This is a genomic window from Aeromonas sp. FDAARGOS 1410, from assembly GCF_019048745.1.
GTDB classification, from domain to species: domain Bacteria; phylum Pseudomonadota; class Gammaproteobacteria; order Enterobacterales; family Aeromonadaceae; genus Aeromonas; species Aeromonas jandaei.
In genome coordinates this window covers 1,705,158-1,819,326 of record NZ_CP077401.1, presented here as the reverse complement: position 1 = coordinate 1,819,326, position 114,169 = coordinate 1,705,158, and the positions used below count along the sequence as shown (strand labels likewise).

Here is a 114,169-nt window from a genome sequence, read left to right as displayed (position 1 = left end):
TCGCCCTCTACGGCTTCCTCATTCTGACCCCGCTGTGTGGCTGGCTGCTGCTGAGCGCCGCCGGCAAGCCCATCCCCTTCTTCGGGTTTGAGTTGCCTGCGCTGATAGCGCCGAGCCCTGACGCCAAAGGGTTTATCAAGGAGGTGCACGAAACCCTGGGCAACCTGGGTTACGCCCTGATCGCCCTGCACACTGTGGCCGCCCTCTTCCACCACCATGTGCTCAAGGACAACACCCTGACCAATATGCTGCCGCCGCGCCGCAGCTAAGACGTTGCAAACAGACAAAAGAGGGGGCCATCATGGCCCCCTCTTGCTATCCGGCATCCATCACGCCTGCTTGGCCAACGGCTCGCTGCCTTTGCCACGACCCTCTTTGGCCAGCGCCTTCACATTTCCTTTCCCCTCGACGGGCACGCTCTCCAGCTCCTGATTGGCTGGTACCGGTGCGGGAGAGCTGGCAGAACTCTCATCCGGACGAGAGTGACCGATAAAGTTGCCTCCCTTGCTGATGGAGAGGCTGCCGCCCTTGAACGTCCCCTGCATGCGGCCACTCTCGAGTATTTCGACTTCGGCGGCAGAGCAGGTACCATCCAGCAAGCCATTGATGATGACGCGGGGAGCCTTCACCTCTCCCTCGACACGGCCACCCGCCATGATGCGCAGGATCCCGTCACTCAGCACTATGGTGCCGACCAGCACTCCACGCACCTCCAGATCCCCCTCAAGCTGCAACTCCCCCTTGAAGCGGGCACCTGCGGCGATAACCGTTGCCTTTCCCGGCACAGAGCCCTCGCCCTTGGCTTTTCGTCCAAACATTCCGAATCTCTCCCCAAACCAGACAAGCAGAACCAGCGGCATGGGCGCCACTGGCCATAAATAGGCATCCGACCCCAGAACATAGAGCAGCAGTGCCGCTCCCCAGCAGAGCCAGACCAGATAGAGAAGGTCGCTACGCTCCCGCTCCTGCAGGTGGCATCGCCACCTGATGGCCATCTCTCTCATCACCACACCCTTTGCAGCATGGCCAGTCAGCAAACGCCGATGCGATGGCCATCGATAACAACATGCTCGGGATAGACGACCAATTGGAGGAAACTCTGAAGCCCGGGTGATTCAGTCCCGATACAGGCGGGAGGCATTAGGATACGGATTGACTCCGCATAGCGAACATCTTCTAATTGACTGCTTGGATCCCTATGACCGCCGCACACACCATGAAAATTCTCCTGGTCGAAGACGACAAGCTGCTCAATCACCACCTCTCCTCTCTGCTGACCGAAGCAGACAATCAGGTCTACAGCACCGATCAGGCAGGGATTGCGCAGCACTATGCAACGGATTACCCCATCGACGTGGCCATCATCGATCTCGGTCTGCCCGATATGGATGGCCTGCAACTGATCCGCGAACTGCGCGAGAAGCAGATCCCCTTCCCCATCATCGTCCTCACCGCCCGTGGCAACTGGCAGGACAAGGTGGAAGGGCTGGAAGCGGGTGCCGATGACTATCTGGTCAAACCGTTTCAGAAGGATGAGCTGCTGGCTCGCCTCAACGCGCTGGTGCGCCGCAGTGCCGGCTTTATCTCGCCGCGAGTAAAAGCGGGCGACTATGAGCTCGATCTCTCCCGCAAGGAGCTGACCATCGCCGGTGAAGTGGCCGTGCTGACCAGCTTCGAATACCTCATTCTGGAGTACCTGATGCGCAACGCCCGTCAGGTGGTCTCCAAGCAGCAGCTGCTCGACCAGCTCTACGGCGATGGGGAAGGGGATCCTAACACCATCGAGGTTATGGTCAGCCGCCTGCGCAAGAAACTGGATCCGGAGGGGACAATTCAACCCATCTCCACCATCCGCCGTCAGGGTTACATCTTCAACCTGTCGTGCAACTGATGCGATTCTGCCCGCTACTGCGGATGGTGCGGGTGCTGCGCCGCTCGCTGCACATCAAGCTGCTGCTCAGCTCTCTGCTGGTGATCGCCCTCAGCATGGGCTTTGCCGTTTATGCCCTCTACCTCGGCCATGTCGAGGAGCAGACCCAGAAGGCGAGCGCCCGGATGCAGGAGAACCTGGCCAAGCTCTTCTCATCGACCGAGCCGAGCAATGGCGGCCCGACCGATCTCAGCCACATCTCCCGCAATGCCGGGGATGCCGACCTCGATACCCTGATTTGCCGCGCCGATGGTGAACGGATCTGGTCGAGCCTGCACATGCCGGAGGTGATCAAGGCCAAAGAGAGTATCTGCGGCGACCTGATGCAGTATCTGGGGGGGATGGATCTCGACTACTTCTTCAAGAAGCACACCATCAAGAACGGCGAAAGCTACTTCGTCTACAGCCTGCGTTTTATCCGCAACCCCGGCACTGGCACCACCGCCTACTACGTGGTGATGATCGATTCGGCCAAGCGCTATCACGCCGAATCCCTCGCCTATCTCGGCCATATCGCCCGGCAGGCGGTGCTCGCCTACATGCTGCTGGCCAGCCTGCTGTTGCTCACCACCTACTGGAGCCTCGGTTCCCTGCGCACCATTGCCCGCCAGATCGATGACATTCGCTCCGGCAAGCTCGACTCTCTCTCCAGCGACTTCGAGCAGGAGCTCACCCCGCTCACCGAGTCGGTCAACCAGCTGCTGGAGAACGAACGGCAGCAAACCCAGCGCTACCAGCACGCCCTGAACGATCTCGCCCACAGCCTGAAAACTCGGCTGGCGCTGATCCAGATGACCACCCGCGAGCTGGAGCTGGGCCGGGAGATCCACGACAACATCAACGAACAGATCCTCACCATGGATCAGATGATCCAGTACCAGCTCAGACGTGCCGTCACCGGCCGTCAGCGCCTTGCCAGCAAGGGCACCGAGCCGGTGCCGCTTATCGAGAAGCTGCTCGCCAGTCTGACCAAGGTCTACCGTCACAAGAAGCTGCAAACCCACTTCACGTTCGATGATGATGCCCTGTTCCACGGTGAGCAGGGGGACTTGATGGAGTTGATGGGCAACCTGCTCGACAACGCCTGCAAGTTTGCCATCAGCGAGGTGCGGGTGACCCTGCGTCGCCATCTCGAGCGCCTGCGCATCGAGGTGGAAGATGATGGCCCCGGCATCGATGAGGCCAAATCCGAACAGATCTTCCAGCGCGGCGTGCGCGCCGACAGCTCCCCCGGTCAAGGCATCGGTCTGGCGGTAGTGACCGAAATCGTCCACAGCTACGGCGGCCAGATCCGGGTGGATGAATCTCCTCTTGGCGGTGCCCGTTTTACCCTGGACTTGCCCTGACCTCCGGCCAACCTCCCTGCAAAACCTCTGCGTTGCGGGCCCTTTAGCGGCCCACAACCCTTTGCTGATCAGACCACATATTGGTCGCATTCATGTCCCTCGATGTTACAATCCGGTCACAAAAAATCGGGAAAGGTAATGAAAACATGAAGATCCGAATGCTATTGCTGGCCGCCCTGCTCTGCCACGGCGCCGTACAGGCGCAAGAGAAGGCCCCCGATGGCTGGCAAGATGGCCCCATGACCCGTCTCAAGGCACATGCCCTGCTGCAAACCCTCAACGCCACCTTGCTGAGCAACCCGAGTGCTACCGTCACCCTGCAAAACTGGTGCGCCGACCACAAGATGGCGGGCGAGCCGCGCATCCGCGCCCTGCGTGACCAGACAACACGCAAACCAGCCGATGCCACCACCCGCGAGCTGTTCAAGATCGGCGCCGATGAGCCGGTGGGCTATCGCCGGGTGCAGCTAACTTGCGGCGATCATATCTTCTCGGAAGCGGACAACTGGTATGTCAAAAGCCGCCTCACTCCGGAGATGAACCAGCTGCTCGACAGCAGCGACACCCCGTTCGGGCTCGCGGTCAAGGCGCTCAACTTCAGCCGCAAGACCCTCTCCTCCACCCTGCTCTGGTCTCCCCTGCCGGCTGGCTGGGAGATGAAGATGCCCGTCATTGCCACCAGCAAGGCACCGCTGACCATCCCCGAGCAGGTATTGCAGCACCGCGCCCTGCTTTCACGGGAGGATGGCACGCCGTTCAGTCTGGTGGTCGAGACCTACCGCCGGGATCTGTTCGCCTTCCCGCTGGATGCGGGCAACGGTCAATGATCCAGCGCTGGTAAGCGGCCAATAAAAGAGGCCGGACTATCTCATTTCGTCCGGCCTGCTTGCTACACGGGAGAGCTTTCTGTCGGTGTTTAGTCAGATAAAAGGGACGGCACCATAGCGATTTGAATAGGGATTGCCGCGCCTTGCCTTGAAAAAAAGCACCATCAGCGGGCCGATAATCGGAATTAATCCCAGCAGCAAAAACCAGCCATTGCGACCAATGTCGTGCAGACGGCGCACGCTCAATGCCCAGCAGGGCACAATAATAAAGAGACCATATACGCCCATCAGTTTGTAGCCATAATCCAGCTGCTTGGTCAGCAGTGAGAGGATGACACAAATAACGGTATTGATAAGAACGAACATCCAATATTCTTTGCGCGAGGCCCGTCCTTTGAAATCAGCAAATTTCTGAAATGCACGAAAATACCAGTTCATAAAAACTCCAGCTTCTGCGTCTATGTTGTTTTTGCACGAAGGAGACAGAAATAAGCGATAGCAAAACCATCAGCATTGGTATTGGTCGCTTGTCATAACCTGCTGCGGCCAGACAAAGATAATTGGATATTGTTATATTCAGCAAGGCAATTAGGATTATAAAATATAAAAGATAATACCCCGTTAATCACCGATATGGCCAATGAGTGCCGCCAGCGGTGCCAGCTCTGGCTTTGCGCAGTGTGACAGGCCGCGGGTTTTAAAGATTTTTGATAATTTTTGATAACTTTTCATCGTGCAAACGCGCACAATAAGGGCTTTGCAGCAGAGCCATAGGCGGTGTTTCCGGCCAATGCTGGCCCCGAAAGCCGCAAAGTGAGTTACGGTGACGAATGGCAGCGGAAGAATGGAAGCTGGATAACGGCAGCCAACAGTGCGGTAACGGGATAAACGCTACGTTGGCAAGCCAGGCTCAATAACAGCGCATGGATATCAGGGATGACCAGATGAACAAAACAGCGGCTATATTCTCCATTCTCTTTAGCATGAATCTCCATGCAGGCCAGAATCTTACAACCATTAACAGCGATGCTCATCCGGTTATCGGGGTATGGCGCCTCAATTTTACCGATACCAGCTGTTATGAAGAGTACGACTTCAGGGCGGATGGTCATCTCTATACCTCGTCAAATCAACAGCAGATCGAATCATCCTATATTATTGAGCGCGAGCCATCTGCTTCCGGATTTTACAAGCTGGAAGAACATATTCTCAAAGAAAATGGCGGCAAAGACTGCCTGGATATGTCCCAGAATGAGGATACCGACTACGTCTACTATCTGAAATTTTCACCGTCGGAAGATCAGTTTTTAATCTGTCTCGATGAGAGCGATGAAGAGTGCATTGGTTATTTTATTCGCCAGTCCAGTCCGCACCAACAAAAACTACAGCAGATAGCGGTAACCACCATGTAGCCCCTGTCTTTATGGATTCCATTTATTTTGTGCTGGCCAGATATTTACAACATAAAGAGAGTCTGGGTGATTTCACAATAAATAAAAAACATCCGACCTTGATTCGATAATACATCCAACAATGTTGCCCACCAAAGAGAGAAATATGGTTGTGCTAACCGGTTATATCATTGTGCCTGCCTCCGATTTACCAGCCGTCATGGGGGAGCTTGATAACCATATCCAGCTGACCCGACAGGAACATGGCTGCCTGCAGTTCGAGGTGACGCAAAGCAGACTCAACCCCTGCCGCTTCGAGGTCTGCGAGACCTTTCGCGATCCCACCGCCTTTGCCGCCCATCAGGCCCGGGTCAAAGCCTCCCGCTGGGGGGAGATCACGGTCAATGTCGAGAGACACTATACCGTCACGGGACTTGGTGAATAGCCGTAGTCCCTTGCCCTTTTTCCACCTTCCACGATTGAGAGACTTATGATCCGCCCATTATCCGAATCCGATCTCGATGCCGCAGTCGAGCTCTGGTATCAGGCCTCGGTCAAGGCCCATAGCTTTATTCCCGCTGACTTCTGGCATGCGCAGCGTGCAGCGATGCGGGATATCTATCGGCCTGCCAGCGAGAGCTGGGTTTATGAGGAGCAGGGACAGCTGGCCGGATTTATCTCCTGGCATCAGGGCTATGTTGCCGCCCTCTTCATCGTCCCACGCTTGCAATCACAGGGGCTGGGTCGCCAGCTACTCGACCATCTCAAGGCTCGGCATGAGCAACTTGAGCTCACCGTCTACGCCGAGAATGAGGCGGCGCGGCGCTTTTACAGGCGCAACGGCTTTCACGAGGGGGAGCAGAGAATATGCGAGCATAGCGGCCACGCCGAGATCATGATGCAGTGGCAGCGGGGCATCTGAAGTCAAAAACACTCGCTGATTGCTGACATGCTGCAGCAGGGCGGGCAGGCGTTGCCTTGAATGCCATGACGCCATTCTCTACAATGCCCCACTTTATATCCATTTCGGGTCATAGCCATGAGCGATACCAGCACCAAGCCGGCACTGCCGGATCACCTCTCCTGCAATCCCCGCAGCCCCCACTATGTGGCGGCCTGCTTCGAGCATCCGATCGGTATTCGCCTGAACGGCAAAGAGCGCACCGACGTCGAAGAGTACTGCATCAGCGAAGGCTGGGTGAAGATCCCCTCCCCCAAGGCGCTGGATCGCCGCGGTCAGCCCATCCTGATCAAGCTCAAGGGCACCGTCGAAGCCTATTACAGCTAATTGCAGCTGCCCGCTTCGGTTAAAAACAAGGCCACCCTCGCGGTGGCCTTGTGGTTTGCGTCGTTTAGCCCTGACAACGGGCTGAACCGGTTTATACCCCCAACCGATCGCGCAGGGTATACCAGGCGGCGCCCGCAGCGGTGAAGGGGATACGGAACAGCCGACCACCCGGGAAGGGGTAGTGCGGCAGTTTGGCAAAGGCATCGAAGCGCTCCGCCTGACCGCTCAGCACCTCCGAAAGCAGCTTGCCCGCCAGATGGGTGCAGGTGACACCATGGCCGCTGTAGCCCTGCATGTAGTAGATGTTGGGGCCGATGCGACCAAACTGCGGCAGGCGCGACAGGGTGAGCAGGAAGTTGCCGGTCCAGGTGTACTCCACCTTGACATCAGCCAGCTGCGGGAAAGTCTTGAGCATCTTGGGGATGATCAGCCGCTCGATATCCGCCGGATCCCGCGCGCCATAGACCACGCCGCCGCCATAGATCAACCGGTGATCGCCGGAGGTGCGGTAGTAGTCGAGCAGGTAGTTGCAATCTTCCAGACAGTAGTTCTGCGGCAAGAGTGAACGGGCCCGCTCCTCTCCCAGCACTTCGGTGGCGATCACCTGGGTGCCGCAAGGCATGCTCTTGCTGGCCAGTTCCGGCACCAGATTGCCGAGGTAGGCGTTGCCGGCCACCACGATAAAGCGCGCCTTCACCGCTCCTTTGGCCGTCTTGACCAGCGCCGGCTGACCCGGAGTAATGCTGGTGACGGCGGACTGCTCGAAGATCTGACCCCCCTGGATGCGGATCGCTTCCGCCTCCCCCAGCGCCAGATTGAGAGGGTGAATATGGCCGCCGCTCTTGTCGAGCAGGGCGCCGACGTAGCGATCGCTTGCTACCACCTCGCGCACCCCCTTGGCATCGAGCAGCTCCAGCTGCTCATTGCCCCACTTCTCCCAGCGCGCCTTCTGCGCCTTGAGCTCGTGCAGCTGCTTCTCGGTCTCGGCGGCAAAGACGCCCCCCTCCTGCAGATCGCACTGGATGTTGTAGCGCTTGATCCGCTCGCGGATGATCTGGCCCCCCTCAAACAGCATGGAACCGAGCAGCCTGGCCTGATCCGGCGGGCAGTTCGCTTCTATGGTGTCAATGTCGCGGCTGTAGGAGTTGACGATCTGGCCGCCGTTGCGGCCGCTGGCGCCAAAGCCGACTCGTGCGGCCTCCAGCACCACCACCTTGTAGCCCTTCTCTACCAGATGCAGGGCGCTGGAGAGGCCGGTATAACCCGCCCCGATGACGCAGACATCGCACTCCAGCTGCTCGGTCAATGTCGGATAGGGCGCGTGTTTATTGGCGCTGGCTGCGTAGTAACTGTTTACATGTTCGGTCATGATCCCTGTTTCCTTACCGGTTCTGTTGCCAAACTACTGTCAGGATTAAAAGCTCGCCGGGGTGTGGGCGCTGACGATGCGGCAGGTCTGCCCCGACGGATTGCTGAAACTGTGGGGCTCGCCGGTGTCGATCACATAGCTGTCGCCCGCTTCCAGTTGATAGCTCTGGCCTGCCACCGTCAGGGTCACCGACCCCTCCAGCACGGTGCCGACCTCCTCCCCCTGATGCTTGACCTGCCCGCCGGTGTCGGTGCCGGGGGGATAGGTCTCCAGCATAAAGCCGAGCTGGCGGCGGTTGTTGCCGTTGTGCACCAACTTCATCGAGACCCCCTGACTGCCCAGCTCGATAAGCTGTTCAGCCTTGATCACCACGCTGCAGGGGCGGCTCTCCTCCTCAGCGAAAAAGCGCGACAGCGGCAGGCCATAGACGGTGAGCAGCTTTTGCAACGACGCCACCGAGGGGCTCACCTTGTCCTGCTCTATCATGCAGATGGCGCCGTGGGTCAGGCCGCTCAGCTCCGCAGCCCGCCGCTGGGAGAGCCCCAGCTGGTGGCGCACTGCCGCCAACCGCTCGCCCATGGTACGGGCACCGTTCTGTGGCACCAGCTGCAGACGAGCCTCGCTCTCACTGCTCTGTGGCCCGCTCATGGCAGGCCCCCTCTCATCTTCTGCCTGCACTCCCGCAACATGGGTCATCTCCCTCTTCCCTCTGGTTAAAATAGCGGACCAGCACCATCCCTGGCTGTTTGCAATGCTACACACACATCGTTAATTATTTTGCACACCCCAACCATCACACCACGCCACCGGATCGGGGTAAACTGCGCTACACAGCCCATTTTCTAGCACGCAGCACACCAACAATTCAAATATATTTAACACTTGAAAAACATTTCAGCTCAATTTATGGTCTCCCTGTGCTTATTATTTTATACGGCAGCACCACAGGATGAGCCGCATCATCGCCACCTTGCTGCCAGGTTTCACCATTGAGGCTTGCCATGTCCGCTACCAGCTCCAATCAAAGCTTGATCAAATCCCGCGCCTATATAGATGGTCAGTGGTGCGAGGCCGCCAGCGGCCGCACCTTCGAGGTCACCAATCCGGCTACCGGTGCCGTGATCACTCAGGTGCCCGACATGAATGAAGAGGATACCCGCCGCGCCATCGCGGCCGCCCACGCGGCACAACCCGCCTGGGCAGCCCTCACCGCCAAGGAGCGCAGCAACAAGCTCTACGCCTGGTTTACCGCCATCACCGCCCACAGCGATGAACTGGCCCGCATCATGACCTGCGAGCAGGGCAAGCCGCTGGCGGAAGCCAAAGGGGAAGTGACCTACGGCGCCAGCTTTATCCAGTGGTTCGCCGAAGAGGGCAAGCGCGCCTATGGCCGTACCATCCCGGGCTTTAGTGGCGATCGCCGGCTGGCCACCATCAAGCAGCCGGTCGGGGTGGTCGCCGCCATCACTCCGTGGAACTTCCCGATTGCCATGATCACCCGCAAAGCAGGCCCGGCGCTGGCCGCCGGTTGCACCATCGTCATCAAGCCGGCCGCCGAAACACCGCTCTGCGCACTGGCGCTGGCGGTACTGGCCGAGCAGGCGGGGATCCCCGCCGGGGTCATCAATATCGTCACCAGCCACCAGCCGAGCGCGGTGGGCAACGAGCTGTGCAACAACCCGACTGTGCGCAAGCTCTCCTTCACCGGCTCGACCCGCATCGGCAAGCTGCTGATGCGCCAGTGCGCCGACACCATGAAGCGCCTCTCGCTGGAGCTGGGCGGCAATGCTCCCTTTATCGTCTTTGACGACGCCGATCTCGACGCCGCCGTGGCCGGGGCGCTCGCCTCCAAATACCGCAACGCCGGGCAGACCTGCGTCTGCGCCAACCGCATTCTGGTGCAGGCCAGCGTCTATGACGCCTTCGCCGAGAAGCTGACTGCCGCCGTCGCCGCCTTCAAGGTGGGGGATGGCATGAGTGAAGGCACCCAGATCGGCCCGCTCATCAATCCGGCTGCCGCCAGCAAGGTCGCCGAACTGGTGCAACAATCTGTTGCCGCCGGTGCCGAAGTGCTGCTGGGTGGCGAGCCCCACCCCGCCGGCCCCCTCTTCTACCGCCCCACCATTCTGGGCAAGGTCGCCAGGGACAACCCCATCCTGCAGGAGGAGATCTTCGGCCCGGTCGCGCCGCTGGTGCGTTTCGAGAGCGAAGCCGAGGCCATCGCGCTGGCCAACGATACCCCCTATGGTCTGGCCGCCTACTTCTATGGCCGCGACATCGCCCGGGTGTGGCGCGTCGCCGAGCAGCTCGAATACGGCATGGTCGGCATCAACGAGGGGATCATCTCGACCGAATTGGCCCCCTTTGGCGGCATCAAGGAGTCGGGTCTGGGTCGGGAGGGGGCAGCCGAGGGGCTGGAGGAGTATCTGGAGACCAAATACCTCTGCTTTGGCGCCATTCGCTAGGGCAGCAGAGGGCTAAAGCATCGTATTCATCGATGCTTAGCCGCAAGATTCATCGCTTTTACAGATAGATGCAGACGTTTACCCGAGGCGGCAAGGGGCATAATTTGGCCTGCGCAGCCTCGCAAGAGGGCTTCTGCAACACACACCACACGCCGCCGATCTGGCCCTATGGGCTAATTGGCGGTGATGGGCGTCAGATCGCCCGCCAGATTTTCAGGGAATTTCGGGGCCAGCGCCCCTCAGGGAGGAAAGATGAGTCAGTCAGAATCAAACAAGGCGTGGCAAGCGCGCCGCGAAGCGGCCGTGGTCAACGGCGTTGGTACCCTGCTGCCGGTCTTTATCGATCGTGCGCAAAATGCAGAGCTGTGGGATGTGGAGGGCAACCGCTACATCGACTTTGCCTCCGGCATCGCCGTGCTCAACACCGGCCACAACCATCCGAAAGTGGTGGCGGCGGTACGCGAGCAGCTGGAAAAATTCAGCCACACCTGCTTTCAGGTCACCCCCTACCCGGGCTATATCGAGCTTGCCGAAAAGCTCAACGCCCTGGTGCCCGGCCCGACCCCGAAACGCACCCTGTTTCTCTCCACCGGCGCCGAAGCGGTCGAGAACGCCATCAAGATCGCCCGTGCCCACACCGGTCGCAGCGGCACCATCGCCTTCAAGGGGGGCTTTCACGGTCGCACCATGATGGGGATGGCGCTCACCGGCAAGGTGGTGCCCTACAAGACCGGCTTTGGTCCCTTCCCGGGCGAGGTCTACCACATCCCCTTCCCCGCCGACTATCTGGGGGTGAGTGAAGAGGATGCCCTGCATGCCCTCGACCTCTGCTTCAGCGCCGATATCGAGCCCTCCCGCGTTGCCGCCATCATCATCGAGCCAGTACAGGGCGAAGGGGGCTTCTATCCCGCCTCCGCGAGCTTTATGCAAAAGCTGCGCAGCATCTGCGATCAGCACGGCATTCTGCTCATCTGCGACGAGATCCAGAGCGGCTTCTGTCGCACCGGCAAGACCTTCGCCACCGAGTATGCCGGCATCGAGCCGGACATCATGACGTTGGCCAAGAGTCTGGCGGGCGGCTTCCCCCTCTCCGCCGTGGTGGGCAAGGCAGAGATCATGAACGCGGCCAAGCCGGGTGGCCTTGGCGGCACCTATGCCGGTTCCCCCATCGCCTGCGCCGCCGCACTGGCGGTCTTGCAGGTGATCGAAGAGGAAAAACTCAACCAGAAAGCGCTGGATCAGGGGGAGCAGATCAAGGCGGGGCTGCAACGCATAGCCGAGCGTTTTGACTGCATAGGTCAAATTCGCGGACCCGGTGCCATGGTGGCCATGGAGCTGGTGAAACAGCGCAATGCCGACCAGCCCGATCCCGACCTCACCAAACGTCTGGTAGCCGAGGCGGGCAAACGCGGTCTGGTCCTGCTCTCATGCGGGGTGCGCGCAAATGTCATCCGTTTTCTCGCCCCGCTGACCGCCCCGGCGGCAGTGATTGACGAAGGGATGCAAATCCTTGAAAAATCACTGGAGGCCGCGCTGGCCTGACCAGCAGGAAAGTAACCGCTAACCTGTGCAAAAAAATGCAGTTTTGCCCCCTTTTTTTCTTGTCAAGGGGGCCCTGCAAATGCACAATGCGCCGCCACTGCAAGGACCGGTATTACCACATCTCGCCGGTCCTTTTTTGTACAGTGAACAAACCCATAAACGAGGCCGGATCACCCCCGGAAAAGATAGCGAGATTGGCAGCAATCTCCCGACACCACATTCAGTGAGGAACAACATGGGGCATCTCAATGCTTTCCGACCGGCTCTGCCCGGTGCGCGCCACCCCGGCGCCCTTGATTCCCGGGCCTCTTTCCCGGTTTCGTTGATGGAGTGTGCCGCCCCGGCACCGCGTGAGGAACAGGCATGATGAACGCCCAACCGGTTGGTCTGAAAAAGACCCTGAAACTGTGGCAGGTCGTGGTCATGGGTCTTGCCTACCTCACCCCCATGGCAGTGTTCGACACCTTCGGCATCGTTACCGAGATCACCGAAGGCCATGTCCCTACCGCCTACCTCTTTGCCCTGATCGGCATGCTGTTCACCGCCCTGAGCTACGGCCATCTGGTGCGCAAGTTCCCGTCGGCAGGCTCCGCCTATACCTATGCCCAGAAGGTGTTCCACCCCTATGTCGGCTTTATGGTGGGTTGGACCTCCCTGCTCGACTATATGTTCATGCCGATGATCAACATGCTGCTGGCCAAGATCTATCTGCAGGCGCTCTTCCCGAACGTAGAGCCCTGGACCTATATCTTCGGTCTGGCGGCGGTGATGACCGCCCTCAACCTGCGCGGCATCAAGCTGGTGGCCAACTTCAACAGCGTCATCGTCATCATGCAGTTCAGCATCATCGCCGTCTTTATCGGCCTGATCGCTTGGGGCGTGCACAATGGCGAAGGGCTGGGTACCGTGGCCAGCAGCCGGCCCTTCTTCTCCGAGCAGATCAACATCTCGCCGCTGCTGATGGGGGCCTCGATCCTCTGTCTGTCGTTCCTCGGCTTTGATGCCATCAGCACCCTGTCGGAAGAGACGCCGGACGCGGATCGGGTGATCCCGCGCGCCATCGTGTTGACGGCGCTGATCGGCGGTGTGCTGTTTGTCACCACCTCCTACTTCCTGCAGCTCTTCTTCCCGGACATCTCCCGCTTCCAGCATCCGGACGCGGTGCTGCCGGAGATCGCCCTCTATGTCGGTGGCAAGCTGTTCCAGGCGGTCGTGCTGGTCTGCACCACTGTGGCGGTACTCGCCTCCGGGCTCGCCTCCCACGCCGGCGTATCGCGCCTGCTCTACGTGATGGGGCGGGACCGCGCCCTGCCGAGCAGCTTCTTCTCCTATGTGCATCCGAAGTGGCAGACTCCGGCCTGCAATGTGCTGCTGGTCGGCCTGCTCGCCCTCTCCGCCGTTTCGTTCGATCTGGAGATGGCGCTGGCCCTGATCAACTTTGGCGCTCTGGTGGCCTTCACCTTCGTCAATCTGGCGGTGATTGCCCACTTCTATGTGAAGCTCGGCCGCAACAAGAGCCTCAAGGATCATCTGATCTATCTGCTGCTGCCGCTCTGTGGCGCCGCCTGTATCGGGGTGCTGTGGCTCAACCTTGAGCCCTCCTCCTTCGAGCTGGGGCTGATCTGGGCGGCGCTCGGTGCCATCTACCTCTTCCTGCGCCTGACGGTGTTCCGCATTCCGCTGCGCACCAGCGAGGAGATGGCGCAATAAGCCACCCGCGCGGATAAAACGATAAAGGAGCCTGCGGGCTCCTTTGTTTTTACTCTGTCATGCTGATTGTTTAGCGCGTTGCTCTTCGTTTTAACGCTTTGCGGTTGCTCTCCTTCACCGCGCTGGCGCTCCCTTGATCTGCTGTGCGTGATGCGGTTATGGCCGCCACCTTTTGATAGCCCCGCATGTTTTGCCATTGCGCTTTTTGCTGAAAATGTGACTGATTTCAAATCGGCACCCGCCACTATCGCCCTCCGTGACGTGGCACTGACCAGGCAAACCATTTAACTTAGTCATTTTTGTGACTAAACATGCAATCGCTATTTTCCCCCGCCAACCCCCTTATTCCCGCCAGCAACGCCTCCGGGAGGTTGGGCTACAGTCCGGGGGACGGCGGCAAATATGATCAGGATCAATCTTGAGGCGCAATGCGCCCTGCAGGGACAATCAGGACAAATTTCGCACAACAGAAAAATAGTGCTCCGCCCCCCCTCTATGCCCCCGTAAAGAGGGGGGCGGCACGGGGTCGGCCACAGGGGGCGAGTGACCACTTACCTTCGCTGCGCTTATGCAAAAAAATGCGATATTGAGCCGATTATTGCTTGTCAAGGGGGAATCCCGAATGCACAATACGCCGCCAATAAAGGACCGATGTTCACTGCGACATCGGTTTTTGTATTTTGAAGAGCAGTGCAAACCCACTACAAGAGGCCGGAAACGTTCCGGAAGTGATACCCGAGATTGCCAACAATCTCCCGACGTTAATGAGGAAAAACATGGGGCGTTTCAATGCTTTCCTGCCGGCTAATACCGGTTTGCGCCTCCCCGGCGCCTTTGATCTGCAGGCCTGCGAATCCACCGCAATCCTGTACTCGTTGCAAGCACGTGCTGCGGCACTGATTGAGGAGAAAGCGTAATGGCATCTCAAGGCGCCAAGCTGCTCAAAACCCTGACCCTGACCCAAGTGATCGTCATGGGTTTGGCCTACCTGACCCCCATGGCTGTATTCGATACCTTCGCCATCGTCGGTGACATCACCGAAGGCCGGGTCGCCACTGCCTATCTGCTGGCCCTCGGCGGCATCCTGCTGACTGCCTTCAGCTACGGCCATCTGGTGCGCAAGTTCCCCTCTGCGGGCTCTGCCTATACCTACGCCCAGAAAGTGTTCAACCCCTACATCGGTTTCATGGTCGGCTGGTCCTCCCTGCTCGACTACATGTTCATGCCGATGATCAACATCCTGCTGGCCAAGATCTACCTGACTGCCATGTTCCCGGGTGTCGAGCCCTGGGTCTTCATCTTCGGTCTGGTGACCGTGATGACCTTCCTCAACCTGCGCGGCATCAACCTGGTGGCCAACTTCAATGGCCTCATCGTGGTGATCCAGCTGGCCATCATCACCATCTTCATCGGTCTGATGGCATGGGGTATCTACCACGGTGAAGGCGCCGGCACCCTGATGAGCAGCCGTCCGTTCCACTTCGAGTCAGCACAGCTGGTACCGCTCTTCACCGGTGCAACCATCCTCTGCTTCTCGTTCCTGGGCTTTGACGGGCTGAGCTCTCTCTCCGAAGAGACCCCTAACGCCGGCAAGGTGATCCCCAAGGCGATCGTGCTGACAGCCCTTATCGGCGGCATCATCTTCGTGGTGGTCTCCTACTGCCTGCAGCTCTACTTCCCGAGCCTCTCCCGCTTCCAGCATCCGGATGCGGTACTGCCGGAGATCGCCCTCTACGTCGGCGGCACCTTCTTCCAGTCAGTGGTACTGGTCTGCACCACGGTCGCGGTACTGGCCTCCGGCATGGCGGCTCACGCCGGTGTGTCGCGCATCCTCTACGTGATGGGTCGTGACCACATGATCCCGGAGCGGGTATTTGGGTACATCCACCCGAAATACCGCACTCCGGCCATCAACGTGCTGATGGTCGGTGCGCTGGCTCTCTCCGCCGTGTCGTTTGATCTGGATACCGCGCTGGCGCTGGTCAACTTCGGTGCGCTGGTGGCATTCAGCTTCGTCAACCTGTCGGTGATCGGTCAGTTCTGGGTGCGCGAGAAGCGCAACAAGACCCTCAAGGACCACATCGTCTATCTGCTGATGCCGCTGCTCGGTGCCGCCACCATCGGCGCCCTCTGGATCAACCTGGAGCAGAGCTCCCTCGAGCTTGGCCTGATCTGGGCTGGCCTCGGCGTGACCTATCTGTTCTTGCGTCTGGCGGTGTTCCGTATCCCGTTCCGTCAGTACGAAGAGGCGGCCGACGCCTGATCGCCTGCGGATAGCGCATAACAAAAGGGGAGCCATGGCTCCCCTTTTTGCTGCCGGTCTGTTGCCGGTCACACGGGCTTGGGCCCGGTCTGCTTACTGCTTATCCAGCACGGCGGTCGCCGCAGCCTTGAGCGGATCGCGAGCGATGGTCTTGGCATCCTGTTCCGCCTTGTGCAGCTGCTGGTTTGCCTTGTCCATCTTCTGCTGCATACCGTTACCGCTCTCCTTGAGGTCGGCGCGCTTCTCGCCCAGCAGGTCGGTGCGGCCTTTTTGCACCTCGGCTTTCACCTTCTCTTTCTCCTGCTTCACCAGCTTGCTGGTATCACAGTTGCCCTTGACCCCCAGTGTGGCGTTCACCGCTTCGTTTTTGAGGGCCTTGTCGAGGTTGCAATCTGTTTTCAACAGGCTGGCCTGTGCCCCTGCCGAGAGCAGCCCCAGCGACAGAGAGAGGATCCATGCACGCATCATCTTGTTTACTCCTGCTTGCCAATAAAGGGGCGCAGTGTAGCGATCACCTCCCAGCTGGCAAGGCGGCAGTGCCTTCGTCCCCCCCTTTTGCCACCCCAGAGCCAACCGGCTCGGTCAGCGCTTGTCGCCGCAGCTTGTCGTCATAAAAACATCATCGAAATGTCACGTTGTCATATTTCTGTCATTAACCACTGATTAAATGCGCGGGTCATCAACAACCCAAGACGGCACGGCCGTCCCAAGAGGCTTTATGCAACAGAGTGACTCCCAACAGCAGCAGTCAGCGACCCGCGCCCTGTTCAACTGGATGAGTGTCATCGCCCTGGTTTACCTGATCCTGGTAGCCGTCGGCGCAGTCTCCCACGGTTTCAAAGGTTTCTCCGGCGGCGCCGAGGGCGCAGCCCAGATCTTCGCGTTTGCCAACAACCCCTTCGTCGCCCTGCTGCTCGGCATCCTGGCGACCGCGCTGGTACAATCCTCCAGCACTGTGACCTCGGTCATCGTCGGTCTGGTTGCCGGCGGCCTGCCCATCGGCATGGCCATCCCCATGGTCATGGGTGCCAACCTCGGCACTACCATCACCAACACCATCGTTTCGCTGGGCCATGTCCGCGACCGTACCGAATTCCGCCGCGCCTTCGCCGCCGCCACCGTACACGACTTCTTCAACCTGCTGGCCGTGGTCATCTTCCTGCCGCTGGAGCTGATGTTCGGTCTGCTGCAACATAGCGCCGAATGGCTGGCCAACATGCTGGTGGGCTCTGCCAACATGTCGATGAAGGGCATGGATTTCATGAAGCCGCTGACCGCACCGGCCCAGCAGCTGATCGACAGTGCCGTATCCTTCCTGCCGGGCAAGGGTGCCGCCATCGCCACCATCGTCATCGGTATCCTGCTGATCCTGGCCAGCGTCACTTATCTGGGCAAAGTGCTGCAGAAGGTGCTGGTTGGCCGCGCCAAAGAGGTACTGCACAAGGCATTGGGCCGTGGCCCGCTGAGCGGCATCACCTCCGGTGCGCTGGTGACCATCATGGTGCAGTCCTCTTCCACCACCACCAGCCTGATGATCCCGCTGGCCGGCGGCGGTGTGTTCAGCACTCGCCAGCTCTACCCCTTCACTCTGGGCGCCAATATCGGTACCACCATCACCGCCCTGCTGGCTGCCACCGCCATCAGCGGAGCCGGTGCCCAGCTGGCCCTGACCATTGCGCTGGTCCACGTGTTGTTCAACGTCTTCGCCGTGGTGTTCATCTATGGCCTGCCGTTCCTGCGTGACCTGCCGGTGCGCGCCGCCGAGGGCTTGGCCCGGGTAGGCAGCGAGAACAAGCTGCTGGCACTCGGTTATGTGGCGGGTCTCTTCTTCGCCCTGCCAGCTCTGATGATGGTGGCCGCCAAGTAAGCGCTGCCGCCATAAAAAGGGGCGAGTCACCGACTCGCCCCTTTTTACGTCTGCGCCACCCTGCTTTGCCTGCCCGCTCACATCCTCCCGCCCTGTGGCTCGCCATCAGGGGCGGTGCGCGATAAGATGGCCCCTCATTGCACTCTTTGTCTTTCTTGGAATAGGAAAACCGATGAAATTCATACTGATCGCGCTGCTGGTTGCCGGTGTCGCCTACTACTTCTACTCCAGCAGCAACAACAAGAAGCTGGCCGAAGATAATGTTCGCAAGGGGGCCGAGTTCCTCGCCAGCAACAAGGAGAAACCGCTGGTGACCACCACCGCCTCCGGCCTGCAGTACGAAGTGCTGACTCCGGGCACCGGCACCGTTCACCCGACTGCCACCAGCAAGGTGAAGGTGCACTACGAGGGCAAGCTGCTGGACGGCACCGTCTTTGACAGCTCGGTCGCCCGTGGCGAGCCCATCGAGTTTGGCCTCAATCAGGTGATCAAGGGGTGGACTGAAGGAGTTCAGCTGATGGTGGAAGGGGAGAAGACCCGCTTCTATATCCCGGCCAACCTCGCCTACGGTGACCGCGCCGCCGGCAAAATTCCGCCGGGATCCGTGCTGATCTTTGATGTGGAGCTGCTGGGTATCAAATAATCCCCTGTGGCGAACCCCCACGCCCGAGCTGAGCTTCGACGTCTAGGAGAGGGCCGACCACCAGTCGGCCCTCTCTGTTCGGGATTGCCTCCGGCCATCAGCGCCCATAAAAAAACCGCCCTCGGGCGGTTTTTTGCAATCAGGCTGAATCAGTTCAGATGGACTGCTCTTCGCCACCCAGGGCGGCAAACAGCGCCGGGATAAACTGGGAGAGCTCGGCGGTCACCAGCGCGAAGTCGGCATCCAGACGGGCGGCCGGATCTTCGCTGGTCACATCGTCGTTCTGCTCGCGCAGCTCTTCGCTGAACTTCAGGCGCTTGATGGAGAGATCATCCCCCAGCACGAAGCTGACGGTCTCGCCCCAGTTGAGAGCCAGCTTGGTCACCAGCTTGTCGTTGGCCAGGTGGTTTTTGATTTCATCCGTCATCAGATCCTGCTGCTTGCAGCGGATGATGCCACCATGCTCCATGGCACTGCGCAGCTCGGCTTCATCTTCAAGGGTGAAGGAGGCAGGCAGATTGCCCTCGTTCAGCCACTCGGTCATGGTGATTTCGGGCGGGTTCTTGAGGGCCACCGGCACTACCGGCAGGGAGCCGATGGATTTGCGCAACAGAGCCAGCAGGTCGTCCGCCTTCTTGGCAGAGCCCGCATCCACCACCATCAGGTTGTCGGCCGGATTGATCCAGGCGAAGGTCTGGCTGGTACGGCTGAAGGCACGCGGCAGCAGGGTGTGGAGGATCTCCTCTTTCAGCGCTTCCTTCTCTTTCTTCTTGAGGGCGCGGCCCTGCTCGAACTCGATCGCCTCTACTTTCTCCGCCAGCATCTCCTTGACCACGGTACCGGGCAGCATCTTCTCCTCCTTGCGGGCGCAGATGAGGATATGGCCGGAGGCGCTGTGGGTCAGGGTTGAGCCGAATTTGCCAAGGGGCTTGACCCACCCGAACCGGGAGATGTCCTGACTACCGCAAGGGGTGAAGGCACAGGCCTCCAGCTGGGTTTCCAGCTGCTCAACGGTCAGGTCGAAGGGGCGGGTAAAGCGATAAATCTGCAGGTTTTTAAACCACATGGCGTCCTCGGTCTCGATAGATTGTCCGGCGGGCATTGTACTAGAGCGGCGCTTTGTGATCAGCCAATCATTCTTGCTAAATAAAGGGCGATCGACTTCACAGGGTGCCATACCGGTTACCGGAACTGTCATCAAGTTCCCCTAGACTGCGAAGGTGAAGTTGTTAACAAGGATGAAGATATGTTGCGGCCCAGTCGCCCCGAAGACATGGACGAGATCGTCGAAATCTGGTTGCTGGCCTCCCTGCAGGCCCACGATTTCGTCGATGCCTCCTGCTGGTGGCAGGCTCAGGAGGATCTGCGCACCCGCTACCTCGATCACGCCTACATCTGGGTGTTCGAGGAGCGCGGCGACCTGCTCGGATTTATGGCGCTGGTAGACAACTACCTTGCCGCCCTCTTTGTGCGCCCCGACCGACAGGGACGCGGCGTCGGCCATGCCCTCTTGCAGGAGGCCAAGCGTCAGGGTGCGTCGCTCCACGCCAGAGTCTTCGTGGAAAACTCTCAGGCGGTGCGCTTCTACCGCCGCCACGGCTTTGTCATCGAGGCAGAGGAGTCCGATCCCCTTACCGGCCACCCCCAGTACAAGATGTGCTGCGAACCCGCATGAACTGACGGCAGCCCCTTGTTTTACTTGAAAAAAGCACGGGGCATCCTCATCTTGTCACCATCGGGTGCCACCGGCACCGTCCCAGGATCCGGGTTGCTTTCTCATGAAAATCCTCCATACCGCCGACTGGCATCTTGGCCATCAACTCCATGGTCACGACCGCCGTTTCGAACACGATGCCTTCCTCGACTGGCTGACCGACACCCTCAAGGCGCGCGAGATCGACGCCCTGCTGGTAGCGGGCGATCTGTTTGATACCGCCAATCCGCCCGCCAGCGCCTGGCAGCAGCTCTACCGCTTTCTGGCGCGGCTGCGCGCCGAGCTGCCTCACCTCAACATGGTGCTGATCGGCGGCAACCACGACTCCCCCTCCAAGCTGGATGCCCCCCACGAGCTGTTGCGGGCCTTTGACCTGCATCTGGTAGGCAGCATCAGCCGCGACAGTGAGGGCAAACTCGACACCGACCGTCTGCTGGTACCGCTGCAAGACCGGGAGGGCAAGATTGCCGCCTGGTGCGCCGCCGTGCCGTTCCTGCGCAGCAGCGACTTGCGGGTGGAGCAGTTGGCAGAGGGGCAGGACAGGTTGATCGAAGGGGTACGCCAAATCTACGCCGAGGTGCTGGCCGAAGGGCGCTCCCGCTGCGGCGAGGATCTGCCGCTCATCGCCATGGGCCACGCCTATCTGGCGGCGGGCCAGCTCTCCGAGCTTTCAGAGCGGCGGGTGCTCGGCGGCAACCAGCACGCCCTGCCTGCCGAACTCTTTGCCGGTGCCGACTACACCGCCCTCGGTCACCTCCATCTGGCCCAGAGCCCGGCCGAGGGGGTGCACTACAGCGGCTCGCCGCTGCCGCTTTCGCTCGCCGAAGCCAACTACAACCATCAGGTGCTGGAAGTGACCTTTGCAGAGGGCAAACTGGCCGGGCTGGAGCGAATCCCGGTGCCCCGCGCAGTGGAGATGATCCGCCTGCCCCAGAGCCCTCTCGACGAGGCACTCGAAGCCATCGAGGCACTGACGCTCCCCCCTTGTCCACAAGAGGCACAGCCCTTCCTCGAAGTGCGGCTGCTGCTGCCCAAGCCAGAAGCCCGCATTCGCGAGCGGATTCTCGCTACCATCGCCGACAAACCGGTGCGGCTGGCCCGTATCAGCACCCAATATCAGGGCTCTGGCGAAGGACTGGCCGATGGTCGCGAGCGGCGCAGGCTGGATGAGCTCTCCCCCACCGAGGTGTTTCGCCTCTGCTATCAGCGCCAGTTCGAGGGGGAACCCGAGGCACAGCTGGTCGCCTCGTTTGAAGAGATCCTGGAGCAGGTGAAGGAGTCAAACCAATGAAAATCTTGTCTCTGTCTGGTGAGAATCTGGCCAGTCTGACCGGCACCTTCACCATCGACTTTACCCGCGGGGCACTCGGTGCCGCAGGATTGTTTGCCATCACCGGCAATACCGGCGCCGGCAAGAGCACACTGCTCGACGCCATTTGTCTCGCCCTCTACGACGAGATGCCGCGCTTTATCGCCAATCGCAAGAACGTGGCCGAAGTGGGCCGCATGGATGACGAGGAGAAGCTCAAGGCCAACGACGTGCGCGGCATCCTCAGTCGCGGTCACGCCAGCGGCTTTGCCGAGGTGCAATTTCGTGGCTGCGATGGCCGCATCTGGCTGGCCCGCTGGGCGGTGCGCCGTGCCCGCAACCGCGCCGAGGGGCGCTTTCAGGCGCAGGAGCGCACCCTGACCGATGTCGAGTCGGGGCAAGTTTTCAGTGGCAGCAAGCGGGAGCTGCAGGATCGCATCGATGAACTGGTGGGGCTCTCCTGGGAGCAGTTCCGCCGTGCGGTGATCCTGCCGCAGGGGGAGTTTGCCGCCTTCCTCAAATCGGACGCCAACGAGCGCTCCGCCCTGCTCGAACGGATGACCGGCACCGAGCTCTACTCCGCCATCTCCATCCAGACCTATGAGCGGGCGCGGGAGGAGCAGCAGAAGATGGCCGCCATCACCCAGCGCCTCGGCGACGTGGCGCTGATGGACGAGGCGACCCGCGAGCAGTGGGTAAGCCGGCAGGTGAGCCTCGCCACCACCCTCAAGCATGAACAGCAACAGCAGCAGCTGATGCAGGATCTGCGTGACCTCAACGGTCGCATCGCCACCCAGCAGCAAGGTTGCAGCGAGGGTGAAGCCGCGCTGGAGGCCGCTCTGCAGGCCCACGGCGCCGCCGCTCCCGAGCGCGAGGAGTTCGCCCGCGCCGAGCAGGCACAGGTGGCCCGCGCCGATCACGACGAGCTGGCCCGCCTCACTCTTGAGGTGCAGCAGCAGGAGAAGGTGATCGCCGAGCTGGGGCCGGAGCTGGCCAAACTCGAGGAGCAGACCCAGCAGAGCGCCCTCACCGAACAGCAGCTGCTGGCAGAGAAGATCGCCGCCGAGCGCGAATGGGGCGCCCTGCAACCCGAACTCAAGCGGGCGCAGGAGCTGGACACCCGCATTCGGGAAAAGCAGCAGCAGTTACAGAAGATCCAGCAGGAGGGAACCCAGGAGCGGGAAGTGCAGCTCACCCTCGAGCAGGGGTGGCGCGAACAGAGTCAGCAGGTGGAACAGCTCAGGCGCCAGCACCAGCAGTGGAGCCTCTGGCTGGAAGAGAACAAGGAGCTGGCACCGGTCGCCCGCCAGTGGCAGCCCCTGCTCACCGCCATGCAGGATTGGGCCGGGGATGCCGACAAGCTGCAGCAACTGCTCACCCTGCGCGATCACAAGCTGCGCGCCCTGCAGCAGCTGCAACGCCAGCTGGAACAGGGCCAGCAGGAGCGCGACTACTGGCAACATGAACAGACGCGGCTACAACAGCAACAGAACGAGCTGCAGGAGCAGCAGTGGGAGAGCCGCCTCGCCAAAGCGCAGGAGCAGTGGCAGCAACAGACCGAACAGCTGGGCCAGCTGCGCCAGCTGCTGGAGCTGGCCGACTATGGCCGCAATCACGGCGAGCAGCATACCCGCTTGCAACAGGAGATTGCCCAGCTGGAGCAGGCGCTCGGCAAACTCGCCACCCTTGGCGACGAGCTGGCGCCAGCCCGCGAGCGGCTCGCCCTGCAGCGGGACGAGGCGCGCCACGCGCTGGAGCAGTCCCGGGCAGTGGCCACGTTCGAGCAGTATCGCCATATCCTGAGCGATGGCACCCCATGCCCGCTCTGCGGCGCCGAGGAGCACCCCTACAGCCAGAGCCAGCCGCAGGTGGCGGGTATTCTCGGTCAACTGGCGGAGCGGGCCCGCAGCCTCGAACTGGAGTGGGAACGGCTCAACCACCAATACATTCAGTGCGAGAGCGAGCGTCAGGAGCTGGCTCGCCAGCTGGCAGTGCGCCAGCAGCACCTGCCGGAGCTGGAGGCGCGCGCCGAACAGCTGACCCAGCGCTGGCTGCAGCTGGGAGGCGATACCCTGCTGGGCCATCCGCTGCCGCTGCGCCAGAGCCCCATCGAGTGGAACGAACTGATGAGCACCCTGCTCGGCCACGGCCAGACGCTGGAGCAGGGACTGGCCCACAGCCAGCAGCTGCTGCGTCAGGCCCAGCTAGGCCAGCAGCAGTTGCAGGGGGTGCGTCAGCAGCTGAGCCAGCTGGGCGCCCAGCACCAGCAGTTCGAGCAGCAGTGGCAGGAGGCCGACCGTCATCGCATCGCGCTGGAAGGGGAAGTGAAGGCAATGGGCGAACAGGAAGCGACCCTGCGCCAGCGCCTCGAACAGGGGGGCAACCGTCTCGATGAACAGATGGCTGGCCAACCCTGGCGCCAGTGGCTCGGCAGCCAGCAGTGGCGCGAGTGGCAGCGGGCCTGCGAGGCCTGGCTGCATGGCCAGAGCGAGTGGGAGCGGCTGGCCAGCGAGATCGCCAGCCTCACCCCGGCCCTGAGTGCCCAGGAAACGCGCCTGCAGACCCAGCGCGAACTGTTGCACAAGCTGGAGCGGGACTACAAGGAGCACGAGCAGCAGCGGCAGGGACTGCTCACCAGCCGCGCCGCCTGTCTGGGTGGCGAGGAGATCGCACTGGTCGAGAATCGCTGGCAGCAACGACTGCAGCAGCTCGCCAGCGAACTGGAGGCGATGCAACAGAGTGCCCGCACCCTGCGCGAGCGGCAGACCGAGCTCAAGACCCGCCTCAGCCATGTGGAGCAGGAGAAGCAGGTGAGCAGCCGCCGCAAACGGGAGGTGCTGGGTCGCTGGGCTGCCCACGCCAGTACCCTCGGCATCGTCGAATATGACCTGCGCCGCCTGCTGGCCATCAGCCCCGATGAGCTCAAGGCGCGCCGCGCCGCCCTGCAAGGGCTGGAGGATGCGGTTGGCGAGGCGCGCACCCGCCTTGCCGAGCGGCAGCGGGCGCTGGCGCTGGAGGAGAGCAAGCGCGAACGCTATCGCGAGCATCACCCCGAGCTGGCTGCCCTGCCGCAGGAGGAGCTGCTGCTGCGGCTCACGGCGCTGGAAACCCACTGCCGCGAGCTAGACGAGCAACTGTTCGAGTGCAAGAGCACGCTGGCGCAAGCCGAAGCGGCCGCCCTCAAGGCGGGCAGCCTGCAGCAGGAGCTGGCCGCCCAGCAGGCGGTGGCCGACCACTGGCAGCAGCTGTGCGATCTGATCGGGCAGGCCAACGGCGCCAAGTTCCGCACCTTCGCCCAGAGCCTCACCCTCGAACGTCTGTTGCTGGAGGCCAACGCCCAGCTCGCCGAGCTCTCGCCGCGCTACCGGCTGGAGCGGGTGCCCGGCACCGATCTGGCGCTGCAGGTGGTGGATCTCGATATGGGGGACGAGGTGCGCTCGGTGGACTCCCTCTCCGGCGGCGAGAGTTTTCTGGTGTCGCTGGCACTGGCGCTGGCCCTCTCCAGCCTCTCGTCGCGGCAGACCCAGGTCGAATCGCTGTTTATCGACGAGGGGTTCGGCACGCTCGATCCGGACAGTCTGGATCTGGCGCTCGCCAGCCTCGACTCCCTGCAGGCCGCCGGCCGCCAGATCGGGGTCATCTCCCACGTCCAGACCCTGGTGGAGCGGATTGGCGTACAAGTCAGGGTGGAAGCCCTCGGTGGCGGCGAAAGCCGGGTTATCGTCCCCTGACCATAGCCAATCCCCAAAACGACAAGAGCCCGCCAATTGGCGGGCTCTTGTTTGCACGGCGCTCGTTAATCGAAGCGGTAGGCCCCCATGTAGAGGCTGCCGCCATCCCAGCTCTCGTGCAGCAGGGTCGGTGCCTTGCCCTGCGCGGCCCCCAGCGCCACAAAGAGCGGGCGCAGGTGATCGTCGTGGGGATGGGACTCCACCGCTCCGGGGGCCAGCCGACGGTAATCGAGCAATGCCTCTCGCTCCCCTGCCGCCATCGCCCCTTCCAGCCAGTCGACAAACTGGCTCGCCCAGCGCGGCACCGGCGACCCCTCGGGCCCCAAGGCCCGCAGGTTGTGGGTGATGGCGCCGGAGGCGAGGATACCAATCCCCTGACTGCGCAATTCGGCAAGTGCCTCCCCCAGCTGCCAGAGCTGGGTCGGGGTGAAGCTGGCAGGGATGGAGATCTGCACCAGCGGGATCTCGCTGTCCGGGTCGATCAGGGAGAGCGGTGACCAGACCCCGTGGTCCAGTTCGCGCCGCACCGGGGTAGTTGCCAGCCCCGCCAGCGTCAGCTGATCGCCCACCGCCTGCTGTAACCATTCAGGGCTGCTGGCTGGCCAGCGCATCCGGTAGAGCGGCTCGGGGAAACCATAGAAGTCGTACATCAGCGCCGGTTTGGGCTCGACGTTGATCTGCAGCTCGCGACTGAACCAGTGAGCGGAGATGACCACCAATCCCTTGAGCTCCCCCAGCCGCAGGGTGCTCAGAAATCGGGTGGCAGGTTGATCACGCAACACCAGATCCGGTGCGCCGTGGGAGATAAACCAGACGGGGGCGAGGGACATAACAGTGACTCCAGCAAGGGTTTGGATGGCGATTTTTGCCGCGAGGCAACGCCGCTGAATTCATTATCAGCCCGCCTCAACGGGTTAACAATCAGGCTGAATGGATAAGCACTATCAACCCATCATTGATAATCAGGCACCCAGCCCAACCATTGTCAAAAGAGATCAACCCGTCTGGTTAACCCGTTTTGCGGTTGCCCCCGCAACCTGATGACCGTTCAATGCCTCTCGCCGGAAAGGGCTACGCGGGTCGCCGCCCCCTGCGCCAGCCACTCCTGCAACAGCAATCGCTCTGCGGCCACCTCTGCCGAGACCGGTGCCGCTCCTTCGGCCAAGTGTTTGCCGGTAAAGGCTGAGCGCCAGTGGTGATTGCCCGGCCAGCTGGCGTCAGGCATGGCATGGGCCAGCAGCAGTGCCCCCGCCAGCAAAAGCAGGACCGGGCCACCCCATGGGCTGTTTTCCATCTGTTTCCCCTTCACAAGCGCGCCAATGGGCTAACATCTTTGCGCAAGCTGGTGACAAGACGGTGACAGTGAGCAGGTGGTCATTTTACAACATCTGAACCTTCTCTCCGCCAATAAGACACAGATGGCAACATTTGTCGTCAATCAGCTCAGACCAGTGGATGCATGCTCTAAAAAGTGACCAACAGGAAAACGTTATCCCTGAAAAGAAAACGTTATCTGGTCAAAACGTTGTTTCTGGATCATAAAAAGAATCCAAAAACTGGTGTATATTGCTCGGCGGAAACTCCTTAACCATGAAGACTGACATGAAAAAGACCAAAATCGTCTGCACCATCGGTCCCAAGACCGAATCCAAAGAAATGCTGGCAAAAATGCTGGACGCCGGCATGAACGTCATGCGCCTGAACTTCTCTCACGGTGATTACGAAGAGCACGGCACCCGTATCCGCAACCTGCGCGAAGTGATGGCCGAGACCGGCAAGCGCGCAGCTATCCTGCTGGATACCAAGGGTCCGGAAATCCGTACCATGAAGCTGGAAGGTGGCAATGACGTCGCACTGGTTGCTGGCCAGACCTTCACCTTCACCACCGACCAGACCGTGGTTGGCAACAAAGACAAAGTGGCCGTGACCTATGCAGGTTTCGCCAACGACCTGCGCGTCGGCAACCGCATCCTGGTTGACGACGGCCTGATCGGTCTGGACGTCATCGAAATCACCGAGCGCGAAGTTGTTTGTAAAGTACTGAACAACGGCGATCTGGGCGAGAACAAGGGCGTCAACCTGCCGGGCGTCTCCATCAAGCTGCCGGCCCTGGCCGAGAAAGACAAGCGCGACCTGATCTTCGGCTGCGAGCAGAGCGTTGATTTCGTTGCTGCTTCCTTCATCCGCAAGAAAGAAGACGTGCTGGAAATCCGTGAGCACCTGAAAGCCCACGGTGGCGAGAACATCCAGATCATCTCCAAGATCGAAAACCAGGAAGGTCTGGACAACTTCGACGAAATCCTGGCTGTGTCCGACGGCATCATGGTTGCTCGTGGCGACATGGGTGTCGAGATCCCGGTTGAAGAGGTTATCTTCGCCCAGAAGATGATCATCGCCAAGTGCAACAAGGCCCGCAAAGTGGTTATCACTGCCACCCAGATGCTGGACTCCATGATCAAGAACCCGCGTCCGACCCGCGCCGAAGCCGGCGACGTGGCCAACGCCATCCTGGACGGTACCGACGCAGTCATGCTGTCCGGTGAGTCCGCCAAGGGTAAGTACCCGCTGGAAGCCGTGACCATCATGGCCACCATCTGCGAGCGTACCGATGCCGTGATGCCGTCCAACCTGTCTGCTTCTAACGACAGCAACAAGCTGCGCATCACCGAAGCCGTATGTAAAGGCGCGGTAGAGACCTCCGAGAAGCTGGACGCCCCGCTGATCGTGGTTGCCACCGAAGGCGGCAAGTCTGCCAAGGCTATCCGCAAGTACTTCCCGAAAGCCTGGATCCTGGCGATCACCACCAACAAGAAGACCGCTGCCCAGCTGGTTCTGACCAAGGGTGTGGTTGCTCACGTGGTTGACAGCATCGCCTCTACCGACGATTTCTATCGCATCGGTAAAGAAGCCGCGCTGGAAATCGGCATGGGCCAGAAAGGTGACGTGGTTGTGATGGTCTCCGGTGCTCTGGTACCGAGCGGCACCACCAACACCGCTTCTGTTCACGTTCTTTAATCGGAACTGAACAAGCTGAAAACGGCGCCTGCGGGCGCCGTTTTTTTTATCCCTCCCCCCTGCTTACCAACGGATGCCGGTGTTAGAATCCCCGCGGATTTAATCCAGGTGGGAAATTTCCCAATTACCGCGCAATAACCCGGAAGTTATATGCAATCAACACCCTTCAAGAGAGCATCGGCCATCCTGTTGCCGCTGCTCTGCCTACTCGTCAGCCTCTGCGGTGCCCCGCAAGCCATGGCGCAGGATGTTCCATCCCGCGCTTCCGTCCAGCGGGCGCTGGACAATCTGGGCAAATCCGAGACCCTGACCGTCAGCCAGCAGGCCGACCAGAAGTTTCTGACTGAAACCCTCACCCTGCTCGACAGCATCGACAAGGAGGAGGCGAAAGCCAAGGCGCAGGCCCAGCGCATTCGCAATCTGCCGGGTGAGCTGCGCGACATCAGCGCCAAGCTCAACGACCTGACCCAGGGCAAGAGCCCGGAGCAGATCAAGAGCGAATACGCCAGCATGAGTCTGGCCGAGCTCGACAACCGCCAGCCCGATGTGCTGGCCAACATGCAGGCCGCCCAGGAGGCGCTCGGCGCCATCGGCAGCCAGCTCACCAACCTGCAGACCCTGCCGGAGCGCGCCCAGAGCAGCATGAGCCGCGCCTACCAGCGCAGTCAGGAGATCCGCAGCCGCCTTAATGCCGGCGAGAGCGTCAGCAGCGCCGAGAAGATGAAGCTCAATACCGAGCTGGCACTGCTCGACCTGCAACTTTCCCAGCTGCAAAAGGATCTGGACAACCGTACCAGCATGCAGGATCTGGCGGTCAAACAGCGCGACTACCAGAACGCCCGCCTCACCAGTGAAGAGCAGAAGCTGCAACTGCTGCAGGAGCAGAGCAGCGCCAAGCGCCTCGGCGACACCGAGAAAACCGCCGAGCAGACCGGCGAGCTGGTAGCGACCGAAGACAGCCCGCTGGTACAAAAAGAGCAGGTTCTCAACCACCAGCTCAGCCAGCAACTCATCAGCGCCACCACCAACCTCAACTCGCTGGTCCAGAAAAACCTGCAGGCCAAGAGCTGGCTGGAGCGCGGCACCCAGACCGAGCGCAACCTCAACGAACAGGTGCAGATGCTCAAGGGCAATCTGCTGCTGTCACGCATCCTCTATCAGCTCTATCAACAGCTGGAAGCGGCGCCCACCATCGCCGTGAAAAACCTGGAAGAGCAGATCGCCGATCTGCATCTGGCCCAGTTCGAGCTGAGTCAGCAGCGTGACCAGCTGTTCCAGAAGAACCTCTATCTGGATAACCTGATCGCGAGCAGCAAGGAGCCGGTCAGCGATGAAGACAAGGAGAGCCTGGCCAAACTCATCGATACCCGCATCAACCTGCTCGATCAGCTCAACCGCCAGCTCGACAGCCAGCTCACCAACGCCATCAGCCTGCAGCTGACCCAGCAGCAGCTGGCGCGGGTCTATGCCTCTATCGAATTTACCCTGCAACAGCACATCTTCTGGGTAAGCAGCAACAAACCGATCGACTTCAAGTGGTTTATCAGCTGGCCCGCCCAGGCCTACAAACAGGCCTCCGACTGGGTGCTAAAACCGGACTGGAGCCAGTGGCGCGAAGAGCTGCTGGGGATCTCCCTGCTCGCCTTCCCGCTGCTGCTGATCGGCGGCCTGCTGATGTGGAAGCGTCCGGCACTGGCCGAACGCCAGAAAAAGATTGCCAAGGATCTGGGCCGCTTCCGTCAGGACAGCCAGTGGCACACCCCGCGCGCACTCTTCTTTACCCTGTTGCAGCGCCTGCCGGGCAGCCTGTTCATTCTGGCGGGCGGCCTGCTGCTCACCTACTGTGGTCTGCTGAGCCCCAAGCTCATCTTCCAGATCACTCTGAACCTGGCCCTCAGCTATCTGGTCTTCAGCATCTACATGGCGGTGATGCGCCCGGGCGGACTCGGTGAATCCCACTTCCGCATCCCGCGCGCCGAGTTGCAGGCCAAGCGCAACAGCATGCGCTACCTCTGGTTGCCGCTGCTGCCCCTCATCATGCTGTCGACCAAGGCGGTGGTAGAACCCTCCTCTCTGGGCAACGACGTGATTGGTCAGGCTCTCACCCTGATCCTGCTGGCGCTGGCCGCCTATCTGGTGTTTCCCATCTCCCGCGCCCGCATCAAGGGCGAGGCGAGCATGGCCCAGACCATGACTGCCATTGCGCTGGCCCTGGCCCCGGTGGCGCTGATCGTGCTGGCGGTACTCGGCTACTACTACACCGCGCTCAAGCTCACCGGTCGCCTGATCGAATCCTTCTATCTGCTGATCATCTGGAGCCTGGTCTACCGCACCGCCCTGCGCGGGCTGGAGCTGGCGGCCCGTCGTCTGGCCTACCGCCGCGCGGTGGCCAAACGTGAGCACAAATCTTCGGAAGATGCGGAAGGTGGCGAGTCCATCGAAGAGCAGCCGATGGATCTGGAGGATGTCAGCCAGCAGTCCCTGCGTCTGACCCGTACCGTGCTGATGCTGATCTTCGGCGTCGCCTTCTACTGGCTCTGGTCCGATCTGGTCGCGGTATTCTCCTATCTCGACAGCATGGTGCTGTGGCACCGCACTGAAGGCACCGGTGCCAATGCCGTGCTCTTCCCCATCAGCCTGAGTGACGTGCTGATCGGCCTCCTGATGCTCGGTGGCGCCTGGTCGCTGGCACGCAACCTGCCGGGCTTGCTGGAGGTGCTGGTGCTCTCCAAGCTCAATCTGGCTCAGGGGACGGCCTACGCCATCACCACCATGCTCAACTACGTACTGATCGGCTTCGGCTCCCTCACCGCCCTCTCCATGATGGGCGTGCAGTGGGACAAGCTGCAGTGGGTAGCGGGTGGTCTGTCAGTCGGTATCGGTTTTGGCATGAAGGAGATCCTCTCCAACTTCGTCTCCGGCATCATCATCCTGTTCGAGCGTCCGGTGCGGATCGGTGACACCGTCACCATCGGCTCCTTCTCGGGTACCGTCTCGCGGATCCGCATTCGCGCCACCACCCTGACCGACTTCGACCGCAAAGAGGTGATCATCCCCAACCAGCAGCTGATGACCGAGCGGCTGATCAACTGGTCGCTGAGTGACACCGTGACCCGGGTCATCGTGCGGGTAGGCGTGGCATACGGTTCCGATCTGGAGCTGACCCGCACCCTGCTCAAACAGGCGGCGGACGAGAACAGCCGCGTGCTGAAAGACCCGGCGCCCATCGTCTACTTCCTCACCTTCGGTGCCAGCACCCTGGATCACGAGCTGCGCTTCTTCGTGAGCGAGCTGGGGGATCGCAACCCGGCGGTGGACGAGTTGAACCGCAAGATCGACCAGCTGTTCCGCGAGAACGGCATCGAGATCGCCTTCAACCAGATGGATGTCTACATCAAGAACATGCAGGGGGAGGAGCAGAAGGTCGAATCCAACTCCGGCGCCCTGCCGCCACCTCCCGCTGACGAGGGCAAACAGCCCGCTTAAGGGAAGAGAAACCAGCAAAGCCGCTCACCTGTGTGAGCGGCTTTTTTATTGCGTTCACATGATCGGTCAGCGGATCGGAGAAGGCTCGGCAAGCCCTGGGGAGGTGGCCACCCGGCAAGTGTTGCCCTCTGTGGCGCCAGAATACCGTTATTTTATAAACAAAATTGTTTATAAAATAAGCCGCTAAACGCGTTGAATCATTGCCGCAAGCCGCTCTGGTGACATCGGCAGACACCCAGCGACCCCCTCCGAACCGGTGCAACATGCTGCTCCAGCCCCCTTTTCCCCTGCTTTCAGATGAGACGATAGCTCTCCCCCGCCGCGCCCCAGAAATCCATTTACCACCTGCGCTGGCTAACCTATGTTAGAGAAAGTGACAAAAGGATCAGGGAGCACCACGTGACGATGGAAGAGAGAGAACTGCAGCAGATCCTGTTTCGTTCCTTTGACGTGATACCGCTCCCCATTCTGGTGTCAGAATCGGTGGCGCGCCGCGAGGGTCTGCCCGATACCGGTGACAGCATCCCTGTGCGTCGCCATCGCTTTCTCAACCGCGCCTTTCGCGAGCAGCTCGGGTATGACCTGGCCGATCTGCCCGATATGGCCAGCTGGTTCCGCCTCGCCTATCCGGATGCAACCTACCGCAGCGCGATCATTCAGGCCTGGCACACCGAGGTAGAGCGCTCTTTGCAAGAGGGGCGAGAAGTGGCGGAGATGCCCGCCCTGATCCGCTGCAAGAATGGCCAGCACCGCTGGTTCGTGGTAACGGCCCAGCTGGGGGCCGATGCCATCCCGAATGGCCATATCGTCACCTTCCGCGACATTCACGACCTGCAGTGCATGGTGGAAGAGGTGAGCCGCCTCTCCTGTACCGACCCCCTCACCGAGCTGTGCAACCGTCGTGGTGCCGAGCAGCAGCTGCAATCCCACCGGATGCAGGGCGATGCCTTTGCCCTGGTGCTGGGCGATATCGACCACTTCAAGCAGATCAACGACCGCTACGGTCACCCTGCGGGGGATGCGGCGCTCTGCGCCGTTGCCGAAACCATGACAGAACTGCTGCAACCGGGGGAGTGCCTGGCCCGCTGGGGCGGCGAGGAGTTTCTGCTGATCTTGCCGGATCACACGCTGGAGCAGGCCACCTGCCGGGCCGAACGGCTGCGCCAGCAGGTCAGCGAGCTGATCATGCCATGGCAGGGACAGAGTATCACTCTCACCATCAGCCTTGGCTGCGCCGCTACCCGGGGCGATCAGAGCATCGACTACCTGCTGATGATGGCGGATCGGGCACTTTACCTCGCCAAGGAGCAGGGGCGTAACCGGGTGGTGGTCGCGAAAGAGTAAGGGAGGAGAGGAAAGGGGTTCTGGACCGGATCGCAGCCATAAAAAAACCGAAGCACAAGGCTTCGGTTTTTTGTTGCAGTAACAGGCGCTTGGCCTGTCACGGCTTATTTCTTGATGCGGATCACCGGGGTCTCGCCCACAGTCACGGCACCAGTCATCTTCACCAGCTCTTTGATCTCGTCCATGTTGGAGATGACCACCGGAGTCAGGGTAGACTTGGCTTTCGCTTCCAGAACGGCCAAATCGAACTCGATGATGGTGTCGCCACGCTTGACCTGCTGGCCTTCCTGAGCGATACGCTTGAAGCCTTCGCCTTTCAGCTCAACGGTGTCGATACCGAAGTGAACGAACAGCTCGATGCCAGAGTCAGATTCCAGAGAGAACGCGTGGTTGGTCTCGAAAATCTTGCCGATGGTACCGTCGCACGGAGCAACCATCTTGTTGCCAGCCGGCTTGATGGCGATACCGTCACCAACGATTTTCTCGGCGAAGACGACATCAGGCACATCTTCGATCGGCACGATTTCGCCAGACAGCGGAGCAAAGATTTCGATGCCACCGGTGTCAGAGCTATCGTCGGAAACCAGTTTCTTCAGTTTGTCGAACAGACCCATATAAAGCTCCTAGAGATGATTTTTCGCTGTTTGCAGCCGATCTTAGCAGACTGCCTTCTGCTTAATAAAGTTATCTACGCATGCTTCGATTTCAGCAGCGGTGGCAAAGCTCAGTGCTTGATCAGCCATTGCCTTCACATCTTCGAAGTTGGTGTTGCGGATAAGCTTCTTGATACGCGGTACAGAGATGGCGCTCATGGAGAACTCATCCAGACCCATACCCAGCAGCAGCAGGGTGGCACGCTCGTCACCAGCCAGTTCACCACACATACCGGTCCACTTGCCTTCGGCATGGGATGCATCGATAACCATCTTGATCAGGGTCAGGACGGAGGGTGACAGCGGGTTGTACATCGCGGAGATCATCTCGTTACCACGGTCGACAGCCAGGGTGTACTGGGTCAGGTCGTTGGTACCGATACTGAAGAAATCCACTTCCTTGGCAAGATGATGAGCCATGACGGCAGCAGCCGGGGTCTCGATCATGATACCCACTTCGATGGATTCATCAAAGGCTTTGCCTTCGGCGCGCAGTTCAGCTTTCAGCGTCTCTACGGTAGCTTTCAGGCTACGGAACTCTTCGACAGAGATGATCATCGGGAACATGATGCGCAGTTTGCCAAAGGCAGACGCACGCAGAATGGCCCGCAGCTGAGCGTGCATGATGTCTTCGCGGTCGAAGAAAATACGCACTGCACGCCAGCCCAGGAAGGGGTTCATCTCTTTCGGGAAATTCATGTACGGCAGCTCTTTGTCGCCGCCAATGTCCATGGTACGCACGATGATCGGCTGATCCGGCATCGCTTCGGCCACTTCTTTGTAGGCTTTGAACTGCTCGTCTTCGGTAGGCAGCGCGTCACGGTCCATGAACAGGAACTCGGTACGGTACAGACCCACGCCTTCGGCGCCATTGCGGATGGCACCTTCGGTATCCTTGACGGTACCGATGTTGGCACACACTTCGACCTGATGACCATCCAGAGTGATGGCAGGCAGATCTTTCAGCTTGGCGAGCTCGTCTTTCTCAGCCTGATAACGGGCCTGAGTCTCTTTGAACTGGGTCAGCTCGGCTTCGCTCGGGTTGATCACAACTTTGTTGTTGATGGCGTCGAGCAGGATCATCTCACCGTTCTTGACGCGATCGGTGATGTCGTTGGTGCCCACGATGGCCGGCAGCTCCAGAGAGCGGGCCATGATGGAGGTGTGGGAGGTACGGCCACCGATGTCGGTAACGAAACCCAGCACATATTTCAGGTTGATCTGAGCAGTTTCGGACGGGGTCAGGTCTTTGGCGACCAGGATCACCTCTTCGTCGATGGTGCTCAGGTTGACAACGGCGATGCCCAGTACGTTCTTGACCAGACGGGTACCGATGTCACGGAAGTCGGTTGCGCGCTCGCGCAGATAGGGGTCGTCCAGCTCGGCCATCATCTTGGCGTACTGTTCGATCACCTCGTAGATGGCTTTGTCGGCGGATGCCTTGTTATCTTTGATGAAGGATTTGATATCCCCTTCCAGCTCTTCATCTTCGAGCAACATGATGTGGCCTTCGAAGATGGCCTCTTTTTCTTCGCCGAAGGTGCGACCGGCCATCTCTTTGATGGCTTCCAGCTGTGCAGCTGACTTGGTGCGGGCTTCGAGGAAGCGGTTGATCTCGGCATCAATCTGGTCAGCAGAGATCTTGCCCTGATTGATAACGATTTCATCTTCTTTCAGAAGAAGCGCCTTACCGAATGCGATACCGGGGGACGCAAGAATGCCAGATATCATAATCCTTCCTATTAAAACGACTGTGGGGGAGGAGTAAAGCTGGATTACTCCAGCTCGTCCATCAGGGCAACCAGCTTCTCAACGGCTTTCTGAGCGTCCGGGCCGTCGGCCTGGATGGTCACGTTGGTGCCTTTGGTCAGACCCAGAGTCTGCAGCTTGAACAGGCTCTTGGCGCTGGCGGATTTGCCACCGGAGACCACAGTGATCTCGCTTTGGAATTCTTTGGCTTCTTTCACGAACTGAGCTGCCGGACGGGTGTGCAGGCCGTTTTCAGCAGTAATAACAACAGACTTCTCGTACATGGTTTCACCCCATATTATTGATATTTTTTAGTGAGCTGGTCGCTTTTCAGACAACCTGACCCACCGTGTCAGTATGGATATGTTGTAAAGTAACGAAAGCAGACCCGCAATGGTTTAATCCAGGTCAATTTTCTGTGCAGTATTTCGGTGTCTTGGTCGGGATTTTTCCGTTATTGGGCTACAAGCCGCATCAGGACTGGCCTGAAATTATTTTATAACGAAAAATAACACTTTGTTACTTTGTGATACCTGACCATCAGACACCGCGTGACGCCGCACAGGATATGAGATTTATCACAGAATGTCTGCTTTTTTTCTCGCTCCGGAGCTTGTTATTTTACCCCAAAAAATAAGGGCCCGACTGGCGCTGGGCGATGCAGAGTCTAGCCCATAAAGAAACGGCGCTCCTGGGAGCGCCGTCTGGTCAGTGCAATCTTGTGGTTTACTGCTGCAGTTCTTGCTCGCTGAATACGCCAGCAAACAGGGCACTGGAGAGGTAGCGCTCCGCGGCGCTCGGCAGGATGACGACTATCGTTTTTCCTTCAAACTCCGGCAGCTCGGCCAGACGGCTGGCAGCCACCACAGCAGCACCGGAGCTGATACCTGCCAGGATCCCCTCCTCCTCCATCAGGCGGCGAGCCATCTCGATAGCTTCGTCACTGGTCACCTGCTCGACACGGTCAATCAGGGAGAGGTCGAGGTTGCCCGGAATAAAGCCGGCACCAATACCCTGGATCTTGTGGGGGCCCGGTTTGATCTCTTCACCGGCCAGCTTCTGGCTGATGACCGGCGACTCGGCAGGCTCAACGGCGACAGAGACCACCGCCTTGCCCTGAGTCTTTTTCAGGTAGCGGGAGACACCGGTAATGGTGCCACCGGTACCGACCCCCGCTACGAACACATCCACCTCACCGTCAGTGGCATCCCAAATCTCGGGGCCTGTGGTCTTTTCGTGGATCTCCGGGTTGGCCGGGTTTTCAAACTGTTGCAACAACACATACTTGCCCGGCTCGGACTCGAGGATCTCGTTGGCCTTGGCAATGGCCCCTTTCATGCCAAGCGGTCCTTCGGTCAGCACCAGATTGGCACCGAGCGCCTTGAGCAGCTTGCGGCGCTCCAGGCTCATGGTGGCCGGCATGGTCAGGGTAATGGGATAGCCGCGAGCAGCCGCGACAAAGGCCAGAGCAATACCCGTGTTGCCGCTGGTGGGCTCAATGATCTCCTTCCCCTTGGTCAGGATGCCGCGCTTCTCGGCATCCCAGATCAGGTTGGCACCGATACGGCACTTGACGCTGAAGCTGGGGTTGCGGCTCTCGATCTTGGCCAGCACGCGACCTTTGGTAACACGGTTGAGACGAACCAGCGGGGTATGACCGATAGTCTGGCTGTTGTCCTCAAAAATTTTGCTCATGGCGCTATCCCTGTGTTTGTTACGACGATGAAACAAGATTACCCTGTGGTTTCTGAATGAGAAGTGACTATTCGTTATAACCATATGGTATTACAACATATAGAGCTTATTCTCTCTGGCCCCTGACTCCGGGAGCCAATCGTCAAAGGAACCGACGTTATGGGATTTTCAGGAAGCAGCCAGTATCTCGCCTCCGATGCATTGAAGATGGCGGTCAATGCCGCCATCACCCTCGAAAAACCGCTGCTGATCAAGGGGGAGCCAGGCACCGGCAAGACGGTACTGGCGGAAGCGGTCGCCGACCATCTCGGCACCGACCTCATTGCCTGGCATATCAAGTCCACCACCAAGGCCCAACAGGGGCTCTACGAATATGATGCGGTGGCCCGGCTGCGGGACTCCCAGCTCGGCGACCCCAGAGTGGCCGATATCAGCCACTACATTCGCCAGGGCAAGCTGTGGCAGGCTTTCAGCGCCGAGCAGCGACCGGTGCTGCTGATCGACGAGATCGACAAGGCCGACATCGAATTCCCCAACGATCTGCTGCTGGAGCTGGACCGGATGGAGTTCGACGTCTACGAGACCGGCGAGCGAGTCAAGGCGCGCCAGCGGCCGGTGGTCATCATCACCTCCAACAACGAAAAAGAGCTGCCGGATGCCTTCCTGCGCCGCTGTTTCTTCCACTACATCCGCTTCCCCGACAAGGCCGAGATGCAGGCCATCGTCAAACTCCACTACCCCGACCTCAAGGAGAGCCTGCTTGGCGAGGCGATGGCTCTCTTCTTCGAGCTGCGCGAGGTAGAGGGGCTGCGCAAGAAGCCCTCCACCTCGGAGCTGCTGGACTGGATCCGCCTGCTCTTGGCCGACGATATCGCCCCCGAGGCGATGCGCGCCCGCGAGCCCGGCAAGCTGGTGCCCGCGCTATATGGCGCTCTGCTCAAGACCGAGCAGGATCTGCATCTATTCGAGAAGCTCGCCTTTCTGGCCCGGCGCGGCAGCTAACCCATGCTGATCGACTTTTTTACTCACCTGCGCCGCCACAAGCTCCCCTGCAGCCTGCGCGAACTGCTGGACTTGCACGCCGCACTGGCTGCCAGGCTGGTCGCAGTCGATATGGACGAGTTCTACCAACTCTCCCGCTGCCTGCTGGTAAAAGACGAGGCTCACTACGATCGCTTCGATCGCGCCTTCGCCGAATACTACGAGGGACTGGAAGCCATCCCCCTGCTGCCGGAAAGCCTGCCCGAGGAGTGGCTGCGCAAGGAGTTCGAACGGCTGTTGAGCCCAGAGGAGAAGGCGCTGCTCACATCCCTCGGCGGACTCGACAAGCTGCTGGAGACCCTCAACCAGCGGCTGAACGAGCAGAAAGAGCGCCACGCTGGCGGCAACAAGTGGGTGGGAACCGGTGGCAGCAGCCCGTTTGGCCACGGCGGTTTTCACCCAGAGGGAGTCCGCATGGGTGGAGAGGGGCAGCATGGCAAGGCGGCCAAGGTGTGGGAGGGCCGTCACTATCGCAACTTCAGCGACGACTCACCGCTCGGCCAGCGCGCCATCCAGCTCGCGCTGCGCAAGCTAAGACGCTGGGTGCGCAAAGGCAATCCCGACGAGCTTGATCTCGACGACACCATAAAAAGTTCTGCCCGCCAGGGTTGGCTCGATGTGAAGCTGCGGCCCGAGCGCCACAACGGGGTGAAACTGTTGGTCTTTTTCGATGTGGGAGGCTCCATGGATGCCCACGTAGCCGAGGTACAACGCCTCTTCTCCGCGTTGCGCCACGAGTTCAAGCATCTGGAGTACTTCTATTTTCACAACTGCCTCTACGACTTCGTCTGGAAGGATAACGCCCGCCGCTTTGAGGAGCGGTTCGATACCCTGCGCCTGCTGCGCACCTACGGCAGCGACTACCGGGTGATTCTGGTGGGGGATGCCACCATGGGCCCCTACGAGATCACCTGGCCCGGCGGCAGTGTCGAGCAGTGGAACGAGGAGTCGGGTCAGGTGTGGCTCACCCGATTGCAGCAGCACTTTCCCAAACTGGTGTGGATCAATCCCACCCCGCGGCGGGAGTGGCTCTGGCATCCCTCCATCAAACTGATGAATGACGTGGTTGGCGGACGGATGCATCCGCTGACCCTGGCGGGTCTCGCTGCGGCGATCGACCAGCTCTAACCCTCTCTACCCTATAAACCGACAAGCCGGGAACGCACCCGGCGAGGAGCAAAGATGACCTCTATCGTGATCAGTGGCTCAGGCCTCTATACCCCACCCTTTGCCGTCAGCAATGAAGAGCTGGTGGCCGCCTTCAACCAGTATGTGGATCTCTACAACGAGGAGAACGCCTCCGCCATCGATGCCGGCCAACTCCCCGCCAAGCAGCACTCCAGCTGCGAGTTCATCGAGAAGGCCTCCGGCATCAAAAGCCGTTATCTGGTGAGCCGCGAAGGGGTGCTCAACCCCGACATCATGCAGCCGCTGCTGGCTGAGCGGCCCGATGACAAGCCCTCCATCATGGTGGAGATGGCGGTGGCCGCCGCCGAGCAGGCGCTGATCGCCGCCGGTCGTGAGCCGGGGGAGATCGATCTGGTGATTGTCGCCGCCTCCAATATGCCGCGCCCCTATCCGGCCCTCTCCATCGAGCTGCAGCACTATCTGGGAGCAAGTGGCATGGCCTTTGACATGAACGTGGCCTGCTCGTCTGCCACCTTCGGCATCAAGACAGCCGCCGACATGCTGGCGGCAGGCACCGCCAAACTGGCGCTGGTGGTCAATCCGGAGATCTGCTCAGGACACCTCAATTTCCGGGACAGAGACAGTCACTTTATCTTCGGTGATGCCTGTACCGCGGTACTGCTGGAGCGGGAGGCCGATTGCAAGGTGGCCAATCCGTGGCAACTGGTAGCCAGCAAGCTGGTGACCCAGTACTCCAACAACATCCGCAACAACTTCGGCTTTTTGAACCGGCTGAGCCCGCGTACCCGCTACGGCGACGACAAGCTGTTTCGCCAGCAGGGTCGCAAGGTGTTCAAGGAGGTGTTGCCACTGGTGTGCGACCAGATTGCCGGCCAGCTCGATGAACAAGGTTGGGCAGCAGACTCCCTGAGCCGGCTCTGGCTCCATCAGGCCAACCTCACCATGAACCAGTTCATCGGTCGCAAGCTGCTCGGTCACGATGCCAACCAGCAGGAGGCGCCGGTCATTCTCGATAGCTATGGTAATACCAGCTCGGCGGGTTCCATCATCGCGTTTCATCTGTACAATCGCGACCTTCCTGTCGGGGCGCGCGGCGTCCTCTGCTCGTTTGGCGCCGGCTACTCTATCGGTAGCCTGCTGCTGCAACGGTGCTGAGGATGGTGCGCCTGTCGCGGCGGCCATAACAACAAAAACGCTGTTCAGGTGAAATCATGATGAGAATCTCGGGGCGCTGCGCCCTGCACTACGGGGTAACCCTGTCACTCTTTTGTCTCTATGGCTGGCAGGTTTGCCCGTTTCTTGAGAGCCTCACCCTGCCCCAGCTGCTGGGGCCGACCCTGGTGACGTTCGCCATCATGTTCGCCGTGCGCAACCGGCTGATCTCAAGGCGGCCCCTGCCGCGTAACGGGCTGGATGGGTTTGGACTGGAGGTAGGTTTCTACCTGCTGGGAGCACTGCTGCTCTCAGGCTACAACGCCCTGGCCCACGACTTTCCGCTGGAGAGTCACCTCAAGGTCTTGCTGGGGATGACCACCCTCGGCTTTCTGGTGGCGGCCGACCTGACTCTGGAGCGGGATTGGCATCGGGCCAGAGCACGGCAAGCCGAGCAGAGCCTGGCACTGAGCCATCCGCTGGCCATGCCGCTGCCACGCAAGTTCACCCTCTTTACCCTGGCAACCCTCACCTTATTGGGGGGCGTCTTCTTCTTGTTGTTCAACAAGGATCTGGAGTGGCTGGTGACGGTGGGGCGCAGCCTGCCGAGAGTCGAGGCCCAGCACTACATCCTGTGGGAGATCGCCTTCGTGATGACGGTGACCTTCAGCTATCTCGCCCTCATCATTCACGGCTACGGCCGCAACCTTGGCCTCTCCCTGCGCCACCAGACCAGCACCATGGCCAGAGTGCAATGCGGTGACTTCGATGCCCGGGTGCCGGTCACCCGGGATGACGAGTTTGGCCTTATCGCCGCCAGCACCAATCAGATGATCGGCGAGCTGAAATCCCGCAGCGACGAACTCAATCTGACCCGGGATGTGGCCATTCTCGGGCTCGCCTCGCTGGCAGAGACCCGTGACAACGAGACCGGCGCCCATATCATTCGTACCCAGCACTACGTCAAGGCGCTGGCGGAGCATCTGAGCTTCAGCAACTGGGATAGCTATCCACTGGATGATGCCACCATCGATCTGCTGTTCAAATCGGCCCCGCTACACGATGTCGGCAAGGTGGGCATTCCCGACGCCATCCTGCTCAAGCCGGGCAAGCTGACCGATGAGGAGTTCGCCATCATGCAGCGCCACCCGCAGATCGGTGCTGATGCGCTGGCGAGCGCCGAGGCGCAGCTGGGCTCCAACTCCTTCCTGCGGCTGGCGCGGGAGATCTCCCTCACCCACCACGAAAAGTGGGATGGCAGCGGCTATCCGGCAGGGCTGGCGGGTGAGGTGATTCCCCTCTCCGGGCGGTTGATGGCGGTAGCGGATGTCTACGATGCCCTCATCTCGAAACGGGTCTACAAACCCGCCTTCAGCCATGAGGAAGCGAAGGAGATCATCGTGAAAGGAAGCGGCTGTCACTTCGACCCGAATATAGTCAAGGCGTTTCTCGCCTGCGAGGCGCAGTTCAAGGAGATAGCGGCCAAATTTCAGGACCATCGCTGAGTCGGCAAACCCGTTAACGAACCGACAGGTGAAAACTTCGCCTCCCCAAGCTGTTGACAATAAACTTATTTTTGCAAATCACCGCTATTTTTTGACCGTTTGAGCGGCACAATCCCGACTCTGGATCACAAGATGAAGGGAAAGTGCCGTCATTTGCCTCTTGTCCACTCGGATAGCTTCCAATGAATGCGAGGTTTGCTATCATCCGGAAATATTTTTTACCTGTAACTGGTCACAAAAGAATCCCTCATGTACACACAGTTCTTTGGCCTCTCGGAACACCCGTTCTCCATCTCGCCCAATCCCAAATATCTCTATATGAGCGAGCGGCACGGGGAGGCTCTGGCCCATCTCAGCTACGGATTGCAGGATGGCGGCGGCTTTGTGCTACTGACCGGCGAAGTAGGCACCGGCAAGACCACGGTCTCCCGCTGCCTGCTGCAACAGCTGCCCGCCGAGACCGAGATCGCCTATATCCTCAATCCCTCGCTGACCGAGCGGGATCTGCTGGCGGCCATCTGTGACGAGTTTCAGCTTGCCTACCCGACCGAGGCGGGGATCAAGCTGCTGTTCGACCTTATTCGCGACCACCTGCTGGCCAATCTGGCGGCAGGCAAGCGCAGCGTGGTGCTGGTGGATGAGGCCCAGCATCTGCTGCCAGAGGTGCTGGAGCAGTTGCGCCTGCTGACCAACCTCGAAACCGACGAGAAGAAGCTGCTACAGGTGGTGCTGATCGGTCAGCCAGAGCTGCAGCAGATGTTGCGCCAGCCCCTGCTGCGCCAGCTGGCCCAGCGCATTACCGCTCGCTACCACCTGCTGCCCCTGGGTGCCGGCGATGTCGATGCCTATGTTCGCTTCCGGCTGCAGGTCGCCGGCTGCGTACAGCCCATTTTTACCCCCAGGGCAATCCAGACCCTCCACCGCCTGAGCGGTGGCATTCCCCGTCTTATCAACCTCATCTGCGACCGCGCCCTGATCGCCGCCTTTGCCCGTGGCAGCTACAAAATTGTCCATGGCGACATCAGTCAGGCCGCCTTTGAGGTGAGCGGGATCCGCGACGAGGGGAGCTGGCTCTCCGGCCTTGCGGTCGCTCTGGCTGGCTCCCTGCTGGTGGCGGCTGGCTGGTGGGGCTGGCAGTTCTTCGGCGTCTTCCCCACCCGCCCGGTGGTCAAGGTCGAGGTACCGGTTACCGTCGATGAGACCGCCGAGCAGCAGGAGCAGCTTACCGAGGCGATCAATCAGGCACTCGACCCCGAGGGCGCAATGCAGAATCTCTACCGGGTCTGGGGCTACGAGCCCGAGCTGGAGGATGCCACCTGCGACAACGCCCCCCGCGCCGGCCTGCGCTGTCAGGAGGGGGAAGCGAGCCTCGATGAGCTGCGCAATCTGCAATACCCCGCCATGGTCAGCCTTACCGACGAGACGGGCGGCATCTACTACGCCACCCTGGTCACTCTCGGCCCCAAGCAGGCGCGCCTGATGATCGGCAACCAGAGCTGGCAGGTTGAGAGGCAGTGGCTCAGCGACAACTGGGGCGGCAGCTACACCCTGCTCTGGCGCATGCCCAAGGGGGGCGCCAGCCTGATCGGCAACAATGCGGGGCAGGCCCAGATCCAGTGGCTCGACAATGCCCTGAGCCGCGCGCTGCAACAGCCCGAGCGCAAGGTGCGTCGCTTCGATGGCGAGCTCAAGAACAAACTGCAGCAGTTCCAGCGGGATCAGGGGCTCAACCCTGACGGCATCGCCGGCAGCAATACCCTGCTCCGTCTCAACGCCCTCTCCGGTGAACCCATGCCCAGACTGGAGGAGGCCTCCTGATGTCTACCCTGCTCAAGGCGCTGCACCGCGCACAGCAACCGCAACCACAAACCTGTATCCCCGCCATGGGGCTTGCCATGCCCCGCGAAGAGGCGCGGACATCCCGCCGCCTGGTCTGGCTGCTTGCTCCGCTCGCCCTGCTGCTAGGTGCTGGCGCCAACTATGGCTGGCACCTGATCCACCTGCGCCCCATCGAGGAGAAAGTCGAGGTGAAAGAGGTGGTCACCCCGCCCTTCGTGCGAGTGGAGCCCAAGGCGATGGTAACGCGGCCGCTGCCGCCTCCCCTGCCGGAGCCGGTGGTGCAGCAGCCCAGGGTTGCAGCTGCCACCAATAACCCGGCCGCCAGTCGACCAACCCTGGCCGAACAGCTGATGCGCGCTCTCAACGAAACACCGCTGCAACAGGAGTCGGGTACAGTGCCCCAGAGCGTCCAGCCGGCCCAGCTGATGTCGCTTAATGCCGCGCCGCTTTCGATCCGCCAGCAGGTGCCCGCGTTCAGCTATGGCTCCCATGTGTTCTCATCCAACCCCGCCAAACGGGCCGTGGTGCTCAATGGCCGTGAATACCGGGAGGGGAGCGAGATTGCCCCCGGGGTACGCCTCGCTACCATCGCTCAGGAGTACATGGTGCTGGATGTAGATGGCCAGAGTGTCACTCTCAAGGCACTGCAGGATTGGCAGGGCTGAGATTCGCCACAACCAGGGCGCTGACAAGCACCTGGTTGCCTCTTTAATAAGCAATGGAACGCTCAAGGTGTGATGAAATATCAAGTTTTGCTGATTGCAACCGCACGAACGTTGTGTCCAAACGGCTCGCCGTACACAATAGCCAGCTGCACCAAAGCCCGAAACAATGTTGACGAACATGACCCGACCATCCAGGGATGAGATCTTGATCAAGCTGCTGGCCCAGTGCCGGCGGCTGCCCATTGCCCGCATCACTCAGGCGGTCTTTCTGCTATTGCTGATCCTGCTGGCCCAGCAGTGTGCCAACCTCACCTGGCGTCTGTTCGCCCTGGCCACGCCCCAGAGCAGCCAGCCGTGGCAGCCCTCGGTCATTGCAACTGCGGGCCAAAGTGCTCCCCGTCTTGAACTTGGTGAAGTGAGCCGCCTCTCCCTGTTTGGCAAGGCAATCCCCAAGGTGCAGCAGAGCAAGGAGGTCGCTGCCAACGCACCGCGGACCCAGCTCAATGCCCAGCTCAACGGTGTGCTGGCAAGCTCCGATCCCGCCAAGTCCATCGCCATCATCGCCATGTCGGGGATCCAGAACTCCTACAGCGTGGGGGAGCTCATCGACGGCACCCAGGCTCGGATCCGTCAGGTCTACCCCGACCGGGTCATCATAGAGCGCGATGGCCGCGACGAAACCCTGATGCTCGATGGCGAAGAGTACGGCAAGCCCCTGCCCCAACAAGGCGGTAGTGCCCAGCTCTCTTCCGTGCGCAGCGAGCTGATGAGCGATCCCGGCAAGATCACCGATTACCTCAATATTTCACCGGTTCAGGTAGATGGCCGCCTGGCGGGCTATCGCCTCAATCCGGGCAACAATCCGGAACTCTTCAACCAGAGCGGGCTGCAGGCCAATGATCTGGCCATCAGCATCAACGGCCTGGATCTGCGTGACAACATGCAGGCCATGCAGGCAATGCAGCAGCTGGCTGGCGCTACCGAATTGACAGTGACCGTCGAGCGGCAGGGTGAACAGTTCGATGTCTATGTTCGCTTGTCAGAATAATGATTTTGGAGTCGTACCAAGAATGACCAATAAAGGGAAAGGCTGGCGTCTGGCCACCATAGCGGCGGCACTGATGATGGCAGGATCAGCCTGGGCCACCGAGTATTCGGCCAGCTTCAAGAACGCCGATATCGAAGAGTTCATCAACACGGTGGGCAAGAATCTCAACAAGACCATCATCATCGAGCCCTCGGTGCGCGGCAAGATCAACGTCCGCAGCTACGACCTGCTCAACGAGGAGCAGTACTACCAGTTCTTCCTGAGCGTGCTCGACGTCTACGGTTTTGCCGTGGTGCCGATGGATAACGGCGTGCTCAAGGTACTGCGCTCGCGCGATGCCAAGACCTCCGCCATTCCGGTGGTGGATGGCAGTAACCCGGGCTCTGGCGACGAAATGGTGACCCGGGTAGTACCGGTGCGCAACGTCTCGGTGCGCGAACTGGCCCCTCTGCTGCGTCAGCTCAACGATAACGCCGGTGGCGGCAACGTAGTGCACTACGAGCCCTCCAACGTGCTGCTCATCACCGGCCGCGCCGCCGTGGTAAACCGGCTGGTGGAGGTGGTCAACCGGGTCGACCGTGCTGGCGATCAGGATGTGGACATCATCAAGCTCAAGTTCGCCTCGGCTGGCGAAATCGTGCGGCTGGTGACCAATCTCAACAAGGATAACAACCCGCAAGGGGGCACCACCAGCCTGCTGCTGGCCCCCAAGGTGGTCGCCGACGAGCGCACCAACTCGGTGGTGGTGAGTGGTGAACCGAAAGCACGCGCCCGCATCATCCAGATGGTACACCAGCTCGACCGCGACCTGCAGAGCCAGGGCAACACCCGGGTCTTCTACCTCAAATATGGCAAGGCCAAGGATCTGGTGGATGTCCTCAAGGGGGTCAGCTCCAGCATCGAAGCGGACAAGAAGGGGGGCGGCAACGCGGCCGCTATGGGCGGTGGCGGCAGTATCGGCGGTGGCAAACTCGCCATCTCTGCCGACGAGACCACCAATGCTCTGGTCATCACCGCCCAGCCGGATGTGATGTCAGAACTGGAACAGGTCATCGCCAAGCTCGATATTCGCCGCGCCCAGGTGCTGGTAGAGGCGATCATCGTCGAAATAGCCGATGGCGATGGCCTCAACCTCGGCGTCCAGTGGGGCAATGCCAATGGTGGTGGCACCCAGTTTACCAACACCGGCCTGCCGATCGGTGGCGCCATCGCGGCAGGCAAGGATTACCAGAACGGCAATACTGCCGCCGCCAGTAAACTTCTGGAAAACTTTAACGGTATGGCTGCCGGCTTCTATCACGGCGACTGGGCCATGCTGGCCACGGCGCTCGCCTCCAATACCAAGAACGATATTCTCTCCACTCCGAGCATTGTCACCATGGATAACAAGGAGGCATCGTTCAACGTAGGCCAGGAGGTGCCTGTCCAGACCGGTTCACAGAGCTCGACCTCTGGCGACAACATCTTCAACACCATCGAGCGCAAGACGGTCGGCACCAAGCTGGTGGTCACCCCCCAGATCAACGAAGGGGATTCGGTTCTGCTCACCATCGAGCAGGAGGTATCCAGCGTGGCAACCAAGCCTGCAGAAGGCACCTCTACCCTTGGCCCCACCTTCGATACCCGCACTGTGAAAAACGCCGTGCTGGTCAAAAGTGGCGAGACAGTCGTTCTGGGTGGCCTGATGGATGAGAAGACCAGCGAGAACGTGTCAAAAGTGCCGCTGCTCGGTGATATTCCGGTGCTGGGTTACCTGTTCCGCTCCACCTCCAACAGCACCTCGAAACGCAACCTGATGGTCTTTATCCGGCCCACCATCTTGCGCGATGCCGACGTCTACTCCGGCATCTCCAGCAACAAGTACTCCCTGTTCCGGGCCGAACAGCTGGATGCGGCCGCCCAGGAGGGTTATCTCACCTCGCCCAAACGCCAGGTACTGCCGGCTTATGGTCAGGATGTAATGATGTCGCCCGAGCTGCAAAAGGAAGTACAAAAGCAGGTTGAACAGATGAAGGTTCGCCAGCAGAGCGCGGTGGAAAGCACCACTCCCTTTGTGCAGAGCCGCCCCTGATGAGTGCCTATCATCTCGACGGGAGCAGCCTGCCTCCCCCGCTGCCCGAGCTCCCCTTTGCGTTTGCCCGCAACTACGGGGTGATCCTCAGCGAGCGTGACGGCGCACCTGTGCTGCAGTGCCGTACCGGCGTGACGCCGCAGACCCTGCTGGAAGTTCGCCGGGTGGCGGGCTGTGCCTTTGCGGTGGAGCAACTCGACAACGACGCCTTCGAAGAGCTGCTGATGACCCACTATCAGCGTGACTCCTCCGAGGCGCGCCAGCTGATGGAAGATCTCGGCAACGAGATGGACTTTTTTGCGCTGGCCGAAGAGCTGCCCCAGAGCGAAGACCTGCTGGACGCCGATGACGATGCCCCCATCATTCGCCTCATCAACGCCATGTTGAGCGAGGCGATCAAGGAGGAGGCCTCCGATATCCATATCGAGACCTTCGAGCGGGCGCTGGTGATCCGGTTTCGCATCGATGGGGTGCTGCGGGAGATCCTGCGTCCCCATCGCAAGCTGGCCTCGCTTCTGGTATCGCGGATCAAAGTCATGTCGCGGATGGATATCGCCGAGAAGCGGGTGCCGCAGGATGGCCGTATCTCATTGCGCATCGGCGGCCGCGCCGTCGACGTGCGGGTCTCCACCATGCCGTCGAGCTACGGCGAGCGGGTGGTACTGCGTCTGCTCGACAAGAACACCATTCGCCTCGAGCTCAAGCAGCTCGGTATGACGGCGCGCAACCGCAGCATCATCAGCGAGCTTATCCGCAAGCCCCACGGCATCATTCTGGTCACCGGCCCGACCGGTTCCGGTAAATCCACCACCCTCTATGCGGCGCTCTCCGAGATCAACTCGCGGGATCGCAACATCCTGACGGTGGAAGATCCCATCGAATATGACCTTGAAGGGGTGGGCCAGACCCAGGTCAACAGCAAGGTAGACATGACCTTCGCCCGCGGCCTGCGCGCCATCCTGCGCCAGGATCCGGATGTGGTGATGGTGGGGGAAATTCGAGATCTGGAAACCGCCCAGATCGCGGTGCAAGCATCGCTCACCGGCCATCTGGTAATGTCGACCCTGCACACCAACACCGCCATCGGCGCCATCACCCGGATGCGGGACATGGGGATCGAGCCCTTCCTGCTCTCCTCCTCCCTGCTGGCGGTGCTGGCCCAGCGGCTGGTGCGCACCCTCTGCCCCGATTGCCGCGCCTCGCGTCCGGCCACCGAGCAGGAGCGCCTCTCCATGGGGATCAAACTGGAGCCGGATCAGCATATCTGGCATGCGGTGGGCTGCGAGCAGTGCAACCACACTGGCTATCGCGGTCGTACCGGTATCCACGAACTGGTGGTGGTCGATGAGGCGGTGCGCGAGGCCATTCACGGCGCCAGCGGCGAGATGGCCATCGAGCGGCTGATCCGCGGCCACACCCCCAGTATTCGCCGCGACGGCATCGACAAGGTACTCAAGGGGCTGACCAGCCTCGAAGAGGTGCTGCGCGTGACCCGGGAAGATTGAGATGGCGGCATTCGAATACAAAGCCCTCGACGTCAAGGGGCGCAGCAAGAGCGGTGTGATGGAGGGCGATTCTGCCCGTCAGGTTCGCCAGCTGCTGCGCGAGCAGGGGCTCACCCCGCTCGAGGTAAACGAGACCACCGAGAAGGCGAAACGGGAGGCGACCCGCTTCGCCCTGTTTCGTCGTGGCGCCTCCACTGCCGAGCTGGCCCTGATCACCCGCCAGCTGGCGACTCTGGTGGGGGCCGGTCTCACCATTGAAGAGGCGCTCAAGGCGGTGGCCGAGCAGTGCGAAAAGGCGCACTTGCGCTCTCTGGTGGCGACCGTGCGCAGCAAGGTGGTGGAAGGTTATTCGCTGGCAGACTCGCTGGGGGCTTTTCCCCACGTGTTCGATCAGCTGTTTCGCTCCATGGTGGCGGCCGGTGAAAAATCGGGCCATCTGGAGAAGGTGCTCAACCGCCTCGCCGACTACACCGAACAGCGCCAGCATATGCGGACCAAGCTGCTGCAGGCGATGATCTACCCCATCGTGCTCACCTGCGTCGCCATCGGGGTTATCTCGATCCTGCTTACCGCGGTGGTGCCCAAGGTGGTGGCCCAGTTTGAACACATGGGCCAGCAGCTGCCGGGCACCACCCGTTTTCTCATCGGTACCAGCGAGCTGATGCAAGCCTACGGCCTCTGGTTCCTGCTGCTGCTCTTTATCGCCAGCTTTGTCTGGCGCTGGTGGCTCACCGACGAGAAGCGCCGCCGGCGCTGGCATCAGGTGCTGCTCGGCCTGCCGGTGATTGGCCGGGTCAGCCGGGGTCTCAACACCGCCCGCTTCGCCCGCACCTTGAGCATCCTCAATGCCAGCGCGGTGCCGCTGCTGGAAGGGATGAAGATCGCCGGTGAAGTACTCTCCAACGACTTTGCCAGAATGCGCATTCTCGAGGCCGCCGAACGGGTGCGCGAGGGGACCAGTCTGCGCAAGTCGCTGACCGAGACCAAGATTTTCCCGCCCATGATGCTGCACATGATCGCCTCAGGTGAACAGAGCGGCGAGCTCGACAGCATGCTGGAGCGGGCAGCGGACAACCAGGATCGGGAGTTTGAATCCCAGGTCAATATCGCCCTCGGGGTGTTCGAACCCATGCTGGTGGTCTCCATGGCCGGGGTAGTGCTGTTTATCGTGATGTCGATCCTGCAGCCGATCCTCGAGCTCAACAATATGGTGAATATGTAAGGTTCGGATGTCCGAATACGCTTCGCTATTCGAACCTACCAATCCAATCGACCTCGTAGGTTCGATTAGCCGACAGGCGTAATCGAACGATCGCGGTTTAACAATCAATCGTCGATGGTTCATGCCATCTCATTTGTGAGGGAGTCAAAGTAATGCAAAAGCGTCGTCAATCCGGTTTTACCCTGCTGGAAGTCATGGTGGTCATCGTGATCCTCGGCATTCTGGCCAGTCTGGTGGTGCCCAACCTGATGGGCAACAAGGAGAAAGCCGACCAGCAGAAAGCGGTCTCCGACATCGTGGCGCTGGAAAATGCCCTCGACATGTACAAGCTGGACAACAACCGCTACCCGACCACCGAACAGGGTCTGGAAGCGCTTGTGACCAAACCCTCCATCGATCCGGCGCCGCGCAGCTACCGCGATGGCGGCTATATCAAGCGCTTACCGCAAGATCCCTGGGGCAACCAGTATCAGCTGCTGAGCCCGGGCCAGTACGGCAAGATCGACATCTTCTCCATGGGTCAGGATGGCGAAGCTGGTACCGATGACGACATCGGCAACTGGAACCTGAAGGATTTCCAATAAGTGATTAACCGCCGCGTGCACTCTGCTTTGCTGGAGCAGTCCGAATGAGGGCTGCACCATCTGCCCGTCGCCAATCCGGCTTTACCCTGCTGGAAGTGTTGCTGGTCGCCATGCTGATGGGGCTGGTGGCCACCGCCGTCACCCTCAGCATGGGTGGCGCAAAAGGTGACAGGGAGATCGACAAGCAGGCGCGCCGCCTGATGGCAACCCTGCAGCTGGCGCAGGAGTACGCGGTGATGGATGGCCGGCTGGTGGGCATTCGCGTCGAGGAGAATGGCTGGCAGTTTATGCAGCGTCAGGCCAAGGATCGCAAGTGGCTGGCCCTGACCGGTGACAAGCAGCTGGGTCAGGTGCAACTGCCGGAGAACATGGTGCTGACCCTGGAGCTGGAGGGATTTGGCTGGCAGCCCGATCCCGATGAAGAGCGTGAGAAGAAGCGGGATGACAAGGAGCGCACCCCGCAGCTCCTTATCTTCCCCGGTGGTGAGCTGACCCCTTTTACCCTCACCTTCAGCCAGCAGGATGACGAGGTGCGCTACACCCGCATCGTCAAGGGGGACGAGTTCGGCCGCCTCACCCTGCTCACCGGCGATGAGGATGAAGAGGTGACAGAGTGAACGCCCGCGGCATGACACTACTCGAAGTGATGGTGGCGCTGGCGGTCTTTGCCATCGCGGGTCTCGCGGTCATGAAAACCGCCAGCGAGCACCTCTCGGCCCTCAACTATCTGGAAGAGAAGACCCTCGCTACCTGGGTGGTGGAGAACCAGCTGGTGCAGCAGAAGCTCGAGAACAAGTGGCCCGGCGACAGCTGGGTAGAAGGGGATGAGCAGATGGCCGGGCAGACCTGGTACTGGCGCTATCGCGGCGTCGCGACCAGCGACAGCAACTTCAAGGCGCTCGAGATGGAAGTGCGCACCGAGGCCAAGGCCGAGAACCCGATCGCCATGATGCGGACCTATATCAACCGATGATCCCGAGCAACACCCGCCCTTCCCGTCACCGTGGTTTTACCCTGCTGGAGATGCTGGTGGCCATCGCCATCTTCGCCACTCTGAGCATGGGCGCCTATCAGGTGCTGCAGGGGGTGCTCACCAGCGATGAGGTAGCCAAGCGCAAGGAGGCCCGCCTCTCCGAGTTGCAGCTCGCCTTCACCCTGCTGGAGCGGGATGTCACCCAGATGGTGCCGCGCAGCGGCCGCATCGAGGGAGAGAACAACAAGGTGCTGCTGGCCGCCTCCCGTTTTGGCCAGCAGAGCGATGACTGGGGCATGGCCTTTATGCGCAGCGGCTGGCTCAACCCGGACGGCATGCTGCCCCGCTCCCATCTGCAGCGGGTCGGCTGGCGGCTCAAGGATCAGAAGCTGGAGCGCCTCAGCTACCTCTATCCGGATCCGGTGATCGGCACCGAGCCTCGCACCCAGCCGCTTCTGACCGGTGTCACCGCCTTTCGCCTCTACTTCTACGACAAGGGGAGCTGGAAGGAGGAGTGGACCCAGCGCAGCGTGCTCCCTTACGGGCTCGCGGTCGAGCTGGATCTGGAGGATTACGGCACCATTCGCCGGCAATTTCTGATTGGCGCCGGCGGCCAGCGCGCCGAAGAGAACAGCCAGAGCAGCAATCCCAATCAGGGCGGCGACAGCAATAACGGTAACAACGGCGGCAACGGCAATAACAGTGGTAACAACAGCAATGGCGGCAACCAGAACGGGGGGAGCGCCAATGCGAACTAACCCTGTACGCCCCGGCCGCCAGAGCGGTATGGCCCTGCTGGTGGTGCTGCTGATCCTCTCGGTGATGGTGATCATCGCCAGCAACATGAGCGGCCGTCTGCAGCTGGAGCTGCGCCGTACCAGCAATGTCACCGCCGGCAAGCAGGCCTGGTGGTACGCCCTCTCGGCGGAGGCGCTGGTGAGCAAGGTGCTGGCACAGGACTTCAAGGATGACCCCGAGGTGGTGAGCCTCGGCCAGAAGTGGGCCAGCAAGAATACTGTGTTTCCGGTCGACGATGGCCAGCTCAAGGGCGAGGTGACCGACCTGCAATCCTGCTTCAACCTCAACAGCCTGAGCGTACCCAATCAGGCGGGCAACAACGGGGAAGAGCTGGAGCAGCAACCCTATCCGGTGCAGGTGTTTCGCGCCCTGCTCAAGGAGCTGGCGATGGATGATTACGAGGCGGCCCAGCTCACCGACGCCATCCGCGACTGGACGGACAAGGATACGGTGCTGGTCTCCAGCCTCGGCGCCGAGGATGCCTACTACGAGGGGCTCAAGCCTCCCTACCTCACCGCCAACCAGTGGATGTTGGGCAAGGATGAATTGCGGTCGGTGCGCGGCGTAACGGCCAGGGTCTATGCCAAACTGGCCCCCTATGTCTGCACGCTGCCCAATGACAAACTGAAGATCAATATCAACACCCTGCTGCCGGAACGCCCCGAGCTGCTGGCTGCGCTCTATCTGGGCAAGATTGGCAGCGATGACGCCAAGCGGGTACTGACCGAGCGGCCAAAAAAGGGGTGGAAAGATAGCAAGCTGATGACGGACCAGCTGCCCGTACCTCTTGAAACCGTCAAGGGTCTCAAGGAGGCGCTGGTGGTCAAGAGCGACTTTTTCGAGGCCCGCGTGGTCGCCGAAATCGGCGACAGTCGTGCCTGGCTGGAGAGCATCTTCCAGCGGGGCAAGGACAACAAGCTGGTCATGCTGCGCCGCCTCAACAGTGGCGCCGAATAAACAAGCGCTGGCGGGAGCGACTCCCGGCAGGGCAAACATTGGATGCAGCCTGCGGGCTGCGCACCGGTTGCGTCGGCCTGGCCCGCGCGAACCGGTATCGCAGGAGAGAGATGCGTGAGCGAGAGTCTGGTCATCCGTCTGGGGACCACCAAACAACAACCGGTCGCCTGGCTGGTCTGGTCGAGTCAGGAGCAGGAGATCATCGCCTCCGGCGAGCTCCCCTCAGCTGACGCGCTGGGCGAGCTGCAGGAGCGCGCTGGCGGCCGCCCCGTAGTCACCCTGGTGCCGGGCAGCGATCTGATCTTCCGCCGCGTCACCCTGCCGGGGCGCTACAACCGCCAGTCGGCGGCGGCCTTGCCTTATCTGCTCGAAGAGCAGATCGCCTCCGACGTGGATGAGCTGCATCTGGTGGTTCTGGCCCACGAAGGCCCGCAGGTCGACCTGATGGCGGTGGATCGCCAGAAGATGGCCGAGTGGCTCGGCTGGCTCGACGCTGCCGGCCTTAGAAGTCAGCAACTGCTGCCCGATGTGCTGGCACTGCCGCAGGCGGCTGATGGCTGGTCTGCCCTGCAGCTCGGCGCCGAGTGGCTGATCCGCCAGAACGCCTGTCAGGGGATCGTGGCAGACGAGTCGCTGCTGGCCATCTTGCTGGCCGCCGAAGCCGAACCCGTCACCATTCACAGCCATACCCCGGCGCCCGCCATTGCCGCCGCCAACTGGCTGCCGGCCGAGCCCGAGCTCCCCATGCTGCTGCTGGCCAAGGGGGCCCTCACCTGCCGCGCCAACCTGCTTACCGGCCCCTATCGACCACAGACCGAATATGCCCGCTACTGGTTGCAGTGGCGCAAGGTGGCGATTACCACCGCCCTCTTGCTGCTGGTGGCACTCGTCCAACGCGGTGTCCAGCTGCATCAACTGGCAGAGCAGGATAAGGCGCTCAAGGCGGAGATCCGTCAGGTCTACAGCCGCATCTTCCCTAACGAAAGCCGCATCGTGAACGTGCGCAGCCAGATGACCCAGCACCTGCGGCTGATGGGTCAGGCACCGCAGAACGGCATGCTGCTGATGCTCACCGAACTGGCCCCCACCTTTGCCGAAGTGCCCGGCCTCAAGCCGCAGGTGATGCGCTTTGATGCCAGCCGCCGCGAGCTGCGGCTGCAGGTGACCGCCCCCGGCTTTGCCGAGATCGAGCGGTTCCGCGAACTGGCGGGAAAGCGCTTCGAGGTGCAGCAGGGCGAGGTGCGCAGCACCGAGGGCAAGGTTGAAGGGGCGCTGGTGCTCAAGGGTAAATCATCATGATGGAAAAATTGCAGAGCTGGTGGCAGGGCATCACCGCACGAGAACAGCGACTGGTGGTGGCAGGCAGCATCCTGCTGCTGGTTGGCCTCTTCTACTGGAGCGTCTGGCATCCTCTCAACAACCGCATCGCCGAGCGCGAACGTCAGGTGCAAAACCAGCAACAGACCCTCGCCTGGCTCAAGGAGAAGGGGGAAGAGGTGCTGGCCATGCAGGGCGGTCAGGGTCGTCAGATAGATACCAGCGGTACCCTTGAGGGGGTCGTCAACCGTACCGCCTTCAACCACAAGATCAAGATTGCCCGCCTGCAACCACAGGGGCAGGAGCTGCAAGTGTGGATCGATACGGTTCCATTCGATGATCTGTTGCTCTGGCTCGCCACTCTGGTGGAGCAGCACGGCATTCAGGTTCAAATCATCGAGCTGGCCCGCGAGGAGCTGGCCCCGGGTCTGGTCAAGGTCAGACGTTTGCAGTTGAGTCGTCCCCAATGAAAAAACGCATCCTGATTGCCAGCCTGTTTCTGGCAGCCTACTTCATCTTCCTGCTGGCGACCCTGCCTGCGGCGCTGGTGGTGCGCTATCTGCCGCTGCCCGCCAACGTTGCCAGCCTGCTGAAGATGGAAGGAGTGAGCGGCACCCTGTGGAGCGGCCAGATCGCCCGCCTGCAATATGCCAGCGAATCCATCAGCCAGCTGCGCTGGGATCTCAATGGCTGGTCACTGCTGCGCTTCGCCCCCGAAGTGGTCATTCGCTTTGGCGAGCGCAACGGCCTCAACGGTCAGGGCGTTGTCGGCTGGAATGGTGCCGCCTTCGGCCGCGACCTGACCCTCAATGCCCCGGCACCCTGGGTAATGGCGCGCATCCCGCTGCCACTCCCCTTCCCGGTCACCCTCACCGGTCAGCTGCAACTCAAGGTGGATCAGTTTGCCCAGGGCAACCCCTGGTGTGACAACCTCTACGGCAACCTCGACTGGTACAACGCCAGCGCCGATACCCCGGCGGGCAAGCTGGATCTGGCCGATCCCGAGGTGAAACTCACCTGCCTCGACTCCAGAGTGGTGGCCGAGCTCAAGCAGGGCTCAGATGCGGTACAGACCAGCGGTCGCCTCGAGCTGCAACCCAATGGCCAATACCTGTTTCAGGGCAGTCTGAAACCGGGCCCGGCCCTGCCAGAGCAGATGCAGCAGGGACTCCCCTTCCTCGGCCAGCCCGACAGTCAGGGCCGCTTCCCCCTACGCTATCAGGGGCGGATCTAGCCCCTTCAACAACAAGGCCCCGGAGTATTTCCGGGGCCTTTATTCACTAATAACCTGCTCCTGTTACCAATATTTGTTTATCTCGCGGCGTAACGCTTCGGCGGTTGCCTGACCGCTTTCCGATGCCAGTGCCCGCCCGGCGATAAAGGTCTTGGCCCGGATCCCTTCAAACAGATGGATATCTTCCGGCACGATACCGCCAGTGATCGACAGCTCCAGCCCAAGCTCGGAGAGCGCCCGCATCTTGCTCAAATCGGCCTGGGTCCAGCTGACCCCGGCCAGCTCGGCATCCCGCGAGCGGTGATAGATAGCCTGGGTGATCCCCATATCGGCCCACTGTTTGGCATCATCCAGTGTCCAGTTGCCATAGATCTCGATCTGGATCTCCCCGCCAAACTCGTCCGCAACTTTCTTGCAGGCAGCAATGGTAGCGACATGTGCGGCAGCCGATACCGTGATCCAGTCAGCTCCGGCCGAGAAGGCCATGCGAGCCAGAATGGCACCACCATCTGTGGTCTTCATATCACACACGATAATGTGATCAGGATGACGCTCGCGCATGGTGCGTACCGCAGACATGCCTTCAGCAAAAGCCAGAATAGTGCCGACCTCGATCACTTCGACATAGCTGGCGACGCGATCGGCAATATCCACGGCGGTAGCAAGATCGGTAGAATCCAGAGCAATCTGTAACATGGGTTTGGTCATACTATATTTCCTCAATTTAAAACCTTGGCAGAATGAATTGGCCCATTGATTTAAAGTCGATAAAGGGCCGTAACCTGACGTCACTAAATAAATAGATGGGCAATTTAAATAACGGGTCGACTAATTAGCGCTGGCCGTAATAGGCATTCTCACCATGCTTTCTGAAATAATGTTTGTCAGACAACTCTTGCGCAATATGGATGGCAGGATTCAACGCTCTGGTTGCCAGCGCCATGGTGGCGACCTCCTCCAGCACCAGCGCATTGTGCACCGCATCCACCGCACTCTTGCCCCAGCAAAACGGGGCATGGCCAGTAATGACCACGCCTGGCAAGGCCTGCGGATCCAGCGCCCGTCGCTGAAATTCTTCGACAATGACCTTGCCGGTATTTTTTTCATAATCAACGCGAATTTCATCTTCGGTCAGCGGACGGGTGCAGGGAATATCGCCATAGAAATAATCGGCATGGGTGGTACCCAAGGCGGGAATATCCATTCCCGCTTGCGCCCAAATAGTGCCATGACGGGAGTGGGTGTGCACAATACCGGAAATGCCTTTAAACGCTTTATATAAAACCAGATGGGTTGCGGTATCACTGGACGGGGATAAATGCCCATCGACGATCTGGCCAGCCAAATCAACCACCACGATATCGTCAACGGTCATATTGTCGTAAGAAACCCCCGACGGCTTGATGGCCACCACGCCCAAGCTGCGATCTATCTGGGATACGTTGCCCCATGTCAGGGTAACCAGACCGTATCGGGGCAACAGCAGGTTGGCCTCCAGTACCGCCTCTTTCAATGAGTTGTACATTTCGTTCTCCTGGGCCCCTTGCGGGGCTGCGTTGGGTGCCTCAGACCACTTGCGCCAGCGCCTGATCAATGACGTTGAATACATCTGCCGTGCTCTGGCACGCTCGCAGCTTGTCGAGGTTGATCCCGCTCTCGCTGTTTTCATCCTCCAGCACCTGAGTCACCTCCATCAGCCCCTCCATGTGTTCATCCGAGGTACTGCCCGCCAGCGTTACCAGCACGTCCACCGGCTCCTCTTCCCCTTCAAATTTCACCGGCGTGGTCAGGGTGACCAGTGCAAACGCCGTGCGATTGACTCCATCCTCCGGCCTTGCATGGGGCATCGCGAATTGGGGGGCAATCACGATATAGGGTCCCATCTTTTCAATGCTGCCGATGATCGCATCGTGGTAACGCGGCTCCACGGCGCCGGAGCGGATCAGCATGTCGGTGCCCAGCTTGATGGCGCTGCGCCAGTCGCTGGCGGCCGCGTTGAGCAATACAGAGTTGTTTTCCATCAGAGATTGTTTGAATTTCATCTTGTTCTCCTTGCCCGCGGCTACATGCAGCGAGGCTCATCGGCTTAATTTGCAAAGTTGTTCTTGATGATGCCCAGCAGTTCATCACCAAACGAATTGGGGTTGAGCATGTTCTGTACACCCAGCACGAATTTGCCCTCACCGGGGCTCATCTCGCCGGCCAGATGCTTGGAAGAGACGATGATGTCGGTGGTCTGCAGCTTGGTTTTGTAATCGGCCACGGCGCAGGAGTCCATGACATGGGGCACGCCACGCTGCTCGAGAAACTTGCCGATCTTCATCTTCATCATCATGGATGAGCCCTGACCGTTGCCGCATACCGCCAGGATCCGCACTGCATGTCCCCCTTTGGCACTCTCGACGGGCGAGGCTGGCTGATCGGCCGCTTCTTCTGCCACGGCGGCACTCGGGACAGCCATATCCTCTTCCATCCGCAGGGTGCGGGAAGCGAAGTACATATAGAGCCCGGCGCCGGCCAGCAATACCACGAAGAACAGGGAAGATAACGAGAGGCCCTGCATGATCACCGGGAATACCAGCGCCCAGTCAGCCATCCCCATCCAGCCGTTGAAGCTGGTGCCATTGACCGCGAACAGGTGGATAGCCCAGGCAGAGCCAAGCACCTCAATGATCCCCATGACGAAGCAGATCTTCATCACCGCTCGCCAGCCGCCAAAGTGGTTGGCGAACACCCCTATGGTGGCGTTGGAGAAGAACATGGGAATGAAGCCCGGGATAATCATGATGGGCGCCTGGAATGCCAGCAGGGCAAGCACAGCAAGGAACTGACCGATAGCCCCCCACATGAAGCCAAAGACCATGGCATTCGGCGAGTAGGCGTAGATAGCGGCGCAATCGATTGCCAGGACGGCGTTGGGAATGACCCGTTCGGAGATCCCCTTGAAGGCCTCGGAGAGTTCGGCAACGAACATCCGCACCCCCACCACGATGACCTGAATGGCGACCGCAAACTTGAGACCGGTTTCGAGAATGTAGATGGACCAGTGAGTCTGACCCGCCATCTGTTGCAGATTATCGAGGCCAAACGAGAGCAGGATGATACCGAAGAAGATGGTCATCACGATGGCGGTCGCCGTGATGCTGTCGTGGAAGATGTGCAGCCACTTTGGCAGCTTCAGGTGATCGACGCTCTCTTCCTTGTTGCCCAGTTTCGGCGCCACCTTGGTGGCAATCCAGGAGGCGACCTGTTGCTGGTGACCGATGGAGAACCCCGCTCCGCCGGTTACTTCCTGAGTCGGCTTGAACATGATGTTGGAGGAGATCCCCCAATAGAGCGCCATGATAATGGCGGAATAGAGGATGGTTTCCCACATCGAGGCGCCCATCACCATATAGAAAACCGCGATCAGACCCACCTGCTGAAACATGATGTGGCCGGTCAGCATGATGGTGCGGATCCCGGTATAGCGCCGCAGCAACACCAACAGAATATTGAGGGCAAGGGCCAGCAATACCGCATAGCCGACCCAGGAGTAGTTCTCTCCCATGGTTTCCATGGTCGCCATCATGGTGGTGTAGGGATCAATCACTGAACCGGTGAGGTGATGATATTCCGCAATTTTGTCCACCACCGGCTTGAAGCCTGCCACCAGCGTACTGGCGCCCACCTGCACCAGCATGAAACCGACGATGGTCTTCACGGTGCCCTTGACGACCGTCGTGCCATCCTGCTTGAGCAACAGGTAGCCAATACAGGTCACCAGCCCCAACAGCAGGGGTGCCTTGGTCATCACCTGACTGTAAAAGATGTAAAAAGCGTTGTAGAGGGTTTCCATATTTATGCTCCGTCCAGATGAGGACAACTCATGGCTATTGGATTGGTGCGGACATCTCACCATTCATATGGGCATTGCGTTACCTGACGCCCCGCGAGCAGATTCAACTGCCACCACTCACTATCAAATCCAAAATAATCATACATAATCACACTGTGATTTATTGTGATGAAGATCGAGGTCGGGAGAATCTCTTTTTCCACCATCCGGATGTGAAATTTCGGTTAAAAGGGTACTCAAAGCCGCATGAAAGGATTCAAAGAATCCCTGAAAATAGGCGGCAAATAAGTAAACCCAATAAATACAATCACTTAAAAACATGCTCATCTCTTGATTGTGATATGCCGCAATTAATCTCACAAAACAATCATCACAATCATTGATAATCACAATGACGGGTAATATAGTCACAACCAATCAAAGCAAATCACTGACTCGCAACCATGCAAGTCATGTCATCACCCGATGAATCACCACTGTGTGAACCATCCAAATCAGAAAGGTATGTGAGATGAGCAAGATTGAAGAAATCACCCGTGAATCATGGATCCTCAGCACCTTCCCCGAGTGGGGCACCTGGCTGAATGAAGAGATTGAGCAGGAAGAGGTCAAACCGAATACCTTCTCCATGTGGTGGCTGGGTTGCACCGGTATCTGGCTGAAGTCTGCCGGCAATACCAACATCTCCATCGACTTCTGGTGCGGCACGGGCAAGCGAACCCATGGCAATCCCTACATGAACAAGCAGCACCAGATGATGCGGATGGGGGGCGTGCGCAAGCTGCAACCCAACCTGAGAACCTCACCTTTCGTGCTCGATCCTTTCGGGATTAAAGATATCGATGCAGTGCTCGCTACCCACGATCATGCCGACCATATCGACGTCAATGTGGCGGCTGCCGTGCTGCAAAACTGTGGGGAGCATGTGAAGTTCATCGGCCCGAAAGCCTGTGTCGACCTCTGGTTGCGCTGGGGGGTGCCTGCCGAGCGTTGCGTGGTAGCCCGCGTAGGTGACGAGATCCCGGTGGGCGATATCGTGATCCAGGTACTCGATGCCTTTGACCGTACCGCGCTGGTCACCCTGCCGGCGGGGGTCTCCTCCACCGACAAGAGCATTCTGGATGGCATGGATGATCGGGCAGTGAACTATCTGGTCAAGACATCCGGGGGCAACCTCTACCACTCGGGTGATTCTCACTACTCCAACTACTACGCCAAGCATGGCAATGACTACCAGATCGATGTGGCGCTGCTCTCTTATGGCGAGAACCCCCGCGGCGTGACCGACAAGATGACCTCATCAGACATCTTGCGGGCCGGGGAGTCCCTCAACACCAAGGTGGTGATCCCGTTCCACCACGATATCTGGGCCAACTTCCAAAGTGATCCCCGCGAGATCGAAGTGCTCTGGAACATGAAAAAGGATCGCCTCGGCTATCGCTTCAGCCCCTTCTTCTGGCAAGTCGGTGGCAAATACACCTTCCCGACCGACCAGAGCAAGCTGCACTACCAGCACCCGCGCGGGTTCGATGACATCTTCATCGATGAGCCGGAGCTGCCTTACAAATCCTTCCTGTAAGCACGCCCTGTCATACGTCGGGTAATACGAGGGAGGGTGATGGAGATGGGCCAGCAAAGCTGTCATCTCAATCACCCCCTCTATTACCCCCACCTCACCGGATAACAAGAAGATCAGACGATGCGCTATCACGCCCTGGCCCTCGATCTCGATGGCACCACCCTGACCAGTGCTCACACCATCATGCCGGCCGTCAAAGAGGCCATCATGAGGATCAAGGAGCAGGCCACCGTCATGCTGGTCACCGGCAGACACCACACAGCCGCCCACCCCTATCACCACGAACTGGGGCTGACCACTCCCATCATCTGCTGCAACGGCACCTACGTTTACGACTACGACCGGCGCGCCGTGCTGGCAGAGAACGCCATTCCCCATGAACTGGCACAACGCTTTATCGCGCTGGCAAGGGAGCACCGGCTCAACCTCGTCATGTATGTCACTGACCGCATGGTCTACTCCGCTCATCAGCCGGTGCGCTACGTGGCGGCCCTGCAGCAGTGGGCCAGTGGCTTTGCGCCGCCGATCCAGCCGCAGGTAGCCAGTGTTGACTCGTTTGAAGAGGAGCTGGCCAACAGCAGCCATGTCTGGAAGTTCGTGGCCGAGGGAGAGATCACCGCCATTCAGGCCTTCTCACATCACCCCTGGGTACGCGAACACTTCAGTGGCGAGCAATCATGGGCCAATCGGGTCGATTTTGCCCGCCGCGGCAACAGCAAGGGAGCGCGACTGCAGGATTATCTGGACCAGCAAGGGATCAGCCCAGCGCGACTGGTCGCCATCGGCGACAACCACAACGACACCTCCATGCTCTGCCTCGCAGGGATGGGCATCGCCATGGCCAATGCCGAGCAGGAGGTCAAGCAGATGGCCAACCGGGTCACCTGCGAGAGCAACGACGAGGGCGGGATCCTCGAGGTATTGAACCGCTATTTCCCTATCTGACTACAGGAGCTTGTATGCACCACTTTGACCATGCCTTACGCCTCGGCCTTTATGAAAAAGCGATGCCCTCTGCACTGGAGTGGCAAGAGAAAATTCTGTCGGCCAAGAAGCTTGGCTTTGATTTCATCGAGATATCCATTGATGAATCAGATGAAAAACTGCAACGGCTCGATTGGTCAGATAGCGAAATCTATCGGCTCAGACGCCTGTGCGAGCAGCACAGCTTGCCGTTGCACTCCATGTGCCTGAGCGCCCATCGCCGCTTTCCGTTTGGTTCGCAGGATCCGACCATCCGCGCGCAGGCGGCCATCATCATGGAAAAAGCGATCAATCTGGCATACAAGCTCGGCATTCGCTGCATCCAGCTGGCGGGCTACGACGTCTATTACGAACCGCAAAGCGACGAGACCCACCGCCACTTCATCGACGGGATGAAGGCGGCAGCCAAAATGGCGGAACGGGCAGGCATCATGCTGGGTGTGGAGATCATGGATACCCCCTATCTCAACTCCCTCAGCAAATTCGAGGTGCTGAAAAAGCAGATCCCCTCCCCCTACTTCATGGCCTATCCGGATGTCGGCAATATCACCGGCTGGAACTATGACACCTGCACCGAGCTGCAATTGAGTGCAGACCATATCGTGCAGATCCACCTCAAAGACACCCGCAAGGTAACGGCCAATGGCAGCGGGCAGTTCCGTGATCTGGTCATTGGCGAAGGAGAGGTCGACTTTGCCGCCATTTTCAACACTCTGGCAAAAATCGGTTACAACGGCCCTCTGGTGCTGGAGATGTGGGCCAAGGATGAAGAGTGGGCCAGCAACCTGAAAACGGCCAAGGGGCGACTGGTCGAACACGCTCGGCAAGCCGGTCTGGCGATCGCCTGAACGCCCATTATCAGAAGAGTAAACAAGGTTGCTGTCATCGACACCCATGCGCGATATAATCACCACCCAATCAGATTCAATCATCATCAGGCATGATATGACAGAAGCACATCGCCATAACGCCATTTTGGAACTGCTCAATCAGAAACGTCATCTGTCGGTCAACAGCATAATGCAAGCCTTTGATATTTCTCCGGCCACTGCGCGCCGCGATATCAACAAGCTCAATGACTCCGGCAAGCTGCGCAAGGTGCGCAACGGGGCCGAAGCCCTGATGCAGGCCAGAAAGGCCCACTGGTCTCCTCTCGACAGCAATGAAAGCCTCAATCACAGCGAAAAGGTGCGCATCGCCCAGGCGGCGGCTGCGCTGATCAAACCGGGGGAAAGCGCGGTCATCAACTGTGGCTCTACCGCCTTCGTGCTGGGTCAGGAGATCTGCGGGCAGGATGTTCAGGTCATCACCAACTACTTCCCGCTCGCCAACTACCTGATCGAGAATGACCATGACGGCGTGGTGATCATCGGCGGTCAATACAACAAGTCGCAATCCATCACCCTGGCACCGCAGGACGAGATCTCCTCCCTCTATGCCGGGCACTGGATGTTTACCAGCGGCAAGGGTGTCACCGCAGATGGTCTCTACAAGATGGATATGCTGACCGCCATGGCGGAGCAGAAGATGCTCAACCACGTCGGCCGACTGGTGGTACTGGCCGACAGCAGCAAGGTGGGACAACGGGCAGGTATGCTGTTTTGCGCCGCCAGCAAGATCGACATTCTGATCACCGGCAAGGATGCGGATAAAGAGGTTATCGAGCAGATCAAAGCCAAAAATGTGCAGGTCATTCTGGTCTAGGACATAAAGTGCCAGGGCGCTTTGTAGGCGCCTTCATTAAAGGCCATTTTCGGCCAGAAACCGCAGATACAAAAAAGCCCAAGCGGGTGACCGCTTGGGCTTTCTCTTTGAATATGGCGGAGGAGGTGGGATTTGAACCCACGGATGGTCGCCCATCGCCGGTTTTCAAGACCGGTGCATTCAGCCGCTCTGCCACCCCTCCGAACGGCGAGCATACTACGTCAAGCGCTTGTTCATATGCAATACATATTTCCTGTGGGATAGTGTGCGGGAGCAAAATGGCAGGTGGCTTGAAATTGTTCCTCGTCATCCCTATTTGTTCTTCATAGAATGCTTAGGCTTTAAGTGATGACGAGACGGCCGCTCGCCGCCTCAACAGGACACCAAGAGGACACCCAAGATGGATACCCGTTCTATCTACACCGGCACCCAGAGTGCCGCACGCGATACCAACAAGGTGCTGCGTAACACCTATATGCTGCTCTCCCTCACCCTCGGCTTCTCTGCCGTGGTGGCGGGCATCGCGACCGTAATGAACATGCCGCCGCTGCACTGGGCCATCTTCCTCATCGGCGTATACGGTCTGATGTTCCTGACCGAGAAGAACCGCAACAACAGCATGGGCCTGGTATTCACCTTCGCCCTGACCGGTCTGCTGGGCTATAGCCTGGGCCCCATCATCAACATGTACATGAACAATGGTGGTGGCGAGATCGTGATGACCGCCCTTGGCGGCACCGCGCTCACCTTCTTCGGTCTGTCGGCCTATGCCCTGACTACCAAGCGTGACCTCTCTTTCATCGGCGGCATGCTGTTCGTCGGTTTCTGGGTACTGCTGGTGGCCATGATTGCCAACATCTTCCTGCAGATGAGCGCCCTGAGCCTGGCCCTATCCGCCATGTTCATGCTCTTCTCCTCCGGGGCCATCCTGCTGACTACCCAGCAGATCGTGCGCGGCGGCGAGACCAACTACATCTCCGCCACCGTCACTCTGTATGTCTCTATCTACAACATTTTCCTGAGCCTGCTGAGCCTGCTTGGCGGCAACCGCAACTAATCAAAAACCCCGCTTCGGCGGGGTTTTTATTGGCTCCTGTTTCTGTCAGGATAAGTTGCAAATCAAGGATATGATGCGAAGCGGCCCTGATCCAAATCAGGGCCGCTTCTCGCTTGGCGGGGTAACATCCTGCCCTCGTTTCGTTCAAGGGTTGTTCCTGTTTCATGCCGATGGATCTCTCTGGCCTGCTGCGCCGACTGCTGACCGATAGTCACATCTACTTCGCCCTCAAGGTGCTGCTGGCCATTATCGGTCTGCTCGCCTTCACCCTGGCCACCGGCAATATCCAGCTCACCGTGCTGCTCTCCCTCGGGGTAGTGGCGGGCGCCATCGCCGAAACCGACGACAGCCTGTGGGGACGGCTCAAAAACCTCGCCATGACGCTCATCTGCTTCATGTTTGCGTCCCTGTGCGTGCAGTATCTCTACCCCACCCCCTGGCTGTTTGCCATTGGGCTCGCCAGCTCCACCTTTATCTTCGTGATGGTGGGGGCGCTCGGCGCCCGCTATGCCACCATCAGCTTCGGCTCGCTGCTGATCGCCATCTACACCATGCTGGGGGCCGCCAAGGCGCCGGATCTCTTCTACCAGCCGCTGGCACTCGGCGCAGGCGCCCTCTGGTACGGGCTGGTCTCGTTTATCTGGCTCTGGCTGCTGCCCTACAAGACCCTGCACGAGCAGCTGGCCCAGAGCTACTTCGCCCTTGGTCGCTACCTGCTGGAAAAGTCCCGCTTCTTCCCGGCGGACGAGCACGGCGCCCAGGCCATTCGCCACAATCTGGCCCAGCTCAATATCAATCTGGTGAGTGCGCTGACCCTCACCAAGTCGGCCCTCAACGCCCGCCTGAGCCGCCGCCATCCGGCGAGCCCCGAGCTTGCCAGCCTGCTGCGCCTCTACCTGCTGGCGCTGGAAATTCACGAGCGCGCCACCTCCAGCCACTACCCCTACAGCCGGCTGGAAGCGGAGCTCAAGCAGGGCATAGTACTGGAAGGATTTCAGGAGGTGTTCCTGCAGCTCTCCGAGGCGTGCCAGCGGCTCGGTTACGCCATTCTGGTCCACAAGCCCTATGCCCATAACAAGCGCATACACTGGACGCTGGAAGCCCTCGGTGATCAGCTGGAGTTCACCAATCTCAAGCAGCACTACCCGAAAACCCTGCTGACGCCGATGAAGTTCCTGCGCCGCAATCTGGCCAGCATCAATCAGCTGCTCGGCAGCGCCGAAGTGCTGCAAAACCCCGAGCAGCCGGAGCAGGAGCTGCCCGCGCTGGCGCGGCCGCCCCGCCTGCCGCTGTTGACCCAGCTCAAGCAGCACCTCACCTTGCACTCCATGGTGTTTCGCCACGCGCTGCGTTTGTCACTCGGGCTGGTGATCGGCTACGGCATACTGCAAGCCTTTGATCTGGAAAAGGGCTACTGGATTTTGCTGACCGTGCTGTTTGTCTGCCAGCCCAGCTACAGCGCCACCCGCCGCCGACTGGTGCAGCGGATGCTCGGCACCTTCGCCGGTATTCTGGTGGGTATTCCGGTGCTCTGGCTCTTCCCCGAGCTGCACGTCCAGCTGGTGGTGATGGGGCTGGCCGCCTTCCTGTTTTTCACCCAGGTGCGCAACAACTACAGCGCCGCGGTCTGCTTTATCACCCTCTATGTGCTGATGGCGTTCAACCTGCTTGATGGCATCGGCTTTGCCATTCTGGGGCCGCGGCTGCTCGATACCCTGCTCGGCTGTCTGATCTCCTACGGGCTGGTGGCCTGGCTCTGGCCGGACTGGCAGTACAAGCGGCTGCCGACGCTTATCGCCAACTCGCTCTCGGCCAACGCCCGCTACCTCTCGGCAGTGCTGGCAAGCCTCAAGCAGCAGCGGGACGAGTCCATCGACTATCGGGTGGCGCGCAAGAGCGCCCATCTGGCGGACAGCGAACTGGCCACCGCCTGGCAGAGCATGCTGGTGGAGCCGCAAAAGCGCCGCCGCTTCCTCGATCTCTGCTTTACCCTCACCTGGCGCAACCACGCCCTGCTCTCCTACATCTCGGCGCTGGGGGCCCATCGCGACAAGCTGGAGGCCATCAGCGGGCTGGATGAGGTGCGCCACCACATCTGCCACACCCTGGAGCAGGCCGCCGGTCATCTGGCGGGCAACCCTTCCAGCTCCATCGGTGGTCAGTGCCCCATCATTAGCGCAGACAGCAGCGAGGAGCAGCTGATGCTGACCCAACAGCTCAACCTGATCAGCGAGCTGGCGGATCAGCTGCTGCATCTGGCCAACGAGAGCCGGTTGCTCACCGGGGATCAAGGCGCTACCATGCCCGCCCAATCCTGATAGCCCCATTAGCGAGGAGCCCTCATGTCTGCGTCCGAAAAACATCAGCTGGAATTCAACGGCCAACTCATCGAGACCGATGCCAAGGGCTACCTGCTCAACAGCAACGACTGGAGCGAGGAGCTGGCGCTGGTGCTGGCCGCGCAGGAGGGGATCACGCTTGAGGAGCCGCACTGGGAAGTGGTGCGCTTTGTGCGCGCCTTCTATCTGGAGTTCAACACCTCTCCCGCCATCCGGGCGCTGGTCAAGGCGATGGAGAAGCAGTACGGCCCCGAGAAGGGCAACAGCCGCTACCTCTACAAGCTGTTCCCGGAAGGGCCAGCCAAGCAGGCGACCAAGATTGGCGGCCTGCCCAAACCGGTGAAGTGCATCTGATCCCATGCATCTCATCCCATAACAACGGGGGGCCGCAACTGCGGCCCCCGTTGTTTTTGGTGCGCTATCGTCGCGCACCTCGTATTCACATCCCTCAGGCTTCCAGCCAGCCTTATCCCCGCTTGTCAGCCAGCGCCACCAACTGCTCTGCCAGCCGGTGACCGTGCAGGTAGGAGGCGATCAGCTCGCTATCTGCCTTGCCGATTTCAATCTGCTGATACCAGTGCTCCAGCATGGTGGCAAAGCCGCGCTGGGCCAGCACCGGCTGCCAGTCGTTGGGACTAAGCATCTGTGCCTGCTTGTCGCGGGCGATGCTGCCGCGGGTACAGTTCTCAAGGTGCAGGGAGAGATTGTCGCCGTAGGCATCGATGCGCTCCTCGGTGATCCCGGCGCTGCGGTTCATGCTGCCGCTGATGGCGCGATCGCCGCTCTGCCAGCTGACGCTGACCCCGGCCAACAGGCTGTTGTCCTTCGCATCCGGTCGCAAGACCGCATGAAAGTCGCCGCCCGGCACGCCGCCATAGAAGCAGAGGCTGTCGAGCACATGGATAAAGTCGTCGAACATAAAATCCCGCGCCTTGCCCGGCAGGGCGAAGCGGTGTTTCTGCCAGTTAAGCTCGGTGAGCGGCTGGGTGCGGGCCTCGGCCATGGCGGGCAGATAGCGGCGGTTAAAACCGGTAAAGAGGGGGCAATCTTGCGCGATGGCGAGATTGGCCAGCGCCTCGGCCTCGGCCAGATTGTCGCACAGGGGCTTGTCGACAAAGGTGGGGATACCGGCGCGCAGGCACTGCTCGGCCAGCTCGCGGTGAACGGCGGTGGCGGCGTGGATCATCACGGCGTCGGGGCGGCTGGCCAGCAGGGCCGCCACATCGGTAACGCACTCGGCGACCCGATACTGGCGGGCGAGCTTTTCCAGCACAGCTGGATTGCGGGTGCAGAGCAGCGGGGTGACCCGCTCATCGCTGGCAAGCAGCGGCAGATAGGCTTTTTGGGCGATATCCCCCAAACCAATCATGGCAATGCGCATGACAACTCCTTGTTTTATCTGGCAAGCGTGTGAAGGGTTGCGGCAACGACTCTTGCGGCAACCCGGCAATGCAAACTGGCCGACAGGGTAACACTCCCCTCTCGCCGCCTCCATCGGCGGCACCAAAAACAGCAGGGGCGACCCGCTGGTCGCCCCTGTCGATTAATCCCTTGCCTCTCCGGCCAGCCAATGGCGGCCTGCGGGCATCAGCCCCGTGACAGCCCTTTGAGGGACTGGCAGTCGTAGTAGGTGATGCGCGGCTTGTCGTTGTAGTTAAGATCGATCACCCCGAACAGCATCTTCTGGGCCGGCAGATAGATGTGAACGTAGTTGGCCTGCTTGGCATCGGCGACCTTGAGACTCTCCTGACTGTTGTTCATGTAGGAGTTGAGCATGCCGGCGGTGCTGTAACGCTCCAGCAAGTTCATTGGCATCTCTTCGTTGTGCTTGAGGGTGCAGTTGTTCTCCGGCTTGGGCGGGAACTGACCAATAACCACTTTGCGCCCTTCCGGACTGGTCTTGTCGACAGAGGTCATGCTGCCTGCACAAGCAGTCAGCAGCAGAGCGGGCAATAACAGAAACAGTTTTTTCATGGAACCTGAACTCACAAAATGAGGCCATCCCGGCCCGGGTTTTCGCCGCGGTGGGGGCCGGAGCATCTGCCGCCAGCCTCACCGCCGTCGCTTGTTATATAGGTCTCGCCAAGGCGAGTGGCGCGCATCTTCACACCCCGCCCGTCGATATTCAATCACTATTCAATCAATAGGACGGGAAGAGTGTAACCAGATATTTCATGGGGTTATCCAGCCTGCGCCGGACGCGCTTTGCCGCCCTTTTCAGCCAACCAGCCGATCGGCGCCAGGCCCCATCCTTGCTGGCCTTGGGGCCGACTCCCCTTGCCTCTTTTGGCCGCTGTTATCTGGTGATCGGGGGAACGATTTGCCTCGCCCCTCCCCCTTGGGTTCGCCTCTGCCTGCGGCCAATCGTTTCACCTATGTAACGCTTTAAGGGATTCATGTTTCACCTGCGCAAAAATCAGGGTTGGGCTACTAGCGGCGGTTGGCTGGCAGGGACGAGCAGCGCTCGTCCGACTGGATCACAAGGGATTGGCCGAGCGGGAGAAAGGTGGGACGGGGCTGAACAGGATGGCAGGTGATGGCCGGACAAGGGCTTGTCCTCAACCGGCCTCACCGGCCCGAACGCATGTGGTGCGATCAGGCGGAAGCGAGCGGGGTGGCGGCCTTGATCACCTCGGCCAGCCATTCGATGGCGAGATTCCCTTGACTTTTGCGATGTCTGCCGACCACCACCTCGAATTGTTGCGGCGCCCCGGCCAGCTCCAGCACGCGAAAATCGCCGAGGGCGGCGATGGCCGACGGAATGCAGGCCGCAACATCATTGACCGACATAAAGGCTTGCAGCGAGGTGTAGCAGGGGAGCGTCGCCACCGCCGCGCTGGCAACCTGCTGCGGGCTCATCTGCCCTTCGAAATTGCCGACGCTGTTGGCGAACTGCACAAAGGGGATGGCAGCCATATCCTGCGGAGCGTTGTCCGGAATATATCGGGAGTCGCGGCGCAGCACGCAGCAGTAGTGATCCCGGCGCAGGGTGGTGCGCAGCAACCCCGGGTCGAGATAGGCATCAAAACCAATCACCAGATCGACCTCGCCGCTGGCCAGCGCCTCCAGATGCTGCTCGGTCTGAAAGTCCACCACATCGAGCCGGATGGAGGGCGCCTGAGTGCGCAGGGCGCTCGCCAGCCTTGGGATAATGGCGAGCTGGGCATACTCGTTGGCCATCACCCTGAAGGTGCGCTGGCTGCTGGCGGGATCGAAGGGTGCTGCCACAAAGACCCCGTCGATATCGGCCAGGATCTGCTCGAACCTGGCGGCCAGCTCGCAGGCGTAATCGGTCGGCTGCAACCCGGCGCTCTGGCGGATAAAGAGCTGGGAGGGAAAGAGATCGCGCAGCTTTTTCAAATGGCTGCTCACCCCCTGCTGGGAGATCTCCAGCAGCTCGGCCACCCGCGACACACTCTTGTATCTCACCAGCAGCACCAGCACCCGCATCTGCCTGATATCGATCTTCTCCACCCTTACCTCACCAATTTCAGTTGTATCACATACAAATTACCCATGATTTACATTGTATCAGTGGCTCTCTAACCTTGCAGCTCTTCCAGCAAAGCGAGGTTAACGATGAAAACTGTCATTCTGATTGGTGCTCAGGGGAAAATGGGGCAAGCCGCCCTCAGTGGTTTGGGCAAGCACAAAGTGATCACCGCCAGCCGCTCCGGCGAGGGGTGTGATTTTCAGGTGGATATCACCAGCCGAGAGTCCATCGAGCGGCTCTACCAAAACGTGGGTTCCTTCGATGCGGTGGTCAATACCGCAGGATTTTGCGAATACGCCCCCTTTGGCGAGATGAGCGACGAGCAGTGGCAAACCACCATCCAGAGCAAGCTGATGGGCCAGATCAATCTGGTCAATATCGGCCTCAACTACATCAATCAGGGGGGCTCCTTCACCCTGATCTCCGGCATCCTCAATATCAAGCCGATCCCGCTGGCCATTGCCGATGCCACCACCAGCGGCGCCATCGATACCTTTGTCCAGTGCGTGGCCCACGAGCTGCCCCGTGGCATTCGCATCAATGTGGTCAACCCGACCGTGCTGGAAGAGGCGTGGGACGTATATGGCGAGATGATGCCGGGCTTTCAGCCGGTGCCGGGCGCTTTGGTCGGCAAGGCATTTGAGCGCTCCGTCGATGGCTTTATTAGCGGTCAGGTGCTCTATGTCGATGCCTGATCCGGTTCAGGTGTGACCCCAATGCCTTTGTAACTCCTTGTCGATGTTTTTCCTCTTCCCCGAAAGCGCCAGCTCTCGGGGCTTTTTGTATGGCGGGGGCAGAACAGCAGCAGAACGGGTTTCGTATTGAGCCCATTTTGGCTACCATGCCGCACTTCACGAAGCGACAAGGGCAAGGACGCGATGAGCAACAAGACACTGCAATCCCTCTTTCACTACAAACGCTGGGCCGATGGCGAGCTGCTGGATGCCATCGCCACGCTCGATGCGCAGCAATATGGCGAGGCCCACCACACCAGCCTCAGGATCTTCAACCATATCCATGTGGTCGATGCCATCTTCAAGGCCAATCTGCTGGGGGAACGCCACGGCTTTACCGCCACCAATACCCCGGAGACGCCGACCCTCACCGCCCTGCACAGCGCAGTCACCGAGCTGGATAACTGGCTGGTGGATTACGTCGCGGCTCTGGGCCCGCAAGAGGGAGCAACCCCGCTCTCGTTTCGCTTTGTCGATGGTGACAAGGGGCAGATGAGCCGCGACGAAATGCTGCTCCATCTGGTAACTCATGGCGGCTATCACAGGGGCGCCATCGGGCGGATTCTGGTGCAGTGCGGCATCACGCCGCCGCGCGATACCCTGACCACCTTTTTGCATCGCAGCGAGCCGCAGCGGCGCAACCGCTGATCCCGGCACCGGCAGCCACCACAGCTCACAGGTTTATGGAGATAGAAATAAAGGAAGGAAGCCGAGACTTCCCTCCTTTTGGCTTGCACAGCGGCCTGTGACTCAGTTTATCTTACCCATTTCGACGGCAAAGCTGGTCGCCAGCTGGGCAAACTTGAGAGCGTGGCCAGCCGAGGGATCCGAGTTTTGCAACGTATCCTGCGCCGTGTGGATCCTGGGGTTGTATTCGCTAAAGCGTGACTCGAACGGCATGGCGGCGGGGTAGCCCTGATTGTGCCAGGAGGCGTGATCCGAGCAACCATAGCCACAGCTGTCATAGCCATAGCTGACTTGTGGCAGGTAGGCATCGATCAGCTGGGTGAGGTAGCCGGTCAGCCCCTTGTCGGTGTAGTCGGTCATAAAGACGATGTCGCTCGCCGAGCCCTTGTAGTTGGTCATGTCCAGCTGGAGCGCGGCCAATACTTTGGTGTTGGCCGCCTTGTAGCGGCTGGCGATATCCTTGGAGCCTCGCAAGCCCACCTCCTCTGCCGCATAGCCGATAAATTGCAGGGTGCGCTCCGGCTGGCGGCCCTGCTCGGCGATGACCCGCAGCACCTCGGTCAGGGTAGCGATGCCGGAGGCGTCATCATCGGCGCCAGGGGCCAGCGTCTTGCTGTTGGGGGCCGAGCCTGCGGTGGAATCGAGATGGCCACCGAGCACCACTACTTCGTCCGGATAGCGGCTCCCCTTGAGGGTCAGCACCACCGATTGTTGCGGGTAACCGCTATGTTTGACCCGGCTGACGCTGGCCCATGGCAGGGTGCTGCCGAGGCTCTGCCACTGGCTGGCCACCCAGTCGGCGGATTGCGTGCCGGTGGGGGTGGTGTAGTAGCGGTTGCGCCAGCCGGACAGCTTGCTGATGGTGCTGGCGATATTGCCCTGATCCAGATGGGGCAGCAGCCGGTTGACACTGGCCCCCTGGGTCAACGGCGGGGCGCTGAACAGGTTTTGGCTAAGGGGCTGGGCCATGCTCTGCAGCGCATCGGCCAGGGTCGTGTGCACCACATAGCCACCGCAGCGCTGGTGCCCCTCGTGCATCAGGTGCGAGAGGGAGCCAAGCTCGCTTGCCTCAATCTGGGCCAGCTGGACGGGCGCCCCGCTGGCACTGAACAGAGGGGAGAGCTTGGCATTGACCTGCTTGAGTTCAACCCCGCTATCGGCCCCAATCGTGATCCACACAGGCGCCCCCGCCTGAACGGCAAGGGGAATCAGGGGGAGCAAGAGGGCTGCAGTCATCGCTTTCATGTCGGATCCTTCCGGTTATGGTTAACAGTAAACAGGCTTAATAGGTCTCATAAGAAGACCAAGCTAGTCTAGTCACCCACTGCCATTAAATCGACCACTCCATGCACCAAATGGCACCACCTGATGTAAAGCGCGCCAGCCGGGGGTTTTATCTCTACCGGGCCTCCTGCTTTTCCCTCCCCGCCCCTGTTGCCCTGCCCGCACCGCCCCTTGATTGTTCCACCTGTGCAACAGCTCTTCGTTTATGCGTTGCACCAGTAAAACAATCTGATGGGTGCCAGCACCCGACCATAGCCGCAGGATGGCCAGCAGCCAGCGCCCGATCACTGTCTGGTTGGTAGCGAGGTGGCAGAGCAAGAAGAGTTTGATAGAGGTCAAAAAACGAGACGTTTCTGATATTTACATCACTTTAAGGCTCGCCGAAGCAGTTCCGTTTGGCTTACCATGGCCATCCAGAACCTGTTGAACTGCGATGGGTTGCTGCCAGCGCGGGTTAAGGGAGCATATTGGAAGCTGTAATCCACGGGCGGTAGCATATTTTGGTAGATTGGAAACAAGTCAACACGTTAATATGGAAAATACCAACAAATTATCTCGAGTAACACAAAATGATTCGCCAAATATCGATAAAACATTTCAGGTCCATTATAAAACAAGTCGTTTCCGTGGAAGAAATAACAACGTTCGTTGGTAGAAACGATGCTGGAAAGTCTAATATCCTACGAGCACTAAATCTCTTTTTTAAAGGTAAAACAGATTACAACAGAGAATATGATTTTACAGCGGACTATTGTAAATTTGCACCTGAGTATTCTCAAAGAGCAAAAGAGATTATTGTTGAACTGGTTTTTAAATTACCTAAGAGTTACAGAAAAGAAGATCATCCCAGTTTTGTATACTGGACAAAAGTTTGGCGAAGCAGCGGCCCTCATCGTGCAGGAGAAAAATGGGGACTTTGCGATTTGGTAGGTGATGTTATTAAAGATAAACAAGATTTCCCAGAAAAAAGTCAGATTCCTGCGATGCTTAGTCGTATTGACTTCGAGTACATACCTGCAATCAAAGATGAACGATACTTCGAAAACCTTCAAGTAAAACTCTATGATGCGTTGTCAGCGCTAGGGCTCCATGAGTCATCTTCAAGCTTTGAAAATGAGATTAATAAGCACGTACAAGAATTGATGGAGTCTATCAGTAAAGAGTTTTCAGGTAGTAATATGGTTAAGCTTCCAACAAACTTAGGTGCTATATTTAGAGCCTTAGAGTTTAGCTCCAATGGTATACCATTATCTAGGCGTGGTGATGGAATAAAGATCAGACATATACCAATGCTTTTATCATTTATAGCATCAAGAAAACAAAGCCAAGCTAAAAGAGCCTTAATTTCCCCACAAATCTGGGCATTTGAAGAGCCAGAAAATAACGTTGAATTCTTGTCTTGTTTCGAGTTAACACGTCAAATAATTGATGCCGCAAAAAGTCATACGCAGATTTTAATTACCACTCATTCCCCTGCAATTTATTCAATAACAAGAGATGCTAGCTTGCCAGATAATCTAAAAACAGCAAGCTATTATGTTACAAAAGCAAATAACGAAACAATCATTGAACCAACTGGAGCAGACTCTCTTCATGGAAACATGGGTTTTTTACAACTTATTGCGCCCTTAGTTGAGGAAAAAAAGAAACTTTGGGAAGAAAAAGAGGATAAATATAAACATGATTATCAAAAGCTAGCAAAAGCTATTGAAGAAACAAATCTTCCACATCTCTTTTTAGAGGGACATACTGATCGGCGAGTTATCTCTAGAATTTTAAAATTTAAAAACCTTGACTCCAAACTAAAGATATACGTTCCCAACGATGGCAGTAATTGCGCAAACTCTGCATGCGACAGAGGTCATGCTTTCGCTCTCATGCAGAAACATAAAAAAAATCCAGTTAAGGGATTAATTCTTGTAGATAAGGATGATGCTGGTTCTAAAGCTATCGAAAGCATTAACTCCGCCCTTCAAAACAGTAACTATTTGAAAGCAGAAAAATTACCTCCAAATGAAGATTTAAAGAAACTTTATTCAAATAAAAAACTAAAGGTTAGCGTGGACCTAGAGAAACTTATGCCACCAGAGCTATGGAATATAGCCAAACAAGAAAACTGGATTGAAGTAATCGAAGATAATATGGACAAACTCAACGAGAATGGTTGTAGAGAAGTAGTGAATGCCAAGATGAGCTTTGATGAAATTATCAATCAGTTAACTTCACATCAAATAATATTAGTGAACTATAAATTCACCGATGATGGAAAAGAAAAAATTAGTAAACTAATTAAAAACTTAAACGATGATGACCCATTGTTAGAGAAGTTAGCACAATCCTTTTCAAAGGTAATAAGTATTATTGAGCGTAACCTTCTAAAAAATTAACAAGTTTTATTATCCCATTTTACTTAACTCTTGCTGGGGCAATAAAAATATAATACCCCTAGCCTACTTATATATAAGACCTATACATCATCGCATTAACTACTTATTTCAACCTTTAATTAACAACTTAATTTTTGTATTGCACACCTTTCTGTTTATAAAACATGAGTATTTTTCTACACATAACTAGAACGGAATATTTATATAGTTTAATTAATTTTCATGAGGTAACTAGTCATGGATGAGAATATTGATCTTTTAGATTATTTAAATAATACATTGGGTTCTTATGACCCTTACTCATTGAGGATTTTGGTAAATAAAACATATAGCGAAAGTAAAAAAACTTCACCAGGGATATATTCACTTAATCAGCGAGATTGCGTAACTTTATTTCATGAGTTCATTCATCAACTTCAAAACACTTCGTCCATTATTGGATTCAGACAATTTGATTGCATCGTATCAATGTGGCAAAACACAAGAAATATAAAATTCAACATTGATGATGAGGTGAGTAATAATTATCGTAAAAAAACTCTACAAACATTAAAAAAATATGCTTGTCATAAAAGTGACACCCCGCAAAAAAGTGGTTTATTAGATGTTTTTGAAATAGAGTGTTTTGATGATATCAAAAAACAAATATTTACAGATGATGCAATAAAAATACACTACTCATATAATTCATCACATTTTTATTTTGTTTTTGGTATTGGAGAGTTTTATGAAAGTTGCGCTCATATCTTAGAGGAATATTTCTGCAAAAAAATAAATTTCCACAACAAAATTTTTGAAGCAAATTCAATCCCTTATAAAACAGGTGAGAGCATAGCTAATAATATAGCTCCAAACTGTAGTAACCTTCGTTTAATTATCCTAATGCTCACAGCTTTACAACATTCTAGTCCTCATCAAATGTTTATTTTTTTGATGTTTAGTTACGGCAAAGAACAGTGTGATGATGAAGTCATAAAAGAAATATGCGAGAAACATGTTGAAGAACTCATCTCAATAAATGACAATTGGATCAAAGAAACTAGAAATATTATTGATAGAGGATTTCCTATTGACGACCCTTACTTAGGAGATGTTATTAAGTCATTTAATTCATCTATAAATAAAAATCTTCACAATAGGAAATCCACCCCATTCTTAGAACTGGATTTTTTAATTGAAATAAATGAAATAAATTATAAAAACAAGTTAGAAGATTTAATTAAAAACTCAGGTGGTAGTATAATTTATACTACAGATCAATCAAGACCTTCATCTGATGAAATAGAAAATATAGTGATAGGTGATCATCAATCAATTTATCATAATCATACGGGTTGGTTAACATTTATCACCTCCATACTTCTAACTAAGAAAACCCAAAGCATTATAGATGCAACAATACTTAAGAAAGAAGAGATATATAAATGTCCGGCATATTTTTATTGCGAACATAAAAACAAAAAAAATAATGTCTCTTATTGTGAAAAAGAGCCATATAAGCACCCTCAAGCATTGGAAGGTAATGATAATTGTGCTCACCAATTGGCTATATACAAGACAGATTTAAGAAATTACTACAGTAAAGGAAAAGTTTAATCTACGCTATTAATAAAACCAGTGAGTGATAGCAAATAAAATTTATAATTTAAAGTTTCATGGAAATAAAAAGGCGACCATCCGGTCGCTTTTTTATTTCTATCGCGCTGCTAATCAGCAAATATCACCGAGCCGGTCGCTTGGCACCATTTCCTTTGGCCGCAGGCTTGCCGCCCTGCTGAGTGGCAGGTTTGGCAGAACCGGCACGGGTCGGTGCCTTGCCCTTATGGGCGGGTTTGCCTGTCGGTTTGCCCTTGCCTGCACTCTTACCGACATTCTGGCCTGCGCCTTGTCCGGCGGGCTTGCCGTTCCCCAGCTTGAGCTCGGAGCCCAGCGGCTTGCCATTGCCCTTGCCGCTCTTGTTGGCGCTGCTGTTGGCGTGCTGGCCGTTGCTCTGGCCCGCAGCCTTGTTGCCTGCGCCGTTGCCACGCTGGTGACTGATGTTGCTATGGCGAGTCAGGGCCGGTTTCATCCCCTTGCCGCTGGCGGCGCGTTCGTTGCGCCCTTCTGCTGGCACCAGACAACCGGGGCCGTTGCCAATCAGGTGGCCCTTGCCCATGGCGAGCAGGGCTTCGCGGATCATCGGCCAGCCAGCGGGATCGTGGTAGCGCAGCAGCGCCTTGTGCAGGCGGCGACGGCGCTCGCCCTTGGCGACGAACACATCGCCCCCCTCGCGGCTCACCTTGTTTAACGGGTTTTTCTCCGTGTAATACATGGTGGTGGCGTTGGCGAGCGGCGACGGGTAGAAGTTCTGCACCTGATCGAGCTTGAAGCGGTTCTCTTTGACCCAGAGCGCCAGATTGACCATGTCTTCATCGGTAGTGCCCGGGTGGGCGGAGATGAAGTAGGGGATCAGGTACTGCTGCTTGCCCGCCTCTTTGGAGTATTTGTCGAACAGCTCCTTGAACTGGTAGTAGCTGCCCATGCCCGGCTTCATCATCTTGGAGAGGGGCCCCTCCTCGGTGTGTTCCGGCGCGATTTTGAGGTAGCCGCCGACGTGGTACTTGGCCAGCTCCTTGATATAGCGGGGATCTTCGACTGCGATGTCGTAACGCACGCCGGAGGCGATCAGGATCTTCTTGATCCCCTTGAGGTCGCGCGCCTTGCGATAGAGGTTGATGGTCGGGCTGTGGTCGGTGTCCATATGCGGGCAGATGGTGGGCCAGACACAGGAGGCGCGACGGCAGGTCTGCTCGGCCTTGGGACTCTTGCAGCGCAGCTTGTACATGTTGGCGGTGGGGCCGCCGAGATCCGAGATGACGCCGGTAAAGCCCGGCACCTTGTCGCGGATATCTTCGATTTCCTTGAGGATCGACTCTTCCGAGCGGCTCTGGATGATGCGCCCTTCGTGCTCGGTGATGGAGCAGAAGGAGCAGCCGCCAAAGCAGCCGCGCATGATGTTGACCGAGGTCTTGATCATGTCGAACGCCGGGATCTTCTCCTTGCCATAGGCGGGGTGCGGCACCCGCTGGTAGGGCAGGCCGAAGACGCCGTCCATCTCCTCGGTTTCGAGCGGGAAGGCGGGCGGGTTGACCCAGACGATGCGATCGCCGTGGGCCTGCGCCAGGGCGCGGGCGCAGCCGGGGTTGGTCTCGTGGTGCAGAATGCGCGAGGCGTGGGCATAGAGCACCTTGTCCTCTTTGACCCGCTCATAGGCGGGCAGCTTGACGTAGGTCAGCTCCCACGGCTTGGGCTTGGCCGGTTGCACCAGCACGGGTTTGGCCTCCTGCGCGGCAGGTGCCGTTTCGCTGGCGTCATCGGCGCAGGGCGCCCCTTCCATATAGGGGTTGGGGATGGGATCGATGCGGCCAATCTGGTCGAGCTTGCTCGAATCCACCCCTTTCCAACCCGGCAGCGGCTCCTTGCGGATCACGGCTGTTCCGCGAATATCCTGCATGGTCTCGATGGTCTCCCCCGCTGCGATGCGGTGGGCCACTTCCACCAGCGGCCGCTCGGCGTTGCCGTAGATGAGGATATCGGCCTTGGCATCGAGCAGGATGGAGCGGCGGATGGTCTCGGACCAGTAGTCGTAGTGGGCGATGCGTCGCAGGGATGCCTCGATGCCGCCGATAACGACGGGGACCTCCTTGAAGGCCTCCTTGCAACGCTGGGTATAGACCAGAGTGGCGCGATCCGGTCGCTTGCCGCCCACATCCCCCGGGGTGTAGGCGTCGTCGTGGCGCAGCTTTTTATCGGAGGTGTAGCGGTTGATCATGGAGTCCATGTTGCCCGCAGTCACCCCGAAGAAGAGGTTCGGTTTGCCCAGACGCATAAAGTCATCCTTCGATGACCAGTCCGGCTGGGCGATGATGCCGACCCGAAAGCCCTGCGCTTCGAGCATGCGGCCGATGACCGCCATGCCGAAGCTCGGGTGATCCACGTAGGCATCCCCCGTCACCAGAATGACGTCGCAGCTGTCCCAACCGAGCTTGTCCATCTCTTTGCGGGACATGGGCAGGAAGGGCGCCGTGCCGTAGCACTCGGCCCAATAGCGGGGATAGGAGAAAAGGTTGGTAACCGGCTGCATTTTAACCACCTGGAACAATTCGGGTCGCGCATTATACCGGTTGCGGTCAAGGGGGGCGATGGCTTTTTGCCCCCAGAGTTCGCACGGGATAAGGGCTGGCCATCAATACCGCCATACATTCAGCCAGCAACTCCGCCAGCAAACAGGCCAAAAGCAAGGGCGCCCGCAGGCGCCCTTGTTGGCAAAACTCACCCTGACGGCGGCCGTCAGTGGGCCGGGGTCTGTTCGTCCCCCTCCCCTTTGGCAACCATTTTGGCGGCCAGCGCCTCGTCTACCTGCTGATCCCGCTGCCCGGTCATGCCGGCGTGGCGGGCAATCAGGTGGTAGGTGGCAGGCACCACCAGCAGGGTAACCACGGTCGCCAGCGACAGACCGAAGAAGACCACGGTACCCACCGCCATCCGGCTCTCGTAGCCCGCCCCCATGGAGAGCATCAGCGGCACCGCACCGATAATGGCGGTGAGCGAGGTCATCAGGATCGGGCGCAGGCGGCGCACCGAGCCTGCGATGATCGCCTCCTCGAACCCTTCCCCGCGCTGGCGCAGCTGGTTGATGAACTCGACGATCAGGATGCCGTTCTTGGTCACCATGCCGATCAGCATGATCATGCCGATCTGGCTGTAGATGCTCATCTCCTGCCCCGTCAGCCAGAGGCCAAGCAGACCACCGAAGATGCCGAGCGGCACCGTCATCATCACCACGGTCGGGGTGAGGGTGCTCTCGAACTGGGCCACCAGCACCAGATAGACCACCAGCAGGGCGAGGCCGAAGACCATCGCCATCTCCCCCTGATTGTCGCGGTAATCCTTGGAGTCACCGGCGTAATCGACCGTCATGCCGCTCGGCAGATGCTCGTTGGCCCAGCCATCGAGGAAGTCGAGGGCCTCGCCCAGAGTGTGATCCGGCGCCACGTCGGCGGTCAGGGTCACCGCCTTCTGGCGCTGGTAGTGGTTGAGGCGATTGGCGGTCGCCACCTGCTTCACCGTCGCCAGCGTCGAGAGGCTCACCATCTCGCCATTGGCCGCCTTCAGGTAGATGCGGCCAAGATCGGAGATGCCGTTGAACTCCTTCTGGTTGGCACGCAGGTAGACGTCATACTCTTCGCCCCTGTCCACATAGGTGGTCTTGCTCACCCCGCCCAGCATCGCCTGCAGGGTGCTGGCGACGGTGGAGACCGGAATGCCGAGCTGGCTGGCGCTGTCGCGCGAGACGGTCACCTGCAGCTCCGGGGTCTTCTCGGCGTAGTCGAGATCCGGGCTTATCATCAGGCCGCTGGCCTGCGCCGCTTTTTGCAGCTCCAGCCCCTGCTGGTAGAGCTCGGCATAGTCGTTGCCCTGCAGCACGAACTGCACCGCGGCGGTGGAGCCGCCCCGGAAGCCCGGCTGGAAGGTGCGGATCATCACGTCGGGAATGCCGGCGAGCTTGGCCCCCAGCGAGCGGGAGAACTGGGTGGCGGTGATGTCGCGCTCGGCCCAGTCGGTGAGCTGGATGATCACCATGCCGGTCTGATCGCCGCCACGGCCAAAGGCGGGAGTACTGAAGCTCATCGCCTTGACCACCCCCTTGCCCAGCATCGGCATGATGGCGGACTCCACCTGCTGCATGTTGCGCTTCATCCGCTCGATGCTGGTCCCCTCCGCCCCCTTGACGAAGACGAAGACCACGCCGCGATCCTCGGTCGGGGTGAGGCTGCTCGGCAGCTGGGTGAAGAGGGCGCCGATACCGGCCAGACAAAGCAGCAGCGCCAGCGGCATCCAGCGCGAGCGGCGCAGCAGCCCCTGCAGCAGGTAGCGATAGTGCCCCTCCACCCAGCCAAGGCCGTGATCGAGGGCCGCCGTCAGCCGGTTCGGCTTGTCGAGCGGGCGCATCAGCCAGGAGCCCATGGCCGGCGTGAGGGTCAGCGCCACCAGTGAGGAGCAGAGCACCGCCAAAGAGAGCAGAATCGCAAACTCGGTAAAGAGCCGGCCCACCATGCCATCCATAAAGGCGATGGGGATAAAGACCATCACCAGCACCGCCGTGGTGGCGATGACCGCAAAGCCCACCTCGCGGGTGCCGTGCCAAGCCGCCAGCAGGGGGGGTTCACCCCGTTGCAGATGGTGGTGAATGTTCTCCACCACCACGATGGCGTCATCCACCACCAGACCGATGGCGAGAATAAGCGCCAGCAGGGTGATGAGGTTGATGGAAAAGCCGAGATACCAGGCGCCGATAAAGGCTGAAATCAGCGACACGGGCACCGTGATGGCCGGGATCAGGGTGGTACGTCCCTGACCGAGGAACAGATAGAGCACCGCCACCACCAGCACGGCGCAGATAGCCAGGGTTTCATATACCTCGTCGATGGCCTGCTTGATAAAGATGGTGGAGTCGTAATCGACCTCCAGCTTGGCCCCCTCCGGCAGGAAGCGCTGCATCTCCACCAGCTTCTTCTCCACCCCCTGCGCTACCGCCAGCGGGTTGGCGGTGGACTGGGCGACGATGCCGATACCCAGACTCTCGCGGCCGTTGCGCTGGTAGGCGCTGTCTTCGTTCTTGGCCCCCACCTCCACATCGGCGATATCGGAGAGATAGACGCTCTGGCCGTTGGCAGCGGTGCGCACCTGCAACTGCTGGAAATCTTCAGCGGTGTGGTAGAGCCGGGCAATCTGCACCGACATGGTCATGGAGTTGTTGCGGATCTCGCCGCCCGGCAGCTCGATGTTCTCGCGCTTGAGGGCATCCTGCACATCCGCCACCGTCACGCCGCGCGCCGCCATATCGGCCGGGCGCAACCGCACATACATCACCTGGGTGAGATCGCCCGAGAGCTCCACTTCGCTCACCCCATCCACCAGACTGAGGGGGTCGACCAGCACCCGGTTGGCGTAGTCGGTCATGGCGGTGCGATCCATCTGGCTGCTGCTGAAGTTGAGCCAGACCGCCACATCGCCGCTGCCGCTATCCTTGGTCACCAGCGGGTCGTCGGCATCCTCCGGCAGCTTGCTCTTGGCGCGGGTCAGGGCATCGCGCACATCGGAGACCCCCTCCACCATGTTCCAGCCGAGCTTGAACTCCACCGTGATCATCGAGCGCCCCTTGCGGGTCACCGAGTTGATGTTCTTGATGCCACTGATGCCGGAGAGCTGATCCTCGATGGGTTTGGTGACCTGACTCTCCATCACCGCCGGGGCTGCCCCCTCATAGGTGGTGGTGATGGTGACCGACGGGGTCTGCACATCGGGCATCTCCCGCACCGTCAACTTGCTGAAGGCGACCAGACCGAACACGGTGAGCAGGGCGCTGAGCACCACCGCCACCAGCGGGCGGCGTACTGAGATATCGGAGAGCCACATCAGCCGTTTACCTCCGCCAGATCGTGGACCTTGGCACCATCACGCAGATTGACCAGCCCCTCGACCACGATGCGATCGCCGACTTTCAGCCCTTCGGTGACCCAGACGGTCTCCCCCTCGGTCTCGCCGAGCACCACCGGCACCCGCTTGACCCGGCCATCGGCCTCGAGGCGATAGACGAAGCGCTGCTCGCCGGCATACTCCACCGACTGGGCAGGAATAAGGGTGAGCTGGCGAGAGGGGAGCGAGAGCTCGACGTTGAGCAGCATGCCCGGGCGCAGCTGGCCGTTGTGATTGGGCAGCTCGACCCGCGCCTTTATGTTCTGGGTCTCGTTGGAGATGCGGCTGTCGAGGGTGGTAAGGGTGCCGTTGAAGTGCTGATCCGGCCAGGCAGCGCTGGTCGCCGTTACCGCCATGCCGGGGCGCAGCAGGGCGAGGTAGCGCTCCGGCACCGCCAGATCGAGGCGCAGGGTGTCGATATCGTCGAGGTGCAGCAGGGTATCGCCGCTATTGACCAGCGCCCCTTCGCTCAGATCAATCAGGCTGACGGTGCCGGCAAACGGCGCCTGCAAGTTACGCAGGGAGAGCTCGTAGCGGGCGGCATCGACCCGCGCCTGCACCTGATCGACGGTGGCCTCCTGCCCCTCCAGCACCGACTGGGTGACGGCGCCACGGGCCACCAGCTTGCGCATCTCGTTAAGCTTGCGGTGCTCGTCGCGCAGGCTGGCGCTCTGCTCGGCCAACTCGGCGCGCTGCTTGCCGTTGTCGAGGGCGATCAGGGTCTCCCCTTTGGCGACGCCCTGCCCGGACTTCACGGCGATGGTGACGATGCGACCGGTCACCTCGGGACTGATGACGACGGAGCGGTTGGCCTCCAGCTTGCCCACCAGCTTGAGGGTCGGCTCGGCCAGACTCTGCTTGACGGTCTGGGTGCGAATATTGATCTCGCGGGTCGGGGCCTTGGCTGCCGGTTGAAAGTGACCAACCGCCCACCAGATGGCAGCCACCAGAGAGAGCAGGCCGAGGCCCAGCCAGATACGCATTTTCATCGAACAATCCATGCAGAGTTGAGAGGGGGAAATCTGATTGGGGGCCATTTTAGCCCCAGACTATGCCGTGACTATGTATAAATGTGACAAAACGTAACAGGAGTAGCGCAAGATCACTGCAATCAAGCCTTTTCGATCCCTTTTTTAGCAGAGTCGCATACACTAGCGACAGTTTTCTTCGCAATATAGCCAAATCGCCTATGCCAAATGTGTCTGACCGACGTTTCCTCTCACGCCTGACCTGGCTGCTGTTTGCCTCCGTCATTCTGCTGGTTGGTCTGACCCTGCGGCAAAGTCTGAAACAGATAGAGGATCTCTATCTTAGCGATACGGCCAACAGCGCCATTCGCCTGCGCGATCAGTTCAAGCAGACCGAGATCTTCCTCGAGGCGATGCGCGGTCAGGCCGAAGAGCGACTGCGCAGCGATCCCCAGTCGGTACTGACCCGCCAGCTCTATCGCCACATCGAGGAGAACTCGGGAGGGCTTGCACTCGATCGCCCGCCAGCCGACCTGCCCGCAGGGCTGGTCGGCAACCTGACCGGACTGGGGCCTCTGCCCCCCCGTGGCAGCGAGCGGGAAGCTCGCATTCATCTGGCCCTGAGTCTCTCGCCACTGCTCTCCACCGCCAGCCAGCGCCTCGGCAAGGAGATCGCCTGGGTCTACTTCACCGGCGCAGACAACTTTGTCTACCTCTACCCCTGGCGCCCCTCCAGCCAGTACCGTTTTACCAATGCCATCTATGAGAAGTCCTACTGGCAGGATGCGCAGGCGACCCCCAATCCCGGCCGCACCACCATTCTCTCGCGCCCCTATGAGGACTTTGCCGGCCTTGGCACCATGATCACCATGTCGCAACCCCTCTACAAAGGCTCGACACTGGTGGGGGTCATCAGCATGGATGTGCTGCTCTCGCGGCTGCACCAGCAGTTGCAGGCGCTCACTCCAAAGCTCGGTGGTTACCTGCTCATCAATCAGTACGATCAGGTGCTGGCCTGCAGCAACTCGGATCCCCATCCCCAGCAGCATCTGGCACCGGACGATCAGTACCGCTGGAATCAGGGGGGCTTTCAACTTACCCAGGCGCTGAGCGATACACCGCTGCGGCTGGTGCATCGCATCCCCCTGTTTGAGCTGCTCGTTGCGCTGATCTGCCAATCGGCTCCAACCCTGCTCGCCATCGCCTTCATGTTGCTGGCGGCCCTTTCCAGCCTGAGATCTCGCCGTCTCAACCTGCAGCTCAACTACCTCTCCTGCCACGATGCGCTCACCGGCGCCTTCAATCGGCACTATCTGACCCAGCAAGAGCAGAGTGGCCAGCTGGCAAAACAGATGCCTGTCGGGGTGATCCTGTTCGATGCGGATCACTTCAAACGGGTCAACGACCGCTTCGGCCACGGAGTGGGTGATATCGTGCTGATCCGGCTGGTGCAGATCTGCCAGCAGCAACTCAGCCCATCGGATTGCCTGATCCGCTGGGGTGGCGAGGAGTTTTTGCTGCTGGTCGCCCGCTGTGACGACGCTCGTCTCGCCGCGCTGGCCGAGCAGATCCGCAGCGCGGTCGAGGGTTATGACTGGCACGCCATAGTGCCAGAGCTGGCCGTCACCATCAGTCTCGGTTACCACCCCCATGCAGACTCCATCCCGCTGCACGAGGCGATCCGCCGCGCCGATGTCGCCCTCTATCAGGCCAAAGGCAATGGCCGCAACCGCTCGGAAAGATGGCAGGGTGACGAGGCCCAGCTCACAGAGTAAGCTGAGCCCTCCACACTTTTCAGGAGTCACTTCGTGCCACGAAAACCCCGCGTAGGGCTCGCTCTGGGGAGCGGCGCCGCCAGAGGATGGGCCCATATCGGCGTCATCCGCGCTCTTGAACGACTCGGCATCAAGCCCGATCTCATCGCCGGCTGCTCCATCGGCAGTTTTGTCGGCGCCGCCTATGCCGCTGGCGAGCTGGACAGACTGGAGAGCTGGGTGCGCGGCTTTACCCGCCTGCAGGTGGTGAGCCTGCTCGACCCTGCCCTCTCCGGCGGCCTGTTTCGCGGCGAAAAGGTGTTTGGCATTGCCGCCAACCATCTCGGGGATCCCGAGCTCGAGAGCCTGCCCATCCCCTTCGCCTGCGTGGCGACCGAACTCGATACCGGCCGCGAGATCTGGCTGCAACGGGGGCCGCTGCGCCAGTCGGTGCGCGCCTCCTGCGGCATGCCGGGGATCCTCACCCCGACCCGGGTCAACGACCGCTGGCTGGTGGATGGTGCCGTGGTCAATCCGGTGCCCATCTCGCTGGCGCGCGCCATGGGGGCCGAGGTGGTGATCGCCATCAACCTCAACACCGACATGCACCAACCCTGGACCGACGAGCCGGATCAATCCGGCGGCGGCCTGCTCAGCCAGTGGCTCAATCGCGGCGAAGCGACACCGGCCACGCCCGGCATGTGGAGCGTGATGAGCGGCTCAATCAACATCATGCAGGAGCGGATCACCCGGGCGCGGATGGCAGGGGATCCCCCGGAAATCCAGCTCTGTCCGCGTCTTGGCAGTTTCTCCATCATGGACTTTCATCGCGCCAGCGATGCCATCGAGGAGGGAGAGGCCTGCGTCGAGCGCAACCTCGACCAGCTCAAGGATGAACTGGGCCGGCTCGGGGTGCTGGGCAATTAGTTGTCGACGTGCTGCGGTTTACAAATGAAAAAAAGCGCCATTCGGCGCTTTTTTTTTCAACTTCCTTACCCGGTCACTCCTTACGGTAGAAGAGCAACCCGAGCAGAATCACCCCCACAGAGACCAGCAGATAGAGCCCCAGACTGGGATTGGTGATACCGCCATACAGAATGATGAGCGCGCCCAAGGTGGCGCAGGTCGGGATCACAAACCGCTTTATCCAGCCCAACTCGCTAAAGGTGCGCATGTACCAGACATAGAGGAACAGATAGAGGCCATAAATCAGCACGATCGGCATCTCGTCCAGGGCGATGTAACGACCGAATGTCTCGTTGATGCTGCAGTACCACAGCACTGAGTAGATCACCGACAACAACGCTGCCGCGAGGGCCGAGTTGATTGGCATGTGGTGATGCGGTTCGATACGGCTCATCCACTTGGGAGCTGGCCCCTGATTGCGGATCGCCAGCGAGTAGGGAATACGCATGGTCGCCAACACCAGACCATTGAGGGTTCCGAGGCAGGAGATAATCACGAACACGGTCAAAATAGTCGAGGCAGTCCCGCCAAACAGGCTGGTTGTCGCGAGATTTACCGCGTTATCCCCTTGCGCCACTATCTCGTCCGTCGGCAAGACGCTGGCGATCCCCAGGAAATAGGTGACGTAGACCACAAAGACTATCAGGGTGCCAATCACCAGCGCTCTGGGCAGATTCTTCTTGGAATCGCGAATTTCGCTGTTGATGGTCACGGCGGCAATCCACCCCTCATAAGCGAAGGCGGTGGCAACCACGGCCGTAGCCAGAGTGCCTCCGGTGCTTCCTATCCCATCCATTGCCTGCACAAAGTTGGTCACGGTGACACCATTGAGCAAGCCTGAAATGGTGCCCACAATGGCAACCAGGATCAGCGGGATCAACTTGATCAGGGTAGAACCCACTTGCAGCTTGCCCGCCAGGACCGGGGTATAGAAGTTGATCAGATAGGTGACCGTCATATAGACAGCCGCCAGTATCCAGGTCGCACCAGAGTTGGTCGGATTATCACTGCCGAGCAAGATCATGGTGTACAGAGCGGCGACCCAGGCAAGGATGGCGGAAAGAGGGGCGTAATAGAGTACGCCTTTAAACCACCCCACCAGATAACCAAACATTTTGCCGTATGCCGCTTCGGCATAATCGACGATACCGTTGGACTTTTCGATCCTCTGGGCAAACTCGGCAAACACCAGCGCGCCGAAGATCATCGAAAATGCCCCCAGCGCCCATGCCAGCAGCGCAATGGCCAGATTACCGCCAGTCAGACGCAGTACATCATCGGCCTTGAAGAAGACACCGGAGCCGATCACCACGCCGACCACCATCGCAATGGCAGTCATCAGGCCATAGCGTTTATCCAACTCGTTACTGCTCATACCCATACTCCATACCGATTGCTCATATCATCCTGAATGTAATAGTGTTCGGGTGGCCAGATACCACCAAGGGGCCCACTTTTCGGGGCCGCTTATTCTCGTTGGCCTGCATGGATAATTCAAAGCGTGTTAAATCAAAATATCGATCAGCGACCCAAAAAAATACCGCCCGAAGGCGGCATTTCCTATCTGTCACAGTGACGATTACGCCTTGGCGAGATCGTCCGGACCAATCTGGCCGATTTCGGCGACTTTTTTGTCAGCCAGCAGCCAGAGAGTGAACTTGTGCAGTTCCGGGTGATGAGCCAGGGCAACCAGGAAGGCACCACCGACTTCACGATAACCCAGTTCGTAGTTCTTCAGGGTTGTGGGGGGAACACCCAGCAAATCAGCAAACTTCGGACGGCTCAAACCAACCGCTTCACGGATCTGACGGATCTTCTTGCCAACAGTGACGATATTTGAATTCATATTGTTCCATACTCCGTTTGGCGGATTTAATCCGCCTTTTATTTTTCGCGACGACTCGTAGTCAAGTGTATCAGTTTTGTACGGACTCGTTATGGTCGAGCCTCTATCTTTATGAGCGCCTTTCGGCGACAACCCTTGCCTTCAAGGGGGGATGGTAATCGCTCAGCCGCCTCAGGTAAACAGTCTCGAAAAGAAACCTTTATTGTTGCCATCCCAATAAACCGTATAATTCGCCGGCTATCCATTAAGAGGAATAAGTATGGCGTTTCCCGGCATTATCTCTCGCCTGCACACGGTTTCCAGCGACATAGAATTGCAACTGCAGCTCCAGCAGGGAGCGCAATATCGCGCCGAAGCATTCTGGCTTCCCGCCTCACTGAGCGATCAGAGCGGCACCATTCTGACAACCCTGTCAGAGAAATGTTCACTCTTTCTGGAGCAGGATGAATCGACTCTTCAACTGCGCACTCATGACGGCGTGTTGCAGCAAAATGGTCTGCTGCTCACCGGTAATGGTCAGGAGATGATGCTGGCCGCCACGCCGGGAGATAAAGGTGTAGTGCCGGAATCAGAATTGGCTGACATGGCCACATGGCTGGAAGCGGGCCACCTGCACTTTGTCTGCCCGGCAGCCATCCAGCCGGTCGCCCGCGCCATCCTCAATATCTGGCCACTGGATCCCTATCTGGCCCGCCATTTTCTGACCAGTCTCACTCCGTTGCTGCAAAACGCGACCGAGCAGGATTATCTCGCCGTCTTTGCTGCCAGAGCGAATCCGGCCAACCCGCAGCCAGACTGGGTTCAGGCCTATATGAAGCTCGAAAAGCGCCTGCACAGGGCCTATCTGGATCACTAATTAATCTGGATAAACAGCCAGTTATCGACACGACACAATTTGCCATCAGGTTCATTTGTGAGCTTGATCATGTTTCAAAATCGGCATAGAGTGCGCCTCGTCATCGGAATGACATCGTTGCCTGGCTGCGGTTTTTCACGTTCAGCGTGCCCTGCCAGCGCATCTGACACACCAGGAGAGTGTGCGACCCGACACCGGGTCACTGCCAGACTCGACGCCAGCAGTACGGCGGAGCCTGCAGCTTACATAAATTCAATAGTGCGAAGCATGTGAACAACGTGCGATCTCAACGAGGATTTTTTTATGATGAAAATGGCTCCTTCCCTGATTGCCATCACCATGGCTGCTCTGGGTGCCACCGCTGCTCACGCCGCTGACGACATCTACTTCGGTGCCGGTGTTGGTGCTGCTCACTTCAACGGTCTGAACAAGATCGAAAGCACCAACGTTGGTGAAGAAGATGCTGCTGCTGCCAACGCCTTCGTAGGTTACAACTTCACCGAAAACTTCGGTACCGAGTTCGGCTACCAGTACGCTGGTCGTGGCAACACTGACGGCAACCGTTACGAGAACCAGGGTGCCACTCTGTCCGGTATCGCTCGTCTGCCGCTGGGCGGCGACTTCTCTGCCTTTGCTGAAGGCGGCGCCTACTGGGCTCACACCGATGGTCTGGGCGTAAGCGACACCAAGGTTTCCCCGCTGGCTGGCCTGGGCGTGACCTACAAGGTTAGCGACGCTCTGGATCTGCAAGCTCGCTACCGCTACATGTGGGACGTGGCTGACCTGCACGCTGACAACGGTGACCGTTACAAGTCCAACCAGAGCGTTGCTACCCTGGAAGCCGTATACCACCCGTTCCGTTCTTCCTACGTAGCTCCGGCTCCGGCTCCGGTTGTTGAAGAAGCTCCGGCTCCGGTTGCTCCGCAGATCGTTGAGAAAAACTTCGCTCTGAACTCCGACGTCCTGTTCGCCTTCGGCAAAGACAGCCTGAAGCCGGAAGGTGTTGCTGCCCTGAACGCTCTGTACCAGCAGATCGTTGAGTTCCAGCCGAAAGATGGCAACGCTGTTGTTGTTGGTTACACCGACCGTATCGGTTCCGACGCTTACAACCAGAAGCTGTCTGAAGCGCGTGCCCGCACCGTTGCCAACTTCTTGGTCAGCAAAGGTATGGCTGCCAGCAAAGTTGCCATCGAAGGTCGTGGCGAAGCCAACCCGGTTACCGGCACCAAGTGCAACGGCGTGAAAGCTAAAGCTCAGCTGATCTCCTGCCTGGCTCCGGACCGTCGCGTAGAAGTTCGCGTATCTGGCGTACAAGAAGTTCAGAAGTAATCTGACTCTTGTGTGCGGAAAGGGGGAGCCAAGGCTCCCCCTTTTGTTTATCCCCTGTCATTTTCCCCCGCTCCATACTTCCCCGTCTGATTCTGACAATCCTGTCACCTTTTCCCGTGAACTTGCCTGCTCAGAGTCAAAGGCATACAGTAGTTGCGCCTGTAAGGGATTGGATAAGCGCGAGATAACGCTTCCCTTCCGGTCTGTTGTCCATGATGCCAATGCCTCATGAGTGTCCCGAAGCCATCCGCTATCCACTTTGCTGGCGAATTTTTCGCAGCTAATAAGAACGACTGTTTCGAATGCCCGCAAGGGCTGATGCAACGAGGATAATTCGATGAAAATCAACATGGCACCAACTCTGATCGCGCTGGCGCTCGCCGCCGCAGCCACCACGGCACAGGCCGCCGATGACTGGTACGGCGGTATGGGCGCAGGCTGGGCCTATGCCCACAATCTCGATGATTTCGGCAAAGATGCCGACAAGGATGCCACCGCGCTGAACCTGTTCGGTGGCTACAACTTCAACCAGAACTTCGCCGCCGAGCTGGGCTATCTCTACGCTGGCAAAGCTGGCGTAGACGGTACCGACTTCAAGACTCAGGGGGGCACTTTATCCGGTATCGCTCGCCTGCCGCTGGGCGATATCTTCTCCGTATTCGCTGAAGGTGGTGCCTACTTCAACCACGTCAACGGTAACGGCAACGACGCCAACGGCACTGCGCCGCTGGCAGGCCTGGGGCTGACAGCCAAGCTCTCCGACCTCATCGATGTGCAGGCTCGCTACCGCTACCTGTGGAATCTGGGTGACGAGCAGAAAACCTGGGAGAGCGACATGAGCGTTGCCACCCTGGAGCTGGTGCTGCACCCCAACCGGACATCCTATGTCGCACCGGTTGCCGCTCCAGCCCCCGAGCCCGTTCCCGAGCCCGTAGTCGTCGACAAGAACTTTGCCCTGAGCTCTGACGTGCTGTTTGCCTTTGGCAAATCCAGCCTCAAGCCAGAAGGTGTCGCAGCGCTCAATACCCTGTATCAACAGATCGTCGACGTGCAGCCGAAAGATGGCAGCGCCGTGGTGGTCGGTTATACCGACCGCATCGGCTCCGATGCCTACAACCTGAAGCTCTCCGAAGCCCGTGCCCGCACCGTGGCCGACTTCCTGGTGGGCAAGGGTCTGCCGGCTGGCAAGGTCTCCATCGAGGGTCGTGGCGAGGCTAACCCGGTTACCGGCACCCAGTGCGACGGCATCAAGGCCAAGGCCAAGTTGATCGCCTGTCTTGCCCCGGATCGCCGCGTCGAAGTACGCGTCACCGGCGTCCAGCAAGTAACCAAGTAACCAAGTTCTGTTTGCGTAGCGAACGCTGTATTACCTGAATCAAGGGGGATGTCTGGGCATCCCCCTTGTCATTTACCCTTCGCTTCCACACCACTCAAACCAGCTTGCCGTCGTTGCCTTGCCAGCATAAAGTCTGCACTCCCCGACCGGTTCAAGTCATAGATAAATACACAATGCATGACGTGCGTTATACCCCCTCCCGCATTCGCATGAGATGCGTCTCGCGCTCGGCAGGCAAATACAACTGGCTGCTGCTTCCAGGTGGTCCGGGGCTCGGCTCGGAAAGCCTGCAAATGCTGGCAGAGCAGCTGACGGTCAACGGCACAGTCTGGCTAATTGATCTGCCCGGCGATGGCAGCAATACCGACATGATCGATCATGCGACTGCGTACGAGCGCTGGCCGGATGTACTCATAGAAGCAGCCGATGCACTTCCCAACCCCGTTTTCATTGGTCATTCAACCGGTGGCATGTATCTGCTCTCGGTATCTGAACTGGCTACGCGGCTGGCTGGGCTGGTGTTGATAAGCTCGGCCCCCTCTGCTCGCTGGCAGGCCGACTTTGCAAGCATGTGTGAACAGCACCCCTTGCCCGAGAGCGAGACTGCCGCGCAAGCTTTTTCCCGCGAACCAAATATCGCGACCCTCAGGGCGCTCGTCATGGCAAGTGCTCCCTGGAACTTTTCGACGCACACATTGGCCATGGGGCGGACCATGCTGGCGAGCCTCCCCTTCAACCTTGCGGCCATGGGCTGGTCGGCAGACCACTTTGATGAAACGTACGAGGCCCGCTGGTGGCCAGCGACTATCCCGGTGCTTATTATTTCCGGTGGTGATGATCGAGTAGTCGCTCAGCAGCAGTGGCAGGATCCCCGCTATCAAGGGGATAACGTTCGACAGGTAACCATCCCCAATGCAGGCCATTTCCCTTGGTATGAAGCACCAGATGAGGTCATGGAAGCAATCATTCAGTTCGATCGCTCACTATCGCAATAACTCACCGGATGCAAAAAGGGATGCCCAGGCATCCCTTTGTTTTTATGGCTTTTAGCGCTGAGCTGTATCAGAAGGAGGTGCGGCGGTAGCGACGATACTCCGGATGCCAGAAGTTCGCTTCGATGGCCTGATCGATCACCTCGTCCGGGGTCTGCACCGCCTTGCCCTGCAGCATGGCGGTCTTGGCCACCATCTTGGCGATGTAGCGGGAGACCTGATGGATATCCGCCAGATCCGGCAGCAGGGAGCCCTCCTCCCCTTTCACCAGCGGCGAGCACTCCGCCAGCGCACGGCTGGCCGACATCAGCATGGCGTCGGTCACCCGGGTGGCGCCGGAGGCGATGACGCCAAGGCCGATCCCCGGGAAGATGAAGGAGTTGTTGCACTGGGCGATGACGTAGCGCTTGCCCTTGTACTCCACCGGAGCAAACGGGCTGCCGGTTGCCACCAGCGCCTGACCGTCGGTCCAGCGGATGAGATCTGCAGGCGTCGCCTCGACCCGGGAGGTGGGGTTGGAGAGCGGGAAGATGATGGGACGGGCACAGTGCTTGTGCATGGTCTTGACCACCTCTTCGGTGAACAGCCCCGGCTGGCCGGAGACCCCGATCAGAATGTCCGGGCGCCCATGTTCCATTACCTCCAGCAGGGAGATGTTGTCACCCACCGGCCAATCGGCAATGCGCTCCACCGGCTGGGAGAGGCGGCGCTGGAAGTCGAGCTGGTTGGGGATCTTGTCGGTGATAAGACCGAATCTGTCCACCATAAAGACCCGGCTGCGTGCCTGGGCATCGGTCAGCCCCTCGGCCTTCATCTGCGCAACGATCTGCTCGGCGATGCCGCAACCGGCGCTGCCCGCGCCGAGGAAGGCAACCCGCTTCTCGGAGAGCTTGGCGCCGGAGGCCTTGCAGGCGGCGATCAGGCTGCCGAGGGTCACCGCAGCAGTACCCTGAATGTCGTCGTTGAAGCAGCAGAGCTCGTTCTTGTAGCGGTTGAGCAGCGGCATGGCGTTGTTCTGGGCGAAGTCCTCGAACTGCAGCAGGATATCCGGCCAGCGGCGCTTGACCGCCTGAATGAAGGCATCGACGAACTCGGCATACTCTTCACCGGAGATGCGCGGATTGCGCCAGCCCATGTAGAAGGGGTCGTTCAGCAACTGCTGGTTGTTGGTGCCCACATCCAGCACCACCGGCAGGCAGTAGGCGGGCGAGATGCCGCCACAGGCGGTGTAGAGCGACAGCTTGCCGATGGGAATGCCCATGCCACCGATGCCCTGGTCACCCAGACCCAGGATCCGCTCGCCATCGGTCACCACGATCACCTTGACGTTCTGCTTGGTGGCGTTTTGCAGCATGTCATCGATCCTCTCCTTGTCCGGATAGGAGATGAAGAGGCCACGGGCGCGGCGATAGATGTTGGAGAACTCCTCGCACGCCTTGCCGACGGTCGGGGTGTAGATGATGGGCAGCATCTCGGTCAGGTGGTTGTGCAGCAGCCGGTAGAACAGCGTCTCGTTGGTGTCCTGGATGTTGCGCAGGTAGATGTGCTTGTCCATGTCGTTGCCAAACGCCATGAACTGGCGATAGGCACGCTCGGCCTGCTCCTCGATGGTCTCGATATTCTGGGGCAACAGCCCCTCGAGGTTGAAGTTGCTGCGCTCTTCGCTGGTGAAGGCGCTCCCCTTGTTGAGCAGCGGGGTCTCCAGCAGGGCGGGACCGGCGTAGGGAATGTAGAGAGGACGTTTCTGGTTATTATCTTCAAACATGGATCTTGATACCTAAACGGTTAGCTAGACGCAGGAACCCGCCGATCCTAGGGGCTTGTGTCATTAATTTCAAAGAGTTTGCATATCCGTTGCAAAAGGTTTGCGACCGAGTCGACGAAATGCCCCCGGGGTCTGACCAGTCAGGCGTCGAAACGAGTTGGCAAAGTTGGCGCCATCGCTATAACCGACCCGGGCGGCCAGCTCGCTGAGCGGCCAGTTGGTATAAAGCAGCAACTGGCGCGCCTTGTTCATTCTGAGCTCGGTCACCCTTGCCATCGGCCCCATACCAAAGTGCTGCTGACAGAGGCGGTGCAGATGAGGCACCGAGCAGGCCATCTGGTCAGCGAGCAGGGCCACACTCCAGGGCTCGTCGAGACGCGCCTCCACCCGGCGAAACAGCGCCTGCAGGCGCAGCTCCGGCGTGCCACGCACTTCCCCTTGCAGGGTGCGCTCCAGCAGAGCCAGCAGCAGAGTGAGCAACTGGGGCTGGAGCGGGGAACGAACCCCTTCGAGCTGGATCAGGCTGAGCAGATGATGAAGCTGATCACCGCCATCCCCCTGCCAGATACGGTGGCCGAGCCGGTGCAGATGCTGCCAGCGCGGCACGTCATCGAGCAAAATCCAGCTCATCTGCCACTGCTCCCCCACCAGCTTGAGGCCACCGGGCACGGCGGCGGGTAAAAAGATGAGCGAACCATTCGGGACAGGCTGCTCGCCCCGGTCGGTAAGCAGCGCCCCCCCCTCACTGTGGCTCGCCATCAGAATGTGAAACTCGGGCCGATTGCGGCGAATGAGGTAGTGCTCCCGAATGGTCGAGAGGCCGGTCAGAAAGATACCGGCCTCGCCGAGCAGCGGCAGCCCTTCGCGCCCCAGCATTCGCTCATCGCAGGAGGGCGCTATCTCCAGACACTCGCTGACAAAGGGCATAACACCTCAACAGGATAGTTTCACACAATAAACCAGAGAGAGACTCACAGTGAAGCCGCTCGCCACTCCCCCTATCATACCCATGACAAACCTTGCTTTTCTCATACCCGGTGAACACTAATGAATTATTGGCAAGCGATTTTAAAACAAACCACCGATCGCGAGTTCATGACCCGATTGTGGCGGCTGGCCCTGCCGGTTTCGCTGCAATCCATGATGTTCTCCCTGCTTGGTCTCATCGACATCATGATGGTGAGCCAGCTTGGCACCACGGCTGTGGCGGCGGTCGGCTTGGGTAACCGGGTCTTCTTCTTCAATCTGCTGGTGACAGCGGGCCTCGCAGGCGGGGTCTCGGTGTTGGCAGCACAATATTACGGCCGCGGCGAGATGGCCGGGGTACGCCGGTCACTGGCACTGGCGCTGGTCGGCGCCCTGCTGGTGGCGCTGCCGTTTGCCCTCATCTATGTGCTCGCTCCGGGCGACGTGCTCGGCTTTGCCAGCCAGGATCCCGAACTGCGCCCGCTGGCCGACCAGTTTCTGATGATCACCGGCGCCACCATCCTCTGCACCGCCGTGGTGGTACCGCTGGAGTCGGCGCTGCGTTCGGTCGGCAATGCCGCCGCCCCCACCCGGATCGGCATCATCGCCATCATTGCCAACGTCATCCTCAACTACGCCCTCATCTTCGGCCACTTTGGCTTCGAGGCGATGGGCGTAGCCGGCTCGGCCTGGGGCACCACTATTTCCCGGCTGCTGCAGACGGTGCTGCTGCTTATCTATGTGCAGCGCAATGAGGCTCGCCTCGTGCCGCGCAAGGCTGACTGGCTGGCAGCATTTCGGCGCAAGGAGGTGGTACGCTTTACCCTGATCGCCCTGCCGCTGCTGTTTCATGACGGCCTCTGGGCGTTCGGCATGCTGCTCTACGGCTTTCTCTACGCCCATCTTGGCACCGATTCGCTGGCCATCATGACGACCCTGGGCACGCTGGAGAGCATCCTCATCTCCCTCTTCTTCGGGCTGGCGGTGGCCTGCTCCACCCTGCTCGGTCACCGGCTTGGCGCCGAGGAGTACGAGGTCGCCTGGCAGCACTCCCAGCTCTTCCTGCTGCTCGCCCCCATCGGCGCCCTGCTGGTGGGGATCGCAGTCTGGCTGCTGCAGACCAACCTGCTGCAGTGGGTCGGCAACCTGCCTCCCGAGCTGATGGCCGAGGCGGGTCAGGTGCTCGGCATCATGTGCTTTGGCATGCTGCTCAAGGTGTTCAACATGGTGGGGATCATCGGGGTGCTGCGCTCGGGCGGCGATGTCAACTACACCATCTTCATCGATATCGTCGGCATGTGGTGTATCGGCTTGCCGCTGGCGTGGGTGGCGGTCTCTCTGCTCGGCTGGCCCCTCTCCTGGGTGGTGGCGGTGGTACTGCTGGAGGAGATCAGCAAGATGGTGCTGGTGCAGCGTCGCATTCGCCAGCGCCGCTGGCTGAAGAATCTGGTGATGGGCTAAAACGCGACAAAGCGGGGTCATATCAATGACAGAAAATCCCCGTTTGCAGTATGCTAGCCCCCTCTTCAATCAGAGGCAGGGCGCCGCCACATGCAATGGCTCAATGCCCCTGCCCAGTAGTCGTTTAAGGAGACGAGCATGCAACCACAGAAAGAGCTGATCACCGAGACTGCCCTGCTGGAGATGGCCAACAAGATCATCAAGGAACACGAAGATTTCATCCACGGCATGCGCGCCGACTCGGTGGAGCAGAAGGGGGATATTCTGGTGTTCAAGGGGGAGTTCTTCCTCGCCGAAGATGGCACCCCGACCGGCAAGACCATGGCAGTGTTCAACATGTTCAAGCTGCTGGCCCAGCAACTCTCCGGCAAGTACAAGCTGAGCTGATTTCGCCAGCACCTTGCCAACAAGATGCCGCCCTCAGGCGGCATCTGTCTTTCCACTGTTCTGACCCTCGACCACCACACAGTTGCGCCCCGCCATCTTGGCCTGATAGAGGCACTCGTCGGCACGGTTGATCAGAATATCGATGGTGTCGTCGGCACGAGCCATGGCAATCCCGATACTCACCGTCACCTCCAGCAACTCGTCCGAGGTGGGACTCTTTACCAGCCGCGCCTCGACCGCAATACGCAGCCGCTCGGCCATTCTGGTCGCCTGTACCGGATCGGCGTGGTTGTGCATCAGGATGGCAAACTCCTCGCCGCCGTAGCGCCCCAGCACCATATCAGGTTCCAGCTGCTCGCCGAGCGTGGTGGCCACCTCCTTGAGCACCGCATCCCCTGCCAGATGACCGTAGATATCGTTGATCCGCTTGAAACGATCGAGATCCAGCAGCATTACCGCAAAGGGCTTCTTCTTGGTCTGCAGTCGGACTCTCGCCTGTTCCAGCTGCTTCATCAGCAGGCGGCGGTTCATCATGCCGGTCAGCTCGTCGGTGGTGGACTCCCGATAGAGCCGCAGCAGCATATTGAGCTGACCGCACTGCACCCAGCAGCTGGCCAGGGTAAACATGCCGAGCACCCAGATCTGGTTCAGCGTGGCCTGGCTCCAGAGGCTCTGCCCCACCAGCAGCCAGTACCCCAGCAGCATGGTCACCAGCACCACGCCAGCCAGCTGTAGCCCAAGAGAGAGCGGGATGGGAAAGATGGCAAACAGGGTGATGAGCAGATAGGGGAAGACGGCATAACCGGCCTGCAGCTCCTGCTCGCTGCCAAAACTGTGCAGGCAGAAGAGGGAGAAAATCATCATCACCATCATCAGATAGCCGAGCGCCAGCTTCATCCGCTCGCGACGAAAGTGAATGAGGTAAGAGAGGGGGATCAGCGGAGAGAGTGCCAGAGTGCAGAAGATGCGGGCCTGAAACAGCTGCTCGAAATGGGGGGCAGGCAGAGTAATCCAGTCCACCACGGCCCAGGCCGGCAACCCGGCCATCAGCAGACAGGTGAGCAGGCGCAACCGCACCGTCATAAAACCCATACGGGTACGGGTAAAGTCTTCGGAGTGAACCCTCGCACTCCAGAACTCTGACAACTTAAGCATCCAGAGTCTCCACGATTAATTACCGAGGGCTCATTCTACACCTACAAAGTGGTAAAAATGTCATTAGCGAGGGGAATAAAAAGGAGAGGACGATCACACAAACCGACAGATGATAACGACACCGCGCAAACGTTTCAATACACAGAAAAATAAACCTTTTTTCTCTTCATTAACGCTGGCCATCCCCCTCTCGATCACTACAATAGCGCCCAATTTTTCCCCCTCCCCCCACACAGTCGAGGTACATATGGAACAGGCAGCAGTCACACGCGCCAATCGAGAGGCACATCCACCCAGGCGAGCCCATAGCGAACTGGTCTATGGCATAGAGGATGTCCCGCCTCTGCCCCAGACGCTGTTCGCCGCCCTGCAGCATATGCTCGCCATGTTTGTCGCCATCATCACTCCTCCTCTCATCATCGCCAATGCCCTCGGCCTCCCTGCCGCCGACACTCGCTATATCGTCTCCATGTCGCTGGTCATGTCCGGCATCGCCTCTTTCATCCAGACCCGCCGCTTCGGCCCCATCGGTTCCGGCCTGCTCTCGGTACAGGGCACCAGCTTCAACTTCCTCGGCCCCATCATCGCCTCCGGTCTCGCCCTCAAGCAGGCGGCCATGCCCACCGACGATCTGCTGGGCACCCTGTTCGGCACAATGCTAGCAGCCGCCCTCACCATAGTGGTGATGAGCCGCTTCCTCCATCTGGTGAAACGGATCATCACCCCGCTGGTGACCGGCATCGTCGTGCTGCTGATCGGCCTGACCCTGATCAAGGTGGGGCTCATCAGCATGGGCGGTGGCTATGGCGCGCTGGCAGACGGCAGCTTCGCCAGCCACACCAACCTCTTCCTCTCCCTGCTGGTACTCGGCCTCATCGTATTGCTGCAGCGCAGCCGCAACCCCTGGCTGCGCCTCTCCGCCATCATGATCGCCATGCTGGCGGGCTATGCCGTGGCGCTGCTGCTGGGCAAAGTGAGCGCCCCCACCTTCGATGGCCCGCTGGTGATGGTGCCCATTCCGCTTCACTACGGTCTCGGCTTTGACTGGCAGCTGTTCGTACCGCTCGCCATCATCTTCGTGGTGACGGCGCTCGAGGCGATCGGTGACATGACCGCCACCTCCGACATCTCCGGCGAGCCGCTGGAAGGGCCTGTCTATATGGAGCGGATCAAGGGCGGCGTGCTGGCCGATGGCGCCAACTCCATGCTGGCAGCGCTGTTCTCCACCTTCCCCATGTCCACCTTCGCCCAGAACAACGGCGTTATTCAGCTGACCGGCGTCGCCAGCCGTCATGTCGGCCTCTTCATCGCCGCCATGCTGGCCCTGCTCGGCCTGTTCCCTGCGGTAGCCAGTCTGGTACAGCAGATCCCCGAACCTGTGCTGGGCGGCGCCACCATCGTCATGTTCGGCACCATTGCCGCCGCTGGTGTGCGCATCATCTCCCGCGAGGAGCTCGACCGCCGTGCCCTGATGATCCTGGCGGTGTCGCTGGCCATGGGCCTCGGGGTAGCGCAGGTGCCGGAAGTGCTGCAGCACCTGCCGGAGCTGGCCAGAAGCGTGCTCTCTTATGGCGTCGCCACCGGCGGCATCACCGCCATCGTGATGAACCTGCTGCTGCCCAAGCGCAGCAAACAGCCTCTCTGATCCCGCGACGAACAGAGCGCAATAAAAAAGCCACGACCCGGGTCGTGGCTTTTTCCGTTTAAATCGATTGTTGCGGGATCAGGCGGTCTGCGGTTCCGGCTCGGCTTCGCCATCCTGTTCGCGACTGAAGTAGGCGCGGGTCTCGGCAATCACCACGTGGCGCAGGCCAATCAGACCGATAAGGTTGGGCACCGCCATCAGGCCGTTAACGATGTCGGCCAGCAGCCAAATCATATCCAGATGGAGGAAGGCACCGCTCGCCACCAGCACCAGATAGATGAGGCGGTAAGGTTTGATCGCCTTCACCCCGAACAGGTACTCGGTGCAGCGCTCACCGTAGTAGTTCCAGCCAAGGATGGTAGTAAAGGCGAAGAACAGCAGGCCAATGCTCACCAGATACTGGCCGATATGGGCATCAAGCCCCTGGGCAAAGGCCTGACTGGTCATGGCGGCGCCGCTCACATCGCCGCTCCACACCCCGGTCACCACCAGGGTCAGGCCGGTCATGGTGCAGATGATGATAGTGTCGATGAAGGTACCGGTCATGGAGACCAGCCCCTGCTCCACACAGGAGTCTGTCTTGGCCGCCGCTGCCGCGATAGGCGCTGAGCCCAGTCCCGACTCGTTGGAGAAGACCCCGCGCGCCACCCCGGACTGGATTGCCAGCATGATGCCGGCACCGACGAAGCCACCGGTCGCCGCATGGCCGGTGAAGGCACTCCCGATCACCAGCGCGATCGCCTCCGGCAAGGCACTGGCATTGTTCACCAGCACGCCCAGACAGGCGACGATGTAGAAGATGGCCATGAAGGGCACTACCTTGCTCGACACGCTGGAGATGGACTGGATGCCCCCCAAAGTCACCAGCGCCACGATCAGGGTCAACACCACGGCAGTCGCTTCACGGGGCACCGAGAAGGAGAGGCTCATGGCATCACTGATGGCGTTCACCTGCGGGAAGGTGCCGATGCCGAAGAAGGCGACGCCGATGCCGAACAGGGCGAACAGCTTGGCCAGCGGCCTGGAGCCGAGCCCCTTCTCCAGATAGTACATGGGGCCGCCAGCCATCTGGCCGTTGGCATCCTGCTCGCGATATTTGACCGCCAGCAGACACTCGGCGTACTTGGTAGCCATACCAAACAGCGCAGCCATCCACATCCAGAACAGGGCACCCGGGCCGCCCAGCTTGATGGCGGTGGCGACCCCGACGATGTTGCCGGTGCCGATCGTTGCCGAAAGCGCGGTACAGAGGGCGCCGAAGCTGGAGACATCCCCCTGCTTGCCCTGGCCCTGATCGCGGCCAAAGACCAGACGCAGAGCGAGCGGCAAGCGCACCACCTGAAGCAGACCCAGACGCAGAGTGAGGTAGATACCGGTCCCGACCAGCAGGATCAGCAGGGGTGGCCCCCAGATAAAGCTATCGATGGCGGTTAACGCCGATTGAATTGATGACATGCATCCTCCTTAAGAAACAAAAATTAAGGAGGAGAAGGATGATCTTCCCATAGGTGTCGCGATCGGCCAGAGGCGATCGGATGCGGGCCAAGCCCAGGTACAACCATCCCATCCCCTCTGTCCTTTTGCCTGAGAGTTTCCGGCGCCAGATTGCGATGCAATCATGGTGCCTTGCTCCTTCGGCGCCCGATTAAACGGGTCTCTCCAGAGTATCGTCCAGTAGCAGTCCACACCGGTTGCCCGGTACCTGAAAGATTCACTTCTTCGGTGGATGGTTGCCCATCGCTCTCCTGCTACCTTCATCCGAACTAATTTGGATTAGGAAGCGGGCATGTTAATCCAAAAAATGTGAGCTGTCTCGCACTTGGAACCCCGCTGCCGCACTTTTTTGCCCTGCGCTCAAACCCTCGCCAACATGTTAAATGTTAGTTAACTATCAACAAGTTAAGCCCGAACGGCAGCGAAACGGTTCGATCAGGAAAGTGGCTGAATTGATAGCAATCCTCTCAATCGTTTCGGCCAGAAAAACTTGCCAACATATCCAATCAAATAGCTTGCACACAGAGTCAATAAGCAGATAATCCGACGCATAACCAAGCACTTTGCCATCAATTTATGCACTGTGTTCGGTTGGTCCCACCGGACCGCTCGCCTGACCCGGCCGTCGCCGGTTCAATCGCATATGGCTTGGGCATATCACGCCCCCTAAGGATGACCAAAAGAGAATGAACGAGACCCTGGTAGCACAAGATTACCGTCAGCTGGTTGAACAATTCGGCTCCCCCCTGCTGCTGCTCGACAAGGCAGCCGTCCGCAAACAGTATCGGGCGCTGGCCACTGCCCTGCCCGATGTACGATTGCACTATGCACTCAAACCCCTGCCCCACGAGGCGGTGGTCTCTGTCTTGAAGGAAGAGGGGGCCTGTTTCGATCTGGCCACCAATGGCGAAGTGGATCTGGTGCGCAGTCAGGGGGTTCGCCCGGGACGCTGCATTCATACCCATCCCATCAAGCGCGACAGCGATATCCGTTATGCGCTGGAGTTCGGCTGCACCGTGTTTGTCTATGACAACCCGCTGGAGCTGGAAAAGTTCATTCCCTACAAGGACGAAGTGAAACTGCTGCTGCGGGTCAGCTTCCCCAACCCCGAGACCAAGGTCGATCTCTCCAAGAAGTTCGGCTGCACCCCGGAACAGGCGCTGCCACTGTTGCAACTGGCCCACGCCAAGGGGATCAAGGTGATGGGGCTGTCGTTCCACGTCGGCTCGCAGGTGCCTCACGCCCGTCGCCATGTGCAGGCCATCGACGCCTGCCGCGAGATCATGGAGCAGGCCTGGGCGCTCGGCCTCAAACCCTGGGTGCTGGATATCGGTGGTGGCTTCCCGGTCGATTATGAGGGTGGCGAGTTCGATATCGACGGCTTCTGTGCCCCGATCCGCGAGGCGCTGGCCAAGCTGCCCGCAACCGTACAGAAGATTGCCGAACCGGGCCGCTTTATCAGCGCACCGGCCATGACCTCGGTCGCCAGCGTGATGGGCAAGGCCCACCGCGGTGACAAGATCTGGTACTACCTGGATGACGGCCTCTATGGCAGCTACAACGGCCAGCTCTACGACCACGTCACTTATCCGGTGAGTACGCCCTATGCCAGCGGCGAGCTGCACAACTCGGTACTCTCCGGCCCCACCTGCGACAGCGTGGATGTGATCCGCGAGGGCATCATGCTGCCGGACCTCGAGCTTGGCGAGCTGGTAGTGGGCAAGGTGATGGGCGCCTACACCTGGGCCTCCGCCTCCACTTTCAACTTCTTCCCCAAGGCGAGCATCCTCATTCTGGACAGCAGCCAGAAGGGACAGAAACTGGTGGCTGTCGCTTAAACGCCGCCAACAGAATGCAAAGAGGGGAAGCCATGGCTTCCCCTCTTTCGTTGCATCATGCCCGATATGGCTAGACGAACTGGCTGCCCAGCAACCAGCCGGTGTAGGCGACGAAGCAGGTGAGCAGCACGCCCCCCTCCAGCCGGTTGATGCGGCCCTGCCCCTTGCGGCCCAGACACATCACCAGCAGCAGCAGGGTCAGTCCCATCATGATGCTCCAGTCGCGGGAGAGCACTTCCGGCGCCACATCGAGCGGGTGAATACCGGACGCAATCCCCACCACAGCCAGGGTGTTGAACAGGTTGGAGCCGAGCACGTTGCCAAGGGCCAGATCGTGCTCATTCTTGCGAATGGCGATGAGGGACGAGGCCAGCTCCGGCAGCGAAGTACCGATCGCGACGATGGTGAGACCAATCACCAGATCGCTGATGCCAAGCGTCTGAGCGATGGTCACCGCCCCCCACACCAGCAGGCGGGAGGCGCCGATCAGCAACACCAGCCCGACCACCAGCCAGAAGATGGCGCTTTTGAGGGACATCCCCTCACTCGCGATATCCTCTTCGGTCTCTACATCCAGCGCATCTCCCTTGCCATTCATGCCAGCCCAAATGGACCAGCCCATCAGGCCAACAAAGACGACACCCAGAATGGCGGCATCCATCCGGCCAAGATGGCCATCCAGCAGCAGGGCACCGGAGAGCAGGGTAATGCCGAGCAGGATCGGGATCTCCTTGCGCACCACCTGAGAGGCGACCGCGATGGGGCTGATAAGCGCCGTCAGACCCAGGATCAGCGCGATATTGGTGATGTTGGAGCCATAGGCGTTGCCAAGGGCCAACCCGGGATTACCCTGAGAGGCTGCCAGCGCGGAGACCACCATCTCGGGGGCCGAAGTGCCGAAACCGATGATCACCATGCCGATCAGCAGCGGCGGCATGCCGGCATAACGGGCGGTTGCCGCCGCCCCGTCCACAAACTTGTCAGCACTCCAGACCAGCAGCGCCAGTCCGGCAATCAGGGCAACAAAAGCCAGGGTCATACAGTCTCTATCCCATCGCCAGTAAACAGGAGCGCCAGCAAAAGCTGCTGGCGCCATTGGAAAGTGGCGCCCAGTGTAACGGCGCCGCCTGTCAATTCAAGGGAAAATCAAACAACGATTAATCGCTACAGTCTGCTCAGCAGACTCGCCGCATCGGAGACCTCGAACTTGCCGGGCACCTCCACAAACAGCTGCTCTACCACGCCATCGTTGGCGATCAACGCAAAGCGCTGGGCACGCACGCCGCCAAAGGCACCGGTCTCTTTGGCAAGTCCCAGCGCCCGGGTCCAGCTGCCATCACCATCGGCCAGCATGGTGATGGCCCCGGCGTTCTGGGCATCCTGCCACGCCTTCATCACGAAGGCGTCGTTGACCGACAGACAGCAGATAGTATCGACCCCCTTCTCCTTGAACTTGTCCGCCAGCACCACGTAACCCGGCAGATGGGCGTTGGAGCAGGTGGGGGTAAAGGCGCCGGGCACCGCAAACAGCACCACCCGCTTGCCGCCAAACAGGCTTTGGGTGTCTCGCTGCTGCTTTCCTTCGGCGGTGATGAAGGTGAATTCGCCCGCAGGCAGGGTCTGACCAATCGCGATCATCGTGCTCGTCCTTTAGTTGAGGGGGGCCTGTGGATGAAAAGAGCCCCAGTCTACCTCACACCAGCCATGTGACACAGGCCCCTCTCTGCTGGGGCCATTTGAACTAACCTTGAGCAGGATCTGCCGACTCAGGAGGCCTTCATGCATAACCATTACGACGGGCTGGAAATTCGTCCCCCAGCCCTGCGCGCACAACAGCAGCTGGATCAGCTCAATCATCAACTCGCCCATGTCAGCCAGTATTGCTCCGGCTACTCCAGCGCCTATCGCCACTGCCGTCTCGACGATCTGGAGCAGCTCGCCTCCCTGCCGCTGCTCGACAGCACGGATCTCTTTGCCGCCCAGCAAGCCTATCCCCCCTTTGCCGGACTCACCGGTCGGCCAGCCAGTCAGGCGTTGCGGGTCTTCTCCTGCCCCGGGCAGCTGGCCATTCCCGAATATGCCGGGGCCGACTGGTGGGGGGCTGCACGGGCGCTCTTTGCCGCCGGCTTCAAGGCAGGAGAGGTGCTGCTCAACTGCCACGACTATCACGCCGGCCCCACCGCCTTCATCTTTGACAACGGGGCGCGCCAGCTTGGCTGCCCCGTGGTGCCCTGCGGCCCCGACGACACCCAGCGCCAGCTCGAAGCACTGCGGCGCTATCAACCCACCGGTTTCGTCGGCCCGCTGGTCACCCTGCTCGATCTGCTGGAAGCCGCCGAGCTGGCAGAGACCCCCACCGAATGCCTGCGCCACGCCCTGCTGTGCGAGGTGACCCATCCCGAGACAGCACCGCTCGAGGCTATCCACGGCATTGCCGCCTTCAACTGTCTGGTGTGGCAGGATGTCGGGGTGGTGGCCTACGAGAGCCGCCCCGGTCAGGGCTTTATCGTCAACGAGAGCTGCATCGTCGAAATCATCGACCCGGCCAGCGGCAAGCCGGTGACGGGGGAAGATCCGGGACAACTGGTGGTGACCAGGCTCGATCTGGAGTATCCGCTGCTGCGCCTTGCCACCGACTGGCAGGGCTACTGGCTGGCCAGACCCAGCCGCTGCGGGCGCACCAACCGTCTGCTCAAGATTGTCTAGCAGCGCAACAAAAACGGGCAGCCCAAAGGCTGCCCGTTTTTTGTGGCGGCGCTCTTAACGTCGCGCCTGCCAGGTGGCGATAGCCAGCAGGGAGTCGGGGGTAAACTCGGCGGCGCGGGCCGCTATCTCGGCCAGGCTCATCCACTGCACCTCGCTCACCTCTTCGGCCTGCAACTGCAGCGGCCCCTGATAACGGCAGCTGAAGAGGCCACCCCAGACCCGATACCCCTCCCCTTCGGCATAGAAGTCACCGAATGCCTCGAGCGGCACATTACGTATCCCCAGCTCCTCGGCCAGTTCACGCCGCGCCGAGGGTTCCATCTCCTCCCCGGTGGTGACCACGCCGCCGGCGCACGCATCCAGCATACCGGGGCAGAAATCCTTGCTGAGGGTGCGCCGCTGCACCAAGATGCGGTTCGCCGCATCGAGCACCAGAATGTAGCTGGCCCGATGGCAGAGATTCTCGCGCCTCACCCTGGCACGCTCGGCCACGCCAATCACCCGGTTATCCGCATCCACTACATCAACCCATTCCACGCGCAGACCCTTTTGCTCATCCAGTCAAAGTGCTCGCAGTATATCGGGGCCGAGCCGCTGCACCGCACAACTTTTTCATGGCCGCATTGCCGCACGTGACCGTGACCGGATTAATTGAACGCGTACAAAACCGTCATCAGCATGTCATATACGAGTCCCATCATCTCCCCCGTCCGGTTCAATCAGGGTTTGTTGTGATGAAGGTGTTCAAGCAGTTATCCCCGCGCCAGATCGCTTGCTACATCAAGAGCTTTCACCGAGGTTACTTTGCCATCGAGGCATTGGGGACATTTGAATTCAACGCCGGCAGGATCAGCCTTCACGGCCTGACCTGTCGCCAGCGGCTGAGGCTGGCCCGCCAGATCAATCTGGCGGTCAGACAACTTGGTCACCGCGACCCCTTGCCGGACATGTGAGTCAAGGGACTTGCCCTTCTGTCTGTTGTGCATCCATGCCTTTCGCCCGCCGGCTACTCGCCGCGCGGGCCATTTTCGATGTCAATCACCTTGCCGTTGCGCACGGTGACAAAGCGCATGAACTCGTTCTTGCCGAAGTTGTAGGTCCAGCGTTCGCCATATTTGACCTCGACCACGTTGCCATACTGATTCTCCTCGTTACGGGTAATATCTTCCCGCAACATCGGCTCGCCGCACTTGAGCAGCATCTCGGCGGTGCTGTCCCCTTCGGTAATGAGCGCATTCTTGCAGCGCATGGCGTCGGCGCTGGCCGGAATGCTGAGCAGCAGCAAGGCGGTCAGCACGGCCTTGTTCATGTATCTGTTCATCCTGGGTTCCTCGATTTGATCTGACGGTTTGCAGTATGCCTGCCGCCAGAGTGAAAAAATCAATCAAGAGTCGAAAAAGATGGCGGCTATCGTCCCCGATTTCATCTGGTCGCGACAACCGGTGTCTATTGAGGGGCCCCAAAAAACAGACGGCGACCCGAGGGTCGCCGTATGTTTCAAGCCAGCCGGATTACAGGATATCCAGCAGCTCTACTTCGAATACCAGCGCGGAGTAGGGCGGGATGGAACCGGCACCACGGGCACCGTAGGCCAGATCGTGCGGGATGTAGAGCTTCCACTTGGAGCCAACCGGCATCAGTTGCAGCGCTTCAACCCAACCAGCGATAACGCCGGTCACCGGGAACTCGGCCGGCTGACCGCGCGCAACGGAGCTGTCGAATACGCCACCGTGGGTGAAAGTACCGTGGTAATGCACGCGTACGGACTGACCCGCTACCGGCACGGCGCCATTGCCCTCTACCAGCACTTCGTACTGCAGGCCGGAATCGGTCACAGTCACTTCGTCGCGCTTGGCGTTGTCGGCCAGGAAAGCTTCGCCAGCAGCGGCAGCTGCTTTGGCAACCGCTTCCTGCTCTTCCTGCATGCGAGCGGTGATGACCTGGAAGGCATCGTTGATATCGTCACGGCTGACCGCGAACTCCAGACCGTTCAGGGCATCTGCCAGACCTTGCTGCAGGGCCGGGATATCCAGACCGGCGAAGGCTTGCTGCGCCAGCTGATCACCCATGTTGCGGCCGATGCCATAACTGGCTTTCTGTTCGATAGAGTCGTATTGGGACATTGAGATGTGCTCCGGGTCCAGATGATAAAAGAGACGGGATGATATCAGACTTTTTCGCGAGGTGCTGCCGACCTCGCACCTGATTTCCCCGAGCGTGGGAGAGAGTTCACACAAGCAAAAAGAGGGGCGCCAGCAAGTGGCGCCCCTCTTTTGTCCGTTTGGTCCGAAAGGTTATCGATCCAGCAGGGCGCGCACTGCCGCGACCTTGGCACCATCGGTGATATTGACCCGGCCATCATCCGAGGTACCCATATTGACGCCATGGGGCACCATACCGCCGCGCCAGCCCATGCCGGACATATGCACTTCGCTCACCCCGGTAAACTCGATGATGGTGCGCACGTTATCGGCATTGACCCCCGCCCCCGGCATCAGGCTGGCACGCCCCGCCAGCGCCTGTTGCATCGCCTGCAGATTTTCCAGTCCGGCCAGCGCGGTCGGTGCATGGCCGGAGCTGAGAATGCGCTCACAGCCGGCAGCGACAATGATCTCCAGATCGAGCCGCCAGTCAGAAGAGAGATCGATGGCGCGGTGGAAGGTGACACCCAAGGGGCCGGCGGCATCCACCAATTGTTGAAGTTTGGCGGCGGGGACCCGCCCCTCTTCGTCCAGCAGACCGACCACGACCCCTTGCAGACCGGCAGAGCGGGCCGCCGCGATATCTTGCAGCATCATCTCGAACTCACCGTCGTTGAAACAAAAATCTCCGGCGCGCGGACGGATCATGGCATAGACAGGGACGGTGGCGTGACGAGCGGCCAACTGCATAAAACCATAGGAGGGGGTCAGCCCCCCAAGCCCCAACGCAGAGCAGAGCTCGATGCGATCGGCGCCAGACTCCTGGGCTGTGAAGAGGGATTCCAGATTGTCGATGCAGATTTCAAGAGAGGTCATGAGGACTCCTTTTATCGGGGAGATCAGACCTGCATCTGATCTCATAGATTGAGCAAGGCTGCGCCCCGCACCCCACCGGCACCGCCAAAACGGGCTTCGCGGATTTCGGGCACTGCCACCCCGGGCAGCAGATGGCCGGGCAGGCGCAGCGGCAACTGTTCGTAAAGGGCAGGCAGGCCACTCAGGCCGCCCCCCAGCACCACCACCTCGGGATCCATCACCGAAATGGCGGTAGCAAGTCCGGCCGCCAGGATCTCCAGCCAGCAGTCGATGGTGGCAACAGCATGGGGCTCATGAGCCTCAAAGCGCGCCACAATCTGATGGCCGGTGGCCCGGTGGCCGTGAAAATGGTAGTAGAGGCGCTCAAGGCCTGTACCGGATCCATAGGTTTCAAAACAGACCAGACGGCCACAGCCGCAGCGGGGACGAGGCAAGTCGGGATACTTCATCAGGATGGTGGCCGGCAGCGGATAGTGACCGATTTCGCCAGCCAGCCAGTTACGCCCCTGGATCACGGTGCCTGCCAGATAGATGGCACCACCGATGCCGGTGCCAATGGTCATACCAAGCGCACTGCCGGCCCCATCGGCCGCCCCCTTGTGCACTTCCGACCAGAGGAAGCAGTTGGCATCGTTATCGACCTTGACCGGCCGCGCCAGCAGCTCGGCCAGATCAGCCCCCAGATGGCGACCATTGATGGAGGGGAGGTTCGCCGCCACTATGCTCTGGTCGTGACGGTTGAGAATGCCGGGAAAACCGATGCCGACCGCCCCTTTGACGCCAAAGCGGGTATCGGCCTGCTCGACCCGGGAGCGAACCAGCTGCAACAGCCCCTGATAGTCATCACCGGGCGTACTCATGCGCTCTTCATGGCAGAGGTTCAGGGCGCCGTCGTAGACAGCGAACGCAATCTTGGTACCACCGATATCAAAGCCGTAATACATGCCGCACTCCCTGTCAGCGAGTTCTCATCCCATCTGTTTCGGGTGACATTGTATTAATTCGCTAAAAAAATAAAGTGACCGGGGGCGAAAAACGGGAGAGAGATCAGAGCAAACGGGACATTTCCCGCTGCAGACAGGGGTGGCCAAGGCTCATCAGGGTGCGCTCCTGACCATCAAACATGAAACCGCGGCGCAGGTAGAAGCCCTCGCCGATGTGATTGCCATCGAGCAGCCACAACTTGACGCAACTGCAACCGGCGCGGCGCATCTGCATCGCCACCGCCTGCCACAGCCGCTTGCCATAGCCCTGCCGCCAGTGATCGGGGTGAAGATAGAAGGCGCGGATCCAGGCGATGGTCTCATCACCCTCCTGCCCCGGTTGCCAGTAGAGCAACCCGATAACGACGTCGTCGAGACAGAGCAGCATGGGCCTTGGCCCAGTGTCAGCGAGCCGCTGCTGCCAGATCTGCAGATGGGAAGTCACCGCCAGCTGCTCCAGCAGATCCGGGCCCAGCACCTGACCATAGGCAGCGAGCCAGCTGGCTCGCTGCATCACCGTCATGGCGGCAGCATCCTCGGGCCGCGCCATGCGCAGGCTTATGCCTTGCATTGGGGCACCAGACCCGACGCGCGAGCCTGTTGATAGAGCGGCTCGACTTCAGCCTGCTGCGCCTGCAACTCGGCAATCCGGCTCTCGTTGCTCGGGTGGGTGGAGAGCAGCTGGGGCGGATTGTTGCCACCGGAGGCTGCGCTCATGTTTTGCCACAGCGGAATCGCTTCGGCCGGGTTGAAACCGGCACGCGCCATCAGCTCCAGACCCAGCCGATCCGCTTCGCTCTCCTGGGTGCGGCCATAGGGGAGCATCACCCCCACCTGCATGCCAAGACCTAGCGCCGCCATGGTGGCGCCACGGTACTCGCTGCTGCCGAGGGCAACATCGGCGGCTGCCATACCAATACCGGCCAGCTGGCTGCGGGAGAGGCGCTCGTTGGAGTGCTGGGCCAGCACGTGAGTCAGCTCGTGACCGATAACGGTCGCCAGCTGATCCTGATTCTTGGCTACCTTGAGCAGGCCGCTGTAGACCCCGATCTTGCCGCCGGGCAGCGCAAAGGCGTTGACCTGCTTGGAGTCAAACACCACCACTTCCCAGTTGGTGATGCCGTAGCTGGCGGGCACCTGGGCTGCGACCGCCTTGGCGACGCAGGAGACATAGGCGTTCATTTTGGCATCAGTGCTCACCTTCTCCTGCTGCTTCATCTGGGCAAACGAGTCGGCTCCCAGCTGGTTCATCTGCTGGGGAGAGTAGAGCAGCATCTGGCTGCGGCCGGTCGGCGACTGGGCACAAGCGACCAGCAGGGAACTGCAGAGGGCTACCAGGCCAAACTTGGAGAGAGACGCAATCATGAAGGGGTCCTTTGCCATAACGTTGCCCTATTCTCGGAAATGCCGCCCTGCTACGCAAGGGAGCCAGCCCCCGGCTGGCGGAAAAATATCCATCCTGCGCTATTAACAAAACTGACAGCCGCCAAAAACAAAACGAGCCCGCTTGGGGCTCGTTTTATCAGGCATGCTGACTGCAGGCAGTTACATAATACCCAGCTTTTTCAGGTCAGCCTGTACCACCTTGGCCGGTACCGGTACGTAACCATCTTTGGCAACGATATTCTGGCCCGCCTTGGAGAGCATCATCTTGACAAACTCTTGCTCCATCGGGGAGAGCGGCTTGTTCGGGTGCTTGTTCACGTAAACGTACAGGAAGCGGGAGAGCGGATACTTGCCGGTGATGGCGTTGTCAGCGTTCGCTTCGATAAAGGTCTTGCCATCCTTGGAGAGCGGAACAGCACGCACGCCGGAGGTGACGTAGCCGATGCCGGAGTAACCGATGCCGTTCAGGGAGGCAGAGACGGACTGCACCACGGAAGCAGAACCCGGCTGCTCGTTCACACCGCTCTTGAAGTCGCCGTTACACAGGGCGTGCTCCTTGAAGTAACCGTAAGTACCGGATACGGAGTTGCGACCGAACAGTTGCAGATCCTTGCCGGACCAGTTACCGGTCAGACCCAGATCAGACCACTTGGTGGCAGCCTTGGCTTCACCGCACTTGAGGGTGCTGGAGAAGATGGCGTCGATCTGCGGCATGGTCAGCCCCTTGATGGGGTTGTCCTTGTTGACGAATACGGCCAGGGCATCGACTGCAACGCGGATGGCAGTCGGCTTGTAGCCGTAGCGCTTCTCGAATGCTTCCTCTTCACCGGCCTTCATGGCGCGGCTCATCGGGCCAAACTGGGCAACACCCTCGGTCAGGGCGGTCGGCGCGGTAGAGGAGCCGGCAGCCTGGATCTGCACGTTGACGTTGGGATACATGCGCTTAAATTCTTCAGCCCACAGGGTCATCATGTTGGCCAGGGTATCCGAGCCGACAGAGGACAGGTTGCCCGAGATGCCGCTGGTCGGGGTGTATTCCGGCAGGTTTTTATCGACACCATAGGCCAGGGTGCTGGCAGAAAAGAGGGTTGCTGCGGTGAATCCGATTACACCAGCCAGTTTGTTGAGTTTCATCCAATCTCTCCAAAGTTACAGAAGGTCCGTTCTTAAAACGGCGCCAGTATCTGACCTGGCAGTGACAAATTTATGGATTTAATGTGACACTTTAATGACATGGCGGCGCTTTTGTCCAAATGGCAAAGGGCTGCCAACGCAGCCCTTCACCTATATCTAACACCTTGTCATAAAAGACTATTTT

101 protein-coding genes, 1 tRNA gene, 1 pseudogene and 1 riboswitch (2 of these 104 only partly in view) are annotated in these 114,169 nt (G+C 59.4%); of the genes and pseudogenes, 62 read left to right on the top strand and 41 right to left on the bottom strand.

Annotated features, from left to right (window positions below; translation table 11 throughout):
• A protein-coding gene (locus I6L40_RS08700) for a cytochrome b (protein WP_033113337.1) crosses the window boundary here: on the top strand, positions 1 to 269 show its 3' portion. The gene continues 280 nt to the left of window position 1, outside the view; the window shows 269 of its 549 coding nt (coding positions 281-549); its start codon lies beyond the left edge, outside the window; it ends in the stop codon at positions 267 to 269.
• A 60-nt stretch (positions 270 to 329) separates the two neighbouring features.
• On the opposite strand, the gene I6L40_RS08695 is transcribed toward I6L40_RS08700, so the two are convergent.
• Positions 330 to 1,004: a polymer-forming cytoskeletal protein gene (locus tag I6L40_RS08695; protein WP_071912010.1), complete on the bottom strand. Its 675-nt coding sequence runs from the start codon at positions 1,002 to 1,004 to the stop codon at positions 330 to 332.
• A 212-nt stretch (positions 1,005 to 1,216) separates the two neighbouring features.
• Here I6L40_RS08695 and I6L40_RS08690 point away from each other — a divergent pair, with 212 nt between their 5' ends.
• From I6L40_RS08690 to I6L40_RS08680, 3 genes are all read left to right on the top strand, one after another.
• Positions 1,217 to 1,891 carry a response regulator gene (locus I6L40_RS08690; protein ID WP_033113361.1) on the top strand — a complete coding sequence of 225 codons (675 nt, stop codon included), beginning with the start codon at positions 1,217 to 1,219 and terminating at the stop codon, positions 1,889 to 1,891.
• A complete protein-coding gene (locus tag I6L40_RS08685; RefSeq protein WP_041208266.1) occupies positions 1,891 to 3,276 on the top strand; it encodes an ATP-binding protein in 1,386 nt (461 codons plus the stop codon). Before I6L40_RS08690 ends, I6L40_RS08685 begins: the two co-directional genes overlap by 1 nt.
• A 146-nt stretch (positions 3,277 to 3,422) precedes the next feature.
• Positions 3,423 to 4,103, top strand: coding sequence for a hypothetical protein (locus I6L40_RS08680; RefSeq protein ID WP_216995296.1), 681 nt, complete (start codon positions 3,423 to 3,425; stop codon positions 4,101 to 4,103).
• A 93-nt stretch (positions 4,104 to 4,196) separates the two neighbouring features.
• Here I6L40_RS08680 and I6L40_RS08675 read toward each other — a convergent pair whose 3' ends face one another.
• Positions 4,197 to 4,541 carry a DUF805 domain-containing protein gene (locus tag I6L40_RS08675; protein ID WP_216995295.1) on the bottom strand — a complete coding sequence of 115 codons (345 nt, stop codon included), beginning with the start codon at positions 4,539 to 4,541 and terminating at the stop codon, positions 4,197 to 4,199.
• A gap of 506 nt (positions 4,542 to 5,047) precedes the next feature.
• On the opposite strand from I6L40_RS08675, the gene I6L40_RS08670 reads away from it, so the two are divergent.
• From I6L40_RS08670 to I6L40_RS08655, 4 genes are all read left to right on the top strand, one after another.
• Complete coding sequence (locus I6L40_RS08670; protein WP_216995294.1) at positions 5,048 to 5,515, top strand: hypothetical protein; 468 nt, start codon at positions 5,048 to 5,050, stop codon at positions 5,513 to 5,515.
• A gap of 145 nt (positions 5,516 to 5,660) precedes the next feature.
• Positions 5,661 to 5,939: a putative quinol monooxygenase gene (locus tag I6L40_RS08665; protein WP_236661146.1), complete on the top strand. Its 279-nt coding sequence runs from the start codon at positions 5,661 to 5,663 to the stop codon at positions 5,937 to 5,939.
• A 45-nt stretch (positions 5,940 to 5,984) separates the two neighbouring features.
• Positions 5,985 to 6,416 (top strand): N-acetyltransferase, encoded by a 432-nt coding sequence (locus tag I6L40_RS08660; protein WP_216995292.1) that lies wholly within the window; start codon positions 5,985 to 5,987, stop codon positions 6,414 to 6,416.
• A 117-nt stretch (positions 6,417 to 6,533) separates the two neighbouring features.
• The gene (locus I6L40_RS08655) at positions 6,534 to 6,782 is read left to right on the top strand and encodes a DUF3297 family protein (protein WP_005347440.1); all 249 of its coding nucleotides are present in this window, start codon (positions 6,534 to 6,536) and stop codon (positions 6,780 to 6,782) included.
• Positions 6,783 to 6,873: 91 nt separating this feature from the next.
• On the opposite strand, the gene I6L40_RS08650 is transcribed toward I6L40_RS08655, so the two are convergent.
• Positions 6,874 to 8,151: an FAD-binding oxidoreductase gene (locus I6L40_RS08650; RefSeq protein WP_033113332.1), complete on the bottom strand. Its 1,278-nt coding sequence runs from the start codon at positions 8,149 to 8,151 to the stop codon at positions 6,874 to 6,876.
• 45 nt (positions 8,152 to 8,196) lie between these two features.
• The gene (puuR, locus tag I6L40_RS08645) at positions 8,197 to 8,799 is read right to left on the bottom strand and encodes an HTH-type transcriptional regulator PuuR (protein ID WP_033113357.1); all 603 of its coding nucleotides are present in this window, start codon (positions 8,797 to 8,799) and stop codon (positions 8,197 to 8,199) included.
• Positions 8,800 to 9,152: 353 nt separating this feature from the next.
• Between puuR and I6L40_RS08640 the strand changes: the two genes are divergently transcribed.
• From I6L40_RS08640 to I6L40_RS08620, 5 genes are all read left to right on the top strand, one after another.
• Positions 9,153 to 10,616 (top strand): NAD-dependent succinate-semialdehyde dehydrogenase, encoded by a 1,464-nt coding sequence (locus I6L40_RS08640; protein ID WP_201967371.1) that lies wholly within the window; start codon positions 9,153 to 9,155, stop codon positions 10,614 to 10,616.
• Positions 10,617 to 10,868: 252 nt separating this feature from the next.
• Positions 10,869 to 12,158: a 4-aminobutyrate--2-oxoglutarate transaminase gene (gene gabT / locus I6L40_RS08635; protein ID WP_156852249.1), complete on the top strand. Its 1,290-nt coding sequence runs from the start codon at positions 10,869 to 10,871 to the stop codon at positions 12,156 to 12,158.
• 366 nt (positions 12,159 to 12,524) lie between these two features.
• Positions 12,525 to 13,868 carry an APC family permease gene (locus tag I6L40_RS08630; protein ID WP_216995414.1) on the top strand — a complete coding sequence of 448 codons (1,344 nt, stop codon included), beginning with the start codon at positions 12,525 to 12,527 and terminating at the stop codon, positions 13,866 to 13,868.
• 776 nt (positions 13,869 to 14,644) lie between these two features.
• Positions 14,645 to 14,785, top strand: coding sequence for a hypothetical protein (locus tag I6L40_RS08625; protein ID WP_167334751.1), 141 nt, complete (start codon positions 14,645 to 14,647; stop codon positions 14,783 to 14,785).
• Positions 14,785 to 16,131: an APC family permease gene (locus I6L40_RS08620; protein WP_041208258.1), complete on the top strand. Its 1,347-nt coding sequence runs from the start codon at positions 14,785 to 14,787 to the stop codon at positions 16,129 to 16,131. Before I6L40_RS08625 ends, I6L40_RS08620 begins: the two co-directional genes overlap by 1 nt.
• Positions 16,132 to 16,224: 93 nt before the next feature.
• Here I6L40_RS08620 and I6L40_RS08615 read toward each other — a convergent pair whose 3' ends face one another.
• Positions 16,225 to 16,599 (bottom strand): hypothetical protein, encoded by a 375-nt coding sequence (locus I6L40_RS08615; RefSeq protein WP_225315422.1) that lies wholly within the window; start codon positions 16,597 to 16,599, stop codon positions 16,225 to 16,227.
• 250 nt (positions 16,600 to 16,849) lie between these two features.
• Here I6L40_RS08615 and I6L40_RS08610 point away from each other — a divergent pair, with 250 nt between their 5' ends.
• Both I6L40_RS08610 and I6L40_RS08605 read left to right on the top strand, forming a co-directional pair.
• Positions 16,850 to 17,998, top strand: coding sequence for a sodium:phosphate symporter (locus I6L40_RS08610; RefSeq protein ID WP_071912024.1), 1,149 nt, complete (start codon positions 16,850 to 16,852; stop codon positions 17,996 to 17,998).
• A gap of 172 nt (positions 17,999 to 18,170) precedes the next feature.
• Positions 18,171 to 18,641: an FKBP-type peptidyl-prolyl cis-trans isomerase gene (locus I6L40_RS08605; RefSeq protein WP_033113327.1), complete on the top strand. Its 471-nt coding sequence runs from the start codon at positions 18,171 to 18,173 to the stop codon at positions 18,639 to 18,641.
• Positions 18,642 to 18,795: 154 nt separating this feature from the next.
• On the opposite strand, the gene rdgC is transcribed toward I6L40_RS08605, so the two are convergent.
• Complete coding sequence (rdgC, locus tag I6L40_RS08600; RefSeq protein WP_033113354.1) at positions 18,796 to 19,707, bottom strand: recombination-associated protein RdgC; 912 nt, start codon at positions 19,705 to 19,707, stop codon at positions 18,796 to 18,798.
• 180 nt (positions 19,708 to 19,887) lie between these two features.
• Between rdgC and I6L40_RS08595 the strand changes: the two genes are divergently transcribed.
• The 3 genes from I6L40_RS08595 to I6L40_RS08585 all read left to right on the top strand — a co-directional run bounded on the left by I6L40_RS08595 (position 19,888) and on the right by I6L40_RS08585 (position 25,395).
• Complete coding sequence (locus I6L40_RS08595) at positions 19,888 to 20,316, top strand: GNAT family N-acetyltransferase (protein WP_071912026.1); 429 nt, start codon at positions 19,888 to 19,890, stop codon at positions 20,314 to 20,316.
• Between the two features lie 103 nt (positions 20,317 to 20,419).
• Positions 20,420 to 21,646: an exonuclease SbcCD subunit D C-terminal domain-containing protein gene (locus I6L40_RS08590; protein ID WP_071912028.1), complete on the top strand. Its 1,227-nt coding sequence runs from the start codon at positions 20,420 to 20,422 to the stop codon at positions 21,644 to 21,646.
• Complete coding sequence (locus I6L40_RS08585; RefSeq protein WP_071912029.1) at positions 21,643 to 25,395, top strand: AAA family ATPase; 3,753 nt, start codon at positions 21,643 to 21,645, stop codon at positions 25,393 to 25,395. The genes I6L40_RS08590 and I6L40_RS08585 overlap by 4 nt, the downstream gene beginning before the upstream one ends.
• Positions 25,396 to 25,460: 65 nt before the next feature.
• Here I6L40_RS08585 and I6L40_RS08580 read toward each other — a convergent pair whose 3' ends face one another.
• Both I6L40_RS08580 and I6L40_RS08575 read right to left on the bottom strand, forming a co-directional pair.
• Entirely contained in the window at positions 25,461 to 26,225 is a 765-nt protein-coding gene (locus I6L40_RS08580; protein ID WP_071912032.1) for a class III extradiol ring-cleavage dioxygenase, read from the bottom strand.
• 218 nt (positions 26,226 to 26,443) lie between these two features.
• A complete protein-coding gene (locus I6L40_RS08575) occupies positions 26,444 to 26,689 on the bottom strand; it encodes a hypothetical protein (protein WP_071912034.1) in 246 nt (81 codons plus the stop codon).
• A gap of 308 nt (positions 26,690 to 26,997) precedes the next feature.
• Between I6L40_RS08575 and pykF the strand changes: the two genes are divergently transcribed.
• The 3 genes from pykF to I6L40_RS08560 all read left to right on the top strand — a co-directional run bounded on the left by pykF (position 26,998) and on the right by I6L40_RS08560 (position 33,240).
• Positions 26,998 to 28,410: a pyruvate kinase PykF gene (pykF, locus tag I6L40_RS08570; protein WP_042033075.1), complete on the top strand. Its 1,413-nt coding sequence runs from the start codon at positions 26,998 to 27,000 to the stop codon at positions 28,408 to 28,410.
• Positions 28,411 to 28,560: 150 nt separating this feature from the next.
• Entirely contained in the window at positions 28,561 to 31,896 is a 3,336-nt protein-coding gene (gene mscK / locus I6L40_RS08565; RefSeq protein ID WP_071912036.1) for a mechanosensitive channel MscK, read from the top strand.
• A 405-nt stretch (positions 31,897 to 32,301) separates the two neighbouring features.
• Positions 32,302 to 33,240, top strand: a complete 939-nt coding sequence (locus tag I6L40_RS08560) for a sensor domain-containing diguanylate cyclase (RefSeq protein WP_071912038.1) — start codon at positions 32,302 to 32,304, stop codon at positions 33,238 to 33,240.
• 104 nt (positions 33,241 to 33,344) lie between these two features.
• Here I6L40_RS08560 and crr read toward each other — a convergent pair whose 3' ends face one another.
• The 4 genes from crr to cysK form a co-directional block, all read right to left on the bottom strand.
• Complete coding sequence (gene crr / locus I6L40_RS08555; RefSeq protein WP_005303134.1) at positions 33,345 to 33,854, bottom strand: PTS glucose transporter subunit IIA; 510 nt, start codon at positions 33,852 to 33,854, stop codon at positions 33,345 to 33,347.
• A 42-nt stretch (positions 33,855 to 33,896) separates the two neighbouring features.
• Positions 33,897 to 35,624 (bottom strand): phosphoenolpyruvate-protein phosphotransferase PtsI, encoded by a 1,728-nt coding sequence (gene ptsI / locus I6L40_RS08550; protein WP_041208245.1) that lies wholly within the window; start codon positions 35,622 to 35,624, stop codon positions 33,897 to 33,899.
• 44 nt (positions 35,625 to 35,668) lie between these two features.
• Entirely contained in the window at positions 35,669 to 35,926 is a 258-nt protein-coding gene (locus I6L40_RS08545) for an HPr family phosphocarrier protein (RefSeq protein ID WP_005303128.1), read from the bottom strand.
• 442 nt (positions 35,927 to 36,368) lie between these two features.
• A complete protein-coding gene (cysK, locus tag I6L40_RS08540; protein WP_005347490.1) occupies positions 36,369 to 37,337 on the bottom strand; it encodes a cysteine synthase A in 969 nt (322 codons plus the stop codon).
• A gap of 159 nt (positions 37,338 to 37,496) precedes the next feature.
• Here cysK and I6L40_RS08535 point away from each other — a divergent pair, with 159 nt between their 5' ends.
• From I6L40_RS08535 to exeN, 18 genes and pseudogenes are all read left to right on the top strand, one after another.
• Positions 37,497 to 38,339 carry a MoxR family ATPase gene (locus tag I6L40_RS08535; RefSeq protein WP_042083672.1) on the top strand — a complete coding sequence of 281 codons (843 nt, stop codon included), beginning with the start codon at positions 37,497 to 37,499 and terminating at the stop codon, positions 38,337 to 38,339.
• 3 nt (positions 38,340 to 38,342) lie between these two features.
• Complete coding sequence (locus I6L40_RS08530) at positions 38,343 to 39,506, top strand: VWA domain-containing protein (RefSeq protein ID WP_216995291.1); 1,164 nt, start codon at positions 38,343 to 38,345, stop codon at positions 39,504 to 39,506.
• Between the two features lie 54 nt (positions 39,507 to 39,560).
• On the top strand, positions 39,561 to 40,682 hold the full coding sequence (locus I6L40_RS08525; RefSeq protein WP_216995290.1) for a beta-ketoacyl-ACP synthase III: 1,122 nt from the start codon (positions 39,561 to 39,563) through the stop codon (positions 40,680 to 40,682).
• Positions 40,683 to 40,738: 56 nt separating this feature from the next.
• Positions 40,739 to 42,184, top strand: a complete 1,446-nt coding sequence (locus tag I6L40_RS08520; RefSeq protein WP_216995289.1) for an HD domain-containing phosphohydrolase — start codon at positions 40,739 to 40,741, stop codon at positions 42,182 to 42,184.
• A gap of 249 nt (positions 42,185 to 42,433) precedes the next feature.
• A complete protein-coding gene (locus I6L40_RS08515) occupies positions 42,434 to 44,002 on the top strand; it encodes an ExeA family protein (protein WP_071912049.1) in 1,569 nt (522 codons plus the stop codon).
• Positions 44,002 to 44,688: a GspB family T2SS assembly factor variant ExeB gene (exeB, locus tag I6L40_RS08510; RefSeq protein ID WP_216995288.1), complete on the top strand. Its 687-nt coding sequence runs from the start codon at positions 44,002 to 44,004 to the stop codon at positions 44,686 to 44,688. Before I6L40_RS08515 ends, exeB begins: the two co-directional genes overlap by 1 nt.
• A 205-nt stretch (positions 44,689 to 44,893) precedes the next feature.
• A complete protein-coding gene (gene exeC, locus I6L40_RS08505; RefSeq protein WP_254204088.1) occupies positions 44,894 to 45,736 on the top strand; it encodes a GspC family type II secretion system variant ExeC in 843 nt (280 codons plus the stop codon).
• Between the two features lie 22 nt (positions 45,737 to 45,758).
• Positions 45,759 to 47,807, top strand: a complete 2,049-nt coding sequence (gene exeD, locus I6L40_RS08500) for a GspD family T2SS secretin variant ExeD (protein ID WP_216995286.1) — start codon at positions 45,759 to 45,761, stop codon at positions 47,805 to 47,807.
• Positions 47,807 to 49,312, top strand: a complete 1,506-nt coding sequence (gspE, locus tag I6L40_RS08495) for a type II secretion system ATPase GspE (RefSeq protein WP_216995285.1) — start codon at positions 47,807 to 47,809, stop codon at positions 49,310 to 49,312. Before exeD ends, gspE begins: the two co-directional genes overlap by 1 nt.
• 1 nt (position 49,313) lies before the next feature.
• Positions 49,314 to 50,534 carry a GspF family T2SS innner membrane protein variant ExeF gene (exeF, locus tag I6L40_RS08490; protein WP_216995284.1) on the top strand — a complete coding sequence of 407 codons (1,221 nt, stop codon included), beginning with the start codon at positions 49,314 to 49,316 and terminating at the stop codon, positions 50,532 to 50,534.
• Positions 50,535 to 50,686: 152 nt separating this feature from the next.
• Positions 50,687 to 51,118, top strand: a complete 432-nt coding sequence (gene exeG, locus I6L40_RS08485; protein ID WP_041208232.1) for a GspG family T2SS major pseudopilin variant ExeG — start codon at positions 50,687 to 50,689, stop codon at positions 51,116 to 51,118.
• Between the two features lie 44 nt (positions 51,119 to 51,162).
• Complete coding sequence (gene exeH, locus I6L40_RS08480) at positions 51,163 to 51,735, top strand: GspH family T2SS minor pseudopilin variant ExeH (RefSeq protein WP_216995283.1); 573 nt, start codon at positions 51,163 to 51,165, stop codon at positions 51,733 to 51,735.
• On the top strand, positions 51,732 to 52,091 hold the full coding sequence (gene exeI, locus I6L40_RS08475) for a GspI family T2SS minor pseudopilin variant ExeI (RefSeq protein ID WP_033113033.1): 360 nt from the start codon (positions 51,732 to 51,734) through the stop codon (positions 52,089 to 52,091). Before exeH ends, exeI begins: the two co-directional genes overlap by 4 nt.
• Positions 52,088 to 52,726 (top strand): annotated as a pseudogene (gspJ, locus tag I6L40_RS08470) (type II secretion system minor pseudopilin GspJ); the annotation flags it as partial. The gene exeI and the pseudogene gspJ, both read left to right, overlap by 4 nt.
• A 112-nt stretch (positions 52,727 to 52,838) precedes the next feature.
• On the top strand, positions 52,839 to 53,846 hold the full coding sequence (gene exeK / locus I6L40_RS08465; RefSeq protein WP_216995281.1) for a GspK family T2SS minor pseudopilin variant ExeK: 1,008 nt from the start codon (positions 52,839 to 52,841) through the stop codon (positions 53,844 to 53,846).
• A 114-nt stretch (positions 53,847 to 53,960) separates the two neighbouring features.
• Entirely contained in the window at positions 53,961 to 55,145 is a 1,185-nt protein-coding gene (gene exeL, locus I6L40_RS08460) for a GspL family type II secretion system protein ExeL (RefSeq protein ID WP_216995280.1), read from the top strand.
• On the top strand, positions 55,142 to 55,633 hold the full coding sequence (exeM, locus tag I6L40_RS08455) for a GspM family type II secretion system protein ExeM (protein ID WP_042033043.1): 492 nt from the start codon (positions 55,142 to 55,144) through the stop codon (positions 55,631 to 55,633). The genes exeL and exeM overlap by 4 nt, the downstream gene beginning before the upstream one ends.
• A complete protein-coding gene (exeN, locus tag I6L40_RS08450) occupies positions 55,630 to 56,397 on the top strand; it encodes a GspN family type II secretion system protein ExeN (RefSeq protein ID WP_216995279.1) in 768 nt (255 codons plus the stop codon). Before exeM ends, exeN begins: the two co-directional genes overlap by 4 nt.
• Before the next feature lie 63 nt (positions 56,398 to 56,460).
• Here the strand turns inward: exeN and I6L40_RS08445 are convergent, their stop codons facing one another.
• The 4 genes from I6L40_RS08445 to I6L40_RS08430 form a co-directional block, all read right to left on the bottom strand.
• Positions 56,461 to 57,105: a 3-keto-L-gulonate-6-phosphate decarboxylase UlaD gene (locus tag I6L40_RS08445; RefSeq protein ID WP_071912065.1), complete on the bottom strand. Its 645-nt coding sequence runs from the start codon at positions 57,103 to 57,105 to the stop codon at positions 56,461 to 56,463.
• Between the two features lie 124 nt (positions 57,106 to 57,229).
• On the bottom strand, positions 57,230 to 57,922 hold the full coding sequence (locus I6L40_RS08440) for an L-ribulose-5-phosphate 4-epimerase (protein WP_042033037.1): 693 nt from the start codon (positions 57,920 to 57,922) through the stop codon (positions 57,230 to 57,232).
• A gap of 40 nt (positions 57,923 to 57,962) precedes the next feature.
• Positions 57,963 to 58,439, bottom strand: coding sequence for a PTS sugar transporter subunit IIA (locus I6L40_RS08435; RefSeq protein WP_071912067.1), 477 nt, complete (start codon positions 58,437 to 58,439; stop codon positions 57,963 to 57,965).
• Positions 58,440 to 58,483: 44 nt separating this feature from the next.
• Positions 58,484 to 60,235 carry a PTS ascorbate-specific subunit IIBC gene (locus tag I6L40_RS08430; RefSeq protein WP_156852271.1) on the bottom strand — a complete coding sequence of 584 codons (1,752 nt, stop codon included), beginning with the start codon at positions 60,233 to 60,235 and terminating at the stop codon, positions 58,484 to 58,486.
• Between the two features lie 511 nt (positions 60,236 to 60,746).
• On the opposite strand from I6L40_RS08430, the gene ulaG reads away from it, so the two are divergent.
• From ulaG to ulaR, 4 genes are all read left to right on the top strand, one after another.
• Complete coding sequence (ulaG, locus tag I6L40_RS08425) at positions 60,747 to 61,814, top strand: L-ascorbate 6-phosphate lactonase (protein ID WP_156852272.1); 1,068 nt, start codon at positions 60,747 to 60,749, stop codon at positions 61,812 to 61,814.
• Between the two features lie 120 nt (positions 61,815 to 61,934).
• A complete protein-coding gene (locus I6L40_RS08420) occupies positions 61,935 to 62,759 on the top strand; it encodes a Cof-type HAD-IIB family hydrolase (protein ID WP_216995278.1) in 825 nt (274 codons plus the stop codon).
• 14 nt (positions 62,760 to 62,773) lie between these two features.
• Complete coding sequence (locus I6L40_RS08415) at positions 62,774 to 63,646, top strand: L-ribulose-5-phosphate 3-epimerase (RefSeq protein ID WP_216995277.1); 873 nt, start codon at positions 62,774 to 62,776, stop codon at positions 63,644 to 63,646.
• Between the two features lie 97 nt (positions 63,647 to 63,743).
• The gene (gene ulaR / locus I6L40_RS08410) at positions 63,744 to 64,502 is read left to right on the top strand and encodes an HTH-type transcriptional regulator UlaR (protein ID WP_021229102.1); all 759 of its coding nucleotides are present in this window, start codon (positions 63,744 to 63,746) and stop codon (positions 64,500 to 64,502) included.
• Between the two features lie 114 nt (positions 64,503 to 64,616).
• Here the strand turns inward: ulaR and I6L40_RS08405 are convergent.
• A tRNA-Ser gene (locus tag I6L40_RS08405) sits at positions 64,617 to 64,704 on the bottom strand.
• 198 nt (positions 64,705 to 64,902) lie between these two features.
• Here I6L40_RS08405 and I6L40_RS08400 point away from each other — a divergent pair.
• The 3 genes from I6L40_RS08400 to I6L40_RS08390 all read left to right on the top strand — a co-directional run bounded on the left by I6L40_RS08400 (position 64,903) and on the right by I6L40_RS08390 (position 68,252).
• On the top strand, positions 64,903 to 65,559 hold the full coding sequence (locus I6L40_RS08400) for a Bax inhibitor-1/YccA family protein (RefSeq protein WP_033113039.1): 657 nt from the start codon (positions 64,903 to 64,905) through the stop codon (positions 65,557 to 65,559).
• A gap of 164 nt (positions 65,560 to 65,723) precedes the next feature.
• Positions 65,724 to 67,877 (top strand): YccS family putative transporter, encoded by a 2,154-nt coding sequence (gene yccS, locus I6L40_RS08395; RefSeq protein ID WP_216995276.1) that lies wholly within the window; start codon positions 65,724 to 65,726, stop codon positions 67,875 to 67,877.
• A gap of 24 nt (positions 67,878 to 67,901) precedes the next feature.
• Complete coding sequence (locus tag I6L40_RS08390; RefSeq protein WP_019446869.1) at positions 67,902 to 68,252, top strand: TusE/DsrC/DsvC family sulfur relay protein; 351 nt, start codon at positions 67,902 to 67,904, stop codon at positions 68,250 to 68,252.
• Positions 68,253 to 68,364: 112 nt separating this feature from the next.
• On the opposite strand, the gene I6L40_RS08385 is transcribed toward I6L40_RS08390, so the two are convergent.
• The 3 genes from I6L40_RS08385 to I6L40_RS08375 form a co-directional block, all read right to left on the bottom strand.
• Entirely contained in the window at positions 68,365 to 69,279 is a 915-nt protein-coding gene (locus I6L40_RS08385) for a Gfo/Idh/MocA family protein (protein ID WP_216995275.1), read from the bottom strand.
• A 206-nt stretch (positions 69,280 to 69,485) separates the two neighbouring features.
• Positions 69,486 to 69,872, bottom strand: a complete 387-nt coding sequence (locus tag I6L40_RS08380; RefSeq protein ID WP_043849411.1) for a hypothetical protein — start codon at positions 69,870 to 69,872, stop codon at positions 69,486 to 69,488.
• Between the two features lie 621 nt (positions 69,873 to 70,493).
• Positions 70,494 to 71,372: a LysR family transcriptional regulator gene (locus tag I6L40_RS08375; RefSeq protein WP_216995274.1), complete on the bottom strand. Its 879-nt coding sequence runs from the start codon at positions 71,370 to 71,372 to the stop codon at positions 70,494 to 70,496.
• Between the two features lie 105 nt (positions 71,373 to 71,477).
• Between I6L40_RS08375 and I6L40_RS08370 the strand changes: the two genes are divergently transcribed.
• Entirely contained in the window at positions 71,478 to 72,086 is a 609-nt protein-coding gene (locus I6L40_RS08370; RefSeq protein ID WP_005347588.1) for a short chain dehydrogenase, read from the top strand.
• A 183-nt stretch (positions 72,087 to 72,269) separates the two neighbouring features.
• Entirely contained in the window at positions 72,270 to 72,773 is a 504-nt protein-coding gene (locus tag I6L40_RS08365) for a DinB family protein (protein WP_216995273.1), read from the top strand.
• A gap of 102 nt (positions 72,774 to 72,875) precedes the next feature.
• Here the strand turns inward: I6L40_RS08365 and I6L40_RS08360 are convergent, their stop codons facing one another.
• Positions 72,876 to 74,057 carry a M28 family metallopeptidase gene (locus I6L40_RS08360; RefSeq protein WP_216995272.1) on the bottom strand — a complete coding sequence of 394 codons (1,182 nt, stop codon included), beginning with the start codon at positions 74,055 to 74,057 and terminating at the stop codon, positions 72,876 to 72,878.
• Between the two features lie 665 nt (positions 74,058 to 74,722).
• On the opposite strand from I6L40_RS08360, the gene I6L40_RS08355 reads away from it, so the two are divergent.
• Together I6L40_RS08355 and I6L40_RS08350 are read left to right on the top strand one after the other, a co-directional pair.
• The gene (locus I6L40_RS08355) at positions 74,723 to 76,483 is read left to right on the top strand and encodes an ATP-dependent endonuclease (protein ID WP_254204087.1); all 1,761 of its coding nucleotides are present in this window, start codon (positions 74,723 to 74,725) and stop codon (positions 76,481 to 76,483) included.
• A gap of 237 nt (positions 76,484 to 76,720) precedes the next feature.
• Positions 76,721 to 78,079 (top strand): hypothetical protein, encoded by a 1,359-nt coding sequence (locus I6L40_RS08350; RefSeq protein WP_216995270.1) that lies wholly within the window; start codon positions 76,721 to 76,723, stop codon positions 78,077 to 78,079.
• 124 nt (positions 78,080 to 78,203) lie between these two features.
• On the opposite strand, the gene I6L40_RS08345 is transcribed toward I6L40_RS08350, so the two are convergent.
• The 3 genes from I6L40_RS08345 to I6L40_RS08335 all read right to left on the bottom strand — a co-directional run bounded on the left by I6L40_RS08345 (position 78,204) and on the right by I6L40_RS08335 (position 84,990).
• The gene (locus tag I6L40_RS08345; protein WP_216995269.1) at positions 78,204 to 80,606 is read right to left on the bottom strand and encodes a YgiQ family radical SAM protein; all 2,403 of its coding nucleotides are present in this window, start codon (positions 80,604 to 80,606) and stop codon (positions 78,204 to 78,206) included.
• Between the two features lie 206 nt (positions 80,607 to 80,812).
• Positions 80,813 to 83,941 (bottom strand): efflux RND transporter permease subunit, encoded by a 3,129-nt coding sequence (locus tag I6L40_RS08340; RefSeq protein ID WP_216995268.1) that lies wholly within the window; start codon positions 83,939 to 83,941, stop codon positions 80,813 to 80,815.
• Positions 83,941 to 84,990, bottom strand: coding sequence for an efflux RND transporter periplasmic adaptor subunit (locus I6L40_RS08335; protein WP_165791372.1), 1,050 nt, complete (start codon positions 84,988 to 84,990; stop codon positions 83,941 to 83,943). Before I6L40_RS08335 ends, I6L40_RS08340 begins: the two co-directional genes overlap by 1 nt.
• A gap of 200 nt (positions 84,991 to 85,190) precedes the next feature.
• Between I6L40_RS08335 and I6L40_RS08330 the strand changes: the two genes are divergently transcribed.
• Positions 85,191 to 86,744, top strand: coding sequence for a sensor domain-containing diguanylate cyclase (locus I6L40_RS08330; RefSeq protein WP_216995267.1), 1,554 nt, complete (start codon positions 85,191 to 85,193; stop codon positions 86,742 to 86,744).
• Between the two features lie 33 nt (positions 86,745 to 86,777).
• Positions 86,778 to 87,650: a patatin-like phospholipase family protein gene (locus I6L40_RS08325; protein WP_071912094.1), complete on the top strand. Its 873-nt coding sequence runs from the start codon at positions 86,778 to 86,780 to the stop codon at positions 87,648 to 87,650.
• Between the two features lie 73 nt (positions 87,651 to 87,723).
• Here I6L40_RS08325 and I6L40_RS08320 read toward each other — a convergent pair whose 3' ends face one another.
• Together I6L40_RS08320 and I6L40_RS08315 are read right to left on the bottom strand one after the other, a co-directional pair.
• A complete protein-coding gene (locus I6L40_RS08320) occupies positions 87,724 to 89,064 on the bottom strand; it encodes an APC family permease (RefSeq protein ID WP_071912096.1) in 1,341 nt (446 codons plus the stop codon).
• 204 nt (positions 89,065 to 89,268) lie between these two features.
• Positions 89,269 to 89,535 (bottom strand): DNA-binding transcriptional regulator, encoded by a 267-nt coding sequence (locus tag I6L40_RS08315; RefSeq protein ID WP_026456659.1) that lies wholly within the window; start codon positions 89,533 to 89,535, stop codon positions 89,269 to 89,271.
• A gap of 259 nt (positions 89,536 to 89,794) precedes the next feature.
• On the opposite strand from I6L40_RS08315, the gene I6L40_RS08310 reads away from it, so the two are divergent.
• The 4 genes from I6L40_RS08310 (at position 89,795) to I6L40_RS08295 (ending at position 94,051) form a co-directional block, all read left to right on the top strand.
• Positions 89,795 to 90,391, top strand: a complete 597-nt coding sequence (locus tag I6L40_RS08310; protein WP_071912098.1) for a hypothetical protein — start codon at positions 89,795 to 89,797, stop codon at positions 90,389 to 90,391.
• A 303-nt stretch (positions 90,392 to 90,694) separates the two neighbouring features.
• Positions 90,695 to 91,720 (top strand): OmpA family protein, encoded by a 1,026-nt coding sequence (locus I6L40_RS08305; RefSeq protein WP_071912100.1) that lies wholly within the window; start codon positions 90,695 to 90,697, stop codon positions 91,718 to 91,720.
• A gap of 337 nt (positions 91,721 to 92,057) precedes the next feature.
• Positions 92,058 to 93,056 carry a porin OmpA gene (locus tag I6L40_RS08300; protein ID WP_043849401.1) on the top strand — a complete coding sequence of 333 codons (999 nt, stop codon included), beginning with the start codon at positions 92,058 to 92,060 and terminating at the stop codon, positions 93,054 to 93,056.
• A gap of 173 nt (positions 93,057 to 93,229) precedes the next feature.
• On the top strand, positions 93,230 to 94,051 hold the full coding sequence (locus I6L40_RS08295; protein ID WP_071912102.1) for an alpha/beta fold hydrolase: 822 nt from the start codon (positions 93,230 to 93,232) through the stop codon (positions 94,049 to 94,051).
• Positions 94,052 to 94,118: 67 nt separating this feature from the next.
• Here the strand turns inward: I6L40_RS08295 and I6L40_RS08290 are convergent, their stop codons facing one another.
• Together I6L40_RS08290 and I6L40_RS08285 are read right to left on the bottom strand one after the other, a co-directional pair.
• Complete coding sequence (locus I6L40_RS08290; RefSeq protein ID WP_041208193.1) at positions 94,119 to 95,813, bottom strand: NAD-dependent malic enzyme; 1,695 nt, start codon at positions 95,811 to 95,813, stop codon at positions 94,119 to 94,121.
• Positions 95,814 to 95,882: 69 nt separating this feature from the next.
• Positions 95,883 to 96,740: a helix-turn-helix transcriptional regulator gene (locus I6L40_RS08285; protein ID WP_071912104.1), complete on the bottom strand. Its 858-nt coding sequence runs from the start codon at positions 96,738 to 96,740 to the stop codon at positions 95,883 to 95,885.
• Positions 96,741 to 96,860: 120 nt separating this feature from the next.
• Between I6L40_RS08285 and I6L40_RS08280 the strand changes: the two genes are divergently transcribed.
• Together I6L40_RS08280 and I6L40_RS08275 are read left to right on the top strand one after the other, a co-directional pair.
• Positions 96,861 to 98,240 (top strand): MATE family efflux transporter, encoded by a 1,380-nt coding sequence (locus I6L40_RS08280; protein WP_071912105.1) that lies wholly within the window; start codon positions 96,861 to 96,863, stop codon positions 98,238 to 98,240.
• A 138-nt stretch (positions 98,241 to 98,378) separates the two neighbouring features.
• Positions 98,379 to 98,627, top strand: coding sequence for a YciN family protein (locus I6L40_RS08275; RefSeq protein WP_033115738.1), 249 nt, complete (start codon positions 98,379 to 98,381; stop codon positions 98,625 to 98,627).
• Between the two features lie 33 nt (positions 98,628 to 98,660).
• Here I6L40_RS08275 and I6L40_RS08270 read toward each other — a convergent pair whose 3' ends face one another.
• On the bottom strand, positions 98,661 to 99,782 hold the full coding sequence (locus I6L40_RS08270; RefSeq protein WP_071912107.1) for a diguanylate cyclase: 1,122 nt from the start codon (positions 99,780 to 99,782) through the stop codon (positions 98,661 to 98,663).
• A gap of 247 nt (positions 99,783 to 100,029) precedes the next feature.
• On the opposite strand from I6L40_RS08270, the gene I6L40_RS08265 reads away from it, so the two are divergent.
• On the top strand, positions 100,030 to 101,427 hold the full coding sequence (locus I6L40_RS08265) for a nucleobase:cation symporter-2 family protein (protein ID WP_042032987.1): 1,398 nt from the start codon (positions 100,030 to 100,032) through the stop codon (positions 101,425 to 101,427).
• A gap of 78 nt (positions 101,428 to 101,505) precedes the next feature.
• Here the strand turns inward: I6L40_RS08265 and I6L40_RS08260 are convergent, their stop codons facing one another.
• Positions 101,506 to 102,882, bottom strand: coding sequence for a sodium:alanine symporter family protein (locus tag I6L40_RS08260; RefSeq protein ID WP_071912108.1), 1,377 nt, complete (start codon positions 102,880 to 102,882; stop codon positions 101,506 to 101,508).
• Between the two features lie 107 nt (positions 102,883 to 102,989).
• Positions 102,990 to 103,100, bottom strand: a riboswitch (glycine riboswitch).
• Positions 103,101 to 103,607: 507 nt separating this feature from the next.
• On the opposite strand from I6L40_RS08260, the gene I6L40_RS08255 reads away from it, so the two are divergent.
• Positions 103,608 to 104,759 carry a type III PLP-dependent enzyme gene (locus I6L40_RS08255; protein WP_071912110.1) on the top strand — a complete coding sequence of 384 codons (1,152 nt, stop codon included), beginning with the start codon at positions 103,608 to 103,610 and terminating at the stop codon, positions 104,757 to 104,759.
• Positions 104,760 to 104,829: 70 nt separating this feature from the next.
• On the opposite strand, the gene I6L40_RS08250 is transcribed toward I6L40_RS08255, so the two are convergent.
• Together I6L40_RS08250 and I6L40_RS08245 are read right to left on the bottom strand one after the other, a co-directional pair.
• The gene (locus I6L40_RS08250; protein WP_043849393.1) at positions 104,830 to 105,798 is read right to left on the bottom strand and encodes a calcium/sodium antiporter; all 969 of its coding nucleotides are present in this window, start codon (positions 105,796 to 105,798) and stop codon (positions 104,830 to 104,832) included.
• A gap of 125 nt (positions 105,799 to 105,923) precedes the next feature.
• Positions 105,924 to 106,397, bottom strand: a complete 474-nt coding sequence (locus I6L40_RS08245) for a peroxiredoxin (RefSeq protein ID WP_071912112.1) — start codon at positions 106,395 to 106,397, stop codon at positions 105,924 to 105,926.
• A gap of 141 nt (positions 106,398 to 106,538) precedes the next feature.
• On the opposite strand from I6L40_RS08245, the gene I6L40_RS08240 reads away from it, so the two are divergent.
• Positions 106,539 to 107,465, top strand: a complete 927-nt coding sequence (locus I6L40_RS08240; protein ID WP_071912114.1) for a phenylacetate--CoA ligase family protein — start codon at positions 106,539 to 106,541, stop codon at positions 107,463 to 107,465.
• Positions 107,466 to 107,519: 54 nt separating this feature from the next.
• On the opposite strand, the gene yfcD is transcribed toward I6L40_RS08240, so the two are convergent.
• A complete protein-coding gene (yfcD, locus tag I6L40_RS08235) occupies positions 107,520 to 108,002 on the bottom strand; it encodes an NUDIX hydrolase YfcD (RefSeq protein ID WP_071912116.1) in 483 nt (160 codons plus the stop codon).
• A 197-nt stretch (positions 108,003 to 108,199) separates the two neighbouring features.
• On the opposite strand from yfcD, the gene I6L40_RS21145 reads away from it, so the two are divergent.
• Complete coding sequence (locus I6L40_RS21145) at positions 108,200 to 108,418, top strand: DUF1107 family protein (RefSeq protein WP_071912118.1); 219 nt, start codon at positions 108,200 to 108,202, stop codon at positions 108,416 to 108,418.
• Positions 108,419 to 108,471: 53 nt separating this feature from the next.
• On the opposite strand, the gene I6L40_RS08225 is transcribed toward I6L40_RS21145, so the two are convergent.
• The 8 genes from I6L40_RS08225 to phoR all read right to left on the bottom strand — a co-directional run.
• On the bottom strand, positions 108,472 to 108,786 hold the full coding sequence (locus I6L40_RS08225) for a DUF2845 domain-containing protein (RefSeq protein ID WP_071912120.1): 315 nt from the start codon (positions 108,784 to 108,786) through the stop codon (positions 108,472 to 108,474).
• Between the two features lie 190 nt (positions 108,787 to 108,976).
• A complete protein-coding gene (locus I6L40_RS08220) occupies positions 108,977 to 109,588 on the bottom strand; it encodes an FKBP-type peptidyl-prolyl cis-trans isomerase (RefSeq protein ID WP_033115749.1) in 612 nt (203 codons plus the stop codon).
• A gap of 171 nt (positions 109,589 to 109,759) precedes the next feature.
• On the bottom strand, positions 109,760 to 110,482 hold the full coding sequence (locus I6L40_RS08215) for a copper homeostasis protein CutC (protein ID WP_071912122.1): 723 nt from the start codon (positions 110,480 to 110,482) through the stop codon (positions 109,760 to 109,762).
• Between the two features lie 41 nt (positions 110,483 to 110,523).
• Positions 110,524 to 111,426 (bottom strand): ROK family protein, encoded by a 903-nt coding sequence (locus I6L40_RS08210; RefSeq protein WP_071912125.1) that lies wholly within the window; start codon positions 111,424 to 111,426, stop codon positions 110,524 to 110,526.
• A gap of 103 nt (positions 111,427 to 111,529) precedes the next feature.
• Positions 111,530 to 112,036 carry a GNAT family N-acetyltransferase gene (locus I6L40_RS08205; RefSeq protein WP_216995266.1) on the bottom strand — a complete coding sequence of 169 codons (507 nt, stop codon included), beginning with the start codon at positions 112,034 to 112,036 and terminating at the stop codon, positions 111,530 to 111,532.
• Positions 112,024 to 112,830, bottom strand: a complete 807-nt coding sequence (locus I6L40_RS08200; protein ID WP_042032971.1) for a M48 family metallopeptidase — start codon at positions 112,828 to 112,830, stop codon at positions 112,024 to 112,026. Before I6L40_RS08200 ends, I6L40_RS08205 begins: the two co-directional genes overlap by 13 nt.
• Before the next feature lie 180 nt (positions 112,831 to 113,010).
• A complete protein-coding gene (locus I6L40_RS08195) occupies positions 113,011 to 113,985 on the bottom strand; it encodes a PstS family phosphate ABC transporter substrate-binding protein (protein WP_043849386.1) in 975 nt (324 codons plus the stop codon).
• 177 nt (positions 113,986 to 114,162) lie between these two features.
• Positions 114,163 to 114,169, bottom strand: partial view of a phosphate regulon sensor histidine kinase PhoR gene (gene phoR, locus I6L40_RS08190; protein ID WP_033115755.1) — the 3' portion only. It continues 1,289 nt past the right edge of the window; only the last 7 of its 1,296 coding nucleotides appear in the window; its start codon lies off the right edge, out of view; it ends in the stop codon at positions 114,163 to 114,165.

Bases quoted from the DNA above. Each gene is read 5' to 3' on its own strand.
- I6L40_RS08280 (WP_071912105.1), top strand. From the start codon at position 96,861: ATGAATTATTGGCAAGCGATTTTAAAACAAACCACCGATCGCGAGTTC.
- I6L40_RS08445 (WP_071912065.1), bottom strand. From the start codon at position 57,105: ATGACCAAACCCATGTTACAGATTGCTCTGGATTCTACCGATCTTGCT.
- puuR (WP_033113357.1), bottom strand. From the start codon at position 8,799: ATGAGCGGGCCACAGAGCAGTGAGAGCGAGGCTCGTCTGCAGCTGGTG.
- I6L40_RS08580 (WP_071912032.1), bottom strand. From the start codon at position 26,225: ATGTCCCTCGCCCCCGTCTGGTTTATCTCCCACGGCGCACCGGATCTG.
- exeN (WP_216995279.1), top strand. From the start codon at position 55,630: ATGAAAAAACGCATCCTGATTGCCAGCCTGTTTCTGGCAGCCTACTTC.
- I6L40_RS08220 (WP_033115749.1), bottom strand. From the start codon at position 109,588: ATGTCCCAATACGACTCTATCGAACAGAAAGCCAGTTATGGCATCGGC.
- I6L40_RS08300 (WP_043849401.1), top strand. From the start codon at position 92,058: ATGAAAATCAACATGGCACCAACTCTGATCGCGCTGGCGCTCGCCGCC.
- I6L40_RS08365 (WP_216995273.1), top strand. From the start codon at position 72,270: ATGAGCAACAAGACACTGCAATCCCTCTTTCACTACAAACGCTGGGCC.
- I6L40_RS08690 (WP_033113361.1), top strand. From the start codon at position 1,217: ATGAAAATTCTCCTGGTCGAAGACGACAAGCTGCTCAATCACCACCTC.
- I6L40_RS08415 (WP_216995277.1), top strand. From the start codon at position 62,774: ATGCACCACTTTGACCATGCCTTACGCCTCGGCCTTTATGAAAAAGCG.
- I6L40_RS08210 (WP_071912125.1), bottom strand. From the start codon at position 111,426: ATGTATTACGGCTTTGATATCGGTGGTACCAAGATTGCGTTCGCTGTC.
- I6L40_RS08430 (WP_156852271.1), bottom strand. From the start codon at position 60,235: ATGGAAACCCTCTACAACGCTTTTTACATCTTTTACAGTCAGGTGATG.
- I6L40_RS08265 (WP_042032987.1), top strand. From the start codon at position 100,030: ATGGAACAGGCAGCAGTCACACGCGCCAATCGAGAGGCACATCCACCC.
- I6L40_RS08195 (WP_043849386.1), bottom strand. From the start codon at position 113,985: ATGAAACTCAACAAACTGGCTGGTGTAATCGGATTCACCGCAGCAACC.
- I6L40_RS08595 (WP_071912026.1), top strand. From the start codon at position 19,888: ATGTTGCGGCCCAGTCGCCCCGAAGACATGGACGAGATCGTCGAAATC.
- I6L40_RS08620 (WP_041208258.1), top strand. From the start codon at position 14,785: ATGGCATCTCAAGGCGCCAAGCTGCTCAAAACCCTGACCCTGACCCAA.
- I6L40_RS08370 (WP_005347588.1), top strand. From the start codon at position 71,478: ATGAAAACTGTCATTCTGATTGGTGCTCAGGGGAAAATGGGGCAAGCC.
- I6L40_RS08350 (WP_216995270.1), top strand. From the start codon at position 76,721: ATGGATGAGAATATTGATCTTTTAGATTATTTAAATAATACATTGGGT.
- I6L40_RS08215 (WP_071912122.1), bottom strand. From the start codon at position 110,482: ATGACCTCTCTTGAAATCTGCATCGACAATCTGGAATCCCTCTTCACA.
- I6L40_RS08575 (WP_071912034.1), bottom strand. From the start codon at position 26,689: ATGGAAAACAGCCCATGGGGTGGCCCGGTCCTGCTTTTGCTGGCGGGG.
- exeH (WP_216995283.1), top strand. From the start codon at position 51,163: ATGAGGGCTGCACCATCTGCCCGTCGCCAATCCGGCTTTACCCTGCTG.
- I6L40_RS08380 (WP_043849411.1), bottom strand. From the start codon at position 69,872: ATGAAAAAACTGTTTCTGTTATTGCCCGCTCTGCTGCTGACTGCTTGT.
- I6L40_RS08435 (WP_071912067.1), bottom strand. From the start codon at position 58,439: ATGAAATTCAAACAATCTCTGATGGAAAACAACTCTGTATTGCTCAAC.
- gabT (WP_156852249.1), top strand. From the start codon at position 10,869: ATGAGTCAGTCAGAATCAAACAAGGCGTGGCAAGCGCGCCGCGAAGCG.
- exeF (WP_216995284.1), top strand. From the start codon at position 49,314: ATGGCGGCATTCGAATACAAAGCCCTCGACGTCAAGGGGCGCAGCAAG.
- I6L40_RS08255 (WP_071912110.1), top strand. From the start codon at position 103,608: ATGAACGAGACCCTGGTAGCACAAGATTACCGTCAGCTGGTTGAACAA.
- exeD (WP_216995286.1), top strand. From the start codon at position 45,759: ATGACCAATAAAGGGAAAGGCTGGCGTCTGGCCACCATAGCGGCGGCA.
- I6L40_RS08340 (WP_216995268.1), bottom strand. From the start codon at position 83,941: ATGTGGCTCTCCGATATCTCAGTACGCCGCCCGCTGGTGGCGGTGGTG.
- exeB (WP_216995288.1), top strand. From the start codon at position 44,002: ATGTCTACCCTGCTCAAGGCGCTGCACCGCGCACAGCAACCGCAACCA.
- I6L40_RS08680 (WP_216995296.1), top strand. From the start codon at position 3,423: ATGAAGATCCGAATGCTATTGCTGGCCGCCCTGCTCTGCCACGGCGCC.
- I6L40_RS08385 (WP_216995275.1), bottom strand. From the start codon at position 69,279: ATGCGCATTGCCATGATTGGTTTGGGGGATATCGCCCAAAAAGCCTAT.
- I6L40_RS08530 (WP_216995291.1), top strand. From the start codon at position 38,343: ATGCTGATCGACTTTTTTACTCACCTGCGCCGCCACAAGCTCCCCTGC.
- crr (WP_005303134.1), bottom strand. From the start codon at position 33,854: ATGGGTCTGTTCGACAAACTGAAGAAACTGGTTTCCGACGATAGCTCT.
- I6L40_RS08310 (WP_071912098.1), top strand. From the start codon at position 89,795: ATGGCGTTTCCCGGCATTATCTCTCGCCTGCACACGGTTTCCAGCGAC.
- I6L40_RS08270 (WP_071912107.1), bottom strand. From the start codon at position 99,782: ATGCTTAAGTTGTCAGAGTTCTGGAGTGCGAGGGTTCACTCCGAAGAC.
- gspE (WP_216995285.1), top strand. From the start codon at position 47,807: ATGAGTGCCTATCATCTCGACGGGAGCAGCCTGCCTCCCCCGCTGCCC.
- I6L40_RS08295 (WP_071912102.1), top strand. From the start codon at position 93,230: ATGCATGACGTGCGTTATACCCCCTCCCGCATTCGCATGAGATGCGTC.
- I6L40_RS08315 (WP_026456659.1), bottom strand. From the start codon at position 89,535: ATGAATTCAAATATCGTCACTGTTGGCAAGAAGATCCGTCAGATCCGT.
- I6L40_RS08360 (WP_216995272.1), bottom strand. From the start codon at position 74,057: ATGAAAGCGATGACTGCAGCCCTCTTGCTCCCCCTGATTCCCCTTGCC.
- I6L40_RS08440 (WP_042033037.1), bottom strand. From the start codon at position 57,922: ATGTACAACTCATTGAAAGAGGCGGTACTGGAGGCCAACCTGCTGTTG.
- exeK (WP_216995281.1), top strand. From the start codon at position 52,839: ATGCGAACTAACCCTGTACGCCCCGGCCGCCAGAGCGGTATGGCCCTG.
- I6L40_RS08260 (WP_071912108.1), bottom strand. From the start codon at position 102,882: ATGTCATCAATTCAATCGGCGTTAACCGCCATCGATAGCTTTATCTGG.
- I6L40_RS08345 (WP_216995269.1), bottom strand. From the start codon at position 80,606: ATGCAGCCGGTTACCAACCTTTTCTCCTATCCCCGCTATTGGGCCGAG.
- I6L40_RS08290 (WP_041208193.1), bottom strand. From the start codon at position 95,813: ATGTTTGAAGATAATAACCAGAAACGTCCTCTCTACATTCCCTACGCC.
- I6L40_RS08285 (WP_071912104.1), bottom strand. From the start codon at position 96,740: ATGCCCTTTGTCAGCGAGTGTCTGGAGATAGCGCCCTCCTGCGATGAG.
- cysK (WP_005347490.1), bottom strand. From the start codon at position 37,337: ATGAGCAAAATTTTTGAGGACAACAGCCAGACTATCGGTCATACCCCG.
- I6L40_RS08320 (WP_071912096.1), bottom strand. From the start codon at position 89,064: ATGAGCAGTAACGAGTTGGATAAACGCTATGGCCTGATGACTGCCATT.
- I6L40_RS08610 (WP_071912024.1), top strand. From the start codon at position 16,850: ATGCAACAGAGTGACTCCCAACAGCAGCAGTCAGCGACCCGCGCCCTG.
- I6L40_RS08535 (WP_042083672.1), top strand. From the start codon at position 37,497: ATGGGATTTTCAGGAAGCAGCCAGTATCTCGCCTCCGATGCATTGAAG.
- I6L40_RS08420 (WP_216995278.1), top strand. From the start codon at position 61,935: ATGCGCTATCACGCCCTGGCCCTCGATCTCGATGGCACCACCCTGACC.
- yccS (WP_216995276.1), top strand. From the start codon at position 65,724: ATGCCGATGGATCTCTCTGGCCTGCTGCGCCGACTGCTGACCGATAGT.
- I6L40_RS08590 (WP_071912028.1), top strand. From the start codon at position 20,420: ATGAAAATCCTCCATACCGCCGACTGGCATCTTGGCCATCAACTCCAT.
- I6L40_RS08665 (WP_236661146.1), top strand. From the start codon at position 5,661: ATGGTTGTGCTAACCGGTTATATCATTGTGCCTGCCTCCGATTTACCA.
- I6L40_RS08305 (WP_071912100.1), top strand. From the start codon at position 90,695: ATGATGAAAATGGCTCCTTCCCTGATTGCCATCACCATGGCTGCTCTG.
- ulaR (WP_021229102.1), top strand. From the start codon at position 63,744: ATGACAGAAGCACATCGCCATAACGCCATTTTGGAACTGCTCAATCAG.
- exeM (WP_042033043.1), top strand. From the start codon at position 55,142: ATGATGGAAAAATTGCAGAGCTGGTGGCAGGGCATCACCGCACGAGAA.
- I6L40_RS08685 (WP_041208266.1), top strand. From the start codon at position 1,891: ATGCGATTCTGCCCGCTACTGCGGATGGTGCGGGTGCTGCGCCGCTCG.
- I6L40_RS08390 (WP_019446869.1), top strand. From the start codon at position 67,902: ATGTCTGCGTCCGAAAAACATCAGCTGGAATTCAACGGCCAACTCATC.
- I6L40_RS08655 (WP_005347440.1), top strand. From the start codon at position 6,534: ATGAGCGATACCAGCACCAAGCCGGCACTGCCGGATCACCTCTCCTGC.
- I6L40_RS08675 (WP_216995295.1), bottom strand. From the start codon at position 4,541: ATGAACTGGTATTTTCGTGCATTTCAGAAATTTGCTGATTTCAAAGGA.
- I6L40_RS21145 (WP_071912118.1), top strand. From the start codon at position 108,200: ATGAAGGTGTTCAAGCAGTTATCCCCGCGCCAGATCGCTTGCTACATC.
- I6L40_RS08650 (WP_033113332.1), bottom strand. From the start codon at position 8,151: ATGACCGAACATGTAAACAGTTACTACGCAGCCAGCGCCAATAAACAC.
- exeG (WP_041208232.1), top strand. From the start codon at position 50,687: ATGCAAAAGCGTCGTCAATCCGGTTTTACCCTGCTGGAAGTCATGGTG.
- I6L40_RS08525 (WP_216995290.1), top strand. From the start codon at position 39,561: ATGACCTCTATCGTGATCAGTGGCTCAGGCCTCTATACCCCACCCTTT.
- I6L40_RS08400 (WP_033113039.1), top strand. From the start codon at position 64,903: ATGGATACCCGTTCTATCTACACCGGCACCCAGAGTGCCGCACGCGAT.
- I6L40_RS08335 (WP_165791372.1), bottom strand. From the start codon at position 84,990: ATGAAAATGCGTATCTGGCTGGGCCTCGGCCTGCTCTCTCTGGTGGCT.
- I6L40_RS08630 (WP_216995414.1), top strand. From the start codon at position 12,525: ATGAACGCCCAACCGGTTGGTCTGAAAAAGACCCTGAAACTGTGGCAG.
- ptsI (WP_041208245.1), bottom strand. From the start codon at position 35,624: ATGATATCTGGCATTCTTGCGTCCCCCGGTATCGCATTCGGTAAGGCG.
- I6L40_RS08240 (WP_071912114.1), top strand. From the start codon at position 106,539: ATGCATAACCATTACGACGGGCTGGAAATTCGTCCCCCAGCCCTGCGC.
- mscK (WP_071912036.1), top strand. From the start codon at position 28,561: ATGCAATCAACACCCTTCAAGAGAGCATCGGCCATCCTGTTGCCGCTG.
- I6L40_RS08545 (WP_005303128.1), bottom strand. From the start codon at position 35,926: ATGTACGAGAAGTCTGTTGTTATTACTGCTGAAAACGGCCTGCACACC.
- I6L40_RS08330 (WP_216995267.1), top strand. From the start codon at position 85,191: ATGCCAAATGTGTCTGACCGACGTTTCCTCTCACGCCTGACCTGGCTG.
- I6L40_RS08225 (WP_071912120.1), bottom strand. From the start codon at position 108,786: ATGAACAGATACATGAACAAGGCCGTGCTGACCGCCTTGCTGCTGCTC.
- I6L40_RS08615 (WP_225315422.1), bottom strand. From the start codon at position 16,599: ATGATGCGTGCATGGATCCTCTCTCTGTCGCTGGGGCTGCTCTCGGCA.
- I6L40_RS08660 (WP_216995292.1), top strand. From the start codon at position 5,985: ATGATCCGCCCATTATCCGAATCCGATCTCGATGCCGCAGTCGAGCTC.
- I6L40_RS08670 (WP_216995294.1), top strand. From the start codon at position 5,048: ATGAACAAAACAGCGGCTATATTCTCCATTCTCTTTAGCATGAATCTC.
- I6L40_RS08275 (WP_033115738.1), top strand. From the start codon at position 98,379: ATGCAACCACAGAAAGAGCTGATCACCGAGACTGCCCTGCTGGAGATG.
- I6L40_RS08560 (WP_071912038.1), top strand. From the start codon at position 32,302: ATGGAAGAGAGAGAACTGCAGCAGATCCTGTTTCGTTCCTTTGACGTG.
- I6L40_RS08520 (WP_216995289.1), top strand. From the start codon at position 40,739: ATGATGAGAATCTCGGGGCGCTGCGCCCTGCACTACGGGGTAACCCTG.
- I6L40_RS08245 (WP_071912112.1), bottom strand. From the start codon at position 106,397: ATGATCGCGATTGGTCAGACCCTGCCTGCGGGCGAATTCACCTTCATC.
- I6L40_RS08205 (WP_216995266.1), bottom strand. From the start codon at position 112,036: ATGCAAGGCATAAGCCTGCGCATGGCGCGGCCCGAGGATGCTGCCGCC.
- ulaG (WP_156852272.1), top strand. From the start codon at position 60,747: ATGAGCAAGATTGAAGAAATCACCCGTGAATCATGGATCCTCAGCACC.
- I6L40_RS08695 (WP_071912010.1), bottom strand. From the start codon at position 1,004: ATGAGAGAGATGGCCATCAGGTGGCGATGCCACCTGCAGGAGCGGGAG.
- I6L40_RS08585 (WP_071912029.1), top strand. From the start codon at position 21,643: ATGAAAATCTTGTCTCTGTCTGGTGAGAATCTGGCCAGTCTGACCGGC.
- rdgC (WP_033113354.1), bottom strand. From the start codon at position 19,707: ATGTGGTTTAAAAACCTGCAGATTTATCGCTTTACCCGCCCCTTCGAC.
- I6L40_RS08605 (WP_033113327.1), top strand. From the start codon at position 18,171: ATGAAATTCATACTGATCGCGCTGCTGGTTGCCGGTGTCGCCTACTAC.
- I6L40_RS08640 (WP_201967371.1), top strand. From the start codon at position 9,153: ATGTCCGCTACCAGCTCCAATCAAAGCTTGATCAAATCCCGCGCCTAT.
- pykF (WP_042033075.1), top strand. From the start codon at position 26,998: ATGAAAAAGACCAAAATCGTCTGCACCATCGGTCCCAAGACCGAATCC.
- I6L40_RS08250 (WP_043849393.1), bottom strand. From the start codon at position 105,798: ATGACCCTGGCTTTTGTTGCCCTGATTGCCGGACTGGCGCTGCTGGTC.
- I6L40_RS08515 (WP_071912049.1), top strand. From the start codon at position 42,434: ATGTACACACAGTTCTTTGGCCTCTCGGAACACCCGTTCTCCATCTCG.
- I6L40_RS08625 (WP_167334751.1), top strand. From the start codon at position 14,645: ATGGGGCGTTTCAATGCTTTCCTGCCGGCTAATACCGGTTTGCGCCTC.
- I6L40_RS08200 (WP_042032971.1), bottom strand. From the start codon at position 112,830: ATGATTGCGTCTCTCTCCAAGTTTGGCCTGGTAGCCCTCTGCAGTTCC.